120 protein-coding genes, 4 tRNA genes and 2 pseudogenes (2 of these 126 only partly in view) are annotated in these 114,752 nt (G+C 32.4%); 81 read left to right on the plus strand and 45 right to left on the minus strand.

Annotated features, from left to right (window positions below; genetic code table 11):
* The 4 genes in view from OF897_RS01325 to OF897_RS01340 are tightly spaced (at most 9 nt apart) and all read left to right on the plus strand, a layout consistent with a single transcriptional unit that may run on beyond the window.
* A protein-coding gene (locus OF897_RS01325) for a BaiN/RdsA family NAD(P)/FAD-dependent oxidoreductase (protein ID WP_267263890.1) crosses the window boundary here: on the plus strand, nt 1-680 show its 3' portion. 523 nt of this gene lie to the left of the window's left edge; 680 of the gene's 1,203 nt are visible here — the last part of the coding sequence; its start codon lies beyond the left edge, outside the window; its stop codon occupies nt 678-680.
* A 9-nt stretch (nt 681-689) separates the two neighbouring features.
* Nucleotides 690-1,103 carry an energy transducer TonB gene (locus tag OF897_RS01330; RefSeq protein WP_267263891.1) on the plus strand — a complete coding sequence of 138 codons (414 nt, stop codon included), beginning with the start codon at nt 690-692 and terminating at the stop codon, nt 1,101-1,103.
* 2 nt (nt 1,104-1,105) lie between these two features.
* Entirely contained in the window at nt 1,106-1,744 is a 639-nt protein-coding gene (locus tag OF897_RS01335; protein WP_267263892.1) for a DUF2306 domain-containing protein, read from the plus strand.
* Between the two features lie 5 nt (nt 1,745-1,749).
* Nucleotides 1,750-2,670: a YARHG domain-containing protein gene (locus tag OF897_RS01340; RefSeq protein ID WP_267263893.1), complete on the plus strand. Its 921-nt coding sequence runs from the start codon at nt 1,750-1,752 to the stop codon at nt 2,668-2,670.
* Between the two features lie 71 nt (nt 2,671-2,741).
* Here the strand turns inward: OF897_RS01340 and OF897_RS01345 are convergent, their stop codons facing one another.
* Nucleotides 2,742-3,131 carry a ribosomal maturation YjgA family protein gene (locus OF897_RS01345; RefSeq protein WP_267264213.1) on the minus strand — a complete coding sequence of 130 codons (390 nt, stop codon included), beginning with the start codon at nt 3,129-3,131 and terminating at the stop codon, nt 2,742-2,744.
* A gap of 51 nt (nt 3,132-3,182) precedes the next feature.
* Between OF897_RS01345 and OF897_RS01350 the strand changes: the two genes are divergently transcribed.
* Complete coding sequence (locus OF897_RS01350; RefSeq protein WP_267263894.1) at nt 3,183-3,413, plus strand: hypothetical protein; 231 nt, start codon at nt 3,183-3,185, stop codon at nt 3,411-3,413.
* Nucleotides 3,414-3,465: 52 nt separating this feature from the next.
* Here OF897_RS01350 and OF897_RS01355 read toward each other — a convergent pair whose 3' ends face one another.
* Both OF897_RS01355 and OF897_RS01360 read right to left on the minus strand, forming a co-directional pair.
* Nucleotides 3,466-4,119, minus strand: coding sequence for a thioredoxin family protein (locus OF897_RS01355; RefSeq protein WP_267263895.1), 654 nt, complete (start codon nt 4,117-4,119; stop codon nt 3,466-3,468).
* Nucleotides 4,120-4,122: 3 nt separating this feature from the next.
* Nucleotides 4,123-4,620: a TlpA family protein disulfide reductase gene (locus OF897_RS01360; RefSeq protein ID WP_267263896.1), complete on the minus strand. Its 498-nt coding sequence runs from the start codon at nt 4,618-4,620 to the stop codon at nt 4,123-4,125.
* 246 nt (nt 4,621-4,866) lie between these two features.
* Here OF897_RS01360 and OF897_RS01365 point away from each other — a divergent pair, with 246 nt between their 5' ends.
* From OF897_RS01365 to OF897_RS01380, 4 genes are all read left to right on the plus strand, one after another.
* Nucleotides 4,867-5,745 carry an energy transducer TonB gene (locus OF897_RS01365; protein ID WP_267263897.1) on the plus strand — a complete coding sequence of 293 codons (879 nt, stop codon included), beginning with the start codon at nt 4,867-4,869 and terminating at the stop codon, nt 5,743-5,745.
* A gap of 34 nt (nt 5,746-5,779) precedes the next feature.
* The gene (locus OF897_RS01370; protein WP_267263898.1) at nt 5,780-6,205 is read left to right on the plus strand and encodes an energy transducer TonB; all 426 of its coding nucleotides are present in this window, start codon (nt 5,780-5,782) and stop codon (nt 6,203-6,205) included.
* A gap of 312 nt (nt 6,206-6,517) precedes the next feature.
* Nucleotides 6,518-6,709 (plus strand): energy transducer TonB, encoded by a 192-nt coding sequence (locus OF897_RS01375; protein WP_267263899.1) that lies wholly within the window; start codon nt 6,518-6,520, stop codon nt 6,707-6,709.
* Between the two features lie 7 nt (nt 6,710-6,716).
* Nucleotides 6,717-7,157, plus strand: coding sequence for an energy transducer TonB (locus OF897_RS01380; protein WP_267263900.1), 441 nt, complete (start codon nt 6,717-6,719; stop codon nt 7,155-7,157).
* A gap of 31 nt (nt 7,158-7,188) precedes the next feature.
* On the opposite strand, the gene mutS is transcribed toward OF897_RS01380, so the two are convergent.
* On the minus strand, nt 7,189-9,777 hold the full coding sequence (gene mutS / locus OF897_RS01385) for a DNA mismatch repair protein MutS (RefSeq protein ID WP_267263901.1): 2,589 nt from the start codon (nt 9,775-9,777) through the stop codon (nt 7,189-7,191).
* Nucleotides 9,778-10,123: 346 nt separating this feature from the next.
* On the opposite strand from mutS, the gene OF897_RS01390 reads away from it, so the two are divergent.
* From OF897_RS01390 to OF897_RS01435, 10 genes are all read left to right on the plus strand, one after another.
* Entirely contained in the window at nt 10,124-11,005 is an 882-nt protein-coding gene (locus tag OF897_RS01390) for a bestrophin family protein (RefSeq protein WP_267263902.1), read from the plus strand.
* 69 nt (nt 11,006-11,074) lie between these two features.
* Complete coding sequence (locus OF897_RS01395; RefSeq protein WP_267263903.1) at nt 11,075-11,611, plus strand: RNA methyltransferase; 537 nt, start codon at nt 11,075-11,077, stop codon at nt 11,609-11,611.
* Between the two features lie 313 nt (nt 11,612-11,924).
* Entirely contained in the window at nt 11,925-12,575 is a 651-nt protein-coding gene (locus OF897_RS01400; RefSeq protein ID WP_267263904.1) for a CBS domain-containing protein, read from the plus strand.
* A gap of 1 nt (nt 12,576) precedes the next feature.
* Entirely contained in the window at nt 12,577-13,443 is an 867-nt protein-coding gene (locus OF897_RS01405) for an NAD kinase (protein ID WP_267263905.1), read from the plus strand.
* A 71-nt stretch (nt 13,444-13,514) separates the two neighbouring features.
* Nucleotides 13,515-14,585 (plus strand): class II fructose-bisphosphate aldolase, encoded by a 1,071-nt coding sequence (gene fbaA, locus OF897_RS01410; RefSeq protein WP_267263906.1) that lies wholly within the window; start codon nt 13,515-13,517, stop codon nt 14,583-14,585.
* Between the two features lie 93 nt (nt 14,586-14,678).
* Nucleotides 14,679-15,533 carry an acetyl-CoA carboxylase, carboxyltransferase subunit beta gene (accD, locus tag OF897_RS01415; protein ID WP_267263907.1) on the plus strand — a complete coding sequence of 285 codons (855 nt, stop codon included), beginning with the start codon at nt 14,679-14,681 and terminating at the stop codon, nt 15,531-15,533.
* Nucleotides 15,534-15,587: 54 nt separating this feature from the next.
* Nucleotides 15,588-16,100 carry a DUF6973 domain-containing protein gene (locus tag OF897_RS01420; RefSeq protein WP_267263908.1) on the plus strand — a complete coding sequence of 171 codons (513 nt, stop codon included), beginning with the start codon at nt 15,588-15,590 and terminating at the stop codon, nt 16,098-16,100.
* A gap of 124 nt (nt 16,101-16,224) precedes the next feature.
* Entirely contained in the window at nt 16,225-17,628 is a 1,404-nt protein-coding gene (locus OF897_RS01425) for a nucleoside recognition domain-containing protein (protein WP_267263909.1), read from the plus strand.
* A gap of 41 nt (nt 17,629-17,669) precedes the next feature.
* Nucleotides 17,670-18,155, plus strand: a complete 486-nt coding sequence (locus tag OF897_RS01430; protein ID WP_267263910.1) for a hypothetical protein — start codon at nt 17,670-17,672, stop codon at nt 18,153-18,155.
* 14 nt (nt 18,156-18,169) lie between these two features.
* Complete coding sequence (locus OF897_RS01435) at nt 18,170-18,562, plus strand: hypothetical protein (protein WP_267263911.1); 393 nt, start codon at nt 18,170-18,172, stop codon at nt 18,560-18,562.
* A gap of 15 nt (nt 18,563-18,577) precedes the next feature.
* Here OF897_RS01435 and OF897_RS01440 read toward each other — a convergent pair whose 3' ends face one another.
* The 4 genes from OF897_RS01440 to OF897_RS01455 form a co-directional block, all read right to left on the minus strand.
* The gene (locus tag OF897_RS01440) at nt 18,578-19,456 is read right to left on the minus strand and encodes a ferric siderophore ABC transporter substrate-binding protein (RefSeq protein WP_267263912.1); all 879 of its coding nucleotides are present in this window, start codon (nt 19,454-19,456) and stop codon (nt 18,578-18,580) included.
* A gap of 5 nt (nt 19,457-19,461) precedes the next feature.
* The gene (locus OF897_RS01445; protein WP_267263913.1) at nt 19,462-19,857 is read right to left on the minus strand and encodes an ExbD/TolR family protein; all 396 of its coding nucleotides are present in this window, start codon (nt 19,855-19,857) and stop codon (nt 19,462-19,464) included.
* 4 nt (nt 19,858-19,861) lie between these two features.
* Nucleotides 19,862-20,566 carry a MotA/TolQ/ExbB proton channel family protein gene (locus OF897_RS01450; RefSeq protein WP_267263914.1) on the minus strand — a complete coding sequence of 235 codons (705 nt, stop codon included), beginning with the start codon at nt 20,564-20,566 and terminating at the stop codon, nt 19,862-19,864.
* Nucleotides 20,567-20,737: 171 nt separating this feature from the next.
* A complete protein-coding gene (locus OF897_RS01455; protein WP_267263915.1) occupies nt 20,738-21,199 on the minus strand; it encodes a hypothetical protein in 462 nt (153 codons plus the stop codon).
* Nucleotides 21,200-21,438: 239 nt separating this feature from the next.
* On the opposite strand from OF897_RS01455, the gene OF897_RS01460 reads away from it, so the two are divergent.
* The 3 genes from OF897_RS01460 to OF897_RS01470 all read left to right on the plus strand — a co-directional run bounded on the left by OF897_RS01460 (nt 21,439) and on the right by OF897_RS01470 (nt 24,320).
* Nucleotides 21,439-23,235, plus strand: coding sequence for a DUF885 domain-containing protein (locus OF897_RS01460; protein ID WP_267263916.1), 1,797 nt, complete (start codon nt 21,439-21,441; stop codon nt 23,233-23,235).
* A 73-nt stretch (nt 23,236-23,308) separates the two neighbouring features.
* Entirely contained in the window at nt 23,309-23,860 is a 552-nt protein-coding gene (locus OF897_RS01465; RefSeq protein WP_267263917.1) for a hypothetical protein, read from the plus strand.
* A 13-nt stretch (nt 23,861-23,873) separates the two neighbouring features.
* Entirely contained in the window at nt 23,874-24,320 is a 447-nt protein-coding gene (locus OF897_RS01470) for a DinB family protein (RefSeq protein ID WP_267263918.1), read from the plus strand.
* 95 nt (nt 24,321-24,415) lie between these two features.
* Here the strand turns inward: OF897_RS01470 and OF897_RS01475 are convergent, their stop codons facing one another.
* The gene (locus OF897_RS01475; protein ID WP_267263919.1) at nt 24,416-25,045 is read right to left on the minus strand and encodes an endonuclease III domain-containing protein; all 630 of its coding nucleotides are present in this window, start codon (nt 25,043-25,045) and stop codon (nt 24,416-24,418) included.
* 33 nt (nt 25,046-25,078) lie between these two features.
* On the opposite strand from OF897_RS01475, the gene bcp reads away from it, so the two are divergent.
* Nucleotides 25,079-25,528 (plus strand): thioredoxin-dependent thiol peroxidase, encoded by a 450-nt coding sequence (gene bcp / locus OF897_RS01480; RefSeq protein ID WP_267263920.1) that lies wholly within the window; start codon nt 25,079-25,081, stop codon nt 25,526-25,528.
* Nucleotides 25,529-25,638: 110 nt separating this feature from the next.
* On the opposite strand, the gene OF897_RS01485 is transcribed toward bcp, so the two are convergent.
* From OF897_RS01485 to OF897_RS01505, 5 genes are read right to left on the minus strand one after another with little or no spacing between them, the layout of a single operon-like run.
* Nucleotides 25,639-26,178 carry a GNAT family N-acetyltransferase gene (locus OF897_RS01485; protein ID WP_267263921.1) on the minus strand — a complete coding sequence of 180 codons (540 nt, stop codon included), beginning with the start codon at nt 26,176-26,178 and terminating at the stop codon, nt 25,639-25,641.
* Nucleotides 26,141-26,809, minus strand: coding sequence for a hypothetical protein (locus tag OF897_RS01490; RefSeq protein WP_267263922.1), 669 nt, complete (start codon nt 26,807-26,809; stop codon nt 26,141-26,143). The genes OF897_RS01485 and OF897_RS01490 overlap by 38 nt, the downstream gene beginning before the upstream one ends.
* Nucleotides 26,810-26,842: 33 nt before the next feature.
* Entirely contained in the window at nt 26,843-27,922 is a 1,080-nt protein-coding gene (locus OF897_RS01495; RefSeq protein ID WP_267263923.1) for a mannose-1-phosphate guanylyltransferase, read from the minus strand.
* A 2-nt stretch (nt 27,923-27,924) separates the two neighbouring features.
* A complete protein-coding gene (locus tag OF897_RS01500) occupies nt 27,925-28,515 on the minus strand; it encodes a SprT-like domain-containing protein (protein WP_267263924.1) in 591 nt (196 codons plus the stop codon).
* Nucleotide 28,516: 1 nt separating this feature from the next.
* A complete protein-coding gene (locus OF897_RS01505; RefSeq protein ID WP_267263925.1) occupies nt 28,517-29,857 on the minus strand; it encodes a TolC family protein in 1,341 nt (446 codons plus the stop codon).
* Nucleotides 29,858-30,029: 172 nt separating this feature from the next.
* Here OF897_RS01505 and OF897_RS01510 point away from each other — a divergent pair, with 172 nt between their 5' ends.
* From OF897_RS01510 to OF897_RS01530, 5 genes are all read left to right on the plus strand, one after another.
* Complete coding sequence (locus tag OF897_RS01510; RefSeq protein WP_267263926.1) at nt 30,030-31,274, plus strand: bifunctional folylpolyglutamate synthase/dihydrofolate synthase; 1,245 nt, start codon at nt 30,030-30,032, stop codon at nt 31,272-31,274.
* A gap of 42 nt (nt 31,275-31,316) precedes the next feature.
* Nucleotides 31,317-31,391 (plus strand) — tRNA-Val (locus OF897_RS01515).
* A gap of 30 nt (nt 31,392-31,421) precedes the next feature.
* Nucleotides 31,422-31,496 (plus strand) — tRNA-Val (locus tag OF897_RS01520).
* A 30-nt stretch (nt 31,497-31,526) separates the two neighbouring features.
* Nucleotides 31,527-31,601, plus strand: a tRNA-Val gene (locus tag OF897_RS01525).
* 30 nt (nt 31,602-31,631) lie between these two features.
* Nucleotides 31,632-31,706: transfer RNA gene (locus OF897_RS01530), tRNA-Val, on the plus strand.
* Nucleotides 31,707-31,757: 51 nt separating this feature from the next.
* Here OF897_RS01530 and OF897_RS01535 read toward each other — a convergent pair.
* The 5 genes from OF897_RS01535 to OF897_RS01555 all read right to left on the minus strand — a co-directional run bounded on the left by OF897_RS01535 (nt 31,758) and on the right by OF897_RS01555 (nt 35,481).
* On the minus strand, nt 31,758-32,642 hold the full coding sequence (locus OF897_RS01535) for a glycosyltransferase family 2 protein (protein WP_267263927.1): 885 nt from the start codon (nt 32,640-32,642) through the stop codon (nt 31,758-31,760).
* 3 nt (nt 32,643-32,645) lie between these two features.
* Nucleotides 32,646-33,611 (minus strand): glycosyltransferase family 9 protein, encoded by a 966-nt coding sequence (locus tag OF897_RS01540; protein WP_267263928.1) that lies wholly within the window; start codon nt 33,609-33,611, stop codon nt 32,646-32,648.
* Nucleotides 33,612-33,613: 2 nt separating this feature from the next.
* Entirely contained in the window at nt 33,614-34,033 is a 420-nt protein-coding gene (locus tag OF897_RS01545) for a SufE family protein (RefSeq protein WP_267263929.1), read from the minus strand.
* 117 nt (nt 34,034-34,150) lie between these two features.
* Nucleotides 34,151-35,257, minus strand: a complete 1,107-nt coding sequence (locus OF897_RS01550) for a glycosyltransferase (RefSeq protein ID WP_267263930.1) — start codon at nt 35,255-35,257, stop codon at nt 34,151-34,153.
* Nucleotides 35,257-35,481: a uroporphyrinogen decarboxylase gene (locus OF897_RS01555; protein WP_267263931.1), complete on the minus strand. Its 225-nt coding sequence runs from the start codon at nt 35,479-35,481 to the stop codon at nt 35,257-35,259. Before OF897_RS01555 ends, OF897_RS01550 begins: the two co-directional genes overlap by 1 nt.
* Before the next feature lie 150 nt (nt 35,482-35,631).
* Here OF897_RS01555 and OF897_RS01560 point away from each other — a divergent pair, with 150 nt between their 5' ends.
* The gene (locus OF897_RS01560; RefSeq protein WP_267263932.1) at nt 35,632-38,163 is read left to right on the plus strand and encodes an ATP-dependent Clp protease ATP-binding subunit; all 2,532 of its coding nucleotides are present in this window, start codon (nt 35,632-35,634) and stop codon (nt 38,161-38,163) included.
* A gap of 228 nt (nt 38,164-38,391) precedes the next feature.
* Here OF897_RS01560 and OF897_RS01565 read toward each other — a convergent pair whose 3' ends face one another.
* Complete coding sequence (locus tag OF897_RS01565) at nt 38,392-38,919, minus strand: hypothetical protein (protein WP_267263933.1); 528 nt, start codon at nt 38,917-38,919, stop codon at nt 38,392-38,394.
* A gap of 152 nt (nt 38,920-39,071) precedes the next feature.
* On the opposite strand from OF897_RS01565, the gene mnmA reads away from it, so the two are divergent.
* The 3 genes from mnmA to OF897_RS01580 all read left to right on the plus strand — a co-directional run bounded on the left by mnmA (nt 39,072) and on the right by OF897_RS01580 (nt 41,217).
* On the plus strand, nt 39,072-40,259 hold the full coding sequence (gene mnmA, locus OF897_RS01570) for a tRNA 2-thiouridine(34) synthase MnmA (protein WP_267263934.1): 1,188 nt from the start codon (nt 39,072-39,074) through the stop codon (nt 40,257-40,259).
* 378 nt (nt 40,260-40,637) lie between these two features.
* On the plus strand, nt 40,638-40,949 hold the full coding sequence (locus OF897_RS01575; RefSeq protein WP_267263935.1) for a hypothetical protein: 312 nt from the start codon (nt 40,638-40,640) through the stop codon (nt 40,947-40,949).
* A gap of 70 nt (nt 40,950-41,019) precedes the next feature.
* Entirely contained in the window at nt 41,020-41,217 is a 198-nt protein-coding gene (locus OF897_RS01580; protein ID WP_267263936.1) for a hypothetical protein, read from the plus strand.
* A gap of 57 nt (nt 41,218-41,274) precedes the next feature.
* On the opposite strand, the gene OF897_RS01585 is transcribed toward OF897_RS01580, so the two are convergent.
* The 4 genes from OF897_RS01585 to OF897_RS01600 are packed head-to-tail and all read right to left on the minus strand — an operon-like array spanning nt 41,275 to nt 42,955.
* On the minus strand, nt 41,275-42,018 hold the full coding sequence (locus tag OF897_RS01585) for a LytR/AlgR family response regulator transcription factor (protein ID WP_267263937.1): 744 nt from the start codon (nt 42,016-42,018) through the stop codon (nt 41,275-41,277).
* A gap of 53 nt (nt 42,019-42,071) precedes the next feature.
* Entirely contained in the window at nt 42,072-42,344 is a 273-nt protein-coding gene (locus tag OF897_RS01590; protein ID WP_267263938.1) for a 2TM domain-containing protein, read from the minus strand.
* A gap of 26 nt (nt 42,345-42,370) precedes the next feature.
* Nucleotides 42,371-42,655, minus strand: a complete 285-nt coding sequence (locus OF897_RS01595) for a 2TM domain-containing protein (RefSeq protein ID WP_267263939.1) — start codon at nt 42,653-42,655, stop codon at nt 42,371-42,373.
* Between the two features lie 6 nt (nt 42,656-42,661).
* Nucleotides 42,662-42,955 carry a 2TM domain-containing protein gene (locus OF897_RS01600; protein WP_267263940.1) on the minus strand — a complete coding sequence of 98 codons (294 nt, stop codon included), beginning with the start codon at nt 42,953-42,955 and terminating at the stop codon, nt 42,662-42,664.
* A gap of 211 nt (nt 42,956-43,166) precedes the next feature.
* Here OF897_RS01600 and OF897_RS01605 point away from each other — a divergent pair, with 211 nt between their 5' ends.
* Entirely contained in the window at nt 43,167-44,975 is a 1,809-nt protein-coding gene (locus tag OF897_RS01605; protein ID WP_267263941.1) for a T9SS type A sorting domain-containing protein, read from the plus strand.
* A 40-nt stretch (nt 44,976-45,015) separates the two neighbouring features.
* On the opposite strand, the gene OF897_RS01610 is transcribed toward OF897_RS01605, so the two are convergent.
* The 5 genes from OF897_RS01610 to OF897_RS01630 all read right to left on the minus strand — a co-directional run bounded on the left by OF897_RS01610 (nt 45,016) and on the right by OF897_RS01630 (nt 50,837).
* Nucleotides 45,016-45,315, minus strand: a complete 300-nt coding sequence (locus OF897_RS01610) for a 2TM domain-containing protein (RefSeq protein WP_267263942.1) — start codon at nt 45,313-45,315, stop codon at nt 45,016-45,018.
* A complete protein-coding gene (locus OF897_RS01615; protein ID WP_267263943.1) occupies nt 45,302-46,633 on the minus strand; it encodes a 2TM domain-containing protein in 1,332 nt (443 codons plus the stop codon). The genes OF897_RS01610 and OF897_RS01615 overlap by 14 nt, the downstream gene beginning before the upstream one ends.
* A gap of 64 nt (nt 46,634-46,697) precedes the next feature.
* Entirely contained in the window at nt 46,698-47,348 is a 651-nt protein-coding gene (locus OF897_RS01620) for a hypothetical protein (protein ID WP_267263944.1), read from the minus strand.
* Nucleotides 47,349-47,531: 183 nt separating this feature from the next.
* The gene (locus tag OF897_RS01625; protein ID WP_267263945.1) at nt 47,532-49,751 is read right to left on the minus strand and encodes a TonB-dependent receptor; all 2,220 of its coding nucleotides are present in this window, start codon (nt 49,749-49,751) and stop codon (nt 47,532-47,534) included.
* A 204-nt stretch (nt 49,752-49,955) separates the two neighbouring features.
* Nucleotides 49,956-50,837 (minus strand): AraC family transcriptional regulator, encoded by an 882-nt coding sequence (locus OF897_RS01630; protein WP_267263946.1) that lies wholly within the window; start codon nt 50,835-50,837, stop codon nt 49,956-49,958.
* Nucleotides 50,838-50,996: 159 nt separating this feature from the next.
* On the opposite strand from OF897_RS01630, the gene OF897_RS01635 reads away from it, so the two are divergent.
* The gene (locus OF897_RS01635; RefSeq protein ID WP_267263947.1) at nt 50,997-51,500 is read left to right on the plus strand and encodes a superoxide dismutase family protein; all 504 of its coding nucleotides are present in this window, start codon (nt 50,997-50,999) and stop codon (nt 51,498-51,500) included.
* 172 nt (nt 51,501-51,672) lie between these two features.
* On the opposite strand, the gene OF897_RS01640 is transcribed toward OF897_RS01635, so the two are convergent.
* Nucleotides 51,673-53,802, minus strand: a complete 2,130-nt coding sequence (locus OF897_RS01640) for a carboxy terminal-processing peptidase (protein WP_267263948.1) — start codon at nt 53,800-53,802, stop codon at nt 51,673-51,675.
* 255 nt (nt 53,803-54,057) lie between these two features.
* Between OF897_RS01640 and surE the strand changes: the two genes are divergently transcribed.
* Nucleotides 54,058-54,828, plus strand: coding sequence for a 5'/3'-nucleotidase SurE (gene surE / locus OF897_RS01645; protein ID WP_267263949.1), 771 nt, complete (start codon nt 54,058-54,060; stop codon nt 54,826-54,828).
* A 115-nt stretch (nt 54,829-54,943) separates the two neighbouring features.
* On the opposite strand, the gene OF897_RS01650 is transcribed toward surE, so the two are convergent.
* Genes OF897_RS01650 through OF897_RS01660 form a run of 3 tightly spaced genes read right to left on the minus strand, consistent with a single transcriptional unit; the run spans nt 54,944 to nt 57,469 of the window.
* Nucleotides 54,944-56,347 carry a radical SAM protein gene (locus tag OF897_RS01650; RefSeq protein WP_267263950.1) on the minus strand — a complete coding sequence of 468 codons (1,404 nt, stop codon included), beginning with the start codon at nt 56,345-56,347 and terminating at the stop codon, nt 54,944-54,946.
* Between the two features lie 8 nt (nt 56,348-56,355).
* Nucleotides 56,356-56,589, minus strand: a complete 234-nt coding sequence (locus OF897_RS01655; protein WP_267263951.1) for a hypothetical protein — start codon at nt 56,587-56,589, stop codon at nt 56,356-56,358.
* A complete protein-coding gene (locus tag OF897_RS01660) occupies nt 56,567-57,469 on the minus strand; it encodes a prolipoprotein diacylglyceryl transferase (protein ID WP_267263952.1) in 903 nt (300 codons plus the stop codon). Before OF897_RS01660 ends, OF897_RS01655 begins: the two co-directional genes overlap by 23 nt.
* A 155-nt stretch (nt 57,470-57,624) precedes the next feature.
* Between OF897_RS01660 and OF897_RS01665 the strand changes: the two genes are divergently transcribed.
* From OF897_RS01665 to OF897_RS01680, 4 genes are all read left to right on the plus strand, one after another.
* Nucleotides 57,625-58,665, plus strand: a complete 1,041-nt coding sequence (locus tag OF897_RS01665) for a GMP reductase (RefSeq protein ID WP_267263953.1) — start codon at nt 57,625-57,627, stop codon at nt 58,663-58,665.
* Nucleotides 58,666-59,100: 435 nt separating this feature from the next.
* The gene (locus tag OF897_RS01670; protein ID WP_267263954.1) at nt 59,101-59,631 is read left to right on the plus strand and encodes a hypothetical protein; all 531 of its coding nucleotides are present in this window, start codon (nt 59,101-59,103) and stop codon (nt 59,629-59,631) included.
* A gap of 181 nt (nt 59,632-59,812) precedes the next feature.
* Nucleotides 59,813-60,457, plus strand: a complete 645-nt coding sequence (locus tag OF897_RS01675) for a hypothetical protein (protein ID WP_267263955.1) — start codon at nt 59,813-59,815, stop codon at nt 60,455-60,457.
* Nucleotides 60,387-61,316: a hypothetical protein gene (locus OF897_RS01680; RefSeq protein ID WP_267263956.1), complete on the plus strand. Its 930-nt coding sequence runs from the start codon at nt 60,387-60,389 to the stop codon at nt 61,314-61,316. Before OF897_RS01675 ends, OF897_RS01680 begins: the two co-directional genes overlap by 71 nt.
* 54 nt (nt 61,317-61,370) lie before the next feature.
* Here OF897_RS01680 and fabG read toward each other — a convergent pair whose 3' ends face one another.
* The 3 genes from fabG to OF897_RS01695 all read right to left on the minus strand — a co-directional run bounded on the left by fabG (nt 61,371) and on the right by OF897_RS01695 (nt 64,336).
* Complete coding sequence (gene fabG, locus OF897_RS01685) at nt 61,371-62,114, minus strand: 3-oxoacyl-[acyl-carrier-protein] reductase (RefSeq protein ID WP_056027660.1); 744 nt, start codon at nt 62,112-62,114, stop codon at nt 61,371-61,373.
* A 105-nt stretch (nt 62,115-62,219) separates the two neighbouring features.
* Entirely contained in the window at nt 62,220-62,897 is a 678-nt protein-coding gene (rsmI, locus tag OF897_RS01690) for a 16S rRNA (cytidine(1402)-2'-O)-methyltransferase (protein ID WP_267263957.1), read from the minus strand.
* A 2-nt stretch (nt 62,898-62,899) separates the two neighbouring features.
* Nucleotides 62,900-64,336 carry a ring-infected erythrocyte surface antigen domain-containing protein gene (locus OF897_RS01695; RefSeq protein WP_267263958.1) on the minus strand — a complete coding sequence of 479 codons (1,437 nt, stop codon included), beginning with the start codon at nt 64,334-64,336 and terminating at the stop codon, nt 62,900-62,902.
* 60 nt (nt 64,337-64,396) lie between these two features.
* On the opposite strand from OF897_RS01695, the gene OF897_RS01700 reads away from it, so the two are divergent.
* The 6 genes from OF897_RS01700 (at nt 64,397) to OF897_RS01725 (ending at nt 73,218) form a co-directional block, all read left to right on the plus strand.
* Nucleotides 64,397-64,981, plus strand: a complete 585-nt coding sequence (locus tag OF897_RS01700) for a thymidine kinase (RefSeq protein ID WP_267263959.1) — start codon at nt 64,397-64,399, stop codon at nt 64,979-64,981.
* A gap of 159 nt (nt 64,982-65,140) precedes the next feature.
* Nucleotides 65,141-67,588 (plus strand): bifunctional UDP-N-acetylmuramoyl-tripeptide:D-alanyl-D-alanine ligase/alanine racemase, encoded by a 2,448-nt coding sequence (locus OF897_RS01705; protein WP_267263960.1) that lies wholly within the window; start codon nt 65,141-65,143, stop codon nt 67,586-67,588.
* Nucleotides 67,589-67,590: 2 nt separating this feature from the next.
* Entirely contained in the window at nt 67,591-69,747 is a 2,157-nt protein-coding gene (locus tag OF897_RS01710; RefSeq protein ID WP_267263961.1) for a patatin-like phospholipase family protein, read from the plus strand.
* A 4-nt stretch (nt 69,748-69,751) separates the two neighbouring features.
* Nucleotides 69,752-70,159 carry an rRNA maturation RNase YbeY gene (gene ybeY, locus OF897_RS01715; protein WP_267263962.1) on the plus strand — a complete coding sequence of 136 codons (408 nt, stop codon included), beginning with the start codon at nt 69,752-69,754 and terminating at the stop codon, nt 70,157-70,159.
* A 261-nt stretch (nt 70,160-70,420) separates the two neighbouring features.
* Nucleotides 70,421-72,283: a tRNA uridine-5-carboxymethylaminomethyl(34) synthesis enzyme MnmG gene (gene mnmG / locus OF897_RS01720; protein ID WP_267263963.1), complete on the plus strand. Its 1,863-nt coding sequence runs from the start codon at nt 70,421-70,423 to the stop codon at nt 72,281-72,283.
* Between the two features lie 113 nt (nt 72,284-72,396).
* Nucleotides 72,397-73,218 carry a class I SAM-dependent methyltransferase gene (locus OF897_RS01725; protein ID WP_267263964.1) on the plus strand — a complete coding sequence of 274 codons (822 nt, stop codon included), beginning with the start codon at nt 72,397-72,399 and terminating at the stop codon, nt 73,216-73,218.
* Between the two features lie 598 nt (nt 73,219-73,816).
* On the opposite strand, the gene OF897_RS01730 is transcribed toward OF897_RS01725, so the two are convergent.
* Complete coding sequence (locus OF897_RS01730; protein WP_267263965.1) at nt 73,817-75,007, minus strand: phosphoglycerate kinase; 1,191 nt, start codon at nt 75,005-75,007, stop codon at nt 73,817-73,819.
* A 618-nt stretch (nt 75,008-75,625) separates the two neighbouring features.
* Here OF897_RS01730 and OF897_RS01735 point away from each other — a divergent pair.
* From OF897_RS01735 to tsaB, 17 genes and pseudogenes are all read left to right on the plus strand, one after another.
* Nucleotides 75,626-77,209, plus strand: coding sequence for a DUF4139 domain-containing protein (locus tag OF897_RS01735; protein WP_267263966.1), 1,584 nt, complete (start codon nt 75,626-75,628; stop codon nt 77,207-77,209).
* Nucleotides 77,210-77,228: 19 nt separating this feature from the next.
* On the plus strand, nt 77,229-77,663 hold the full coding sequence (rpiB, locus tag OF897_RS01740; RefSeq protein WP_267263967.1) for a ribose 5-phosphate isomerase B: 435 nt from the start codon (nt 77,229-77,231) through the stop codon (nt 77,661-77,663).
* 296 nt (nt 77,664-77,959) lie between these two features.
* Entirely contained in the window at nt 77,960-78,694 is a 735-nt protein-coding gene (locus OF897_RS01745; protein ID WP_267263968.1) for a hypothetical protein, read from the plus strand.
* Nucleotides 78,695-78,701: 7 nt separating this feature from the next.
* A complete protein-coding gene (locus tag OF897_RS01750; RefSeq protein WP_267263969.1) occupies nt 78,702-80,228 on the plus strand; it encodes a WG repeat-containing protein in 1,527 nt (508 codons plus the stop codon).
* 119 nt (nt 80,229-80,347) lie between these two features.
* Nucleotides 80,348-80,602, plus strand: a pseudogene (locus OF897_RS01755) (thrombospondin type 3 repeat-containing protein); the annotation flags it as partial.
* Nucleotides 80,603-81,431: 829 nt separating this feature from the next.
* Nucleotides 81,432-81,689: pseudogene (locus OF897_RS21730) on the plus strand (thrombospondin type 3 repeat-containing protein); the annotation flags it as partial.
* 585 nt (nt 81,690-82,274) lie between these two features.
* The gene (gene rnr / locus OF897_RS01765) at nt 82,275-84,425 is read left to right on the plus strand and encodes a ribonuclease R (protein WP_267263970.1); all 2,151 of its coding nucleotides are present in this window, start codon (nt 82,275-82,277) and stop codon (nt 84,423-84,425) included.
* Nucleotides 84,426-84,670: 245 nt separating this feature from the next.
* Nucleotides 84,671-84,949 carry a hypothetical protein gene (locus tag OF897_RS01770; RefSeq protein ID WP_267263971.1) on the plus strand — a complete coding sequence of 93 codons (279 nt, stop codon included), beginning with the start codon at nt 84,671-84,673 and terminating at the stop codon, nt 84,947-84,949.
* 252 nt (nt 84,950-85,201) lie between these two features.
* Nucleotides 85,202-85,888, plus strand: a complete 687-nt coding sequence (locus OF897_RS01775) for a LysE family translocator (RefSeq protein WP_267263972.1) — start codon at nt 85,202-85,204, stop codon at nt 85,886-85,888.
* Between the two features lie 70 nt (nt 85,889-85,958).
* On the plus strand, nt 85,959-86,885 hold the full coding sequence (locus OF897_RS01780) for a S66 peptidase family protein (RefSeq protein WP_267263973.1): 927 nt from the start codon (nt 85,959-85,961) through the stop codon (nt 86,883-86,885).
* Between the two features lies 1 nt (nt 86,886).
* Nucleotides 86,887-87,237, plus strand: coding sequence for a DoxX family protein (locus OF897_RS01785; RefSeq protein ID WP_267263974.1), 351 nt, complete (start codon nt 86,887-86,889; stop codon nt 87,235-87,237).
* A gap of 54 nt (nt 87,238-87,291) precedes the next feature.
* Nucleotides 87,292-87,663 (plus strand): YraN family protein, encoded by a 372-nt coding sequence (locus OF897_RS01790; RefSeq protein WP_267263975.1) that lies wholly within the window; start codon nt 87,292-87,294, stop codon nt 87,661-87,663.
* A gap of 82 nt (nt 87,664-87,745) precedes the next feature.
* The gene (locus OF897_RS01795; protein ID WP_267263976.1) at nt 87,746-88,498 is read left to right on the plus strand and encodes an SDR family NAD(P)-dependent oxidoreductase; all 753 of its coding nucleotides are present in this window, start codon (nt 87,746-87,748) and stop codon (nt 88,496-88,498) included.
* Between the two features lie 12 nt (nt 88,499-88,510).
* Complete coding sequence (locus OF897_RS01800) at nt 88,511-88,942, plus strand: nuclear transport factor 2 family protein (protein ID WP_267263977.1); 432 nt, start codon at nt 88,511-88,513, stop codon at nt 88,940-88,942.
* 22 nt (nt 88,943-88,964) lie between these two features.
* Nucleotides 88,965-89,477, plus strand: coding sequence for a virulence RhuM family protein (locus OF897_RS21735; RefSeq protein ID WP_323808999.1), 513 nt, complete (start codon nt 88,965-88,967; stop codon nt 89,475-89,477).
* A complete protein-coding gene (gene rhuM, locus OF897_RS21740; protein ID WP_323809005.1) occupies nt 89,429-89,926 on the plus strand; it encodes a RhuM family protein in 498 nt (165 codons plus the stop codon). The genes OF897_RS21735 and rhuM overlap by 49 nt, the downstream gene beginning before the upstream one ends.
* A 110-nt stretch (nt 89,927-90,036) precedes the next feature.
* Entirely contained in the window at nt 90,037-90,720 is a 684-nt protein-coding gene (tsaB, locus tag OF897_RS01810) for a tRNA (adenosine(37)-N6)-threonylcarbamoyltransferase complex dimerization subunit type 1 TsaB (protein ID WP_267263978.1), read from the plus strand.
* 13 nt (nt 90,721-90,733) lie between these two features.
* Here the strand turns inward: tsaB and porW are convergent, their stop codons facing one another.
* The 5 genes from porW to OF897_RS01835 all read right to left on the minus strand — a co-directional run bounded on the left by porW (nt 90,734) and on the right by OF897_RS01835 (nt 96,117).
* Complete coding sequence (gene porW / locus OF897_RS01815; protein WP_267263979.1) at nt 90,734-93,316, minus strand: type IX secretion system periplasmic lipoprotein PorW/SprE; 2,583 nt, start codon at nt 93,314-93,316, stop codon at nt 90,734-90,736.
* Between the two features lie 86 nt (nt 93,317-93,402).
* The gene (locus tag OF897_RS01820; protein WP_267264214.1) at nt 93,403-93,957 is read right to left on the minus strand and encodes a Maf family protein; all 555 of its coding nucleotides are present in this window, start codon (nt 93,955-93,957) and stop codon (nt 93,403-93,405) included.
* A 9-nt stretch (nt 93,958-93,966) separates the two neighbouring features.
* Complete coding sequence (locus OF897_RS01825) at nt 93,967-94,485, minus strand: KdsC family phosphatase (protein WP_267263980.1); 519 nt, start codon at nt 94,483-94,485, stop codon at nt 93,967-93,969.
* 95 nt (nt 94,486-94,580) lie between these two features.
* Nucleotides 94,581-95,336, minus strand: a complete 756-nt coding sequence (locus OF897_RS01830) for an SIMPL domain-containing protein (RefSeq protein ID WP_267263981.1) — start codon at nt 95,334-95,336, stop codon at nt 94,581-94,583.
* A gap of 28 nt (nt 95,337-95,364) precedes the next feature.
* Nucleotides 95,365-96,117, minus strand: coding sequence for a Rossmann-like and DUF2520 domain-containing protein (locus tag OF897_RS01835; protein ID WP_267263982.1), 753 nt, complete (start codon nt 96,115-96,117; stop codon nt 95,365-95,367).
* A gap of 151 nt (nt 96,118-96,268) precedes the next feature.
* On the opposite strand from OF897_RS01835, the gene OF897_RS01840 reads away from it, so the two are divergent.
* The 5 genes from OF897_RS01840 to lepA all read left to right on the plus strand — a co-directional run bounded on the left by OF897_RS01840 (nt 96,269) and on the right by lepA (nt 101,221).
* A complete protein-coding gene (locus OF897_RS01840; protein WP_267263983.1) occupies nt 96,269-96,820 on the plus strand; it encodes an RNA polymerase sigma factor in 552 nt (183 codons plus the stop codon).
* Between the two features lie 18 nt (nt 96,821-96,838).
* Nucleotides 96,839-97,558, plus strand: coding sequence for a hypothetical protein (locus tag OF897_RS01845; protein ID WP_267263984.1), 720 nt, complete (start codon nt 96,839-96,841; stop codon nt 97,556-97,558).
* A 7-nt stretch (nt 97,559-97,565) separates the two neighbouring features.
* The gene (locus OF897_RS01850; RefSeq protein WP_267263985.1) at nt 97,566-98,075 is read left to right on the plus strand and encodes a hypothetical protein; all 510 of its coding nucleotides are present in this window, start codon (nt 97,566-97,568) and stop codon (nt 98,073-98,075) included.
* A 193-nt stretch (nt 98,076-98,268) separates the two neighbouring features.
* The gene (locus OF897_RS01855) at nt 98,269-99,300 is read left to right on the plus strand and encodes a hypothetical protein (RefSeq protein WP_267263986.1); all 1,032 of its coding nucleotides are present in this window, start codon (nt 98,269-98,271) and stop codon (nt 99,298-99,300) included.
* A 124-nt stretch (nt 99,301-99,424) separates the two neighbouring features.
* A complete protein-coding gene (gene lepA, locus OF897_RS01860; protein WP_267263987.1) occupies nt 99,425-101,221 on the plus strand; it encodes a translation elongation factor 4 in 1,797 nt (598 codons plus the stop codon).
* A 52-nt stretch (nt 101,222-101,273) separates the two neighbouring features.
* Here lepA and OF897_RS01865 read toward each other — a convergent pair whose 3' ends face one another.
* Nucleotides 101,274-102,041 (minus strand): hypothetical protein, encoded by a 768-nt coding sequence (locus OF897_RS01865; protein WP_267263988.1) that lies wholly within the window; start codon nt 102,039-102,041, stop codon nt 101,274-101,276.
* Nucleotides 102,042-102,096: 55 nt separating this feature from the next.
* Entirely contained in the window at nt 102,097-102,735 is a 639-nt protein-coding gene (locus tag OF897_RS01870; RefSeq protein ID WP_267263989.1) for a DUF1579 domain-containing protein, read from the minus strand.
* A 123-nt stretch (nt 102,736-102,858) separates the two neighbouring features.
* Here OF897_RS01870 and OF897_RS01875 point away from each other — a divergent pair, with 123 nt between their 5' ends.
* From OF897_RS01875 to OF897_RS01940, 14 genes are all read left to right on the plus strand, one after another.
* On the plus strand, nt 102,859-103,554 hold the full coding sequence (locus tag OF897_RS01875) for an NUDIX hydrolase (RefSeq protein WP_267263990.1): 696 nt from the start codon (nt 102,859-102,861) through the stop codon (nt 103,552-103,554).
* A 215-nt stretch (nt 103,555-103,769) separates the two neighbouring features.
* On the plus strand, nt 103,770-104,312 hold the full coding sequence (locus OF897_RS01880; protein ID WP_267263991.1) for an NADAR family protein: 543 nt from the start codon (nt 103,770-103,772) through the stop codon (nt 104,310-104,312).
* A 12-nt stretch (nt 104,313-104,324) separates the two neighbouring features.
* The gene (locus tag OF897_RS01885) at nt 104,325-104,798 is read left to right on the plus strand and encodes a macro domain-containing protein (protein ID WP_267263992.1); all 474 of its coding nucleotides are present in this window, start codon (nt 104,325-104,327) and stop codon (nt 104,796-104,798) included.
* Nucleotides 104,799-104,809: 11 nt separating this feature from the next.
* The gene (locus tag OF897_RS01890; RefSeq protein WP_267263993.1) at nt 104,810-106,042 is read left to right on the plus strand and encodes a TIGR02452 family protein; all 1,233 of its coding nucleotides are present in this window, start codon (nt 104,810-104,812) and stop codon (nt 106,040-106,042) included.
* Nucleotides 106,039-106,671, plus strand: coding sequence for a hypothetical protein (locus OF897_RS01895; protein ID WP_267263994.1), 633 nt, complete (start codon nt 106,039-106,041; stop codon nt 106,669-106,671). The genes OF897_RS01890 and OF897_RS01895 overlap by 4 nt, the downstream gene beginning before the upstream one ends.
* A gap of 75 nt (nt 106,672-106,746) precedes the next feature.
* Nucleotides 106,747-107,295, plus strand: a complete 549-nt coding sequence (locus OF897_RS01900) for a DUF4291 domain-containing protein (protein WP_267263995.1) — start codon at nt 106,747-106,749, stop codon at nt 107,293-107,295.
* A gap of 96 nt (nt 107,296-107,391) precedes the next feature.
* The gene (locus tag OF897_RS01905) at nt 107,392-107,901 is read left to right on the plus strand and encodes an O-acetyl-ADP-ribose deacetylase (protein ID WP_267263996.1); all 510 of its coding nucleotides are present in this window, start codon (nt 107,392-107,394) and stop codon (nt 107,899-107,901) included.
* Between the two features lie 5 nt (nt 107,902-107,906).
* Nucleotides 107,907-109,886, plus strand: coding sequence for a TonB-dependent receptor (locus OF897_RS01910; protein WP_267263997.1), 1,980 nt, complete (start codon nt 107,907-107,909; stop codon nt 109,884-109,886).
* A 1-nt stretch (nt 109,887) separates the two neighbouring features.
* Nucleotides 109,888-110,901: an AAA family ATPase gene (locus tag OF897_RS01915; RefSeq protein ID WP_267263998.1), complete on the plus strand. Its 1,014-nt coding sequence runs from the start codon at nt 109,888-109,890 to the stop codon at nt 110,899-110,901.
* 136 nt (nt 110,902-111,037) lie between these two features.
* Complete coding sequence (locus tag OF897_RS01920; protein WP_267263999.1) at nt 111,038-111,724, plus strand: Sir2 family NAD-dependent protein deacetylase; 687 nt, start codon at nt 111,038-111,040, stop codon at nt 111,722-111,724.
* Entirely contained in the window at nt 111,724-112,665 is a 942-nt protein-coding gene (locus OF897_RS01925) for an ADP-ribosylglycohydrolase family protein (protein ID WP_267264000.1), read from the plus strand. The genes OF897_RS01920 and OF897_RS01925 overlap by 1 nt, the downstream gene beginning before the upstream one ends.
* 10 nt (nt 112,666-112,675) lie before the next feature.
* Nucleotides 112,676-113,218, plus strand: a complete 543-nt coding sequence (locus OF897_RS01930; protein WP_267264001.1) for an RNA 2'-phosphotransferase — start codon at nt 112,676-112,678, stop codon at nt 113,216-113,218.
* Nucleotides 113,215-113,418 carry a hypothetical protein gene (locus OF897_RS01935; RefSeq protein ID WP_267264002.1) on the plus strand — a complete coding sequence of 68 codons (204 nt, stop codon included), beginning with the start codon at nt 113,215-113,217 and terminating at the stop codon, nt 113,416-113,418. The genes OF897_RS01930 and OF897_RS01935 overlap by 4 nt, the downstream gene beginning before the upstream one ends.
* Nucleotides 113,415-114,170 (plus strand): metallophosphoesterase family protein, encoded by a 756-nt coding sequence (locus OF897_RS01940; RefSeq protein WP_267264003.1) that lies wholly within the window; start codon nt 113,415-113,417, stop codon nt 114,168-114,170. The genes OF897_RS01935 and OF897_RS01940 overlap by 4 nt, the downstream gene beginning before the upstream one ends.
* 107 nt (nt 114,171-114,277) lie before the next feature.
* On the opposite strand, the gene OF897_RS01945 is transcribed toward OF897_RS01940, so the two are convergent.
* Nucleotides 114,278-114,752, minus strand: the 3' portion of a protein-coding gene (locus OF897_RS01945) for a cupin-like domain-containing protein (protein WP_267264004.1). It continues 410 nt past the right edge of the window; 475 of the gene's 885 nt are visible here — the last part of the coding sequence; its start codon lies off the right edge, out of view; its stop codon occupies nt 114,278-114,280.

The raw sequence follows: 114,752 nt of genomic DNA on the forward strand, positions 1-114,752 counted from the left end.
GCCATAAAATTATTGATTTAGTTCCTTCTTTATTTACTTTTAATATTAAAGATGATTTGCTGAAAGATCTTTTGGGAACAAGTTTTGAAATGGCAGAAACATCGATTCCGAAATTAAAAACGGAAGAAAGCGGCCCCCTTTTAATTACGCATTGGGGACTTTCCGGGCCTGCAATTTTGAAAATTTCGGCTTGGGAAGCGATTAATTTAGCGAAAGTGAAATATAATTTTGAAATTCAGGTAAATTTTATTTCAAAAGATATTGATGAGGCGGAAGAATTGTTTCAGGATTTCAAACAGTCAAATCCGAAGAAATCTATTGGACAATCGAAAATTTTTGAGGTGACGAATCGTTTTTGGCAGAGAATTTTGGAAGTTTCAAAGGTTGATTTAAATAAACAAATTGCGAATATTTCAGGAAAAGAAATGCACACGATTTTGGAGAATTTATGTAAAAAGAAATTTCAGGTAACGGGAAAATCGACTTTTAAAGATGAATTTGTGACAGCAGGTGGAGTTGATTTAAAAGAAATTAATTTTAAAAATATGTCTTCGAAAATTTTGCCTAATTTTTACATTGCCGGAGAAGTATTAAACATTGATGCAGTAACTGGTGGATTTAATTTTCAAGCTTGCTGGAGTGAAGCTTGGCTGATTGCGCAGGATTTGAATAATTTATAAAAATTTCAAATGAAAAAATTACTTGTTTTTATTTTACTTATGAGTTGTGGGAAAATTTTCTCGCAAGAAGCCGGCGTCTTCAAACAAGAAAATATAAACAAAGACAATACAATTTATACCGAAGCAGATAAAAATCCTGAATATCCTGGAGGTATTACCGCTTTCCAAAAAAGTTTTTCTCAAGCTTTTGATAAGAATAAAGTTTTAGAAACAGGCCATCTAAGCACAGAAGCACAATTTGTAGTTTCTAAAGAAGGGAATATTACTGAAGTTATAACTCTAGGACATAATCTAACGCTGAATCAGGAAATAAAAAGAGCAATATATTCCATAAAAGAAAAGTGGGTTCCTGCAGAAATTAAAGGAAAACCCGTCAATTTTAAATTTCGATTGCCCATCAAAATGAATATTTCTGAGTCGTAAAAATGCTTTCAGCTAAAAAAAATATTCAGAATATCTCAAAAATCCTTTTAATAATAGGGTTTGCATATTTCTTTTGGCTGATGCTGAAAATAACTTTAGAATACATTCCCTTAGATACTAATGTCAGTTTTTTAATGATTAAACAAACTGAGGTCGTCGAAAGACCTGAATATCTTTGGTTTTTCTACAGTCATGTTTACACGAGTATTTTTGTTTTATTCGCAGGATTTCTAGCTATTTTAAGAAAAGATTTCGCCATTAAAAACTTTCACAAAAACGCAGGGAAAATTTATATTTTTTTGATCTTAATTTTTGCAGCACCTTCCGGAATTTACATGGGGATTTTTGCCAATGGTGGTTTTTTATCTAAAATTTCTTTTGTGATTTTGGGCTGTCTGTGGTGGTTTACAACTTTTAAGGCTTATCAATTAGCCCGACAGAAAAAATTTAAAGAACACAAACAATGGATGTGGCGAAGCTTTGCACTCACAATTTCTGCCATCACTTTGAGAATGTGGAAAGTAATTATTGTATATTTATTCCACCCAAATCCGATGGATGTTTACCAAATCATTGCATGGCTCGGCTGGGTTCCAAATCTAATTTTAATTGAATATTTAATCAGAAAAAAGCACATTTAATTTATATGAAAATTTTAAAATTTACTTTAATTGCTCTCTTTGCAATCACTTTAACGAGTTGTAAAAAAGACGCAACAACCGAAGAAAAATCTAAAGACAGTTTAACTGCTAAAAAAGATTCTATCGTCATTCCTGAAGTCCATAAAGAATATTACGGAATTTACACCGGAGAATTTGCCGGAAAAGAGATGATGCATGATAATGAAGCTGATGAAGACTATGAAGGAATAAATATCAAAAGACTTTCTTTAAAAATCAACCGAATTACTCAAGATTCTGTGTACGGACAAAGTATTGTAAATGGAACACAAAGACCTTTCAGAGGAGTTTTCAATGAAGATTCTCAATCTTTTATTTTGGATGAGCCGGGAAATGATAAAACGGACGGAAGATTTGAAGTTAAGCTTAAAAACGACAGCATCACCGGAAAATGGACTGCCTTTAATAAATCTGCCGTAAAAGCTCCATTAAAAAATTTAAAACTGATCAAAAAAGAGTTCGTTTACAATCCAAATTTTATGTTGGATCAAAATTCTGAATTAATTGATTGGGAAAATCCGAGAGATTTTAAAGAAAAATACACCGACGAAGAAACAGGAAAAACAGAAACCTACACCCAATCTAAAAACAGAATTGCTTCTGATGCCGTTTTTAAAATCAATGCTTCCAAACAAAAACTGAGCGAAAAAGACATCAAAAACCTTCGAAAACTCGACATGGAAATCATTAAAAATTCGGTTTTTGCAAGACATGGTTATTCTTTCAAAAAACAGACGTACAGAAACTTTTTTGAGCAAACTGATTGGTATATTCCGGTTTCAAACAATGTTGATAGCGAACTTTCTCCGATGGAAAAAGACAATGTAGCTTTACTAAACCGTTTTATAAAATATGCGGAAGATAAATATGATTCTTTTGGAAGATAGTAGGTTGTTGTTGGGTTTTAGTTGTTAGTTGATAGATAATTAGGTGATTGAAAGAATTTATTTACCGAAGATTAAAGATACTTTTGTTGACTTGATTTAATTTTAACAAAAATATAAAGGATTAAACATCCTGCTCCGTAACACAGAATATCAATCCACGAGAAAGAATTTCCGATAACAATATACATTAGGCTTCCCGGTTGGAAGCCTAATTTTTCTGCAATATTGAAAAACTGGGCAAACTCTATCAAACAGGAAAACACAAAAATTCCGAGGATTAATTTTGTGTCGTTTACTATTAAAAAGCTTTTCACGAAAGTATAAAGTAACATCACGACAATGACGTCTCCCAAATAAGCTCTGATAAAGAATTGATCTTTTAAAACGGTGGCAATTAAAACCTCAACAAGGAAAATGAGGATTGTGATTAAAAAATATTTTAAACTAAATTTTATATGCATCATTTGAATTTATTTTTTAGATTTAATTTTACAAAAAATTACTGATAATCTATGGCACAATTAGAAACCTTTATTTTATACCTATTCATTCCTGTTGCTTTGCTTGTACTGTATTATGTGGGTTTCATCACCATGGCAAAATTAAAAATAAAACAATCTGATGATGATGTAAAAACACATTTTTTAAGAATATTCTATGGTTTTTTAACGATGGCTTCGTTTACGTTGATTCTTTTCATTTTAAAATGGCTCTTCACTTCCCTTTCTCAAGCATTTAAATAAAAAAACGAAACCTTTTTTTAGATTTCGTTTAACATGGAATATAATTTTAAAATTATTTTTTCACTTTAATTGTACAGCCGATTGCAACTGTTTTCGTCATTTTCACTGGTTCATTTTTCAGTAAAGCATCCATTGCATCTTCTACATAACGCTCTGAAACATCGTTAGGATCTTCGTAATTATTGTCGATTGCACCAATATATTTTACAACATTTTTCGCACCTTCTTTTTGAAGAATAAAAACGTGAGGGGTTTTTGTAGCACCATATTGAGGATACACTTTCTGCCCTTCATCCACCAAATACGGGAACGCAAACCCTTTTTCTTTTGCTCTTGCAACCATTTCTTTGAAACCATCTTCAGGTTGTACATTCGGATCATTCGGGTTAATGGCAATTACAGGATAACCAGCTTCTTTATATTTTTTATCGAGTTCTATGATTCTGCCTTCATACTTTTTCGCATACGGACAATGATTACAGGTAAAAACTATGATGAAGCCTTTTGCTTTCTTAAAATCGCTCAGAGAAACCATTTTTCCGTCTACATTTTTAAGCTTAAAATCTGTTGCAACATCTCCTACTTCGTAACCTTTTGTAGAAGTCGTTTTAGATTTTGGCTCTTCGTCTTTATGATTTGTTTTTGTAAAGCTCAGCAAACTTAGACCAACTATTGCTGCGGTCATTAAAATTTTGATATTTTTCATGATTTATAAATTTTTTGTGATAACATTTTCGAGTTCAGTTTTCGACATTTCACCATCGTTGAAGTGAACTTTTTCTCCATTTTTATAGACAATCGTTACAGGAATATTTCCGTCCCAGTTTTTTTCAAATTTAGGAATCCAAGTGTTCATTCTTTTGATATCATCCAATAAAACAACTTCTGCAGTCAGGTTTTTCTTTTTGATGAATTCAATTACACGCTCTTTATCTTTTGCCCGGTCTAAAGAAACCAAAAGCATTTTAAATTTTGGATTATTTTTAAATTTATTATTAACCTCTATAAAATCAGGAAGTTCTTTCACACAAGGTGCACAAGTCGTAGACCAAAAATTTAAAACCAATAAAACATTTTTTTCTTCTTTAATTTTCTGCTCAAGTAATTCGTATTTAATCATCGGTATATCATTTACGATAACCTGCTCTTGTGAATAACAGAGTGAAACACTGAAAACCAATACAATTAAACTAAAAAATTTCTTCATACTCAAAATTACAGAAAGCATTTTTAAACCAATGAGAAGCAGCTTGTTAAATTTTGTTAATTAATTAAAATACACCCGCTTAAAATTTAAAATCAGAATCTCATTTTTTCCAACCTAATTTCTGATTAAGATAACACCCGAAAACCAATGTTCATTTAGTGAATTATTGGTATTAAGTTTGATTACTCTTCATTAACTATACATCTGATAATTATCTCAGAATCAGTATTACTAAAATTAAATTTAATGAAAAAGGCGATTCTTTTCTTCGGTCTGTTTTTCGGAATAATTGCGTCTGCTCAAAACCATGATGGAGACAGCATAAATCAGGGTACGGCCAGTGAAATAAACCAAATTCCCGATTATGAAATCATAAAAAACAAAATAGATTTAAAGGATGTTGTTACGAAAGCAGATCAACTTCCGGAGTTTCCTGGTGGAATAGAAAAATTTAAAAAACGTTTTTTTGAAAGTTTAAAATCGTCAGATTCCAAAAAGAAAAAAGCAAACGACACCCGCTTATATTTTATTATTGAAAAAACAGGATATATAAAGAGTTTCACCGCTGTTGGATCAAACAAAAATGACCTTAAAGAAGCAGAAACAGCCATAAAAGGTGTTTTTGAAAGATGGAAACCCGCTTTAGTTAATGGTCAAGCGGTGCGTTACCTTATTTATTTTCCTCTAGAAGAATCTAATTCTAATATAGAAAACAAAAATATTTCTGAAAAAACTAATAACGTAGGTGCGGACAAAGGTTTGACTACTTCAGGAATCCCTGATTTAGAGTATGTAAGATCAAAAATAGATATCAAAGATGCTGTAACAAATGCTGATGAAAAACCTGAGTTTCCCGGCGGAATGGAGGCTTTTAAGAGAAAATATTTTGAAAGTATAGAAACATTAGATTTAAAAAACAACGAAAAAATAGATACCCGTCTTTATTTTGTTGTTGAAAAAACAGGATATGTAAGAAATGTTGTTGCTGTCGGAAGCAATAAGAAGCACGTTGAAGCTGCAGAATCAGGCGTAAGAGGAATATTTGCACGATGGAAACCCGCAAAATTAAGCGGAAAACCTGTTCGTTATTTATTCTATTTTCCTTTAACGAGTAAAAAATATTAGTTCTAAAGTTTATCTTAGCGAAAACTTTTACCCTGTGACAAAATTTTTAACGCTATTTTCTTTGCTCTTTTTCCGTTTCATTTTCGGGCAAGAAGCCATCAATGGAATAACAGAACTTAATGAATTAGCATTAATTCAAAAGAATGGTAAGATAAAAATAGATGCCGAAAAACCAGCTGTTTTTTCTCTCGGCAATACCGAATTTCAGAATCTCATCAGTAAGAATTTTAAAGTTCGAAAAGTTGTTACGAACTTAGAAAAAGAAACCTGCGAAATAATTTTTATTGTAGATAAAGATGGCTTTATGGTAGAAATTAAATCCTTTGGTACCAACGAAAGCTTTAACAACGAAGCTATAAGAGCCATTTCAAAAATTAAACAGAAATGGATTCCTGCAGAACTCAATGGAGAGAAAATTCGTTATAAATTCAAAGTACCTTTAACAATAAGTTTTAAATAAACTATTTATTACAATTTATCAAAATCATAAACCTTGCAAATATTTTCTATTTTTGGAAAAATTTAATCGTGAAAAAATTTATTCTATTCATTTTTTTAATTTTTAGCGAAATAGCTTTTGGGCAATATACCAATTCTCCTTCTCGCCTACAACTAATAAATATCCTTATCCGACTGAATCTGTAGATGTTGTTACTATTTATGAAAATCCCGATCAGGAAGCAGAATTTTCTGAAGGAAATAAAGTATTCAGGAATAAACTTCTAAAAGAGGTTGTCTTAAAACTTCAGAAAATGAAGATAAACTGAAAGGAATGTTCAGTTTTGTGATTGAAAGAGACGGAAGTATGACGGATGTGAAAGTTACCGGATTAAATGAAAGTTTCAATGCAGAAGTTAAAAGAGCAGTCAGAAGCATTAAAAACAAATGGAATCCAGCCATATATAAAGGTAAAATTGTAAGAAGCAGATTAAATATTCCTGTTTTCATGGCTAATAAACTTTAAATTAATTTTGAAAAGACATTTAACCTTATTTTCAGCTATTATTTTAAATGGTTTTGTTTTCGGACAAATCAGTGCTCCTCGTACAAGTCCCTCAAAACCAAAAGAAATTGATAATATCTCTACAGCTACAATATGTCACGATTTTCCAGATCATAAAGCTTACTTTCCCAATGGTAAAGAAGGTTTCACCAAAAAGATTGAGAATGTTATTACATTGGAATCTGTTAAATTAAAAAAAGGAGAAAAGATTTTTAAAGCGATTCTCAATTTCATTGTGGAAAGAGATGGAACTATCTCAGGAATTCAGGTAAGTGGTACAAATGAAAAGTTTAATAATGCTATTAAACTTGCCACAAAACAAATCAAAGGAAAATGGGTTCCGGCAAAGGAAAACGGGAATGTATTAAGGAGTAAAATGCAGATTCCTATTGTAATAAATTCCCATTAAAACTCACAAACACTCAAACACTCCGATTCAATTACTTTCCAATCATCTTCTTAATCGAATTCAGTTTCATCAAAGCTTCAATCGGAGTCAACGTATTGATATCGATTTTTGTTAATTCTTCTCTGATATTTTCCAAAACCGGATCATCCAATTGAAAGAAAGAAAGCTGCATATTTTCTTCCGTTACTCTTTTTATCGTGTCTGAGCTTCCGCTTTGTGAACGGCTGGCTTCCAAAGTTTTCAAAATATCATTGGCTCTGTTCACAACTTTCGATGGCATTCCGGCCAATTTCGCAACATGAATACCAAAACTATGTTCACTTCCGCCAGGAATTAATTTTCTTAAGAAAATGATATTTCCTTTGTTTTCCTGAATAGAAACATGGAAATTTTTCACACGTTCAAAATTCACAGTCATCTCATTCAACTCGTGGTAATGCGTTGCAAATAAAGTCTTTGCCTGAGTCGGATGCTGATGCAGATATTCTGCAATCGCCCACGCAATGGAAACCCCGTCATACGTTGATGTTCCACGCCCGATTTCGTCTAACAAAATCAAACTTCGATCTGAAATATTATTTAAAATATAAGCTGCTTCATTCATTTCGACCATAAAAGTAGATTCCCCCGCAGAAATATTATCGCTCGCTCCAACTCTTGTAAAGATTTTATCTAAAACTCCGATTTCAGCGTGTTTCGCAGGAACAAAACTTCCGATTTGCGCCATCAGACAAACAATTGCGGTCTGACGAAGGATTGCAGATTTACCCGCCATGTTGGGGCCGGTAACCATGATGATCTGCTGAGAATCTTTATCTAAAAAGATGTCGTTCGGGATATATTTTTCACCTAAAGGAAGTGCATTTTCAATGATCGGATGTCTTGCTTCTTTTAAATCGATTGAGAAACTATCATTCAAAACAGGTTTTGTATAACTTTCAGAAACCGCCAGTTCAGAAAGACCCACTGCGACATCAAGCTGTGCAATGATATTTGAATTTTCCTGAATTCTATCCATATAAATAATGGTATCCGAACACACTTTTCGATACAATTGATTCTCCAGAACACTGATCTTTTCTTCAGCACCCAGAATCTGACTTTCGTATTCTTTCAGTTCTTCGGTAATATATCTTTCCGCATTGACCAACGTTTGCTTTCTTATCCAATCAGAAGGAACTTTATCTTTATGCGTATTTCTTACTTCAATAAAATATCCGAAAACATTATTAAAATCAATTTTAAGACTTGTGATTCCGGTTCGTTCCACTTCACGTTGACACATTTCGTCAAGAAAACCTCTTCCTTTGTTCTGCAAGCCCCTCAAATGATCAAGTTCCTCGGAAATATTCTGTTTGATCACATTTCCTTTTGCAAGATTTACCGGAAGTTCTTCATTTAAATGATTCTCAAGTAATTCAATCAATTCATCTAATGAATTTAATGGTTCAAACCAAGCTAAAACATCTGCATGAGGATGAAGTAATCCCTTAATTTTCTGAATATTAATCAAACTTTGACGGAGGTAGCCCAATTCTTTTGGCGAAATTTTTTCCGCCGCCAGTTTTCCCATCAATCGATCCAAATCTGAAATAGCTCTCAATAATTGCGAAATTTCATATTTCAGATGATCGTTTTCGTTTAAAAAATCAATTAGCGAAAGTCGGCGACCAATTTCTTCCACCGATTTTAAAGGTAAAATAATTCTTCTTCTTAATAATCTTCCGCCCATTGGTGTGGAAGTTTTATCGATAATATCTAATAAAGATTTTCCTTTCGGATGGCTTGGATAAACGATTTCCAGATTTCTCAGCGTAAAATGATCCATCATCAAATAATCTTCCTGCGGAATAATCTGAATTTTGGTAATGTGCGCCAATAATTTATGATGTGTATCTTCAACCAAATAAGCGAAGATTGCTCCTGCAGCCGTAATTGCCAAAGGTAAACCTTCAACACCAAAACCTTTTAATGAATTGGTTCTGAATTGATTCGTGAGTTTTTCGTATGCAAAATTATATTGATACGCCCAATCTTCAAGTTTAAAAACATTTCTGTTTTTTAATTGTTCCGGAATTTGAACGCTTCGCTGATAAATAATTTCACTCGGGTCAAACGTGTTGATGATGTGTAAAATCTTATCTAAATTTCCTTCACTAACCAAAAATTCTCCCGTAGAAACATCAACCAGAGCAATTCCGTATTTTTCTTTTTCTTTATGAAGCGAAAGCAGGAAATTGTTTTTTTTGGAAGTCAAAACCTGATCATTGAACGTAACTCCCGGTGTTACCAATTCTGTCACACCACGTTTTACAATTCCTTTGACGGTTTTTGGATCTTCCAATTGGTCGCAAATTGCCACACGAATTCCGGCTCTGACCAATTTAGGCAAATAAGAATCCACAGAATGATGCGGAAAACCAGCCAATTCGATATGACCATCTCCATTGGCTCTTTTTGTAAGAACAATCCCCAATATTTGAGATGTTCTCACAGCATCTTGCCCGAAAGTTTCGTAGAAATCTCCCACTCTGAAAAGCAAAAGCGCATCAGGATATTTCGCCTTGATGGTGTTGTACTGCGTCATTAACGGGGTTTCTTTCTTCGTCGCCTTTGCCATTGAAATCGTTCTTAAAATTGGGTTGGTAAAAATAGGGAATTTAATTTTGGAGGCAAATGATTGATTTTAAAATCTCCCACAGATTTTCACGGATGATTGAGAATAAAAAATTTTGTAAAACAAATTGCCACAAATTAATTATTATCGTTGCTAAATTCAATTTCACTTTAAAAAATTCGTGCATTCGTAGCATAAAATCTTTTAAAATAAGTGGATAGCTAGAATTTTCATAAATTTAAAAATCTGCGACTTCAGTTTAATCTGCGAGATACATTTAAGCCAAAATTAAAATTTCTACGAAAAACAATAATCCGAATATTTTATCTTTGCACAAGACACGCAAACCATGAGAGTTTATAATACAAAACATTTCCTAAAAATACTGGTCAGCTTACACAAAAGCGACACCATGAAAATCCTTTTTCCAACAATGGTTTTGATGGGAATTTATTCTTTCGGGATACAATATCTCGAAATCGAATATCTTCATTTAACATCGAAATCTAAAGTCAGCAATGTTGGAATGATTCATTCTCTGCTTGGTTTTGTTTTGTCTTTATTATTGGTTTTCAGAACAAATACTGCGTATGACAGATGGTGGGAAGGAAGAAAACTTTGGGGAAAACTAGTGAACGACACAAGAAATTTCGCCATAAAAATCAATATTATCCTTGCCGATGACAGACAGTCTGCTGATCAAATTGCAAGATATTTAAAATATTTTCCACATTTTTTAGCAAAACATCTTTCACAAGAATCGACAAGACTCGCTTTGGATGAAGATTATTCTGAAATTGAAAAATCTTTGAGAAGTCACGGACCGACCGATATGATTATTCATCTGACTTATAAATTGCATCAGCTTAAAAAAGAAGGAAAGATTTCAGATGTTGAAATGTTGTATTTAGACACCCAGATTTCAGGTTTTCTGGATGTTTGTGGCGGTTGTGAAAGAATTAAAAATACACCAATCCCTTATTCTTACTCTTCATTCATTAAAAAGTTTATCATTTTATATGTTTTAGCTTTGCCTATTGCGTATGTCATCAATCTCGGATTATTTATGATTCCGCTGACTGTTTTTGTGTATTACGTTTTAATGAGTTTGGAATTGATTGCTGAAGAAATTGAAGATCCTTTTAATAATGATGAAAACGATATTCCAATGGAAACAATTGCTCAGAATATCGAGAAAAATGTTCACCAGATTATGGGAACAAAAAAGTAAAATTTGTAAATCTGAAAAGACATTAGATTTCGTAAATAATAAATATAAATTAATCTCAACAAATATATAGTGGTACACAAATTAAAACTGGAAGAACTTAACAGAATCGATGTAGAAACATTTAAAAAAGTTGAGAAAATACCGTTGATTGTTGTTTTGGATAATATCAGAAGTATGCATAATGTGGGAGCAACATTCAGAACGGCAGATGCATTTTTGGTTCAGAAAATTATTCTTTGCGGAATTACACCTCAACCGCCGCACCGTGAAATTCACAAAGCCGCTTTGGGAGCAACGGAAAGTGTAGATTGGTCGTATGAAGCAGATATTAATGTAACGATTGATGATTTGAAAAGTCAGGGTTTTGAAATTTTAGGAATTGAGCAGACTTCAAACAGTAAAATGATTTCAAATTTTACGATTGACAATACAAAGAAATATGCTGTAATTTTAGGAAACGAGGTAGAAGGAATTAGTGATGAAGCATTGCCGAATATCGATACATTTTTGGAAATTCCTCAATTAGGAACAAAACATTCTTTAAACGTAAGCGTTTGCGGAGGAATCGTAATGTGGGAGTTCGCAAAAGTTTTAGGTTTAAAATAAAAAACTTTGAGGTCTTTTCTGAGTAGAACGCCTTTGTGAACAAAGAATACGCAAAACAATATTAAAAAAATCTTAGCGAGCTTTGCGTTAAAAATAGTTTTAAAAAAATTCGCAAAAGCCCTAAAATAAAAAAACTGCGTCTGTCAAAAGACAGTGCAGTTTGAAATAAATCTAATAAAAAGTAAAAATGAAAGGCGACAAAGATACATTTATTTTTCACACAAACAAATTATTTTGACTGAATTTTTATTTCCATCAAAAAAAACAACAATTTTAAGAAAAGGATTCGTTTAATTTTTTATAAATTAGCACAATGTTTATCAAAGACTACGTCTCAAAAGATTTTCCTTGCTTTCACCTTACTGACTCTATAGAATCGGCTAGAGAAATGCTCGACGCTTTTGGATATACGCATATTTTCATCAAAAAATCACACCACTTTTACGGAGCCATCGCCAAAGATTTTCTTTACGAAGAAGAAGGCACGTTAAAAAACCTCGAACATCAGATTGAGCGTTTTGCAATTTTGGAGGATAATAATATTATGGACAGTATTCGTCTGTTTTATACCTTCAATACAAACGTAATTCCTGTGATTAATAAAAATGAAAAATATTTGGGATATATCGGTTGTGACGATGTTTTCCAAAATCTTTCGTTATATCCTCTGTTTTCTGAATCGGGAGCGACTTTAACGGTTGAAGTTCCGGCAAGAAGATACTCAATGACTGAAATTGCCAATATTATTGAGAGCAACAACTCAAAATTTTATGGTGGATTTATCAGTTTGATGTCTGAAGAAGCAATTCAGGTTACAATAAAAATCAGCAATGAAAATCTAGCGTCCATTGATGCAACATTCGACAGATATGACTACAGAATTGTTGAAAAATACTATTCTGACGAAAAGACAGATATGTTTAAAGACCGATTTGGTTTTTTACAAAAATTTATAGAAATATAACATGAAGGCAGCCATATATTCTCAGAAAAAAGATCTTGATACTTTTTTATATTTAAGCAAATTTATTTCTGAACTGGAAAGCAGAGGCGTAAAATCTGTTTTGTTTGATGAAATGGCAGAAGCTCTTCAATTCTCAAAAATATTCGAAACTTTTGGCAACAAACAGGATCTTATCGAGAAAAAAGTAGATTTATTTTTCACTTTTGGTGGCGATGGAACGATTGTAAATTCATTAACGTTTATTGAAGATTTAGAAATACCCGTTGTTGGTGTAAATACCGGAAGATTAGGATTTTTAGCAAGCTTCACCAAAGAAGAAGCCTTTAAAGAATTAGATTCTATTTTAAAAGGTGATGTGAAAACCAGCCGTCGTTCGGTGATTCAGGTCGTTTCGCCAGAACTGGATGATTTTTTTCCTTATGCCTTAAATGATGTTACCGTTTCAAGAAAAGAAACAACTTCGATGGTAACGGTAGATTCATATATTAATAATGAATTTTTAAATGTTTTTTGGGGCGATGGTGTTATTGTTTCCACTCCGACCGGATCAACCGCTTATTCTTTAAGTTGTGGCGGACCAATAATTTCACCCATCAATCAAAACTTTGTCATCACTCCTATTGCACCACACAATCTTAATGTAAGACCTTTGGTGGTGAATGATACAGTTGAAATTAAATTCAAAGTAGAAAGCAGAGTTCCGCAATATTCGCTTTCATTAGACTCAAGATTAATTCATATTGAAACTGATAAAGAAATTGTGATTAAAAAGGCAAGTTTTCAATTGTTATTGGTACAACCTAACAATTTAAGTTTCTACGAAACCATTCGCCAAAAGCTACTTTGGGGAAGAGATAAAAGAAATTAATCATTTCTCAAAATTGACTATCTTTACAAGAATTTTTAAAATATACCCTAATATTATATAAAAGCTAAAATATGAGCAGAATTTTCCCGGCAGGAGTTGCCACAGGTCAGTTAGTTACAGATATTTTCCAATATGCAAAAGAAAATAAATTTGCATTACCTGCAGTAAATGTTGTTGGATCAAGCAACGTAAATGCTGTGATGGAAACGGCTGCAAAGCTAAACTCACCGGTAATCATTCAGTTTTCAAACGGTGGAGCATCTTTCAACGCAGGAAAAGGATTGAGTAATGACGCTCAAAAAGCAGCTATTGTTGGTGGTATTGCAGGAGCGAGACATATTCACACTTTGGCTGAAGCTTACGGAGCAACGGTAATTCTTCACACAGATCACGCTGCAAAAAAATTATTGCCTTGGATTGACGGTTTGATGGATGCTAACGAAGAATTCTTCAAGCAAACAGGTAAATCTCTTTACTCTTCTCACATGCTTGATCTTTCTGAAGAATCTTTGGAAGAAAACCTTGAAATATCTGCTAAATATTTCGAAAGAATGAATAAAATGCAGATGACTTTAGAAGTGGAAATCGGTGTTACAGGTGGAGAAGAAGATGGTGTAGACAATTCTGGTGTAGACAACTCTTTATTATATACACAGCCTGAAGACGTAGCTTATACGTATGAAAAATTAAAAGCCGTTTCTGATAACTTCACGATTGCTGCTGCTTTCGGAAACGTTCACGGAGTTTACAAACCGGGTAACGTAGTATTGACTCCAAAAATCTTAGATAACTCTCAGAAATTTGTTCAGGAGAAATTCGGAACAGCTGAAAAACCAATTAATTTTGTATTCCACGGTGGTTCAGGTTCTACTTTAGAAGAAATCAGAGAAGCGATTGATTATGGGGTAATTAAGATGAATATTGACACCGATCTTCAGTTTGCTTATACAGAAGGAATCAGAGATTATATGGTAGACAATGTAGAATATTTGAGAACTCAAATCGGAAATCCTGATGGAGAAGAAAAACCAAACAAAAAATTCTACGACCCAAGAGTTTGGATCAGAAAAGGTGAAGAAACTTTCTCTAAGAGATTGGTTAAGGCATTTGAAGATTTAAATAACGTAAATACGCTTAAATAAAAATTATTAATGATAAATGATGAACGACAATTGATTTCAATTAAACAGTTTTTTCATCATTTATCATTTATCTTTCATCAATTATATTAAGATATGGCATTCGACTGGTTTAAAAGAAAAGCACAAAATATTACCACTTCTACAGACGATAAAAAAGATGTTCCGAAAGGACTTTGGCATCAAACTCCGTCTGGAAAAGTTGTTGAACATGATGAACTAAAGAAAAACAATTATGTTTCTCCTGAAGATGGATTTCACGTAAGAATTGGAAGTGCAGAATTTTTTGACATTCTTTTCGACGAAGGAAAATTCACCGAGCTTGATGCAAATGTTGAGAGTATTGATATGCTTAACTTTAAGGATACAAAATCTTACACAGACCGTTTAAAAGAAGTTAAAGCGAAGACAAAATTAACTGACTCTATCAGAAATGCTGTTGGAACTGTGAACGGAACTGAAATGGTAGTTTCTTGTATGGATTTTGCGTTCATTGGTGGATCTTTAGGTTCTGTAATGGGTGAAAAAATCAGAAGAGCGATTGATTACTGTATCGAAAAAAGACTTCCTTACATGATTATCTGTCAATCTGGTGGAGCGAGAATGCAGGAAGCAACGTATTCTTTGATGCAGTTGGCAAAAGTTCAGTCTAAATTAGCTCAACTTTCAGAAGCAGGTCTTTTGTACATCGCTTACCTTTGCGACCCGACTTTTGGTGGAATTACCGCTTCTTTCGCAATGACTGCAGACATTATTATGGCAGAACCGAAAGCATTGATCGGATTTGCAGGACCAAGAGTTATCCGTGAAACCATTGGTAGAGATTTACCGGAAGGTTTCCAGACCTCAGAATTTTTGCAGGAAAAAGGTTTCGTTGATTTCATCGTTAAAAGAACAGAAATTAAAGATGTCGTTTCTAAAACAATAAATCTTTTAGCCGTAAAAGCTTAAAATTTAAACTAAAAAACATATAATCTCTCTCAATTTGGGAGAGATTTTTATTTTATGAGGACTTTCAAAGTAATTTTCAACACAATCAGAAGCATGAGTTTAAAGAAAATTCTTAAACTCTTATCAGCTGTTTTGCCGCATCCTCTATTTTCTATTTTGAGTTTTTATGCAACGGTGAAAGCTTTTTCTATTGCACAAAATTTATACCCAAAAACCGCATCAAAAAACGGAGAAGGAAATGCTTTCCGTCACGCATTTTGGTGTTGTCTGATTATGATGTACTGCAGTAAGATTTCTTCGGCTCAAAAAGCTTACGATTTCTGCAAAAAAATTACAGATTTGCACGAAGAATTATTTCCAAATCAGCCTTTGGAAACCAAAATGGATCTCCATAATAACAAAATCGGAATGGATTATTTTATGGCACTTTTACCAGGAATTCACCGTCAGTTTTTTGAAAAAAGTTTTTTCATTGATGAATTAAAGAAGAAAACTGCCAATGCAAAGATTTTGAAAAATTTGGATGATGATTTTGAAGGTTTTTTGGTTTATTTGGATGAAAAATAACTTTTAAACATCTTTTCCTTCTTTACTTAATACTTTTAACTTCTTATTGAATCTTAATGGTTTAAATAAACTTCCAATTTTTAACATTAAAATTATTATCTTTTCTAAAAATTAATTTAATCAAATGGTTCTCAGCAGAATTTGGTCGGCTTTCATTATCATTGCCATCGCAATTGCAAGCATAAAATACATTTCGTCAAGCCATTACAAAACCATTTTTAATGATATGGTAGTTGGGAAAAGTGGTGACACCGTGAGAGTTGCAAAACAAAACATAGGTACACTTTCTCCTATTATCAGAGACAGCCTGATGAAAAAAAATGATTTCAGCGAAGGGCATATTCATTATAAAACCGATTCTTTAAAACAAAAAGTAACCACTTACCGCATACAATCGGCAGACGGTGTGATTGGAACTTCCGAAACAGCAGTGAAAATCTGTTTAGGTTTAATAGGAATTATGGCTTTGTTTATGGGCTTTATGAGTATTGCCGAAAAAGCTGGAGGAATCAATTTATTAAGCCGCTTAATTCAACCATTTTTCTCAAAATTATTTCCTGAAATTCCCAAAAACCATCCTGCCTTCGGTCACATGCTGATGAATTTCAGTGCCAATCTTTTAGGTTTAGATAATGCTGCAACGCCGTTTGGTTTAAAAGCGATGGAAAGTTTGCAGACTTTAAATCCAGATAAAGAAACGGCAAGCAATTCCCAAATCATGTTTCTCTGTCTTCACGCAGGTGGAATGACACTGATTCCTGTTTCTATCATTGCTTTGAGAGCCTCAGTAGGGGCGCAAAACCCTACAGATATATTTCTTTATTGTATGATTGCCACATTTGCGGCGACTTTTGCAGCTATGATTATTGTTTCAATTTATCAAAAAATAAATCTTTTACAGCCTGTTCTTTTAGCTTATGTTGGTGGAATTTCCTTATTGATTGGACTGCTTGTTTGGTATTTGACCGGACTTAGCAAAGAAAATTTAGATATTTTCAGTCAGGTTTTGAGTAACGGATTGATTCTTTTCATTTTCTTGGCTATCGTGCTTGGAGCTTTATATAAAAAAATAAATGTTTTTGATGCATTCGTTGACGGAGCGAAAGAAGGCTTTACAACCAGTGTGAAAATTATTCCTTATTTGGTGGGAATGTTAATTGCGATTTCGCTTTTAAGAACTTCAGGAGTTTTTGAGGTAATTATTGACGGAATGAAATGGGTTGCCAATATTTCCGGCTTTGATGCAAGATTTGTAGACGGACTTCCAACGGCTTTAATCAAACCACTTTCGGGCTCCGGAGCTCGTGGAATGATGATGGATACGATGGCAACATTCGGAGCAGATAGTTTTCAGGGGAAATTGGCTGCGGTTTTACAAGGAAGCTCAGATACGACGTTTTACGTAATTGCAGTTTACTTTGGAGCTGTAGCTGTGAAAAACACAAGATATACCGTAATTGCCATGTTATTGGCAGATTTGGTGGGAATTATTACTTCTATTGTGTTGGCGTATTTGTTTTTTGCATAAAAACATATAGTTCTGAAAAGCTTTTATATAATCTTCGACAAATGAAAATCAAATTAATATTATTGGCAGTTTTATCTTTTAATTCCTTGATATTTGCGCAGGGTGGTTGGAATATTGGCTATTTGAAAATTAAAAATGTCACAAAAGATGATGTTGGAAAAACATTTAGAATAGATTTCAAGTCTGAAGAATTAAAAGAAAAAGAACCTTTCATAAGATCTTATTTTCACTCAAAAGATTCCAATTTTCTTTATATTGACAGCAACAAAATAGAATTTATTGAGGTGAGAAAAATCTATACTGATGCAGGATATTATGAAGATCAATTTTTGGTTTGCAAAAAATGCAATACACCTCTACAAATTTTAGATATGATTTTGTTAGAAATTAAAGAAAATACATTAGTTTTCATGGCTGATTTCGAGATTGAAATAAATAATAAACCTGATAAAATAAACTTTAAAAAAGAAGTTGAAGTTCTCAAAAATGAATTGGAAGGATTAATCTTTTTAAATTCAAAATTTTAATTAAAACAAGATTTATGATCACAGATAAAGAATTCACATTGCGATTAATACGCCAGTTATCTCAAGCTTTAGAAAAACTGATTTTAGACAAACCTGAAGAAAGTTTAATGCAGAAAGACCTGGATTTCGACTCTCTAATGAAAGATATTTTTAAGTTTGATTTTAAAGAACTTTCAGCAAAATCAAAAGAAGAAGTCATTGAAATTGTAAAAGAAAGACAGGAAAGAGATCAAAAAGATTATTACGAAATGCTTGGAAATCTTTTTTACTACAACGGAAAAGTATTAGCTAACAATGATTTTTTAGACAAAGCAAAAACCTTCTACGAACTGTATTTACAGACGAGCGGAATTTTTGCGCTTCCCGTTATTAACAGAATTAATGAAATAAAAAAAGCACTTGAATAAAGTGCTTTTGTATTTTTAGAAGGTAATGTTATAACTTCCGGTGGATGAAACACTGGCTTTTTCGGCTTTTACATATTTCTTAACCCATGCAACAGAAGTGGAAACCACACAAGGATCTGAAACTCCGCCCGATCTTCTAGCGGAAGAAACATTTCCGGCTTTATCTACGGTATAAGCAATAGTAATCGATCCACTTGCTGTACAACTGTGACTCGGTTGAGCTCCTCCTCTTCCCATCGTTCCTGGAATATAACCAACTAATCGACGGTCAATTCCTACTTTGCTGTCGCCATTTCCATCTCCGCCTAAAGGATCACCATTATTTCCGATTCCGTCACCTGTTCCCTGACTTCCAGGTTTTGTTCCGCGACCTTTAATTAAATTTCCAATTGCTGCATTTCCTTTTCCGTCGCCGCTTCCAGTTTTAGAATTGGCTGTCGTTGCAGAACTTTTTGTGCTTTTCGTTGTAGAACTTGCCGTTGATTTTTTATTCGTTTTTGAATCTTCTTTTTTAGGTGCGGTAACTTTAGTATTGTTTCCAGTAATGATTTTATCTTTAACCTCCGTTTTTTTTGATTCAGGTTTTGGATCTGGAGTAATTACGGTTTTGGGTTCAGAAACCACATTTTCAACCGGTTCAGGAGCTGTTTCTACCGCTTTTGCAGCCAAACTTCCTTCTTGATTTGCCGGTTCATCAATTCCTGCTCCATTTCGGTTGTCTCCGAAATTAACCAGCATAGTTGTGATAACCTCAGGCTCTTTTTCACGAACCGTAGGTTTCATTTTATAAATGAAAACGAATATCAAAATAGCAGACCAAATAATGATAGAAAGCACTGCGCTTTTTAACTTATCTTTATTTTCTTCGTCTCTATTTATCGTGTAACCTCTCATTCTGACTATTCTTTAACCGTTGCAATCGCAATATTAAATTTATGCTTTTCTGCAATTTCCATTAAAAAAACAACATCTTTATGCATTGTGCTTTCGTCTGCTCTGATGGTAAATGATTTTGCAGATTTGCTCTGAAGATCAGCTACAATTGTTTGTTCTACCAATTCTTGACTTACAGGTTTATCATCTACATAATAAGAACCGTCCGGTTTTACACTTACCGTCATCGGATTCGGAATGTTATCTTCCACACTTCCCGTTTGAGGAAGTTTTACATCAATTGCACTTTGATTAGCCGCCGAAGAAGTAATCATAAAGAAAATCAACATCAGCAAGATAACATCTGTCATCGCTGCTAAACTGAATTCCGGGTGCGCTTTATTTCTTCTCTGAATTTTCATAGATTTATAAAGGTTTATTAATGATATCTAAAAATTCTCCAGAGATATTCTGAGTTCTCAAAACAAATTTATCAATTCTTGTTAGAAGTAAATTGTAGAAGAAGTTCGCCGGAATTGCCACAGCCAAACCAACCGCAGTTTGTCCAAGAGCAGTATAAATACCTTCAGAAAGCGTTTTTGGTGAAAAAGCACCTTCTGCATGAGATAAATCAAAGAAGGCAATAATCATCCCAATAACAGTCCCTAAAAGTCCCAACATCGGAGCAATACTTGGAACAGCCGCCAAAAGATTTAAATGTTTTTCCATATTGGCAACTTCAATCTGAGCCTGAGATTCCATTGCACTTACAATATCAGAAACAGGTCTTCCCAATCTTGAAATTCCTTTTTCTAAAATTCTTGATTCCGGTGAATTTTGCGTTTTACAATAATCTGCTGCAGCTTCTATTTTTCCGTTTCTTATGAAATCTTCAATGTTGTTCATAAAATTAGAATCTGTTTTGGAAGCCATTCTCTGAATAAAGAAAAATCTTTCAAAAAACAGATACACTGAGAAAACTCCCAATGATAAAACAGTTACCATCACTATCTTAGCGAAGATTCCACCATGGAAAAGGATATCCCAAAAAGAAAATTCAATTTTCTCGAGAGGTACAGCAGGTACAGCAACCTGTGCAAATAAAATCTGAGTAAGTTCCGTTAACAGCATCAATTAGTTTATTTATAATGGATTTAAACGACAAAAATAAAGGAATATTATCAATACTTATCTTAAAATAAGCTTAAAATATGAGTTTAAAATAAACATTCCGCCTGAAAACAGCAAATTTCTTTCCAAAAGTATATTTGAAAAGAAATTTACAGTAATATTTGGTAACGATTAGTCTTCGTCTACAATAATTTCGTCTGGGGTAAATTCACACTTTAGTCTGAAAGGAAGCGGTGTATCTGAAGCGGTATAAAAATCATCAATTGTCCCTTTCCAGATTACCTGAAGTTCGTCTTCTTCATTTTTTTCAAAGCAAAGTTCGTTGTCGTAAATGAATGCGTCTTCGTCATCAAATAAATTCACTTCGGTATAAACTTCATCATCAGAATCGTTGATTTCAAATGTTTTTCCTTCAATTTCTGAAGAATCTATAGGAAACTCAATTACTTCTAGCGATAGCTGAGGAAAATTATATTGTAAAGAATCGTCGTCAACATGGTCTAAACTGTCATCTGTAATGACCTCAACTTCCAAAAAATGTTTTTGATTACTGTAAAACGCTTTGCAATAAGTACTTTTAATATTGTATTTAAGCGTTTCGTCCGGATGGTAAATTTTTAAAATCCCTTTCATTATTTCTTAAAAAAGAACTGTAATACTATGATTGTTAAATGCTTTAGGCAAAGATAAAAAAATGTGTGAATTTGAAAACTGTTTTGAAAATTATTTTTGCTAAAATCTCGTCCTAAAACAGATTTGATTTACAATATTGGTTATTTTTGTTAATTAACTCTTTAAAATTAAATGCCATTAACAAATTTTTGTAACAACAATTGCATTTCGTCTTACAAATAGAAAAATAAAGATTATCAATGAAAAATATTGTATTTAAAACCTTAATTGGGCTTGGTTTAGCGGTAACTCTTGCTTCGTGCAAAAAATCAGATTCACCCTTAACGAAAGTAACGCCGACAAATATTGATTCTATCGCCTCAAATTATTATGAACAATATTTAAAACTTTATCCTTTGGAAGCCACTTCACAAGGAGATTTAAGGTACAATGACCAACTTCCCATTAATATTGATAAAGATTTTATTTCTGGCGAAATTGCTTTTTACAATTCAGTTCAGAAACAATTAGAAAATGTTGATTATAAAGGTCTTTCCGATGAAGACAAGGTAGTTTATGATGTTTTGGATTATACTTTAAAAGACAAAATTGAAGCGTATTCTTTTCATCCTGAATATATTCCGTTTACTCAGTTTGGCGGACTTCCATTGAATTTCCCTTTGTACGGAAGCGGACAAGGAAGCCAACCTTTTAATACTGAAAAAGATTACGAAGACTGGTTAAAAAGAATGGAAAAATTCCCTGATTGGATGAATGCTGCAACAGAAAATTTCCGTGAAGGAATTAATAATAAAGTTGTTTTACCAAGAAAATTGGTAGTAAAAATGATTCCTCAAATGAAAGCTGAAGAAATCACTACTTCCGATTTTGAAAAGAATATTTTCTACGGACCAATAAAAAATTTCCCAAAAGATTTCAGCAAAGAACAGAAAGAGAAATTAACAAATTTGTATAAGGAAGCAATTACAAAAAATATTATTCCGGCTTATACAAAAATGGGTGATTTTTTAGAGAAAGAATATTTGCCTAAATCCAGAGAAACAGATGGTTACAACAGCTTACCGAAAGGAGACAACATTTATAAATATTATGCTAAAAGCTGGACAACTACCAATAAAACTCCCGAAGAAATAAATAAAATCGGGCTACAACAAGTTGCGATGCTTCGTAGCGAGATGGAAAAAGTAAAACAGCAAGTCGGTTTCAACGGAACGCTTGAAGAGTTTATCAATTCTGTAAAAACAGATCCAAAAGCGATGCCTTATAAAACCTCAAAAGAAGTTTTGGATGGTTTTAACGGAATTTTAGCTAAAATTACTCCGAAGTTGAAAACCATGTTCAGCGTAACACCGAAAACGAAGTTTGAAATCAGACAAACCGAAAAATTCAGAGAAGCAAGCGCAAGTGCAGAATATATTCAGGGAACTCCGGATGGAAAAAGACCCGGAATTTTCTACATGCCACTTCCGGATCCATCGAAATTCAACGTTACCTCAGGAATGGAATCTCTGTTTTTACACGAAGCAATTCCAGGACACCACTATCAGGTTTCTCTGCAACAGGAAAATACAAAACTTCCCAAATTCATGCGATTCGGCTGGTTTGGAGCTTACGGTGAAGGCTGGGCTCATTATTGTGAAACTTTAGGTCCGGAATTCGGTTTATATACAGATCCTTATCAAAAAATGGGATATCTGAGCGATCAAATGCTTCGTGCGGTTCGTTTGGTTGTTGACACAGGAATTCATACCGGAAAAATGACAAGAGAAGAAGCAATTACTTACTTTTTAAATAATATTGCTTACGATGAAGCCGGAGCAACGGCAGAAATTGAACGTTACATGGCAATGCCCGGACAAGCTTTAGGCTATAAAATTGGCTCATTGAGAATCCGAGAATTGAGAGAAAAATACCAGAAAGAATTAGGGAATAAATTCAGTTTGGCTAAATTTCATGATGAAGTTTTGAATCAGGGCTGTCTTCCTTTAGATGTTTTAAACAGAAAAATGGAGCTTTGGGCGACAAAACAGAAGTAAATTTCTCATAAAACATTGAAGTCACGAATTAATTTTTCGTGACTTTTTGTTTTAAATTTGTTTAAACCAAATCATGAAGCAAACTTTATATTTTTCATCTATTATTATTTTCTTTTCATGCATTGTGAGTTGCAAAAAAGAGAAAAAAGCCCGGCAGAATTTTGAGAAATTTAACATTGACAAAAACCTTCCACAAAATGATACAATCAAGTTGCTATCAAAATATCCTGAACTAAAACTTTATAAAAAGGAAAAAGTAGAAAGCAAAACAAGAACGGCTTATATTATTCAGATTGCAGGACTTTTACCTATGGATAACTACAAGTGTTCTTCTGCTTTAAAGAATGATACACTAGAAATTTTGCTCAATAACAACAATGGCTTTTTCGGAAATGGGATTTTGGTAAAAGTATTTGGAGGTCATTTTTTAATTAAAGATATTGATCCCAAAACCTTACACGGCGAATTAAAATTTATTAAAACAAAACCTGTTTATCAGAAATTAGTTTTAGATAAAAATAATTTTCAAGAAAATGATACCGTTTATGGTTTTATAAATTACAATACAAAAGTTGAAGGCTTTACAAAAGATTTCAGAGGATATTTTAAAGCAACTATTAAATAAAAACATAGAAATTATGACAGAAAGTGTAAAATCCCTGTTCACAAGAGATTTAAATCAATTAAAAAAAGAAATAGAATCCTACCAAAACGAAGACTCAATCTGGAAAATCGATAAAAATATTCTGAATTCTTCAGGAAACTTAACTTTACATTTGGTTGGAAATATTAATCATTTTATCGGAGCGATTCTAGGAAATTCAGGTTATGTAAGAAACAGAGAACTTGAATTTTCATTAAAAAATATTCCGAGAACCGAATTGATTGAGAAAATTGAAAAAACAATTGAGGTTGTACATTCTTCCCTTGAAAAAGTTTTAGAAGAAGATTTGAAGAAAGAATTTCCTATTCAAGCTTTGGGTTATCCAATGACGACAGAGTATTTTCTGATTCATTTGTTTGGACATTTAGGCTATCATTTGGGACAGATTAATTATCATAGGAGGTTGTTGGATGTGGAATAATTTTTAAAACCTTGCATTCTTAAACCACCCCGTCTAAATTTTCTTTGAAAATTTATCCCCCCTCCAAAGGAGGGGAATTTTTTGCATCTATTATATTACTTGTCTTTTTCTTCGAACAACATTTTAGTTATAAAATCCTTCTCTCCTTTTCCTCTTGCGGGAGAATATTCTCTTCCATAAAAGATAATTTGCAAGTGAAGTTTATTCCAAACCTCTTCTTTCCAAATACTTTTGGCATCTTTCTCTGTTTCTATAACGTTTTTTCCGGAAGTCAACTTCCATTGTGTCATTAATCTATGAATATGCGTATCAACCGGAAAAGCAGGAAATCCGAAAGCTTGGCTCATCACGACAGAAGCTGTTTTGTGACCAACTCCGGGAAGTGCTTCGAGCTCTTCATAAGTTTGCGGTACTACTCCATTATGCCTTTCCAATAAAAGTTCAGCCATTCTTTTAAGATTTTTCGCTTTCGTATTGGAAAGTCCGATTTCTTTAATCAGTTCTTTGATTTGATATTCTTCCAATTTTGCCATTCTTTGCGGCGTTCCCGCAACAGCAAAAAGTTCGGGCGTAACCTGATTGACCTTTTTATCGGTTGTTTGAGCAGAAAGTGCAACTGCGACCATCAAAGTGTAAGGATCGGTGTGGTCTAGAGGAATAGGAACTTGCGGATATAATTTCTCTAATTCTGACTGAACGAGCGCCGCTCTCTGCTTTTTTGTCATTTAATCATTAAATTTGAGCAAAAATAAATCATTATGCTGAAAGTTGGAGATAAATTACCACAATTTGAAGGAACAAATCAAGATGGAGAAACCATCAATTCTGAAAACTTTGCAGGAAAAAAGCTTGTTATTTTCTTTTATCCACAAGCAAATACGCCAACTTGTACGGTTGAAGCCTGTAATTTAAGTGACAATTATTCACAATTGGAAAAAGCTGGATTTCAACTGTTGGGAATCAGTGGAGATTCTGTGAAAAAGCAAAAAAATTTCCACAGTAAATTTGCATTTCCCTATGATTTAATTGCTGATGAAAATCGTGATATTATTGAGAAATTCGGGGTTTGGCAGGAGAAAAAAACATTCGGAAAAACCTATATGGGAATTGTAAGAACTACTTTTATCTTCGACGAAAAAGGAATTTGCACAAGAGTGATTGAAAAAGTAACTTCTAAAACAGCGAGTGCACAGATTTTGGAAGATTAATTTTTAATTAAACAGTACGTTTGTCATTCTGAAAGAATCTAAACTGATAATAAGTGTTGTAGAGGTGCTTTCAGCATGACAAACTAAGCATTAACAAAAGAATATGTTTGTTATTCCGTTTCATAATACATTAACTCTTCATCTTCATTCGGAAGTGTCACATATTTCTGGAATTTTAAACCTAATCTTTCAATTAATTTTTGAGAAGAGAAATTGTCTTTTGAAGTGATCGCTGAGATTTTCTTTAACTCAAATTCATCCATCCCGATAGATTTTACTTTTTGAGCAGCTTCAAACATCAAGCCTTTTCCTTCAAATTTTTCAAGCACAGAAAAACCTATATCAACTACGTCTAAACCTTCTCTTTCAAAGATTCCTACAGCACCGATTTTTTGGTTTCCTTCTTTTAAAAGAATCAGATAATTTCCAAAACCCAATCTTTCAATTTGAGGTAAAAATCTATTTCTGATATAGTTTTCAGCATCATAAAGTGTTTTTAGGTTTTTGTCACCAATAAATTTGATGAAATTTGGCATATTGTAAAGCTCAAGAATCACATCTGCATCTTCCAAAGAAATTGGACGAATCAAAAGTCTTTCTGTTTCGTAGAAATTATTTTCGTTTTTTGACAGGTTGTTTTTTGGGGTCATCTTTTGGCTCTTCTTTCTTTTCGATTTTTAAAAGTCGTGGATTATTTTTACAGTTTTTAGTGTAAACTTCAATGTAAGTTCCGTTCTCTTTTACATTTGACACAACACCTGTAGCCTTATTCACCGTCAATGTAAAATGCGACTTCTGGTAAGGACATTCTTTTGAAGTAACTTTCCCCAAATCAAGATAATAATTGGTTTTATCTTCGTAATAATTAGCCGCAACATCTACAAAATGTTCATCTATCAAATAACCGTCTAAAACTGCAGAAATAGCCGCTTCTTCCACGTTATCGATCTTGCCGATAAACTCTTTTAATTCTCTTATGTCTGTTATATAACTGATTTTCCCACCTATGGAAGAAACGATATAATAAAAACTTTCTTCTCCAGGTCTCAGATTAAATCCTGCAAACTGAGGAAGATAATCTTGTTTTGTTCCAGAAACTTTTATCTCTTTATTTTTACCATAGTTATTGTACACTAAAACCCAAAAATCAACTTTACTGTTAGGATTTATTTTGGCTAAAACTCCGTCAATATTTGAGAATTTTTTCTTGTCTTGAGAGAAAACTGAGATTCCCAAAAACAGAAAAATAAAAAGAAAAATGTGATTTGTATTTTTTTTCATAATTTGAAATTCAGACAGAAACTATGCGAATGTTTACATGAATTTCTCTCCTTTTTTAAGACTTTTTAAATCTAAAACATAGTCTTTAATCTGCTGATCGTGTTCTCTGGGGCAGATTAAAAGAACTTTGTCTGTATCTACAACAATAAAATCTTTTAGCCCGTCTATAACGACCGCCTTATTGTTTTTAATATGAACGATATTTCCGCTTGAATCGTATGTAAGTACCGATTTTATATTGACAGCATTATCATTTTCGTCTTTGTCACTGTTTTCGAAAACAGAAGTCCATGTTCCTAGATCGCTCCAGCCTAAATCTGCAGGAATTACATACACATTTTTTGCTTTTTCTAAAATTCCGTTATCTATTGATATTTTTTGAATTTTAGGATAAATCAATTCAATACAGCTTACCTCAGCTTCGGCATTGTATTCACAAGCCGTAAACTGCTGCGTCATATCCGGAAGAAAAGTTTCAAAAGCTTTGTGAATAGATTTTACATTCCAGATAAAAATTCCTGCATTCCAAAGGAAATCTCCACTTTCAAGGAAGCTTTTGGCAATTTCAAGAATCGGTTTTTCGGTAAAAGTTTTAACTTTATAATAATCTGAATCTTTTTTATCAACAAACTGAATGTATCCATAACCTGTATCTGGTCTTGTAGGCGTAATTCCCAAAGTCACCAAATAATCATTATTTGCAGCAATATCAAATGCCAATTCAGCTTTTTGCAAAAAAACATCTTCTTTCAAAATCAAATGATCTGCAGGAAGTACAATCATCGTCGCATTCGGATTGATTTCTTCAATCTTATTCGCCATGTAAAGATTGCATGCAGCGGTATTTTTCATCAAAGGTTCTCCTACAACATTATCCTGTGGAATTTCCGGCAATTGCTGATGAGAAAGAGCTATATATTCTTTATTTGTAATTACAAATATATTTTCATTGGGAATAATTTTACTAATCCTATCATAGGTTTGCTGAATCATAGTACGACCCGTTCCTAAGATATCCTGAAATTGTTTAGGGAATTTCTGTGTGCTTAAAGGCCAGAATCTGCTTCCGATTCCTCCCGCCATAATCACACAGTATTTATCTGAATTTGACATATTTAACTGCATTTTTTCACTCTTGCCAAAGGTTTGAAAGAATACTTCCGTCCTGTAGCCAGATTTACACAAAGATAGTTTTTTTTGATAAGACCTTCCAACAAATACTTCTCGTTTCTGTAAAGGAAATGCTCACCTTTTGTTAATTCTTCGATATATTGAAGTTCATCATCATGATTTTCAATGTGGAAGTATTTCACCAAATCCGGACTAGCCATAAAATTAGCTTTTGGAGAATAAGAAAATTTAGAAATAATCGGTTTTAAATCTTCTTCATAAACATCAAGACTTTCCAAAAGCATTTCTCTGAAAGTAAGCTTCCATTCATTTCCATGTGGAGAAATTCTTCTTCCGTATTTTTCGAAAGCGATAAGATGCGCTAATTCGTGAGTTAAAACGAAAAAGAAAAGCTGTGGAGCCAAAGTAGAATTGATGGTAATTTCATGCGATTGGTCACGAAGTTTTCTATAATCTCCAAGCTTTGAATTTCGGTTTTTTGTTACTTTAATATGAATATAATGACCTGAAAACCATTTTCTTAAGTATGAAAGTGTATTTTGAGGTAAATATTTTTCTAAAGACTGAATAGACATTTTACAAACTTAACGGAATTCCTGAATAGAAATTCAATAATTTAAGACTGAAAAGATAGTTAAATTTCGCCTGTTGCACAGAACCTTGAGCATTGGCGTAGTTATTTCGGGCAATATTCAAGTCAAAAATTGTTGTACGGCCTGCAGCATAGCTCTTATCTGCAAAATCCATTGCAAGTTTTGTGCTTTTTTCGGCTTCTGTTGCAGCAAGATAAATCTCGTAATTTGCATCAGCGTCAAACTGAGCCTGTTGTACATTTTGTCTTACCGTTAGTTTTTGCTGTTCTAAAGTTGTTTTAGCAATATTTTCATTGATTTTTGACTGCTCCACCTGAAGTTTCGTAATTCCTTTATTGAAAATTGGAATATTTAAACTTACTCCGCCTTGTTGCCCAAAGTTATCTTTATACTGATTGAAAAAACCACCTTCTTTTACGTAGAAAAATTCATTTCCTACATTATTTGTATTCAGCAGATTATTATAAAAAGTTCCTACACCTATACTCGCAGTAAGGGTTGGCCAAAAAGATGTCTTGGTAACTTCAGTCTGTGCTTCTGCCGATTTTATTCTGCTTAATGCAGCTTTTATTTGGGGTTGGTTTTCGTAAGCTTTTTCTAAAACATCTTCTACTGCAAGCAATTGTGGCGTTAAGCTTTCAGAAACCTCAACATCCATCACATCAAAATCTTTATAATCTTTTAACTGAAGCAACTGCGCCAACGCAAATAAACTTCTTCCAACATTTACTTCTGCCGTTTTAAGATTTTGTTTTTCTCTTGCCCAAGCTGCCTCTGCTTCCGCCTTCACAGTTTGAGCTGTTGTACCAACTTCTGTCGTGATTTTTGCTCTGTCTAACTGTTTTTTGGCATTTTCAGTTGCACTTTGGGAAATTTTCACAATTTCTTTATTTAGCAAAGTTGTTAAATATTGTTGTGCAATCTGAAGAGAAATATCGTTTTGAATGGTCTCAATATCATACTGACTTGCTTCTACATCGAATTGAGTTTTTCTAATTGTTTTTTCAAGTCTTCCGTTGTTGTAAAGTAAAATATCTGCAGAAAGATTAGCATTATTACTAAATCTGTCGTTTCTAATACTTCCCGTTCCCAAAGAAGCCTGCCCGAAACTCACATTATTTCCCACACTTGCATTGACAGACGGAAGATAATTCCTTTGAGCAATCTTAAGATTAGAATCCTGAATCTGTTTCGAGTATTCATTTTGAATCACCTGAAGATTGTGCTTCACTGCATAGTCTACACATTCACGCAAAGACCATTTTTGCTGAGCATTAATTCCTGCGAAGGCTAATCCCAAAACTACAATCAAAACTCTTTTCATAAGGAAATATTTATGTTTTTAATCAACATCATCACTACTTTAAAGCATAAAAAAAATTTACTGCGACGATTTTGAATTCTCTTTTTCCACATTAGACGCTAAGATTTTGAAAAAGTTACAGATTTAGAAAATTATTGTTTCATTTTAATGAAAGTTTTGAGAATTTTGTGGCATGACAAACGAACAATATCTTGAAGCTGTAGAATGGCTTTTCGTTCAGGCTCCAAATTATCAGATTGATGGTGAAAAAGCATACAAACCGGGACTGGAAAACATCACAAAACTTTGTGCTTTTTTTGATAATCCGCAAGATAAAATAAAATGTATTCACATCGGAGGGACAAACGGAAAAGGTTCTACAAGCAATATGCTGGCTTCTGTCCTTCAGGAATCTGATTACAAAGTTGGTTTATACAATTCTCCACATCTCATTGATTTTACCGAAAGAATTAAAGTAAATGGTAAAAATTGTGATAAAGAGTTTGTCTATCAATTTATTCAAAAACTAAAAAAACTTCCGGGAGATATTTTACCTTCTTTTTTCGAGTTTACAACTATTATGGCATTTGAGTATTTTGCTCAACAAAATGTAGATGTAGCAATTATTGAAGTTGGTTTGGGTGGAAGATTAGATTCAACCAATATTATTAAGCCTTTACTTACTGCAATTACAAACGTACAGTTAGATCATCAAAACATCCTAGGAAATACGATTGAAGAGATTGCAGGCGAAAAGGCAGGAATTATCAAAGCTAATATTCCGATTATCTTTGGAGACGATAATAAAACGGTAAAAAATATCATTAAAACTAAAGCTGATAATGAAAATGCACCATTTATTAACGCTACTCTACTTAAAACCGGGCTAAAATCAGATTTAAAAGGAAATTATCAGGAAAAAAATATTAAAGTTGTTTTAGGCATAATTGAAGAATTAAGAAAATTAAACTTCACGATTTCCAATAAAAACATAGAAATTGGTCTTCTAAATGTTCACAAAAATACCGGCTTTATCGGTCGTTGGTTCGAATTTTCCCAAAATCCTTTGACAATTTGTGACACTGGACATAATCAAGCCGGTTTGGAATATGTTTTTTCGCAGCTAAATTCTATTGAAAAGCGCAAACATATTATTTTAGGTTTCGTCAATGATAAAAAAATCGATGAAGTAATGACTTTACTTCCTAAAAATTCTGAGTTTTATTTTGCAAAACCATCAATAAACAGAGGAAGACACCCTCAAGATTATGAAGATTTATTAATTGACGCAAAAATAATTTACAAAATTTTTGAAACCGTACAGGATGCGTATCTTTCTGCAAAACAAGAATGTACCAACGAAGAAATGATTTTCATTGGCGGAAGTAACTTTGTCGTAGGAGAATTTTTAGAAAAAAATTTGGAGATTTCCGAATAAATCGTATATTTGCACCACTCTAAACAACGGTAACGTTGCAGAGGGCGATTAGCTCAGTTGGTTCAGAGCATCTGGTTTACACCCAGAGGGTCGGGGGTTCGAATCCCTCATCGCCCACAAAAGTTCCTAAAACTTTTAAAAAATTTAGGGCTCTTAGCTCAGTTGGTTCAGAGCATCTGGTTTACACCCAGAGGGTCGGGGGTTCGAATCCCTCATCGCCCACAAAAGTTCCTAAAACTTTTAAAAAATTTAGGGCTCTTAGCTCAGTTGGTTCAGAGCATCTGGTTTACACCCAGAGGGTCGGGGGTTCGAATCCCTCATCGCCCACAAAAGTTCCTAAAACTTTTAAAAAATTTAGGGCTCTTAGCTCAGTTGGTTCAGAGCATCTGGTTTACACCCAGAGGGTCGGGGGTTCGAATCCCTCAGGGCCCACAAAATCTCTCAATTTATTGGGAGATTTTTTTGTTTTAAATATTCTAAAATTTATTTTATTTTCTTCAACAATAATCCCAGTTTAAACAAATCCAGATAGCTAAGATTCGGATTTTCGGAAAGTAAATTCTTTTTAATTTTAGTCTCAAGTAAACTATAGAAATTTAGAAATACATTCTTCAACCCGAATTTTATGATTTTTTTTGCGACTTTGAAAACCTTAATGTCTTTAATGAATAATTCATTTTCAGAATTTTGGTAAAGCTGATAAAGAGAACTAATAGCTGTTTCAGTTTTGTTTAAAAAAACCTCATTGGAAGTATCATCAACATGAATGACAGGATTTTGAATTGCTGAAAACTTCACATTGCCAAACTCCAAAGTTTTAGCAAATACAAAATCTTCGTAACCGTAATTTACCAAATGTTCATTAAATGGAAATTTCTTAAAAATATCTCTCTTAATTATAAAGTTTACGGTTTTTAGAAGTGAAAAGTCGGATGATCTATCAACAGAAAAAATTTCTTTTTCAACAGAATATCGGTTTCGTAAAGTTTTTGAATACGTTAAATCAATTTTGAAATTACCATATACAACCTCAACTCCCCTATTTCGCTCAATTTCCTTTAAATAGTTCGTCAGAAAATTTTCATTATCTATTTTGACATCACAATCCAAAAATAGCAGATAATCACCATCTGCGTGCTTCAAAAATAAGTTTCGAATTTTAGATCTGCCTACATTTTTCTCAAGTAAAACAAATTGCCCTACTCGATCATTAAGTTCTTTGTTTATTTGTTTGAAATTCTCCTCAGAAGCATCATCAATAAGAATAATTTCTGCATCGATTGATTGGTTTTTTATTTCCTTTTTAAGGTCGTAAACCAATTCTCTTACATCAAAATTATAAATGGGAATACAAACAGAAATTTTCATCTGCTAAATTTTATCAATGATTTGTTGCACATTGATTTCCTCTAAACATGCCCAATCTCCACGGAAACACTCTTTGTCACCGAACACCGAACAAGGTCTACAGGTAAGATCTTTAATTTGTACCACGTCGCCCTCGCTTTGTCCGAATCCTAAAAACCCGGCATAAGGATGAGTTGCACCCCAAATGGAAACACATCTAGTTCCTACAATACTGGCTAAATGCATATTAGCTGAATCCATCGAAATCATCACTTCAAGTTGAGCAATTCGATTCAGTTCCTCAGAAAGATTCAGTTTTCCGGCTAAACTTTTGGTGTTTGGAATTTGCTGTTCCCAACTTTCAAGGGTTTCAGCTTCTTTTTTCCCGCCTCCGAAAAAGTAAATCGTGTTTTTTTGTGCTAAAATTTTCACCAACTCGAAAGACTTTTCCAAAGGAAGCATTTTTCCTTTATGCTGAGCAAATGGCGCAAAACCAATTCCCGATTTTTGTATAGTTTGAGGTCTTAACTGATGTGAAAGTTCAAGTTTAAAACCCATATCACGAAAAACATCTGCATAACGTTCTACCGTTTTTCTAAGCTGAACTTTATCTAAATTCCAGACATTCGTAAGATTTTCTTTTTCTTCTTTGCCTTTATTTATTTTAAAAACTTTTAAACCCTTTCTTACATACAATTTATCTAATATCTTAGAACGGATTACATCATGCAAATCAGCAACATAATCTGGTTTATATAGTTTTAATAATTCTTTTCCTAATCTTCTGATTCCTAAAAAGCCTTTGTATTCATCCAGATCAATTCCATGGAATATAACATTCGGAATATCAGCAAATAAGCTCTCGAAATTATTACGTGAAACCATTACAATTTCCACATCGGGATTTTGCTCTAAAAACTCGCGAAAAACAGGCATTGTCATTGCAACATCACCAAAAGCGGAAAAACGGTATGCTAAAATTCTGGTCAAAACTATGATTTCAGTTGATAAGCAACAGCGTAAAATTTAATTTGTTTGGTCATTGCCATTAAACCATTGGCTCTGGAAGGCGATAAAAATTCCTGTAAACCGATTTCTGAGATGAATTCAAAATCAGAATCAAGAATTTCCTGCATAGAATGGCCACTGTAAATACTTACCAAAAGAGAAACAATTCCTTTTGGTAAAATTCCATCTGAATCTGCATTAAAGAACAGTTTTCCATCTTTATATTCAGCATCAATCCAAACTTTACTTTGACAGCCTTTAATTAGATTTTCATCGGTTTTTTTGTCATCAGACAAACCTTTTAATTCTTTACCAAGATCAATAACATATTCATATTTCTGCTCCCAGTCTTCCAAAAAGGCAAATTCATCGATTATTTCCTGCTGTTTTTCTTTAATGGTCATTGTAAACAATTAATTTCAGCAAAGATACTAAATTTAGAAACTTAAATTTTTCACTGAGATATTATTGAAATAATAAGGCTATTAAAGGCATAAATTTTATGGGGAAAAATTAATGCCTTATTTTTGAGAAGCTTTTTCGAAAACATTGAGCAATTTAATTTCTTCATTTTCCCAACAAAGAATTTCAGAAGCTTTTTCCAACTCAGGTTGATAATTTACTCTTCCTTTATCTAAAACTTTACGAATTGCTGCAGCAATATTTTCAGGTTGATGATTTTCAATAATTTCTCCGACATCAAACTGATTTTTAATGTTTAACATTTCCGGCAAATTTGCCATAATTAATGGAACTCGAGCTTGAATGCAATCTAAAACTTTGTTGGGGAGCGAATATAGATAACTTTCGCCACCATTTTCTTCAATACTCATTCCCAAATCAACAATAACAGTAATTTTTCTTAAATCTTCAGGCAATAATTTCCCTAAAAACTCAACTTTATTTTGAAGGTTTTCTTTGATAACTAAGTCTTCATATTCCTTCTTTCTCGGACCGTCGCCAGCAATTTTAAAAATAACATTTTCGAGATGATGCATTGCCAAAATGGCTTTATCAATTCCACGAAAGGGATTAATTGCGCCTTGATACAATAATATTTTAGGTTGATTATCCGGAATTTCAATCGTGAAATCTATTTTTCTCGGAGCATTTTGAACAATTATTGGTTGAATTCCATATTTATTCTGAAACCATTTTCCATAACTTCCGCTTGCGGTAATCATGAATTCGATATTCGGAACGATCTTATTTTGTAAATATCTCCACAATTTCTGTGACATTTTGCCCTGAACTGCAGGCATTTCAGAAAAAATTTCGTGACTGTCAAAAACTAAGGGAATTTTATATTTTTTTGAAATCAAATAATTGGGTAAAAGCGCATCCAAATCATTGGCATGAAGAATAACATTTTGATTTTCTTTTACTTTTCCATACAGTTCCCAATATAATTTCCAGTTAAATTCAAAATAAGCAGTTTTCAAAGTTTTAGAAACAAGAGAAATTCTAGAGAATTGATACGGGCGTTCTATTTTTTCTTCTCCGCCCCAATTATTTCCTATTAATTCAATTTCATAACCATTTTCATGTAAAGTTTGGCAGACTTTCTCGATTCTTTGGTCTGTATAAAGATTACTGAATGCGGAAGTAATGATTTTTTTTCGATTCATTACTTTTTCTTTGCAGTCAGTAAATGATACACCTGTACGAAACAAATTATTGCATTCGGAATAATTACCGGCCAAAGCATTCCGCTAAAAATACCATAAACGACAAAACAGATGCAACCAATCAAATTGACAATCCTGATTTTGGTTAAATCTTTAAGGATGAAACTTAAAACAATAAAAACTGAAGCGGCATAACCGATGTAATTTGTAATTTCGGAACTCATTAGAAAAATTTGAGGAAGACAAACTTAGTCATTTTCAATAAGATAAAAAACATTTATCTGCCATAAAGTCATTCTTTGTTTTTTGGTAAAATATTTGTAATTTAGATATTGATTAAAAGTAATACTGCTTTTTTTCTAACGAGATACATTATGGATTATAAGTTTTCACAAGGTTTGAGCCAAGTGTTCAAACAAAGCAAAAATGAAGCTAAGCGGCTGAAAAGTGAATTTCTTAATACAGAACATCTACTTTTAGGTATTATAAAAACAGAAAACTCTGCAAAAGAAATCCTTCAAGGGCTGAATGCCGATTTAACACAAATCAGAAGAAAAATTGAAACTTTAAATACAGCAAGTCTAAATCCTATTTCTGAGGAGGTCACCAATATTTCATTCACTAAAATGGCAGATCATTCCATTAAACGTGCAGAATTAGAGTGCAGACAATATAAAAGCAACGAAATTAATACCGTTCACTTGCTTTTGGGCATTCTATACAAATATGAAGATCCTACCTCAAATATTTTGGGAGCTTACGATATCGACTATGAAGGAGTTTCGAGAGAATATCAAACGATGCTAAAAAATTCCGGAGAAGCCCCACAAAATTCGGCTTACGATGACGATGACGACAGAGAAGAATTTGAGCAGATGAGAAAACCTACAGGTAATCTTGGTTCTGCGAAAAGTAAAACCCCTACATTGGATAACTTTGGTAGAGATTTAACTTCTTTGGCAAGAGACGGAAAATTAGATCCTGTAATCGGACGTGAAAAAGAAATCGAAAGAGTTTCTCAGATCTTATCAAGAAGAAAGAAAAACAATCCGTTGTTGATTGGTGAGCCTGGAGTTGGTAAATCTGCCATCGCTGAAGGTTTAGCCTTAAGAATTCAACAGAAAAAAGTTTCAAGAGTTCTTTTTGGCAAAAGAGTAATTACCTTGGATTTGGCGAGCTTGGTTGCCGGAACAAAATACCGTGGTCAGTTTGAAGAAAGAATGAAAGCAATTATGACGGAACTTGAAAAGAACCGTGACGTAATTTTATTCATCGATGAGCTACATACAATTGTTGGAGCGGGAAGTTCTACAGGAAGTTTAGATGCTTCAAATATGTTTAAACCAGCTTTGGCGAGAGGTGAAATTCAATGTATTGGTGCTACAACTCTTGATGAGTATCGTCAATACATCGAAAAAGACGGTGCTTTAGAAAGAAGATTTCAGAAAGTAATGGTTGAGCCTACTTCTATCGATGAAACGATTCAGATTTTGAATCAAATTAAAGATAAATACGAAGAGCATCACAATGTAGTTTATACTGAGGAAGCAATTTTAGCTTGTGTCAATTTGACATCAAGATACATTACAGACCGATTTTTACCGGACAAAGCAATTGATGCGATGGATGAAGCGGGATCTCGTGTTTACATTAAAAACATGAAAGTTCCTACTGCTATCATTGATTTCGAAAAGAAAATTGACGAAATTAAAGAATTGAAGCAGAAAGCTGTAAAAGCTCAGGACTATCTGGAAGCAAGAAAACTAAAAGATGAAGAAGAGCGTTTGCAAATGGAGCTGAATTCTGCACAAGATCAGTGGGATAAAGATGTAAAAGAGAAAAAAGAGGTTGTATCTGAAGAAAGTGTTGCTGAAGTAGTTTCTATGATGAGCGGCGTTCCTGTTACGAAAGTCGGTAAAAATGAGTTGGATAAACTAGCTCAGATGGACGATAATATGAACGGGAAAGTGATTGGTCAGGAAGATGCAGTAAGAAAGGTTGTAAAATCTATCCAAAGAAACAGAACCGGCCTGAAAGATCCAAACCGACCAATCGGAACATTTATTTTCCTTGGTACAACTGGTGTTGGTAAAACTGAGCTAGCAAAAGTAATGGCAAGAGAACTTTTTGATTCTGATGAAGCACTGGTTCGAATTGACATGAGTGAATACATGGAGAAATTTGCGGTTTCGAGATTGGTTGGAGCGCCTCCAGGATACGTTGGATACGAAGAAGGTGGACAATTAACAGAAGCTGTAAGAAGAAAACCTTATGCAGTTGTTCTTTTAGATGAGATTGAAAAAGCGCATCCTGATGTTTTCAACATTCTTTTGCAGATTTTGGATGAAGGTCACGTTACCGACAGTTTAGGAAGAAAAATTGACTTTAGAAATACAATTATCATCCTAACTTCAAATATCGGAACAAGAGATATTAAAGATTTCGGAGATGGTGTAGGTTTCGGAACCAATGCTAAGAAAACAAATACAGATTCGCGAGCAAGAAGTACTATTGAAAGCGCTCTTAAAAAAGCATTTGCACCGGAATTCTTAAACAGAATTGATGACATTGTGATCTTTAACTCGCTTGAACAAAATGATATTAAAAAAATCATTGATCTTGAATTAAACAAACTTTATACAAGACTTGATAAACTAGGCTACAAAGTTGAATTAACTGAAGAAGCCAAAGATTTCATCTCTGAAAAAGGTTGGGATAAAGATTTTGGAGCAAGACCATTGAAGAGAGCTATTCAGAAATATATTGAGGATTTGTTGGCAGAGATGTTGGTTAACAAGCAATTATCTGAAGGTGAAACCGTAATTTTAGGTCTAAATGAAGCTAAAGACGGATTGGAAGGAAAAACCCAGAAGACAAAAAAGTCTGCTGAGAAATCTTCTCAATAATCAATTTTTTAAAATAAAATAATGAAAGCATCGGATAATTCCGATGCTTTTTTTATTAAAATAACTCCCACGGATGACACAGATTTTCATGGATTATATTTTTAAAAACCTGCATAATCAGCACAATCTGCGAGAGGAAAATGTTTTTTAAGAATAAGTGGACTTTTTAATAAAATCCTCAACAATTTCATTCTCAATCTTCTGTGAAATCTGTGGGATTAAAAAAAATTAAAGTCCCACCACAAAACCCACACTCGGAATCAATCCACCGGAAAAAACACTGCTGTTTTCTTTATACAAAACATTGTACATCAAACCGATTTGCATAAAAGAATTATTTCCGATTTGTTGCATATAACCTCCTCCTAAAAATAAAGCAGTTTCTTGCTGATTATTTTTGAAATCGTAATACTTATCTTCATAATTGATGAAAAAATGCTGCAGATTTCCACTCACAAAGAAAGATCTTGCGAAATAATAATTTACGAAAGGACCAAAACCAAACATTGTCGATTTATAAAAATCTGAAGTCTGCCAGGAAACACTTCCAATTAACCCCGCTTCCAAATCGTTTGTCAGTCGATATCCAACTCTTGGTGCAACCTGAAGATTAAAATAAGAATTGCTTCCAAAACCAACGCCTAAACCTCCTCCAAAAGTCCATTTCTTGGTTTCAGTGGTTGGTGTTCCTACTGCAACTTGAGAAAATGATAATCCGGAAATCAGGATAAGTGAAGAAATAAACAGTTTTTTCATATTAATATTTTTTTGTGAACATTTAAACAACGATTTTATGCTGCTATCGTTTTTATCAATCCATAAAATTATCATTTTTTTTGTGAAAAGGATTATCGTAATTTTGCGGCTCAACTAAGAACTCCCGTTAAGAGTTTCGTAAAATTGAAATAATGAAAGTAGTAGTAGGCCTCTCAGGAGGCGTAGATTCGAGTGTTACAGCGTATTTGCTGCAACAACAAGGGCACGAAGTCGTAGCTCTTTTTATGAGAAATTGGAATGATGCTTCTGTTACATTGGAAGATGAATGTCCGTGGATTGAAGACAGCAATGATGCTTTAATGGTAGCTCAAAAGCTTGGAATTCCGTTTCAGGTAATTGATATGAGCGAACTTTACAAGGAAAGAATCGTTGATTACATGTTTGATGAATATCAGAAAGGAAGAACTCCTAATCCTGATGTTTTGTGCAACAGAGAAGTAAAGTTTGATGTTTTTATGAAAACTGCAATGTCTTTAGGTGCAGATAAAGTAGCAACAGGACATTATGCGAGAGTAGATTCTACTTTTGATGAAAACGGAAAGGAAATTTTCCATCTTTTGGCAGGAAAGGATAACAATAAAGATCAGTCATACTTTTTATGTCAATTAAGTCAGGATCAATTATCTAAAGCTTTATTTCCGATTGGTGAACTAACTAAGCCTGAAGTACGAGAAATAGCAAGAGAAATGGAATTGGTTACGGCAGATAAAAAAGATTCTCAAGGATTGTGTTTTATCGGAAAAGTAAGTTTACCACAGTTTTTACAACAACAATTGGTTCCGAAAGAAGGAGAAATTGTTGAAATTTTCAAAGATTCTCCACTTTTTGCTCAGGAAACTCCGGCTTTTGCATCTAAAGAGGAAGAGTTAGAATACTTAAGCAGAAAAATTAATTATAAAAAAGCTGACGGAAAAGTAATCGGAAAGCATCAAGGTGCCCAATTTTTCACGATCGGACAAAGTAAAGGATTAGGAATTGGCGGACATAAAGAAAGCTGTTTTATCGTATCAAGAGATATGGAAAACAACATCATCTTTGTTGGTGAAAGCCACAGTTTCCCAGGATTGCATAAAAAGGCTTTGAAAATCGATAATTCTGAATTGCATTGGGTTCGTGAAGATCTAAGGTTACAAAACGGAGAATCAATGGAAGTAATGGCAAGATTCCGTTACAGACAGGCTTTGGATAAAGCAACGATTTATCAGTTTGAAAATGCATTCTACATGGAATTCGAAAATCCACAATCAGCCATTGCAGAAGGTCAGTTTGCAGCTTGGTATCTTGATGATGAATTGATTGGAAGTGGTGTAATTGCTTAATATCATTTTTACATTGTCATTTGTTTGACAAACTTTAATAAACTCAAACGTCATAGATTTCTAAAACCTATGACGTTTATTTTTTATGGCAGTCGCAATTTATTAGCCCCGATTGAACCGCATGTTTGAGCTCTTTTCGTGTTTTTCTGCGCGGCGGCAAAGCCGCCGCGCAGAAAAACACGAAAAAGCGAGTAGTGAAAGCGGGAATTAGCTCCTTAAAAAAAGAAAGTTTTCATTAGTCGACAAAATTTTATTATTCGTCGATACAAAAAGCTTATACTTCTATAAGCCTTCATTTATGGCGTTTTCGGGCATATCTATTGATGGTTTTAAAGTAAGAAATACAAACAATATATCAAACTTTAAAATTTAGAAATTATGAAAAAGTTAGTTTTAGTAGCAAGTTTATTTATCGCATTCGCTACAGATGCACAACAAAGAAAACAAGACGTAAGAAACGACAGAAACGATAGAACTGAAATTTATCAAACTCAAGGAAACTTTTCAGGATTGAGATTGACACAGGCTCAACAAAGAAGAATTGATGCTCTTTCAAAAGAAAGATTAAGCCAAAAAGCTTACGACGCAAGAATTAAAAAAATTCTTACCAGAGAACAGTATGCAAAGTATATCTCAAACGACTTTAAACATGACAAAAAGGTCTCAATGAGAAATCCTGCGAGAAGATAGTTTGAAGATTTTTGTAACATATTTGAAGTTGTGATACTTACTTAGTAAATAACAATAAAAAATATCTATTATGAAAACTATTCTTACGCATCAGTACACTTCTCTTTACCAGTTTTTAATTGCAATTACATGTGCGGTTTTAGGTTACAATCTTTATCAGGAAATTGTACATCCTGAAAATTCAAGATTGACTTTGAGTATTATTCTGGTTGTTATAACTTATTTTACAGCCGAAAAGTATGGTCAGAAGGAGAAAAATAAAATTTAAAATTACAATAAGAGAGGTTTGAAGAGATTTAAGCCTTTTTTTTTGATTTTAAATAAATTAGTTCACCAACCAGTCTTTGAAATCTTTTACACGTTCCCGACTAACAGTAATTTCTTCGTTTGGCTGAAAATTGAGCTCCACTTTATAATTAGGTGAAGTATGAATATTTTTGATATAATCTGAATTGATAATAAACTGCCTGTTGACGCGGAAAAACTTATTATCATCAAGAACTTCGGTAAGCTCATCTAAAGTAAAATCTGAAGGATAAACCCTATCTTGAGTTTGCAGATAAACAATCTTGTTTTCACTATAAAAGCAGCTGATTTCGTGTGTCTGAACAATTTTTAAATTGTACCCAATCTTTACCAGAATTCTTGAAAGTGTAGATTTTTCTTTCTTAATAAGTTGTTTAATATCATCAGAATTCACAGACTGATCTGAAGGAATAAATGATTTAAATTTCTCAATCGCTCCCGCAAGATCTTCCTCCATAATGGGTTTCAGAAGGTAATCGATGCTATTAAGCTTAAAAGCTTTCAAAGTATATTGATCAAAAGCGGTTGTGTAAATGATAAATGCTTTTGTTGAAATTTTCTCAAAAATGTCAAATGAAAGTCCATCTCCGAGAACAATATCAGAAAAGATAAGTTGTGGATGCTCATTCTCTGAAAACCAGTTTACTGCATCTTCTACCGATTCGAGGTTCGCAACCAATTGCAAATCAGGAAAAAGACTCAACATTCTTTCTAATTTTCTTGCTGCAGGTTTTTCGTCTTCGATAATGACAGTTCTGATCATTGAGTTAGGTTTTTAGCATTAATTCAGATAAAATTAATTAAATCTTCTCAGTTTTAAAAATTAATCGGCTTTTTAGTTTTTTGAAGTTCTTTTTCAATGATTTTATTTTCCCATTCAGCATCAAAAATAAAAAGTTTTACCGCTTTTACTGCTAAAATAATTCCCCAAACTGTTAAGATAATTGAACCGTGGAAAACATGATCCGTTTCTATATACTTTACGAAATTTCTTAGCAAGATAATTCCGGCAACGATTCCGAACCACATACAGTTTTTGTAGAATGATTTTAAATCTTTTACTCTGTTTTTTGCGTTTTTATAGTCCATTGTATTAAGTTTTTATTGATTATTAATTAAAGTGATTTTGAATTTATTTTTTCTTTTTCCAGTAAGTCTTTTATCTTCTTTTCTTCCCAATTTTTACCTATAAAAAGATAAAATGCATATCCAAAAACACTTACCGCAAAACCAAATATTGGAAACCAAAACCATTGAAATTCTGGATTAACTTTCATGTTGATAAAAATTAAGTAAGGTGTCAATAAAATACAACCAGTAAGCATAATGTAAAATGCTTTTATTTCTTTCATTCTACTCTTAGCATGTTTATACTTTAGGTTTTCAAGGTTGATTTTCATGGCTAATTATTTACTCGTATTTCTCCTCTCTTCATCCATCAACTGCTGAATTTTCTTTTCTTCCCAGTCTTTTCCGATTCCAAAAACATTTACTGCATGAGCAGCAATCCCGATTCCCCACCCTAACATTGGCCAGTAAAACCATAATTCATTTGGAGATGTCAAAAGATTAATGACCAATAAAAAAGGAATGACAAGGCAATATGAAGTAAGATTTCCATAGAATCCTTTCAAATCTTTTACTCTTTTTGCCGCTTTGCGATATGCTAAATTTTCCTGATTAACTGATAAATTTTCCATGATGTATTGTTTTAAAATTAGTATTTGTTTGTTTTTGTTGAGACAAATGTAGAACAGATTACTTTCTCAAATCAATTTAATATGACCGAACTGTAGAATTTAATTACCGAACTGTAAAAATGAAATATGAGCAGATTTATAAAAACAGGAACTATTAAATCACATTTAGAAGAATTTCATATATTTACATCAACATCAAACCAAAATACTTATGAAACAGACTTTACTTAAAATAACCAGTGTTTTATTATTTACAATATTATTAAATTCAGTTTCAGCACAGGAATATGAAAGAAGTTGGGGAACGTATTTTGGTCCTGCAGGTACCGATGTTACAGGACATTATGTTCCTCAGGGAATTATTCTCGATTCTCAAAAAAATATGCACGTAAAAGCGAATGTTTTCTCTAATAGTCTATATACAGCTTCTTACTATGATCAATTTGTAGTTGCCGGAGGTGGAAATTATACTATAAACAATGGTTATTCTACTCGTATTACGCCTACAGGAACGGTTGATTATTTTGGTTATCATCCTTTTAATGTTAACACAAATAATCAAGACTTCGAATTATTAATGGCAATTGATGATCAAGACAACAAAATTTCCAGATATTTAGGAACTTCCACATCAACTATGAACCCGACAACAGGAACATGGTTACAGACAAATCCACAAACATCGTTGAAACATATGCTTGTGAAAAAATCGCCAACCGGATCAATAATCTGGGCTACATATTTACCTGATGAAAGTTTATATGCTAATGTGATAGCAGACTCTGCCGGAAATATTTACATTACGGGATCAACCATTCAGCAAAACATAAGTACGCCGGGTGTTTTTCAGGAAGATTTTGATGTAGTTTATTCTCAGGGAAATATTCAGCCTAATAATTATTTAACTAAATTAAACTCAAATGGAGAGCTCATCTGGTCAACCTATTTACCGACCGCAATCTTTGCTATGAAATATTATGATGGTGCACTGTACATGATAACAACAACCAATACCAATCCGTCACTCAATACGATAGCTACTGCAGGAGCATTTCAAACAAACACCTCGGATTATTCTATCACAAAAATGAACGCTCAGAACGGGCAAAGAATATGGGGAACTTATTATGGGCCTTCAATAGGGACATCTCTTTGTTTTTTGTATGATTTGTCTGTAAATGAAACAGGAATATATATTGCAGGTAACGATTATAATTGGAACAACTCAAATTTTTTTGCAACACCTAATGCTTACAAAACACAAGTAACAGGTGGTTCAGATATATTTATTTCTAAATTTTCGCATAATGGAAATAAAGTTTGGAGTACTTATTTTGGAGGAAATGGTGATGATATGAATACTTTCGATAAAGTAATTGATGTAAACGGAAATGATATATTCATTTCAGGAATTACAATGGGATCAACAGATAATATTGCTACTCCGGGATCTTATCAAAGTTCACCTCAAAGTTTATCCAGCAATATGACCAATAATTTCTTTGCTAAATTTAACTCTTCAGGAAATCTGGAATGGAGTTCTTATTATGGTGGAAGCTCAACAAATACTCCTTATCTGAAATCGATCAATGTTAAATATGACAATAATTCTTTGTTTCTTTTCGGAAATACCAATTCCAACATTGGCTACACAACAGAAGGAGCTTTTATGCCACATAGAATCCCAAGTACAACAACAGAAAATACAGGTTATATTGCAAGATTAAATAAAAAAAACGAGCTATCTCTTGAAGAATTGAATGCTAAAAAAGATTTGATTTTGTATAATAATCCAAATAACGGAAAATTTAGTATTTCCGGAAGTATTTTACAAAATGAATCATGTTCCATCAATATTTATGATATGTCCGGAAAGCTTATCGTTAAAAAGAATTTTGAACGTAAAAAAGAACAACAATTTGATTTGAAGAGTCTTTTAACCTCAGGAAATTATTTAGTACAAGTAAATAATCAAAAAGGAGAAAAACTCAAAGTATTTAAAATGACCGTAAAAAAGTAATTTAATTACTAAAAAGTCAGCATTTTTCAATGCTGACTTTCTATTTATTCTTATCCATTATTTCTTTAATCTTCTTCTCTTCCCACTTCTTTGCAAAGTCGAAATTAGGCAGGAAAACAAATAAAGCATGAGCTAAAAGCCCTATTCCCCAAAATGTAGCAGTAAAAAAGTTTTTGAACTGAAAATAACTTTCATTCGGAGCCAAATTGCTGTAATTAAAATAAGCAATCATTAAATTCACACCTACGTAAGAAAACAAATGTCCATAAAAACCTCTCAGCTTATCTACTTGCTTTTTTGCCTGTTGGTAATAAATATCATTTTCGTCAAATTTTTCCATGATGTTTGTTTTTTTGTTTGTTCATAATCTCCTGAATTTTTTTTTCCTGCCACGATTGACCGATTCCAAAAACCTGAAATGCATGGGAAGCAACCCCGATTCCCCATCCTAAAAGCGGCCACCAAAACCAGTGGTATTTATTTTGAGTATAAAGATTTACAAATATTAAAAAAGGAATAATAATGCAGTATGAAGCAAGATTTCCATAAAACCCTTTCATCTCTTTTACCCTCTTTCGGGCTCTTAAGTATGCTTTATCTTCGTCATCACCATTTACACTGATAACATTAGGTTTATCAATAAGAATCGGAAGTTTTACTTTAAAATAATCATCAGATTTTTCTATATAAACATTTCTATTGGTCAATAAAGAATAACGCTGAACAATATTTGCCAAACCGATTCCCGCACTTTCTTTTATCTGTTCACGAATCTGCAGATTATTTTCAATACATAAAATATCTCCTTCCGTGAAAATTCTTATCAATAATGGTTTCGAAGAAGTTGCCAAGTTATGTTTAATACAATTCTCCAAAAGCAATTGCAGAGAAAGCGGAACTACAAATTTTCGCAGATTTTCTTTATCAACATCAAACTGAAAATTCACGCTGTCTTCAAATCTTGTTTTCAGTAAATCACAGTAGATTTTTGCAAATTCAATTTCGTCTTCAACAGTAACCAATTCTTTATCTTTCTGCTCAAGAACATATCGGTAAATCTTTGACATTGAAGCTGTAAACTTCTGCGCCTGAACAGGATTTTCATCGATTAACGAACTCAAAACATTTAAAGAATTAAATAAAAAATGAGGATCGAGTTGGTTTTTTAAACTTTCAAACTGTGCATTGGCAGATTTAGCGATTAATTTCTGCTCTACAACTTCTTTCCTAGATGTTTTTTTCAGTTCATCCATAAAACCTTTCGCATGAAGAAAAGCCGAAATCAGAAGTGCAATATTGATGGTAAACCAGTTGATAAAATTATATTTTCCCTTAAAATATTCTGCCGTAGTTGCTCCTTTTTGAAGAACTACAAAATTCATATAATTACAGAAATAAACCATGATAATATTAGCAATCAATATCACAACAATACTGATAATTCCTCTTTTGGTTGTCGCTTCAGACCACGGAAACTTTTTGTTGAGAAAGTCGTTTATTAAGCCGTTTCCACCACCCAAAACAAATGAATACATGAATGAAATAATAATCGTGTATAGAAAATTCTCTAAATTTTTCTCGTCGGTAAAGACAAAAAAGAAGAACATTGATGTACCAAGTGATACCCATGCTAATGTTATAAAATTTTTACGTTTCATAAATTGGTTTTCAAGCTTAAAAAAAAGCATTATTTGAAAGGTTATTGCTGACAAAATTAAATATTTATTTCTCTGCAGCCTGACTGATAAAATATTCAGCCTCTCCTCTACCCCAATTTGGGTCTAAAGCTGTTTTGGGTTTAAATGAATTGAATTTATCCAAGGAAGCTTTAAATAATTCCATTCCTTTCTTTTTACTACCACCATATTGTTCAGGAGTAAAATAAACATCTTCTGCTTTAATCAAAGTTACTCTTGGATTTTGAGGGTTTAATTGTTCTGCTTTTTTAAGCGTTTCATCAGCTTTTGCACCGAAAGTCATGTATCTTTCCATAGGATTAACCATCATTTTGAGAGAATAAATCATTTTCTGCAAAAGATAAATTTCAGAATTGTTTTTGTCTGTTTCTTCTGCTAAATCTACAAATTTCTGAGCTTGGTCTGCAACGGCATCAAGTTCGGTCATCTTATTTTCACGCATCAAAACTCTTCCTTTCTGAATCTGTGAAAATGCAGCGTAATAATTGGGTTGCCATTTTCCTTTTTCTTTATCGGCAATTCTCTGAAAATCGTTTGATAAAGCATTAAAATCTTCTGTCGTTTTGCAGGTTTCAATTTTAGCGATTTTTTCTGTCATTATTTTTTCATACTGACCTTGAGCAAAAGAAGTTAAACTCAACATACTTAAAGCAAAACTTAAAATTAATTTTTTCATGATTTCTAAATTTTAATTGTTTGATATTTTATTATTAATTCTTTTTACCGCAAAAGAGACAAAAGATTTTCATTTCTGTTTGTAGTTATCCAAAAGCTATCAAAAAAAGATTTTACATTTTGTAAACTTTTGAATTTTATTTCAGTTATTTCTTTTGATTCTTTTGCGGTAAAAAAGATGATTTTAAAGATTATTATTAATTGCATCCTGCGTTTTATCCACTCCAAAACTGATAAAAGCTCCCACAAAAACAAATGTATTAACGGGCGGAACAACTGCCGATCTGAAATTTCCGTCATTTGAGAAGTTATAACCGTACATATTTTTTCTGCCTAAAACATTAGAAACGCTCAAAACAAAAACCGTAAATGCTTTAGCATCTTTTTTACCGATACTTGGGAGATAATTGAAACTAAGATTCAGCGAACTATAATCTTTCAGACTGCCTTCATTTCGGATCATATTGGCTCCATTTTCGGTAACAATATCGTAATAAGGTCTTCCTTTCGCATAATTAAATGAAAGATTGGTCTGGAATTTCAGTTTTGGAAAAAATCTTTTCGCTACAACAGAAACCGTATGTTCAGAAGCAAATCCAGGTTTTAAAGTTGTTGGGTAATTCAAAAAATTTCTTTCAGAATCGAGATAAGAATAACTTATCCAGTAATCAATATTTTTAATCGTTTTTTTGTCTCTCCAAAACAGTTCAACTCCTTTTGCAAAACCGTTTCCAAGATTATTAACTGCAGTTTGTACCGGTTGATATTGCCCGGGAATATTAGCAATATTCTGAACTTTAATCAAATCATTATATTTTTTGTAAAATGCTTCCAATCTCAAATTTCTTCCTTCCACAGTTCTCTGAACCTGAAAAATATAATGCTGCGACTGCTGAAAATCGAGTTTTGCACCTGAATTGATGTATCTGCTTTCAGGATTTTGGTAAAAAATTCCATAGGCAAATGATGTTGTCCAGTCTTTATCTAAACGATAAGCGAGTGCAAAACGGGGCGCAAAATTGCTTTCTTTTAGATAAGATGAATATTCTGCTCTCGCTCCGGCTTTTGCTGAAAATCTGTTGCTAAAAGCAATGTCTGTTTCCAGAAAAGCAGAAGAGATTAAATCTTTATAATCTTTACGGACTTCTTCAATAGAAAGTTCTTCATGAGCCTGGTTTAACTCAAAACCTCCTCTTGCAGTAACTCTTCTGTTAATTTTTCTTTCTAGAACCGTTTTAAAATTCAAATAATTTCCATCAGTTAATAATCTTGTTGGCGAAGACTTAATATTATTCGTTTCACTTGAAAAATTTAAATCTGACCGGTTAAAAGAATAAGATGCTCCAACATTCAAAAGATATTTGCCAAATTTTTGCTTAAAAGAAAGATTGTGAAATGTGTTTTTACCTTTTAAATCAACTAAAAAATATTGAGAATCGGGTTCCAGACTTGCTGTTTTCACGCCCATCACATCATTATTAAACATTCCATAATATTTAAACATTCCCCCTGATTTTGTTTTAAATCTAAAATTCAAATCTCCATTGAAACCACTTGGAGCTTCGTTGAAATCTGTATTAAAATTCAAAACTTCCTGCATCAATTTTAAATTGGAATATCCCGCACTCACTCCATAAGAAAATGTTTTTTCATCATTGACTTTCTGTAAACTTGCATTTAAAAATATAGGCGAAATTCCGAAATCATAAGAACTCTGATCAGGAAAATCTACACTTTCAAGCATTAAAGCTCCGGAAAGCGCCTGTCCGTAAAGCGCAGAATATCCACCGCTGGAAAATACATTTCCTTTAAAAAGAGACGTATTGAAACGGTCACGACCAGCAATTCCGGGAACAGAATTCGAAAAATAATTATTAATTAAACTTCCATCCATAAAAATTTTGGCTTCAGAACCCGTTCCTCCACGGATAAAAAGTCCTTCCGTCTCTCCTACTTTCTGAACTCCCGGAAGATACGTTACGTACGAAGAAATCTGCGCATCTGCACCGGCTGTTGTATAAACATCTAAAGGACTAATAATTGCCGACCTGTTTTTGTCACTCGCTTCAATTGAACCTACCGTAATGATAACAGCATCAATTTCATTAACTTGTTCTTTTAATTCAGTATTAATATTTAAATCCTCATTTGAAATGTTTACGTCTTTTTCAACACCAATATATTTTGAATGTGAATAGGTAAGAATATGATTTCCTTTTTCTGAGGTTTCAAAAGAGAAGTTACCATCTTTATCAGTCGTTGCTCCGTCGTAAGTATCTTTTAAAGTGACATTCACTTCAGATATTCCTTTGTTTTTATAGCTTACTTTTCCTGTAATTTTTATCTGAGAAAAGCTCAGAATAAATGCAAAAAAAGAGAGAAGAAATAATAGTTTTGTTTTCATAGCTGTATTAATTCGAATCAAAAATATGATGAATTTTTAGGGGTTTAAATTTTTTGTTACTGAGCTGTAGAATTTGGAATCTGAATCGTTAATATGATTTTCAACCTGAAAGGATTTCAAAGATTTTATAAAAAAGATGTCAAAATTCTTAGAATCCTGACATCTTCTGCCCAAAGAAAAGGCGTTGTATAATGGTCAACTTTATTAATTAATCGGGATACAGAAATCTACCAACACCTTCCCTTCAGGATGTTCTTTGAAATTTGAATGATAAATCTCAAAAGGAAATGCTTTTCGAGTTGAATAACCGTTTTCTTTCATCCATAAGAACAACGACACCCAAGATTGCTCGAAATCAGCAAGAGTAACTTCTCCGCTTCCAATGATAAATTTTCCGGCTTCAACGGTTTCAGGAAACACTTCCCCTTCCTGTTTCTCAAGTTTTTCATCTAAAAGCATACATGCATGGATTCTCACTTTATCTGCTGCTGTTACTTTAAAACTGTCATGATAAACAGAAATCATTTTAAGATTTTCTCGAGGGAATAATTGTTTTTTCTTTGCCCAATCGATAAGAACATTGAAAGAAGATTCTACATTCGCAATACCAAGACTCATTACAGCCGCAAGATTCATTTCCTGAAGCTGCATTACTTTAATTTTTAAATTCATTGTAGTCCAATTTAATAGGTTTTCTATATTGCAAATGTATTGGTCGAAAACCGTATCTACTTGTCCGTTCTTGCGATGTATCTGAGAAATTGTATGAAATTTTTCAGGACTGAGTTTTCTAAATTCTGAAGGAGATTTTCCGTAATATTTTTTAAAAACTTTATTAAAATCTGAATGACTAGAGAATCCTAAATTCAGATAAATATCTTTTACTGATAAGTTTTTTCTTAGTGAAAGGTAAAACGCGCTTTTCTCAATTCTCTTTCTAAAAATGTAATTCTGTAAAGTTTCACCAACAATTAACTTAAAAATTCTGTGGAAATGAAATGGCGAGTAAGCTGCGATTTCCGAAACTCTTTCTAAACTTAGTTCGGTATCAAGATTGTTATCTATGTATTGAATGATTTTTACCATTCGATTTTTATACTCTTTCAAAACAATTTTTTGCAAAGGTATCAAGATAAATTAAGGCCGATTTGTCTTTTATTGCTAATTACCGTAAACAATTTCAAATCATAAACGGTTCTGAAATTGTTTATTAAATTTATAATCACAACATTTAAATATTAATTTATGAAACTACAAACATTAACATTATTAGCCAGTTGCGCTTTATTTGCAGCTTCTTGCAGCTCGAGTAAAACCTATAACGTTATCGCAAAAAGCGGAACAGAAACAGGCGGAACTGCAAAATTTACTCAAGATGGAAATGAAGTTATTCTAGATCTTGAAGTCACAAAATTAACTCCGGGAATTCATGCGGTACACATTCATGAAAAGGGCGACTGTTCTGCTCCAGATGGTTCTTCTGCAGGAGGACACTGGAATCCCGGAAGTCACAATCACGGAAAATGGGGCGAAAATCAATTCCACATGGGCGATATCGGCAATCTTGTAGCCGATAAAGACGGTAAGGCAAAACTTACTTTTAAAACTGATAAATGGTGCCTTGATTGCGTAGAAGAAAGTAAAAATATTATTGGAAAGGGGTTAATTATTCATGCTGATAAAGATGATTTCCAAACACAGCCGACAGGAAATGCAGGTGGAAGAGTTGGTTGTATTGAGATTAAATAAATTTCTTTTTATCACAAAATAATCAATCTACAAAATCGTCTTGATGAGTTAATCAATTCATCAAGACGAATTAAGAAATTCTCTTTGATGACTTTGCAAACTTATCAAGGTAAGTTTAGAAAATAAAAAAACCACTAATTTCCATTAGTGGTTTTTTCGTTATTTATGCGCTTTATTGCTTTGCTTTCATGTCTGCAATGATGTTCATCGCTTCCTGTAAGTAAGAATCTTTTCTTAGGTTTTTCACCCACATTTCAGATTTCTTTTTGAAAACTTCATCCTTTTTCTCTCTTTCGATTTCTGCAGGATACATTTCAAATTTCAATCCGTTATCAAATTTCGTCAGTTTCTTGAACTTTTCGATTTGAGCTTTTCTTTGTTTCATCAAATCATTAAACTTATTAACGTTTAATGTAATAGTTTCTTCCTTATCCAATTGCTCTCTCCATTGTGCAGATTCAAGCAATAACTGATAATTTGCATTTTTCGCCATTCTGTCGTTGCTCGCTTTTTCTAACGCTTTCACATCAAAATAGCTTAGCTTCTGGAAAGATGCACTCGGAATTTTATCCCAAGCTAAAGCAAAATCATCATATCTTTCACCGATTTCTGCATAAGTAAAGAAGTCTTTCATCTGAATATCAGAAACAATTCCTTTTCTTTGGTTTGACTCTCCTGTAATTCTGTAGAACTTCTGAATCGTCAGTTTTAAAGAACCAAAATCATCTTCAGTATTTAAGAATCTATTTAAATCAACAAAAGTTTGTACCGTTCCTTTACCATAAGATTGAGGCGAACCAACGATAATTGCTCTGCCATAATCCTGCATTGCTCCCGCCAAAATCTCTGAAGCCGAAGCTGAAATTTCGTTTTGCATAATCACCAAAGGACCCGTCCAAATTGGAGTTTCCTGCTTGTTTTTTAAAGTCTGGATTTTTCCGTTTCCGTCTTTTACCTGAACATAAGGACCTGCATTCATAAATAATCCCATGATATCACCAACTTCCGTTAATGAACCACCACCGTTATTTCTAAGGTCTAAAACAATTCCTTCAATATTCTGAGCTTTTAATTTGATGATTTCATTTTTGATGTCGTCAGAAGCATTTCTTCCTTTCTCATCTTCAAAATCTGCATTAAAGCTTGGTAAATTGATGAATCCGTATTTTTTTCCGTTTGGAGAATTTACAATAATACTTTTCGCAAAAGTGTCTTCAATAGCCACTTCTTCACGAATCATCGTTACTTCTACAATTGTTTTATCTTTTTTCTGAACCGTTAACGTAACAGGAGTTCCTTTTTCACCTCTGATTAAACGTACTGCCTCATCAGAAAGCATTCCCACAACATTTACATGGTCTTCTTTCGGTTTAGATTTTACTTTCAAGATTTTATCGCCTTCAGAAAGTTTCTTCGATTTCCAAGCCGGAGCTCCGATCGTTAATGCACCTAAATAAAGATTTCCTTTTTTCTCCTGGATAATTGCCCCGATTCCGATCACTTTTCCTTTAAACTGAGTATCAAAATCCTCTTTATCTTTAGGGGAATAATAGTTGGTGTGTGGATCAAAAACTTCTGTATAAGCATTCATATACACAGAAAACCAATCCATTTTCTTTCTTTTTTTGAATCTTGTGAAAGTTTCCTTTACCAAATCTTTTACTTCATCAGTAGCTTTTGTAAGCTTCTGTTGAGGCGAAAGAATTTCAAGTTTGATGGTATCTTTCAGCTTAAATTTCTGTACAGAATCTTTCTTTTCTTTCTGAGCTTCTTCTTTGCTGTTCATCGATTCAATTTCCTGAAGAATATTGTATTTGATGAATTTTTTCCACTCATTATACTGTTCTTTTTGATCTGCAGGAACTTTTTTTAGCTTAGATTCCAACGTCAAAGTTTCGTCTTCTTCTAAATTAATTGGCTTACTGAAAATTTCCTGAGTAATTTTATCGATTTCGTCAACTCTTTGGTATAATCTGTCGATTGTTAATTTATAAAACTGCAAATCACCTTGGTTGATATAATCGTCAAGTTTGGTTTCGTGCTTACCAAATTCGTTCATATCAGACTGCAGAAAATATCTTTTTCCGGGATCAATCATTTCAAAATAATGTTTGTAAACATCTTTTGAATAGGCATCGTTGATAGGTTTTGGGCTGTAATGTAAGTATGAAAGAGTGTTTTTAACGCTCACCATTATCGTCTGCATTTTTTCATCATCATTTTTAGGCGAATTGAAACAAAACATAAGACTTGTTAATGGAATAAAGAGTAAAAATTTATTTAGCTTAAAATTTTTCCACATAAATCTGTAATGTATTTTTATTAATTTCTTTAAAAAGTATTTTAATTAGTAGTAACAATTAAATTTCTGTTACAAACTATCAAATTTAATACCTTATTTAGAAATAATCATTAGTTTTCAGTTTTTTTTAATATTAAAACAACTCGAAAGTTAATACTTTGATTTTCATTATAATTTTATTCATTATTAATTAAATTGAACTTGTTTTATAGAGCACTTCTTAATTCTTATCTTTGTTAAAATTAAATATACAATATGGAAAAACCACTTATTCTGGTAACAAATGACGACGGAATCACGGCTCCGGGTATCAGAAACTTAGTAGAATTTATGAATGAAATCGGAGATGTAATTGTGGTTGCTCCCAACTCGCCTCAAAGCGGAAAAGGTCACGCAATTACCATCAACTCTACATTAAGCTATGAAGAAGTACAGCTTGAAGGTCCACAAAGAGATTTTTCTTGTAGCGGAACTCCGGTAGACTGTGTGAAAATGGCTTTAGATAAAATCCTTCCAAGAAGACCGGATATTGTAGTTTCCGGAATCAATCACGGTGCAAACTCATCCATCAACGTAATTTATTCGGGAACGATGTCTGCTGCTGTTGAAGGCGGTGTAGAAGGTTTACCTGCAATTGGTTTCTCACTTTTAGACTTCAGTTGGGAAGCAGATTTTACGCAGGCTAAAGAATATATTCAGGGAATTGTAAGAAAAACTTTAGAAAACCCAATGCCTAAAGGTGTTGTATTAAATGTAAATATTCCGAAACTTGCGAAAGAAGAAATTAAAGGTGTGAAAATTTGCAAGCAAGCCAATGCGAAATGGGAAGAAAGTTTTGACGAAAGAATCAACCCTCATGGTAAAAAATATTATTGGTTGACAGGATATTTCAATAATATGGATGAATCTGAAGATGCAGATGAAACGGCTTTGGCGAATGGATATATCTCAATTGTTCCTGTAAAATTTGATCTTACCGCTTATGAGTATATGAATACTTTGAATGAGGTGATGAAGTTTGATTAAAATTTTTTTGCCACGAATTCACGAATCAACAATTTAATATAATTTTAAATATAAAAATTCGTGCATTCGTGGTAATTTTATTCCCAATTATCAATACAAATCTGTGGGAATTTATTTAAAACAAAACCCTATCCTCCTTTCTCAATTCTTCCAAATATTTACTTTTATCATCCCGATAAAATAAATTCATCGTCTCAAAGGGAATCATTTTTAAATCTTTATTCACGATATGAACGCAGGATTTTTTCACGGCACGAACATCAAAATCATGCGCATCCATAAAATTCATAATAATGATTCTGAAAAGATTATCGTAATCTAAATTCGGAGCGGAAACTTCAGGAAGACAACACAATAACTGATTTACTTTAGGTTGAACTTTATCTACAGAAATTCCCGTACTAAAAATATCCAGAAGCTGCATTTGCAACCCTGTATCCTGTTCGTAAACAATTGTGTTTCGTGTTTCATTGTTCAACAAATCAGCGGGATTAATGTACCTTGTTAAAGGAATAATTTCACCTTGAAGTTTTAAAATATATCCCATCGCCAAAGCATCCGGATTACACGGAACAGGAATAATGTCATCTGAATTTAATAGAGGAAATTGATTTAAAATTTCCTGCCTTACTTCAGTCAAAGTAATTTTTTCGTGAGCAGAATCGTCACGGTTTCTTCCGGCAATTTCTACAGGCTGAAAAGTAATTCCTCGGACGCATTTTTGTTTTAGAGCAAAATCAATGATCTTCCCAATTTCATCAATATTTTTATCTTTTTGAAGAACAATTACGAGTGTCGTGGAAAGGTTTAAAGCATTCAATTTTTCCAAAGTTTTCATTCGAACATTCGTAAGATCTTTTCCTCTGAAATCCTGTAAAACTTCGGGCTTAAAAGAATCAAACTGAAGATAAATTTCAAATTCTGGAGCATAAGTTGCCAATTTTTCTGCAAAACCTGGATCATTGGCAATTCGTACTCCATTGGTATTTAGCATTAAATGCTTAATCGGTTTCGACTTCGCAATATCCATGATTTTAAAAAATTCCGGATGAATCGTTGGCTCTCCTCCACTGATTTGAACGACATCGGGTTCACCTTCATTTTTGACAATAATATCAAACATCGCTTCAATTTCTTCCAAACTTCTGTGACTTCCGTAATGCGGAGAAGACATGGCATAACAAGTCGGACAAGTAAGATTACAACGATCGGTCACTTCCACAATCGAAAGACAGCTATGTTGCTCATGATCAACACATAAACCGCAATCATAAGGACAGCCATATTCTACATCTGTCCCAAAATGAACCGGCATTTCTGAAGCTTTATTGTAATTTCTAATGTTTTTGTAATAATGAACATCAGAAGCAATTTTCGTCTTGAAAAATCCGTGGTCGGGACATCTTTTCGTCATAAAAACCGCTTCATCTTCAATAATGATTTTTGCTCCAACCCTTTTCAGACATTCCGGACAAAGACTGATCGTATAATCGTAATAAGTATAATTTCTTACTGGCATAATTTCTCTTATAAGTTAAATCCACAAATGCACCCTCCTGCAATAAAAACTAAAATTCCCGTGAGAATTCCTATCAAAGATGGTTTGAAATTGTATTTCTTTTCTGGATTAGCAGCCGACATAATTCCTAAAACTACAGCAATAATAATTGAGATAATAAATACCACAAGACCTATAAACAAGAAAATCAAGCCTAATCCGGCAAGTTCTCCCCCAAAGCTACCAACTTCTAATAATTTCATATTTGTTGTTTTTTAAAAGATAAATATAATAAATGATAATCAGACAACATACTATCTGAATTGTACTTAATCCAAAAACAATATCATATTTTAGCTTTAGAAAATCAATAATAAATCTGAAAGTAAAATAAAACAGCATAAATAACTGAAATAAGACACCAGATTTATAAATATAGTTTGTCTGAAACTTTTTTAGAAAAATAAATAAAACTGCCAAAAAAAACATTTCATAAAGGGCAACCGGATGTCTGAGATATTGATCTCCCAAATACATTCCGAAAATGGTATTAGTAGGTAATCCATAGGTTTCTTCATATACGCCCGTAAAAAAGCATCCGATTCTGCCAATAAACATTGCTAAAATCAAAGGATAAACCATACGATCACCCGTACTCTCTTTTTTTCCAATAATTTTTTTCATGATTTCAACGCCAATCAAACCACCTGCTAAACCTCCTACAATTGTATTATTTAGCCAAATATACATCCACAAATTCTGCGTTTTTATCAAATCATCTGGTCTTTCTAATGAACCAATTGTATGAGATCCTATTAATGCACCAAAAGTTGCTGCAATAATAACCAATAAGGAATTAGTACTGCTAAATTTCTCTTTATCCTTTCTTTTTAAAAATGTGTAATAACGCATTCCTACGAAAATCCCTAAAGATTCTGTAATAGGATGAAGCAAAACTTCTTTACCGAAAATTTGAAAAGTAACAGGAAAATCCATAAAATCAAAAATAGGATATTTCATTTGATGTTGAGACAATGATTTTGATGGATTGTATTTTTCAGCAGATTGTTTTGCCACTAATACACGAATTTTTATAACTAAAATGGGTGTTAATCTTTTTTGAGATAAAATTAATTTGTGCATTCGTGGCATTTTTTATTCTCTATTATCCGTGAAAATCTGCGGAATCTGTAGGACTTTTATTTTTAATATTTATCATAAATAAACTTTAAAATCATTTCTTTTACTCTTTTCTATTATTCTTTTCCCTAATTTTAATTAAAATAATTTTCCAAATTATGCGAATAGAATATGATATAAAATTGGGATTCAAAGATGTGATGTTCAGACCAAAACGTTCTACTTTGAAATCCCGCTCAGAAGTAAATCTTGAAAGAGAATTTACTTTCAGACACACCAAAAAAAAATGGAATGGAACTCCGATTATTGCAGCCAATATGGATACAGTCGGAACTTTCGAAATGGCGGTTGAACTAGCAAAAGACAAGATTATTACGGCTGTTCACAAACATTATACTCCAGAAGAATGGAGCAATTTTTTAAATAATCAGCCCGAAGAAATTCATCAATACATCGCTTTAAGCACAGGAACAGGAAAATCGGATGAAGAAAAAATTAAAATTATCTTAGAAAAGCATCCAAAAATTGAGTTTCTCTGCATTGATGTTGCCAATGGTTATTCTGAACATTTCGTGCAATTTGTGAAGAACGCAAGAGCCAATTTTCCTGATAAAATTATTATTGCTGGAAATGTAGTTACGGGAGAAATGGTTGAAGAGCTGCTTTTAGTTGGTGCTGATATTATCAAAGTTGGAATTGGCCCTGGTTCAGTTTGTACAACGAGAGTGAAAACCGGAGTTGGTTATCCGCAACTTTCCGCAATTATTGAATGTTCTGATGCTGCTCATGGTTTAAAAGGTCATATTATTGCAGACGGTGGTTGCAAAGTTCCGGGAGATGTCGCCAAAGCTTTTGGTGGCGGCGCCGATTTTGTGATGTTGGGTGGAATGTTTGCCGGTCATGATGAAAGTGGTGGCGAAATGGTGGAAGAAAACGGCAAAAAATTCAAGCTTTTTTATGGGATGAGTTCTAAAACTGCAATGGATAAACATTCGGGAGGTGTTGCAGAATATCGAGCTTCGGAAGGAAAAACAGTTAAAGTTTCTTACAAAGGTTCGGTATCAGAAACGGTGAAAGATATTCTGGGTGGAGTTCGTTCTACTTGTACTTATGTTGGTGCTTCAACGTTGAAAGAATTGTCAAAAAGAACAACTTTTATAAGAGTTCAGGAGCAGGAAAATCAGGTTTTTAATGATTAACTATTATCTGATTTATTTTAAATTAATAATTTCTAAATATTGATAAAGCCTTTTAAATAAAGGATTTAAGTAAATAGAGGGCAAAATGAGGGGCACTTATTTTGTCCATTTTTTATTTTTTTCATCTATTTGTGCTGTTCGAATGAAAATACGAATGATGGAAAAAAAGATTAATCTTCGGAGATTTTAAGCTATTGGTTTGAAATCTCCGGAGATTTTTTATTTCTGCTGAATTTTTTTTTACAATTTTTAAAAGTCATCACAAGATGATTTTTTCTAATCATTTAAAAATCTTAATTTTGCATTCGTAAGATTTAGAATTCTTCATCAATTTCTAAAATAACAATCTGTTGAATTTTTTCCTAGAAATCAAAACAGGTAGGGAATGAGACGAAATAATTTAATGATCTTAGCTTAAAAACTGAAACTGAAGAGATGAAAAAAACATTTTATTTCATTCCTATTCTGCTTATTTCAAATTTTACATTTGGACAAGTAGGGATAGGAAAGCAATCTGTTAACGGAAACAGCACAATTTTAGACTTTGAAGATTCAAGCTCAAATACAAACGGAATTATTTTACCAAGTGTAAATAATACAACTAATGCTTTAGCTTCTACTCCTTCAAATAACAACGGAACTTTTTTATTTGATAAATCTGACAGCAAAGTAAAATTCTACGAAAATTCTGTATGGAAAGACCTTAGTAATGCCGGAAGTTCTACTCAAATTACAGCAAATGTTTCTTCAGAATCAAGCAATTCTCAAGGTGTAATTATCGGAAGTTCTACAAGTAATGCCAAAGGAGCGCTAGTTTTAGAAAGTACAAATAAAGCGGTAATTTTACCAAAAGTTTCCAATCCGCATACTAATGTGAAAAATCCTTACCCAGGAATGATGTGCTATGATACAAACAGTAAATCTTTGGCTGTTTATGATGGTTCTGCATGGAGTTATTGGAAATAATTTAAACTAAATCTTAAATAATTTATTTTAAACTCATTAAAATGAGCAGGTTTGCATTGGTACAAAAATTGTTCGAAATTTAAAGTGAAAAAAGCGTATAAAATGCGCTAAATATTACTTTTCTTATATTTAATATTTATTTGATTTAACTTTGCGACTTACAAAACACCAAATTATTTAAATGGGTTACCTCCATTCTTATAGATATTTTTTTGTTCTCATTCTTTTGAGCAACTTTTTATATGGTCAAAACAAAAATCAAAATCAATCTGAAGTTGATTTTTTGGTAAAACAAATCAATGCTATTCAGTTATCTGGAAAATCTGATCAGGTTTTAGAAGCGTCTCAAAAACTTTTAACGTTATCAAATAATTTGAAAAATGAGAAAGGGCTTTCTTATGCAAATTATTATTTAGCACAATATTATTACGATCACGCAAAGTTTAAGCAAAGTATTGATTACGCTAAAAAAGCACAGAAATACACTCCATATTTAGAAAAAGATAAAACACATTCAGCGAACATTTCATCATTATTAGGTGGAAATTATTTACTTCTTGAGCTTTACAGTTTATCTTTTGAAAATTACAGAAAAGCCCTCAAAATTCTCGAAACAAAAAATAATAAGACATCAACCGATTCACTTACACAAAGTTCTGTTTATTCCCATTTAAGCTACATTTATGAGAATATAAACAAGCCGGATTCGATGTATTATTTTCTGCAAAAAAAAAAATATCCTAAAAACAATCGATTTGCAAGATGCTTATATTCAAAAAGGCTGTTCGTGTTTAGGTTTTGGAAACTATCATTTAAATCAAAATAAAATTGATTCAGCGCAACATTACTACAATAACTCGTTAAATCATTTTAAAGATAAAGAACATCCTTGCAAAATTGAAGCATTAATTGGTCTGGGAAATCTAAATGCTTCACAGAAAAATTATTCTGAAGCTCAAAAATTCTATGATTTCGCTTTAAAGAGTTTCGATCAAAATCATTTTCCGGATATTTTGAGCGAATTGTATAAAAAAATTGCTGAGCTAAAAATCTCTCAGGGAATTGCAACAGAAGCTAAACATTACTCTGATTTGTATCTTAAAACCAATAAGGAACTTAATGATCAGATGAAAAAAGAAAGAGATTTTGTGCTGAATGAAGCAATGAAAGAGGAAAAAATAAAATACAATCTTGAAGCTAAAAAAACAAAACAAACCACTTTAATTATTATTTCTTTGCTCGTAATTATCACGGCAATTATTATTTATCTTCTTAAAAAATCTAAATCAAAGAATCAGGAAACAATTAAAATCACAGAAAATTTAATTAAAGAAAAAGAAATCCGAGAACAGGAAACCCACAAACTGAAACAACAGATCAACGAAGCTTTTGATGAAGTAATACAATTGGCAAAAGATAATAATCCGTCATTTTACACACGATTTCATGAAGTATATCCTAAATTTCAGTCTAAAATGTTACAATTAAATGAAAATTTAAAACCAAGCGAACTGACTTTTGCAGCGTATGTTTATTTAGGATTTTCAACAAAAGAAATTGCAGATTACACTTTTAAAGCCTCAAAAACAATTGAAAATAACCGTTATAATTTCAGAAAAAAAATCAATCTTTCTCCTGAAAAAGATCTTCAGATTTGGTTGAGAAACTACATTGATTCAGAATAAAAAATCCCTTTCATAAAGTTTATGAAAGGGATTGTATTTAAATTTTAAATTTTCTTAAGTCAACATTCCTCCGTCAACGTTTAAAACCTGACCGGAAATATAAGAAGACATTTCGCTACCAAAGAAAACACAAGCATTTGCCACATCTTCAGGCTGTCCTCCTCTTTTCAAAGGAATACCATCTCTCCATCCCTGAACTGTTTTTTCGTCTAAAGCAGCTGTCATTTCAGTTTCAATAAATCCTGGAGCAATTGCATTACAACGGATATTTCTAGAACCTAATTCCAGAGCAATAGACTTGGTAAATCCGATAACTCCAGCTTTAGAAGCAGCATAATTTGCTTGTCCGGCATTTCCTTTTACACCAACTACAGAAGTCATATTGATGATAGAACCCGATTTCGCTTTCATCATCGGCTTAATTACCGCTTTCGTAAGGTTGAATACTGAATCTAAATTAACCTTGATAATTGTATCCCAATCGTCTTTTGACATTCTCATCAAAAGATTATCTTTTGTAATTCCAGCATTGTTTACCAAAATATCAATTTTACCAAACTCAGCCATTACATCATCTACCAATTTTTGAGCTGCATCGTAATCTGAAGCATCAGACTGATAACCTTTAATTTGAGTTACAGAACTTAAAGCAGTTTCTAATTCTTTCGCTTTTTCCACAGATCCGGCATAAGTAAATGCCACTTTCGCTCCCTGTTGAGCAAAAATTTCGGCAATACCCTTCCCGATTCCTCTTGTAGCTCCGGTTATTAGCGCTACTTTTCCTTCTAATAGTTTCATATAATGATTATTTATTTTAAACTTAAATAATTTAGTGGTGTAAATTATCAGTTTGCAAAGATATTATAATTTGCTGTCTGTGATAAATCAACAGCTTATTTTCTTTTATTTTAGTGAATTATTTACGATCAGCACAATCTCTCCTTTCAAAGTTTTACTTTTAGAAAACTCAATCAGTTCATCAATTGTTCCTCTTTTTGTTTCTTCGAATTTTTTTGAAATTTCTCTGCTTAAACTCGCTTTCGTTTCATCCCCAAAAAATTCTTTTATTTGCTCTAAAGTAGTGTTGATTTTATGCGGACTTTCGTAAAAAACAATAGTCTTTTTCTCTTCTGCAAGCTGCTTCAATTTTGTTTGTCTGCCTTTTTTGGGAGGTAAAAATCCTGCAAACAAGAATTCATTATTTGGCAAACCTGAAACTACCAAAGCAGGAATCAAAGCTGTTGCTCCCGGAAGACAAATCATTTCTATATTATTGTCTGAACCAGCTTTTGCCAATAAATAACCCGGATCTGAAATTCCCGGAGTTCCTGCATCTGTAATAATTGCAATATTTTGTCCGGCTTGAAGATCAGAAATCACTTTCTCCGTTGCAGTGTGCTCGTTATGTAAATGATAAGATTTTAAAGGTTTTGAAATTTCGTAATGTTTCAAAAGTACTCCCGAAGTTCGTGTGTCTTCACACAAAATATAATCGACTTCTTTCAGCACTTTTATGGCTCTGAAAGTCATGTCTTCTAAGTTCCCGACCGGTGTGGGAACGAAATATAGAATTCCACTCAAAATTAAATATATTTATTTTCTACCAATAACCAAAGTCTTTGCGCATATTCATCCACTTTATCCCATTTTTTATCGTAATAAAGCTCGCTCAGATATTCTTTGGCTTCGTTAATATTTCTGCATCTGTTTAGCTCAGAAACGGCATCATTTAAGTCTGTCTGACTTCCGCCGAAAAGTACTTTTGTGAAAGCAATTCTATCGTTCAGATCAAGTCTGAATTCTGGTCTTTGCTTTTCAGCTTCCATAAAGTTTATCGGAATATTGGTTTTAATCAAACTTCCGGTGTCTTCTTTTACAACTGGAATTTCGACTTTTTCATGCGGAGTTTCTCTTTCCAAAGGATCATCATCAAACAAGGTCTGAATATTTTTTAAACCTCTGATATTGGCCAGTTTTATTTTCTTTTCCTGACGATAAGCCTCAATATTTTCGAAACTTTCGTCAGATTTTAGATTTTCCTGATTTACTTCTGATGGTTTATCAATATCAACAATTTTCCTTCTGTCTGAATCTTCAGATTTTACTTCGATTTCTTCAGCTTTAATTTCTTCAACTTCAGAATCTTTTTTAATTTCAGTTAAAATCGCTTCAACATTAGAATTTTCAGTGATAATTTCTTCCTGATTATGATTAAAATCATTTGATTGATATTCACTTTCTGTTTCTTCAATCAAAATTTCATCTTCATTTTGTTCCGTTGCAAAAATATCAGCAATAACATGAGTTTCTGTTTCTGCGGAATCCGATTTCTGAATTTCCTCTTCAGTAATTTCATTTAATTGATCATTAAAAACTACCTCTTCTTCTGTAACTTCATTGTTGAAACTTTCTTCAATAAAATCATCATCACTTTCAGGCTCAGAATCTTCAAGAATTCGGTCTTCATCTACAAAACTTAAAACTTGATCGGTATTTTCCGGTTCTTCATCAATTTCATTCAATTGGTTATTAAAAACAGCTTCTTCTTCCAATTCCAAATGATCTGAAATTTCATCTGAGACAAAATTTTCGTTCGCTTCAGGTTGATTTTCTTCTGCTAACTGAACAACATTTTCATGGAAATCGCTTTCGATAATTTCATTCAGTTGATTATTAAAAATAGCTTCCTCCTCTTCTACCAAAATATTATTTTCAGTTTCTTCAAAAGATTCGGAACCAATTTCTTTGAGTTCATTGTTGAAAATTGCCTCTTCTTCTGTTACCAAATGATCTGAAATTAAAACTTCAGTTCTCTGATAATTAGAAAAATTTGAATTTTCTTGGCTGTAATGTTCCAGATTTTTATTCAACAATTTCAAAAAAGCAATTTTTTCGGCAAGATCATTCAGCAGATCGTGCTTAGAAATCAGTTCGTCAACGTTGTTTGTTTTGCCTAAAATATCAATGATATTCTTAGATTCAAAAAAAATCTTATCCTGTAAATCTTGAATGTTCTGCATCGTAGATTCTTATTAAAATTGCTTACTTTTGATGTTAAAATATTACGGCTAATTTAACAAATGTTTTTAGAAAATACAATTAATCATTCCAAACAGAGCGGTTGGATGGAAGTTATTTGTGGCTCAATGTTTTCCGGAAAAACCGAAGAGTTGATCCGACGATTACGAAGAGCAGAAATGGCGGGGCAGAATGTGGAAATTTTTAAACCTAAAACAGATACAAGATATTCTGAAGAAGATGTTGTTTCACATAATAAAAATAAAATCCGCAGCACTGCTGTAGAAAATCCTAATGAAATTATTTTATTGGGATCAAATTGTGATGTAGTAGGAATTGATGAAGCTCAGTTTTTTGACGAAAGCATTGTAGAAATAGCCAATCAATTGGCAAACAGCGGAATTCGAGTAGTAATTGCAGGTTTGGATATGGATTTTCTTGGACGACCTTTCGGACCAATGCCGAATTTGATGGCAACAGCAGAATATGTGACGAAAGTTCACGCCATTTGCAGAAGAACAGGAAATTTAGCCAATTATTCCATGAGAACGTCTTCCGGAAAAGACCTTGTAGAATTGGGAGAAACAGAAGCTTATGATGCTGTGAGCAGAAGGATTTTTGTGGAAGAAGTTTTAAATAAGAAATAAGGTTAAGGCAAATTAATTCTTTGAAATCAAATTTATTTTTTAATTTTTTTATCACACTTAGCCTGCCGAAGTGCTTTTAAATAAATAACTTACTTAAATTAAAAATTGCGCCTTTGCGATTAACCAATAACACCAAAAAAATAAGCAGAAAGGGCACCAATGAATTATACCATCAAACAAATTGCAGAGATTGCCAACGCAAAAGTCATTGGTGATAAAAATTTAGTTATAAAAAACATAGCTTTTGACAGTAGAATTATTTATTCTACGAAAAATACTGCTTTCATAGCCATCAACACGAATAAAAATTCCGGAGAAAAGTTTATTGAATCTGCGATTGACAGAGGAATCAACGTGATTATTTCAGAACACCACTTTCCTCAGTTTGAAAATGTCAATTGGATTATTGTTGAAAATTCTGTGGAATTTCTTCAAAAATTAGCCAAATTTCATTTCGAAAATTCACTTTTAAAATCTATTGGAATTACCGGAAGCAACGGTAAAACGATTTTGAAAGAATGGCTTTACCAATGCCTTTGGAATGAATTTCCGACCGTAAAAAGTCCGAAAAGCTTCAATTCTCAGATTGGTCTTCCACTTTCTCTCCTTCAGATTAATGATTCTCACAAACTTGGAATTTTTGAAGTAGGAATTTCGAAACCTGATGAGATGCAGAAACTTGAAAGGATTTTTAGCCCTCAAATTGGTTTACTAACGCATATTGGAACTGCTCATCTTGCTAATTTCAAATCGGAAGAAGAATTGATTGATGAAAAAATCAAACTTTTTAAAGGTTCTGAAGTGATTATTTTTAATGGAGACAATCAATTGGTTTTAAATAAAATAAATAATCTATATTCAAGTAAAAAATTAATCACTTACGGTTTTAAAGAAAATAATCAGGTTTACTTTAAAAATTTAAATTCAAAAGAAGAAAATCTTATTGTAAAATATTTTGACGAAGAAATTTCTTTCCCTGTTCATCAAAGAGACGAAGCCACGTTAACCAATGCTTTGGCTCTTGTAACAGTTCTAAAGGAGCTAGGAATCGAAAATCAAAAGATTGTTGAAAAAATCAATACTTTAAAGGCCGTTGAAATGCGACTTGAAGCTATTGAAGGAATAAAAAACAATATCATCATTAATGATTCCTTTAATCTTGATTTAGATTCATTGAAAACCGCACTTCAGTTTTTAAATGAATACAATAAATCTAAAAAATCTTTGGTTTTAACTGATATTTTTGATGTCAATTTTAATTCTAAAGAATTATACGAAGAAGTTTCAGATTTGGTAAACGAACAAAAATTTGATTCTGTTTTCTTAATCGGCAACGAAATATCAAATTTCAGTGATTTATTTAAATCTAAAACATATACTTTCATTAATACTCATGAATTAATTGACAGTAAACATCTTACAGAACTAGAAAATCAAATCATTTTACTGAAAGGTGCAAGAAAATTTGAGATTGAAAAAGTAAAAGATTTACTTGAGCTTAGAAAACATGATACAGTTTTAGAAATTAATTTAAATGCACTTCTGCATAATATTAATTATCATAAATCCTTACTTAAACCAGCCACAAAAATGATGGCAATGGTAAAAGCAAACGCTTATGGATTAGGAAGTTATGAAATTTCAGAATTTTTGCAGCACCATCACATTGATTATCTTGGAGTTGCTTTCGCAGATGAAGGTGTTGAGCTTAGAAAGAAAGGAATTACGGTACCTATCGTTGTAATGAATCCTGAGCAACACAGCTATGACACAGTGATTGAATACAATTTAGAACCTGAAATCTACAGCTTCCGTGTTCTAGAATTGTTTTACGCAGCGGTTCAAAAATCGGGTTTTGATAAAAAATATCCTATCCACATAAAGCTTGAGACAGGAATGCATCGTCTTGGTTTTAAAGGTTTCGAGTTAAATGAGCTGAGCGAAACTTTAGACAAAATGAATGTAAAAGTTCAAAGTATTTTCAGTCATCTTTCGTCTTCAGATATACCAGAGGAGAAAGAGTTTACATTAAATCAGCTGGAAACATTTGAAAAAAATTCAAGCTATTTGATTAAAAAATTGAAATACACTCCTATCCGACATATCTTAAATTCATCAGGAATTACAAGCTACACCAATCATCAATATGATATGGTGAGAATTGGCATCGGAATGTTGGGAGAGTCACCAAATAGTGAAATACAAAAACAATTACAATCTGTTGTAAGTTTTAAAACCGTAATATCACAAATTTCTTTAGTAGAAAACGGAGAATCTGTTGGTTACAGCAGAAGATTTAAAGCTGATCATAATACAAAAATAGCCACAATTCCCGTTGGATATGCAGACGGAATTCCGAGATTAATTGGAAATCAAATCGGAAATGTTGGCGTTAATAAACACTTAGCTCCCATTGTAGGAAGCATTTGCATGGATATGATGATGATCAATGTTGACCATATTCCGAATGTAAAAGAAGGTGATACCGTTACCGTTTTTAATGCAAAACCAAGTTTAAAAGAATTTGCAGAATACTGTAAAACCATCACTTATGAAGTATTAACCTCCATTTCACCTCGTGTAAAACGGATTTATGTAAAAGATTAACTATGAGAAAACTCCTGATTCTTTTATTTGCATTTCAATTACTTTTGATTCAATCTCAAGTAAAGAAAAACTTGGTCATTCCAAAAAATCCAAGAATAGGACTTTCACTTGCAGGTGGCGGAGCAAAAGGATTTTCTCATGTAGGAGTTCTAAAAGTTTTAGATTCTTTAGGTGTAAAAGTCGATTACATTTCAGGAACAAGTATGGGTGCAATCGTCGGTGGATTGTATGCATCAGGATATTCTGGAAAAGAAATTGAAAAGATTGTGATGGATACAGATTTTTATTCATTAATCCGAGATCCTAAATCAAGAAAAGAAAGTTCATTTTTTAATAAATCAGTAGATAAATATTTATTCTCCATTCCATTAAAAAACGGAAAAATTACACTCCCCTCTTCCATTAGTTCAGGACAGAAAAATGTCTATCTGTTGAAAGAATTATTTAAAAACGTTTCCAACGTGAATGATTTTTCTAAACTCCCTATTCCATTTCTATGTGTTGCCACGAATCTTGAAAGTGGAAATATGGAAATTTTTGAAAAGGGAGATTTAGTACAATCAATTATGGCAAGCTCAGCATTTCCTTCATTAATGGATCCAGTGAAAATTGGTGACAGTATTTATATTGACGGAGCAATGACGGTAAATTATCCTTCAAAACCATTGAAAGAAAAAGGAATTGATATCGTAATTGGTGTAGATTTAAATCAAGATCTTTCAAAAAGAGAAGATTTAAATAATATTATTTCGATTTTAAACCAAGTGATTGATTTCGGAATTCAAAAAGATACGAGAAGACAATATAAGTATACTGATATCAATATCAAGCCAAATCTAATAGGAATGACCGCAACAAGCTATGACGACAAGAAAAAAATTCTTGACAGCGGTTATGTTGAAGGTTTAAAATATTCAGCAGTTTTAGATCAACTTCCAAAACGTGAATTTGACCGTCTTAGACAGCCCGTAAATCCAATTTATTCCAATGTTTATAAGATTGATAGTATTTCGATAGATGGAGGGAAAATCTACGGTAAAAACTACGTTCTTGGTAAAATGGGGCTTCGTCTTCCATCTATGCAAACTTATGGAAGTATTAATAAAGGTTTAGACAAATTGGTTGCAACTAATAATTATCGTTTTATCAATTATGATATTGTAACAGAAAACAATTTCAATTATCTCAAATTATATGTAACCGAAGATGAAGCCAGACATTTCCTTAAAATTGGTTTACATTATGATGAGATTTTTAAAACCGGACTTTTATTAAATTATTCTGCGAAGCGTCTATTATTTAAAAATTCAAATCTTTCCTTAGATGTAGTTATAGGAGATAAACCTAGATATTATTTAAATTATTTTGTTGATAACGGATATATTCCAGGGTTTGGAATTTATTCCTCAGGGATGAGTTTTGATTTAAAAGGAGACAACAACATCAATGTAGATAAATGGGAATGGCTTCGAAATGAAGTTTACATACAATCTGTTTGGAGAGATAAATTTGCAATCGGAACAGGGCTTAGTCATGATTATTTCGAAGCTGATATGAATGGTACAAACAAAAGATATAATCGCTTTTTAAATCCTTATGTTTTTGTAAAAACAGATACTCAGGATGACAGAGATTTTCCAACAAAAGGAATTTATCTTAATGCCGAAGGAAAAGTAATTGATTTACTTAAATCTGATGTCGAAAAACGTTTAATTCAAGTTAAAGCAGATGTAAGAGTAAATGTTCCAATCACAAAACAATTGAGTTATCATCTGAATCTTTATGGTGGGCTTACAATTGGCGACGACCTTCCTCAATATTATCAATACAGATTAGGAGGAATTTTCGAACAAAATATCATCAATTTCAAAAACTTTTCAGGTTTTTATTTTGCACAGCTCAATACGAATAACGTTGTGATGATTTCAAACGATTTGCAGTATAAATTTTATAAGAACTTATTTCTTAGCGGTAACTTCACTTTTGCTAATCTTTCAGATGATATAAGTTTTGAAGACGCTGTAAAAGTTAATTACAGTTCTGTAGGAGCAACTTTAGGATACAAATCTCCTTTCGGGCAAATAAAACTGAATTTCAGTCACTCTCTCAAAAACAATCAAAAAGGTATATTCAGTGTTATATTAGGACACTGGTTTTAAAATCATGATACAATTCTTTTACGAAAACATATCCGAATCTGTCAATACAGATTACACAAAATGGCTGGAAGAAATCATTCTTTCAGAAGGAAAAAAATTAGGTGAAATCAATTATATCTTCTGTGATGACGAATATTTACTGAAAGTAAATCAAGATTATCTTCAGCACGATTACTACACAGACATCATCACTTTCGACTATGTAAAAGGCAAAACCATAAACGGTGAGATTTTCGTATCTTTGCAGCGCATCTCAGACAACGCTTCTACTCTATCGAAAGATTACGAAGAAGAACTGAGAAGAGTTTTAGCTCATGGCGTTCTTCACCTTTCCGGATATAAAGATAAAACCGAAGAGGAAGAGCAATTAATGCGAAGCAAAGAAGATTTTTATTTAGCGAAATACAATTAAGAAATTGAAAAATTAAGTGATTAAGAAATTATATAATATCTAAATTTCACAATCTTTTAATTTTCTTAATTTATTTAAGAGCTTAATCCCGCTTCCGCACTCGCTATTATCTTTTATCAAAGAAAATGATCTCAAACAAATGCTACAATCGGGGCTAAAAACCCCACACACAAGCCTATTTAGCTTGTAATTTAAAAGAATGTTTCACGTGAAACATTTATATAAAAATTAAAATTTAAGGCTTAAAATAAGCAATAAAATATGATTTCAGAAATATATGATGTAATCGTAGTTGGTGCCGGTCACGCAGGATGTGAAGCAGCAGCTGCAGCAGCGAATTTAGGTTCAAAGACGTTGCTTGTTACAATGAACATGCAGACCATCGGACAGATGAGCTGCAATCCTGCGATGGGAGGAATCGCAAAAGGACAAATCGTAAGAGAAATTGATGCGATGGGAGGATATTCAGGGATTATTGCAGATAAATCTGCGATACAATTCAAGATGCTAAACCTTTCAAAAGGTCCTGCAATGTGGTCACCAAGAACACAAAATGACAGAATGCTCTTCGCAGAAGAATGGCGTTATGCATTAGAAAACACCCCAAATCTAGACTTTTTCCAAGATATGGTTAAGAGCTTAATTATTGAGAATAATAAAGCTGTTGGTGTAATAACTTCTTTAGGAATTGAAATCAGATCTAAATCTGTTGTTCTTACAAATGGTACTTTCTTAAACGGTTTAATCCATGTCGGAGATAAACAATTAGGTGGTGGAAGAATGGGCGAACCAAGAGCTTTTGGAATCACTGAACAATTGGTTTCTTTTGGGTTTGAATCTGGAAGAATGAAGACGGGTACTCCACCTAGAGTGGATGGAAGAAGCCTTGATTATTCTAAAATGGAAGAACAAAAAGGAGATGAAAACCCTCAAAAATTCAGCTATTTAGATAGTCCTAAATTAACTAAGCAATTAAGTTGTCACATTGTCTATACAAACGAAACTGTACACGATATTTTACGTGAAGGATTTGATAGAAGTCCAATGTTCAATGGTACAATTCAAAGTTTAGGACCAAGATACTGTCCATCTATTGAAGATAAAATCAACCGATTTGCAGAGAGAAACAGACATCAGTTATTCGTAGAGCCTGAAGGTTGGAAAACTGTTGAAATATATGTAAACGGATTCAGTTCTTCTTTACCTGAGGATGTTCAGATCAAAGCTATGAAACATATCCCTGGATTTGAAAACGTAAAAGTATTCAGACCTGGCTATGCTATTGAATACGACTACTTCCCTCCTACCCAATTAAAGCATACTTTAGAAACAAAATTAGTTGATAATTTATACTTTGCTGGACAAATAAATGGTACGACAGGTTATGAAGAAGCGGCAGGACAAGGCTTAATTGCTGGTATAAATGCTCACAATAAAGTACATGAAAAGGATGAATTTATCTTAAACAGAGATGAAGCGTACATCGGTGTTTTAGTAGACGATTTAATAACAAAAGGTACAGAAGAACCTTATAGAATGTTTACTTCAAGAGCTGAATATAGATTGCTTTTAAGACAGGATAATGCTGATATCAGATTAACTGAGAAAGCTTTTGAATTAGGCTTAGCAAAAGAAGAAAGATTGAGAAGAGTTGAAGAAAAAATAGCTAAAAGTCAGGAACTTGAGGCATTTTTACGAGAAACTTCTTTAAAGCCGGGAATAATTAATCCTATCTTAGAAAGTATGGAAAGTAATCCTGTAGATCAAGCTTACAGAGCTTCACAATTCCTTACAAGACCAAATATTACATTAGAAAAGCTTGACGAAATTGATACAATCAGAGAATTCACTTCTCAATTCACTGATGAAGTTCGTGAACAGGCTGAAGTAAATATCAAATATAAAGGTTACATTGAAAAGGAAAAAGAGAATGTCGCAAAGCTCAACCGTCTGGAAAATGTGAAAATTCCTGAGGATTTTGATTATTTAAAAATATCAAGTTTATCTTCAGAAGCTAAGCAAAAAATGAACAATGTCAGACCAAAAACAGTTGCTCAAGCTGGAAGAATTAGTGGTGTTTCTCCTGCTGATATAAATGTTTTACTGGTCTATTTAGGACGTTAAGTACAAAATGTTTCACGTGAAACATAGATAAAATAAAAGCAAATTTTAAGGTATTTCTGAGCTTATTAAAGCCTCTAAATATCTTAATTTTATTATTTAAAAGAATAATTCAAATGAAAATTAAAGATCATTTTCTCTCACAGGAAATATTTGAAATAAAAGAAACAGATACAAAAGGTGTTTTTAAAACCTCCCCTATTCCATCTAATATTTCAAAATATTATGAAAGTGAAGATTATATTTCTCATCATCAAGATTCAGGAAGTTTAAAAGAAAAACTATATAAATTTCTTCAGTCTTTTAATTTACAGTACAAAAAAACAATACTTTTAGATCGAATTAATAAGGGTTCAAAAGTTTTAGACTATGGTTGCGGTGCAGGAGAATTTGTAAAATATATAGAAAATGATTTTGAAGTTTTCGGATTTGAGCCCAATTCTGATGCAAGAAATGCTGCTCAAAATAAGATTTTAAAAGCAACAATTTTAGATAATATCAATATAATTGAAGATCACAGTTTGGATGCAATTACACTTTGGCATGTATTTGAGCACGTGGAAAATAAAGATGAAATGCTTGAAATTTTCAATAAGAAGTTAAAAGAAAAAGGCTTATTAATTATCGCTGTTCCCAACCCTACTTCTTACGATGCAAAACATTATAAAGAGTATTGGGCAGCTTACGATGTACCAAGACACATTTATCATTTTTCTAAAAAAGGAATGGAAAATCTTATTTCAAAGAAGCCAAATTGGAAAATGAGAAAAATTAAACCTTTGGTTTTAGATTCGTATTATATCTCGATGTTGAGCGAAAAATACAAGAAATCTCCTCTTTTTTGGCTAAAAGCAACAGTCTACGGAACGATTTCTAACATAAAAGCCCTTTTTTCTAACGAATTTTCAAGTTTGATATACATTATCGAAAAAAAGTAGAAAATCGATTTTTGATCTATTTCTAAAGGTTAATTTTTATCATTTACATCATAAAATTTTAAAAACTCAGGAATCTTTATTGAGTTTTTGTTTTTAGAACTATCAATTTAAATTATTTTATTGTTAAGAATCTGAAAGTTTTACTTCTCTCCTACCCTATTACTATTTCATATAAAATATTTCATTGATTATTAAATAAGGAGATCTTAAAAATTTATAGTGTCTTCTGAAAATTTACATTATTAATTTAAAGGCTAAATTTTTATCATTCTTTAAATTGAAAATAAATAAACTAAATTTGAAAGTTTTAAAAGAAAAAATTCACTGTTTAGTTTTAGAACAAGATAAAAATAGAAAAAAATTGTAAATTTTGAGTTTTAAAAAGTAAATTCTAACAAAAACCATCTATTTTAAGCTTTATTTTAAATTTATATATAAATACTTTAGAAAAATCTATTTATGGATTTTAAGCATATTTCTGAAAGTCAATTTTCCAACATTTTTCATGAAAAATAAAAATTTAATTGATTTTAAAGAAAAATAAAAAAGTCTGTCGGAAATTCCAACAGACTTAAAATTTATAAAAAATAAAAATTTCTTAATTATTGATTGCAGCAACTCCAGGAAGTTCTAAACCTTCCAGACTTTCAAGCATTGCTCCACCACCGGTAGAAACATAACTTACTTTTTCACCATAACCGAATTGCTTAACAAAAGCTACACTATCTCCTCCTCCAACTAATGAGAAAGCTCCCAATTTTGTTGCTTCAGCAATACTGTCACCTAAAGCAATAGTTCCAGCCGAAAAATTTGACATTTCAAAAACTCCGATTGGACCATTCCAAAGAATAGTTCTTGAATTAAGTAAAACATCATTAAACTGGTCTCTGGATTTTACACCAGCATCCAATCCCATCCAACCTTCAGGAATTTCATAGATACTTACTTCTTTTCTTTCAGCATCATTATTGAAACTTTCAGCAATAATAGTATCTGAAGGAAGATAAACTTTTACATTATGTTCTTTTGCTTTTCCTAAAATCTCAAGAGCAAGAGGTAATTTATCTTCTTCAACCAGTGAAGTTCCAATTTTTCCACCTAAAGCTTTAATAAAAGTAAATGCCATTCCACCACCAATGATTAAGTTGTCGATTGCTGGCAAAATATTTTCTATAATGGTAATTTTAGTTGAAACTTTAGAACCTCCAAGTATCGCTGTAACAGGCTTTTCACCGTTTTTTAAAACTTTATCGATTGCCTGAAGTTCTTTAGCCATCAGTAAACCGAAAGATTTAGTTGATTCGAAAAATTTAGCAATTACAGCCGTAGAAGCATGTGCTCTGTGAGCTGTACCAAAAGCATCATTCACATAAGCATCAGCTAATTTAGAAAGTTGTTCAGCAAAAGCTTTATCACCTTTCTCTTCTTCGCTATGAAAACGTAAATTTTCCAATAAAAGAATTTCTCCGGCTTTTAATTCAGAAGCAGCTTGCTCAGCTTTTTCACCAACACACTCATTTACAAATTTTACTTCTTTTCCTAGTACGTTAGAAACCTCTTCCACAATATGTTTTAAAGAAAATTCATCCTTAACCTCTCCTTTTGGTCTTCCTAAGTGAGCCATTAAAATTACAGAACCTCCATCTTTAAGAATTTTATCAACTGTAGGTTTTACAGCAACAATTCTTGTGTTGTCTGTAACTTTCAGCTGGTCGTCTTGCGGAACATTAAAATCTACTCTTACAAGAGCTTTTTTATCCTTAAAATTGAAATCATTGATTGTTTTCATATGCACTTATATTAATTTCTACAGTCATAGAAAATCAACTTGCATGTACAGTTCACAGAAACTGGAGAGGCAGGTCGATTTCTTAAATTCTTTTTGATTTTGTTTCACAAATGTAAGATTTTAAAGTCTCGCAAAAAATCGAATCTTTCAAAAGTTTTCAAAATTTTCTAAACAAAGCAACACTCATCAATCAACACTATCTTCTTTTTTTTAAAAGGAAAGAATGAATACTGTTGTTAAGTGTTGTGAGTTTCGGGGATAACTTTAAAGTTAAAACTTCATAACACTCAATTTATTTATAATTCATATTTAATTAACAAAATAAAATGCTGGAAATCTGATTTTTCGGACACTTACCAACAAATATGGATAACTTTTCCACGATTACAATTCTTAATAACCTATTTATGGAAAAACTAAAGAATTGTGTGATGAAAGTTTTTGAAAATTTCTGTCTGAAAATTTGGAAGCAACTTTCATTAATCAATTTTCGGATTAAAAAAAACATTATTTTTAACAAAGTTTTCCACACTTATTCACAATGCTTTTAACAATTTGTTAGAATTTAATTAACAATTATTAAAATTTGCGGAAAATCAAAATTTTAAAATTTTAAATATGGTGAAAATCAATGTATTGGCTTTTGTATTGGTTATTTCTAACTGCTTCGGACAGGAAAACTATACTACAACGAATTCCAAAATTAGAGAAGCAAAAATCTATTCAAATGGTGGAATGCTGAAACAATCATTCTCTGCAGAGGTCGTTCCTGGGAAAAATTTTATTATTGTCAATGAATTTGGAAGAAACCGAGGAATTGAAATTTCTTCTTTTAAACCAGACAAAAAGATTACTCTTATTAAATATGAATCTTACAGCAATAATCCCACTCTGTATGCTGATAAATTAGGAAAGAATAAAAAAACAGAACTGTTGAATGACAGTATTGAAGTTTATAGAAAAATCAACAAAGATTTCGATCAAGAGTTGCTATTGACAAGAAATTCTATTGGAATAATTCAGAAAAATCAGGCATTGGGGAATCCTTCGTCTACTGAAATTATAAAAATGATTGAGTTCAATAAAGCAACTTTAAAGAATTTATACCTTGAAGAGCAGACTTTACAGGCAAAAATTGCTGTGAATCAGGCAAAAATTTCAGCATTAGAAGGGAAAAGATATTCTTCCACAAGAAATGATGAAACAAAAAATAATAATATTATCGTTCTTCAGGTTAATAGTGATAAAAAACAAACCGTGAATTTTGAAGTTAATCAATATATTCAGGAAGCAAATTGGCGACCTTTTTATATTATTAAATCAAATGGAATTAAATCTCCTTTAAAAATTTCCTATAAAGCTAAAATTCAACAAAATACAGGTTTAGAATTTAAAAATATTCCGATTAAACTGATTAACGGAAGTTTCAGTGCTGAAGAAAGACCTTATGATTTACAACGATGGTTTTTGAGAACGGAGCGTGATCAATATGTTTCTAATTTGGTATATCAAAAGCCAAAAGTAAAGTCAAATCCAAGAGAAAAAAACATTGAAGAAGTCGTTTTATTGGGAGAATCAAATAAAATAGCTCAAAGAACGATGAAAACAGAAATTTCTTTGGATAAAAACGTTATTCTTCCTTCAGATGTAGAAGTTACTGAAGATCTGAATGATTTTGAAGTAACCACGACTTATAAATATATTTCTACTCCAAAATTGGATAATAAAACCTTCCTTTTAGCTTCAATAAAAGATTATTCTAAGTATAATTTTTTACCTGGAGATGCCGATATTTTTATGGAAGATTTACAAATTGGAACTGTAAATATTGATACTAATCAGTTAACAAGTGAAATGTTGATCAGCCTTGGAAGTGACCCAAATGTTCTAACCAAAAGAGAACTGGTAAATAAGGAAACTAAAGATTTAGGTGAAAACGGAAAATTTGAAAGTTATTCCTATGAAATTACAGTTAAGAATAATAAAAGTGCAGCGATTGTTTTGGAAATGAAAGATCAAATTCCGGTTTCTACTGCCGAAAATATTAAAATTGAAGCTATAAATCCTGATAATGCTAATTACGATAAGAGTTCAGGGTTTTTGACTTGGAATTTCGAGATAAAACCTAATGAAACTAAGAAGATTAAATTCGGATTTAACGTAACTTTGCCGAAAGATTTAATCACATTAGATATCAAGTAAAATAAATTTAAAAGTAAAAATGAAAAGAAAAATTGCTATTGCAGGAGACCACGCCGGTTTTGAGTATAAGGAAATTTTAAAGAAACATTTGGAAGAAAACTTTGAAGTTCAGGATTTTGGAACTTTTTCTACAGATTCCGTAGATTATCCGGATTTTGTACATCCAGCTGCAACTTCAGTAGAAAATGGAGAAAATGAATTGGGAATTTTAATTTGCGGAAGCGGAAACGGCGTACAAATAACAGCAAACAAACATCAGAAAATAAGATGTGCATTGTGTTGGATGCCGGAAATTGCAGAATTGGCGAGACAGCATAATGATGCAAATATGATTTCTATTCCGGCAAGATTTATTGCAAAAGAAGTAACGATAGAAATTGCAAATAAGTTTCTTTCTACAGATTTTGAAGGTGGAAGACACCAAACCAGAGTTGATAAAATTGCATTTTGCTAAATTGATAAAGGCTTGTAAATCAAATTACAAGCCTTATTTATTTTTTATTTTATATATTTGCATTGTCAAATGGTAATTACCAAGCTGTTGATTCCATAAAACTTTCAAAGTTCCAACTGAAAGTTTATCTCTCCTTCTCCACTTTTTTGTTTTAAATTTAACTGAAACTTCCATTGTGAAAACTTTAGATGGAATTGATGTTTTTTGATTAAAGAATTAAGCTTTAAATGAAATTTGTATTTTCTTTTTTATCGTTATTAAGTTTTTTGTGCATTCAAGCACAGGAAAATGATTCTATGAGGATTGATAAAATTGAGGATGTCATAGTAGTCTTAGGACGAAAAAAAATAGTTTGTCAGAAAATTTATGATCAAGAAAAAACTATTTATGAAAAGCAATCCAAAGAACTTAAGAAATTAAATTTTGAAAAACTTTTTGATGAAATTTTAAAGTTAAAAGAATTGCAGAAATTAAAGTCTGATGAGCGGAAAATATTAGTTTTTAATCCTGATTATAAAACGGTTATTTCTATTTGTGGAAACGATTCTTATTATGAATGTAAACATTACGAAAAGCATATTCAAAATGAAGTTTTTGAGAAAGTCTGGAAGAAAAATAATTATCTGAAAATTCAAAAATTCTTTGATAATAAAGTAATCATTCCTTTGATTGGATCGCCATTTTCTTCTTTTGAGCAAAATATGAATGATGAAAATAACTATCTTAAAAAACACAATATTAAACCTTTACTAAAAGGGATTTATTGGGATTTAAATAATAAGAAAAAAGAATTTTATTATTCATTCTATCAAAAATCTACTGAAAATTTAGAAGTTCATCTTCAAAAAGATAAAATGATGTCTGAAAATTATCATCAATTGGATATGAATATATTTCCTGTTTCAGAAGAAAATTCTATTATTTATAGAGTTAAGATTATTGTTGCAAACGAAGAAAAAGAGCTTAATCGACTGGATATTTTATATCAATACAAAGATGGAAAGTGGATATTTTTAAAAGAAAGAAATTAATTTTATTATGATGAAAAAATATCTTTCTTCAATTTTTATTTTAATGTTTTTGCTGAGTTTTGGACAGGTTGACCATTATTTGAGAGACAGCATAAATGAAGCGATAAAAACTAAATTTTTTATTGAAAGAAATGAAAAATATGGTCTGAAAGATAGTTTAGGTAATCTTAAAACCAGAATTGAGTTTGATGATATCTCTATTTTTGATACTAAATATTTTCTCGTAAGAAAAGATACATTGTACGGCGTTTATGGAAGAAACGGGAAAAATATTATACCTGTTAATTACAGGGAAATTAATAATATTTTACCAAATTCAAGAAATTACCAAATAGCAGATTACAGATCGGATAACTTTTGGTATGCCTATAAATACAATCCAAATATCGATCATGAAACGTTTGGGATTTACTCTAAAAACGGAGAAAAAAAATACCCTGAAAAAATATCTTACAATCGCGGAATTTATGAATTAAATAATATACGTTTCGCAATTGTAAGCATTGTTGATGACCAGTATTTCACATACTATAATGACAAAAAAATTAATACGTACAAAGATGTTGTATTAAAGTTTAATAAAAACGATATTAGTGAATATGAATTGCCTTTTGAATATAAACATTTACAATTTTTAGAAATTCAGGGAAACAAAATAGTAGTTTATACTTCTCCAAATGGTTTAACAGGATTTATTGATCTAAAAAGCAATAGAAAAATTGAACCGAGATTTAAATCATATATTTTCAACGATAATAAAATTTTTGCTAAGGAAAGAGAATTTTATACGACAGAAATAGATAAAAATCTGAATTTTAGAGAAAGAAATGAAAATATTATTGCGGCTTTAAAAGAATTTGAAATTATTAAATACAATGAAAATATGAGTGTTTTAAAAGGAAATACTCAGGCAAATTTTTCATTTCCAATTATTTCTTTTCAGGAGATAAAAGATAAAGAAATACCTGTACTTTTTAAGTATTTTTTAGATAAAGATCAAACAGAAAAGAAATATACTCAACCCGGCATTATCAGTTTTGATGGAAAAATACATATAAAACCCAGTAAAAAAGGTTCTACATCTTTTAATCTTATTAACGAAGGTTATCACATTCTTGATCAAATTGAAAATAAAAACAAAAAAAATGAAGTTTTTCTAGTAAAGGAATGGAGAAGTATATCGCCTAAATCAGATAGTATAGAGATTACTTTTTACAACAGAGAAGGAAGTGAAGTCATGCATTTTGACAAAGATTTGTATGATAAATATTTAAAAAATTGCATGCAAAAAACAATGAGCATTAAAGATAATTTCTTATTTGCAAACTGTTACAAACATCCTGATCAATACTTTTTTGTGTATAATCTTACATCGAAAAAATTTATATTTAAAGATAAAAAAGGATATTTTCAGCCAGAAAATGATGGGAAATATAAAATAACCAACTATGACAAAGAATCTAAACAAAGTACGGACGAGTTTTACAGTAAAGATTTGAATTTTTTATATAAAATCATAAACAAGAGTCAATGAAAATCTATTTAACCTTCTTTTCGTTATTTGTTATTTTCTGTGCGAGTTCACAGGAAATTATCGACAAAGAAGGTTTCAAAAAATGCAAAAAAGAGTTCAGCAAAAAGATTTGTCTTTCGGATGAAGATGGAGATAGTGTTTTATTTTATTTAGACCAATGTCCAAAAGAATCAGGAGTTGTAGAAAATCATGGTTGTCCTTTGCCAGATTCAGATGGTGATGAAGTTTTAGATAAAGATGATGCATGTCCTTCAATTGCAGGACCTTCGGAAAATAACGGCTGTCCTTGGCCGGATACTGATGGAGATGGTATTTGGGATATGGAAGACGCATGTCCAACAGTTTCAGGAGCGGTAGAAAATCATGGTTGTCCGATTCAAAAACTGGATTGTACCCAATTTTATGAAGAAGAGAAACTAAAGTTTGAAAAGTTTAGAGAAGATAATTTAAAAATTGAAAATCTTTATAATAAACTAAGTAGCAATTTATTAAAATATTTTACAGAGAAAAATAAAAATATAAAAGTAGATCAGGTCTATATAAAATTTTTAGACTATGGCCCTTCATGTCTATATTATTCTAGAAATTACGTTCCGACTTGTACAAGTAGCAGAAATACAGATGAGTATAATTTTTTAGTTACTAAATTTTGGAATAATAAAGCATTAGAAATGTTTTCCCAAAAAAATAATGTTGTTATATCCGTCAAATATTTATTTAAAGAGTATGACAATAGTTATAGTGCAATTTTATCAGAAGAATTACACAATTACTTGAAAATGAATTATTCTGGAAATACATCGTATATTTTTCCTAAAGGACGAAAAAAGGTTAAACCTAATTCAGTCACAATTGGAATAGATATAAGGTTTTTGAGCCCTTACATTTTAGAGATTACTTATACTCCTCATTCTGGAGGTTTATACGGCCTAACTAAAAAATTGGAATACAGTAAGGGGAAATGGAATGAACTAAAAGATTAAAAAACTATCAAGAAATTGTAAGGTTTAATCTCACACATACAATAAAATGAAATGAAAAAAGAATTAGTTCTTAGTACATAAGTAAAAATTAATATTGATGAAAACCTATTTCACTTTCTTCTTTTTCCTGATAATTTTCTTTGCGAATGGGCAAGAAATTATTGACAAAGAAGCTTTCAAAAAATGCAAAAAAGAGTTTAGCAAAAAAATATGTCTTTCGGATGAAGATGGAGACGGTGTTTTATTTTATTTAGATCATTGTCCGAAAGAAGTAGGATCCGCAGAAAATGATGGTTGTCCTTGGCCGGATTTTGATGCAGATGGAGTGATAGATAAAGATGATGCCTGTCCTACAGTTGCAGGACCTCCGGAAAATAATGGCTGCCCTTGGCCGGATACAGATGGAGATGGAATTTTAGATAAAGATGATGCGTGTCCTACAATTCCGGGAATACCCGCTGAAGAGGGTTGTCCTAAGAAAAACTTTTATCCATCTCACAGTTATTCGAAAGAAGAATTGGATGAAATAAGAAAGAAATTTTTAGAAAAAACAAAAAATTTCGATTACGATAAGCTTGCAGATTTTATTTTTAATAAAATTGATTTAAAAGGATTTAAATCAAAAATGATTACCTTAGAAATCGCAAGTTTTTCACAAATGGCGGGTTGTGGACAGGATAGAACAGATTACTCTCCAACAAATCTAAGAGTAAATTTGGCTTCAGAATTGTTTTGGAATGAGAGAAATTTTACAAAATTTGTGAATAAATTTCCTTCAAAGATCGTTTTTCCATACAGCGAAAATGAAGATGTAAATAAAAAAATACAATCATTTAAAAAGATTTATTCTAAAAAAAGTGAAGGAATAACTTTTTATAATGCAAAAAATAATTTTAAAGAATTAGATAATAAACAAATTGACCCTTACAAAAGCTTTCAGATATATATTTTCTTTCAAGGAAATGATGAAATTTTTGTCAAGGTAAATGAAAATTCAGATTTAGAAAGAAAATATTTTCTATTACAAGCTAAAGGAAATACCTTTATACAATTAAATTAAAAAATGGCAAAAAAGAAAAAATATATAAGTCAGAAAAACGATCATAAATTAATGGAAATCGGAAGATTGATCATGAAATTTATGAATCAAAATCAAACCAAATTATACAATTACAAACAGATCTCTGACGGAATTGATCACAAAAATCCTCGTCAAAGAGAAATGGTAATTCAGGCTTTGCACAAATTGTTGGCAAACCAAAGAATTAAAGAAACCGAAAAAGGCAAATTCAGTATTAATCTTAATATTGAAGGTACTTTAACGGGAACTATTGATTTCAACCAAAGCGGAAATGCTTACGTTACTGTAGAGAATTTAAAAGAAGATATTTTTGTTCACTCAAAAAACGTGAAAGACGCTTTACAGGGCGATAAAGTTCTGATTGTTACTTACAATTTTAAAGGTAAGAAATTGGAAGGTTCCGTTTTGGAAGTTCTGGAAAGAAAAAGATCAGAATTTGTGGGAACTTTCCAATTGGTTCCTCATAAAGAATTTGGTTTTGTAGTTTGTGATAAAAAAACAATCAACACAGATATTTTTATTCCAAAAGGAAAAATAAACGGAGCTGAAAACGGTAATAAAGTCGTTGTAAAAATGACAGAATGGAAAGCCGGAGACAAAAATCCTGAAGGAGAAATTCTACAGGTTTTAGGTAATCCGGGAGATCATGAAACTGAGATCCATTCTATTCTTGCAGAATACGGCTTACCATACGAATTCCCTGAAGAAGTGGAAAGAGATGCTGATAAAATCGACCGTAGAATTACAGATGAAGAAGCGGCAAAACGTTGGGATATGCGTGATGTTTTAACATTTACAATTGACCCGAAAGATGCCAAAGATTTCGATGATGCTTTATCGATGAGAAAACTTGAAAACGGAAATTGGGAAGTTGGAGTTCACATTGCAGACGTTTCTCATTATGTAGTTCCGGGAACTATTTTGGATGATGAAGCGTATGAAAGAGCAACTTCAGTTTACCTTGTAGACAGAGTTGTACCGATGCTTCCTGAAGTTTTGAGTAATGATGTTTGCTCACTTCGTCCGAATGAAGATAAATATACTTTCTCAGCAGTTTTTGAATTGAATGACAAAGCTGAAATTCAGAAAGAATGGTTTGGTAGAACGGTCATTCATTCCGACAGAAGATTCACGTATGAAGAAGCTCAGGAAAGAATTGAGACCAAAGAAGGCGATTTGCAGGAAGAAATTAATGTTTTGGACGGATTAGCCAAAATCATGCGTGGTGAACGTATCAGAAACGGTGCAATTACATTTGACAGAAGTGAAGTTCGGTTCAATTTAGATGAAAATAATCAGCCGATTGGAGTTTACTTTAAAATCAGCAAAGATTCGAATCATTTGATTGAAGAATTTATGTTGTTGGCAAATAAAAAAGTATCAGAATTTGTTTCGCTGAAAAATGGAAGACCAAACGGAAATACCTTTATTTACAGAATTCATGACGATCCGGATCCTGCAAAATTGGAAGCTTTAAGAGATTTTGTTTCCACTTTCGGATACAAAATAGATTTGGCAAACACCAAAAAAGTAGCAGAATCGTTAAATACTTTGTTGAAAGACGTTAAAGGAAAAGGAGAAGAAAATATGATAGAGACTTTGGCGATGCGTAGCATGAGCAAAGCGGTTTATTCTACCGAACCGATTGGTCACTACGGTTTAGGATTCGATTATTATTCGCATTTTACCTCTCCTATTCGTCGTTATCCCGATTTGCTTGCTCACAGATTGTTGCAGCATTATTTGGATGGAGGAAAATCTCCCGACAGAAATGAGTTAGAAGAAAAATCTAAACATTGCAGCGCCAGAGAACGTTTGGCAGCCGATGCTGAGAGAGATTCAATTAAATTCATGCAGGTAAAATTCATGGAAAAACATTTGGGAGAAACGTTCACAGGCGTAATTTCCGGAGTCGCAGAATTTGGTTTTTGGGTTCAGATTCCTGAAAATGGAGCTGAAGGTTTAATTAAATTGAGAGATTTGATGGATGATTCTTATACCTACGACAAAACGACTCATGCCGTTTATGGTTCCCGAACAGGAAACAGATACCAATTGGGTGACGAGCTTCAAATAAAAGTTATAAAAGCAAATTTGATTGCAAAACAACTTGATTTTAAGATTGTTGAATAATGACGAAAGTTGACAAATCAATCATTTTTAGTATTTTAAACATAGTTTTACTGGTCACAATAGTCTTTAAAACAGTTCTCAACTTTTATTGGTTTGTTGCAATTATCGGTTTACTTTGTGTGATTATTAACAGATTTATTAATAAAAAAATTATTAAGATTAAAAATGAAGATAAGAAGTACTTTTTTGGAGTCATTTTTCCATTTTTAGTTAATGTTTTTTTTATGATAAATTATTTTACGGGAATGAATCCCCAAAAAGAAACATATTGTTTTAAGAACATGATTGCTGAAGTTGGTGGAAGAAATAGTCATCAAAAAGGCAAAACCACCTATATTTATTTAAGTGGAGATGCCTATAAATATTCTTATATGACAAGAAGTTTTTTTATTGATTACAAAAAAATGTGGGGTAATAATGAAATCATTTACACTTTTGAAAGAGGTATTTTTGGATTAAAAGTGAGAAAAGATTTTAAATTTGTTTATAATAAAAATTGCCCTGATAATTATTTGAATTTTTAAAACTTAATACAATAATTTAAAGACTGCAGTTTTGCGGTCTTTTTTTGTTTTTGAAATCCTAATTTTTTTAATAGTGGTTAATTTCACGCAGATAAAGCTAAGTACGCAGATTTTTTAATGATAGAAATCTGTTTAATCTGCAAAATCAACGAGAAGTTTAGAAATAAATTCAATGTATAAACCCAATAAATTCTTTATTTAAAACTCCAATAAAAATATAATCTTTAAATTTGGGTTTGAAACAAATTTTTAATGTTTGAACTCATATTTTCTGCCATAGGTTTAGGCTTTATGCTGAGTCTCGTTTTTATCGGGCCTATTTTTTTTCTGTTAATCGAAACCAGCTTTACAAGAGGTCCAAAACATGCTTTGGCATTAGACTTTGGTGTTATTACGGCAGATTTGTTGTGCATTATTGCGGCTTATTATGCAAGTGCAGATATTGTTGATTTAATCGACAAACATCCAGGATTTTACAGAATTACCTCAATTCTTATTCTCACCTACGGAATTATCATGATGGTTACGAAAACCAAAATGCACATGCCCGGAGAAGAGAAAATAATCAGTCAGAATTACTTTAAAACATTTCTCAATGGTTTTTTATTAAATCTTTTGAATGTAGGAGTAATTCTTTTTTGGTTAGTGACAGTAATTGGGGTGAGAAATCAATATCCGGATACAGAAACACTTATTTTATATCTAGCAATCGTTATTACAACCTATCTTTTGATAGATTTTGCTAAAATTTTCCTTGCAAAACAGTTTCATGACAGACTCACACAAAAATTGGCAAACAATATTAGAAAAGGAGTTGGAGTTGTTTTGATTATTTTCAGTTTCTTTATATTCCTTCAAAGTTTCAAAATGTTTAATCAATTTGATAAACGTCTGGAAGAAGCCGAAAAAAAAGAATTGAAATACAAAAAGGAAAAATAAATATCAGTTAGAAATATCCAATATTAAAAAAATCCCTGCAAACTTTACAAATAAAAACAACAATTGATTAATGAAAATATTTCCGAAACCACTTAAAAAAGGCGACAAAATAGCTATTATTTCTCCTGCAGGTTCTGTAGAGCCGACTCAGTTAGAAAAAGGTATTGAAATGATTAAATCTAAAGGATATGAACCTGTTTTAGGCGATAATCTTTATACCAAATTTTCCAACGGCTACAATTATGCAGGAACCGAAGAACAAAGATTGAAAGATATGAATTGGGCTTTAAATGATCCCGAAATTTCTGCAATCTGGGCTTCAAGAGGTGGTTATGGATGTCAACATTTAATTGAAAGTTTAAATTTAAAAGAATTTACAAAAAACCCGAAATGGTATATTGGATATTCTGACAATACAGTTATTCAAAGTTATTTGTTGAAAAAAGGTTTTGCTTCCATTCACGGGCAGACCATCAAAACTTCAAGTTTTGGGGTAACTGAAGAAAGTTATGATTTACTTTTTGATATTTTAAAAGGTAAAAAGCCAAAATACGGCTTAAAATCGAATCAATTTAACAAGCAAGGAAATATTGAAGGAGAATTGGTCGGAGGGAATTTAGCCTTGATTTATGCTCTTCTGGGAACGAGATATTCCTGTGATTTTAAAGATAAAATTTTATTCATCGAAGATATAGGTGAAAACTTCTATGCTCTGGATCGAATGATTATGAGTTTGGAACTTGCCGGAGTTTTCAAGAAGATTTCTGGATTAATTATCGGTGGAATGACCAATATGGGCGATGAAAAAGAGAATAAACAATACGAAGAAAGCTTCGATGAATTTGCTTATAAACTGATTTCAGATAGAATTTCAAAATATAAATTTCCCACAGTTTTTGGTTTTCCGAATGGTCACATTAAAGATAATCAACCGTTAATTATTGGTGGTGAAGTCTCATTAAAAATAGACAAAACAGTTTCAGTAAATTTTAAATAATATGTTTTATTCAAAATTTTTACTTTCGTTTTTACTGATTTTAGCTGGAATTTTACATTTTGTGAAACCTCAGTTTTTCATGAAAATAATGCCCGATTACATTCCTCTGCATTTGCAGATGGTTTACATAAGCGGAATTGTAGAAATTTTGTGTGGCACTCTTCTTCTATTTCCGGAAACTCAAAAATTAGGAGCTTATCTTTGCATAGTTTTATTCATTGCTGTTTTTCCGGCAAATATTGAGATGGCAAAAAAGTTTTATCAGATTCACCACAAATATTTTTGGTTGACAGTTTTAAGACTTCCGTTGCAGATTGTTTTAATTTGGTGGGCGTATCAGTTCAGAAAGTAAAATGAAGAAACAAAACTCTCATACATTCCAACCCTAGAACACTCCCACTCAATAATGGCAGATCACAACGAATTAGGAAAAGAAGCAGAAAATCTTGCGGCAGAATATTTACTTAAAAATGAGTATAAAATTCTTGTGAGAAATTTTCGTTTCAAGAAAAATGAAGTTGATATTATTGCTGAAAAAGATAATTTGATTATTGTGGTGGAAGTTAAAGCTCGCTCAACTGATTTTTTCATTCTTCCTCAAGAAGCAGTCACAAAAGGTAAGATAAAAGCAATTGTTTTGGCCGCCAATCATTTTATGGAAGAGTTTAATAAAAATCAGGAAGTAAGGTTTGATATTATATCCGTTCTTCCCGACAAAAAAGGAAACTTAGAAATTGAACATATTCCAAATGCTTTTGAAGCATTCGATGCAAATTAACTTCTTGCTTTTGGCAATTAGCGATTTGCTTTTAATTAAATAGAAAGCCTGAAGCTAAACGCTAATGGCAAAAGTTAAAATTATGAAAACAATACTCATCACGGGAGCCACTTCCGGAATAGGAAAATCAACAGCAGAACTTTTGGCAAAACAGGGAAACAGAATCATCATCTGTGGAAGAAGAACTGAAGTTTTGGAAGCTGTAAAAATAGAATTATCTGCACTAACCGATGTTTTTAGTTTAAAATTTGATGTAAGAAATTTAGAAGAAGTTGAGAAAGCTATTTCATCTCTTCCTGAAGAATGGAAAAACGTAGATGTTCTCATTAACAATGCCGGAAATGCACACGGTTTAGAGCCACTTTCAGCAGGAAGTACAAATGATTGGGATTCTATGATCGATGGAAATGTAAAAGGTCTTTTATATGTTTCTAAGACTTTAATTCCAATGATGAAAGAAAGAAATTCAGGTCAAATTATTAATATCAGTTCGGTTGCTGCAAGACAAACTTACGCAAATGGAGTTGTGTATTGTGCTACAAAAAAGGCAGTTGATGTAATCTCCGAAGGAATGAGAATTGAATTGACAGAATTTGGAATTCGAGTGACGAATATTCAACCAGGAGCGGTGGAAACAGATTTTTCTTTAATCAGATTTAAAGGAGATCAGGAAAGAGCAGCGACAGTTTATGCAGGTTATGAAGCTTTGAAGGCTGAAGATATTGCCGATGCGATTGCTTATTGCATTAACGCTCCACAACATGTGACAGTTTCAGATATGACGATTTATCCAAGTGCTCAAAGTGAACCGAGAACGATTTACAGAAAAGGATAATTTGATTTGAAAATGAGATTCTTTCCTATTTTGTTCCTTTTTTGTTGTGTTTTTGGTTATTCTCAGAATTATTCAAAACAGGAAAAGCAATTGCTTTCTCAAACCAGAAAATTAGATTCTTTAATGCAGAATAATGATTCTAAAATTTTAGAATTGTTTGAAAAGGATGTTTCTTTTGGTCATTCAAATGGCTGGGTTCAGAATTTGGAAGATTTTAAAAAGGATTTCTCTTCTAAAAAAGTTGTTTACAAAGAAATCATGCAGGCTGAAATTTCAGAAATTAAAAACTTTAAAAATACTTTCAGTATCAGAAGAAAAATAAAAGTTTCAGGTTTGTATAAAAATCAAGGTTTTGAAATGAATTTAGCATTACTTGAAATTTGGATTAAAAACAAATCTGTATGGAAATTGTGGAGCCGACAAAGTGTGGAAATAAACCAATAAATTAGCATAGAATATCGACACAATGAACGAAGAGATTCAGAAATTTTTAATTTATAACACACCTAATGAAAAAGTTAGGGTTGATGTTTTTTTACAAAACGAAACACTTTGGCTTACCCAAAAGGCAATGGCGACTTTGTTCGATGTTGCTAAATCGACCGTAAGTGAACACCTTACCAATATTTTTAACACAGAAGAATTAAAGAGAGATGCAACTGTTCGGGAATTCCGAACAGTTCAAATTGAAGGAGAAAGAAATGTTACCAGAAACCTTGAATACTACAATCTCGACGCAATAATTTCAGTTGGTTATCGTGTAAATTCATCAAAAGCAACGCAATTCAGAATTTGGGCGACCCAAACTTTGAAGGAATTTATCATCAAAGGTTTCGTGATGGATGATGAAAGATTAAAGCAAGGTCAGAATGCATTGCAAGTGAAAGGAGAGTTTACCAACAAATCACCGATATTTTTGCTGAATGTAGTATTGATTATGATAGGAATTCAGACATCACAAAGAATTTTTATGCAATAGTTCAAAATAAATTTCACTTTGCCATAACGGGTAAAACTGCTGCAGAAATTATCTATCAGAAAGCTGACAGTAAAGAAGAAAATATGGGTTTAACGACTTGGAAGCATTCACCAGACGGAAGAATTTTAAAATCTGATGTGATTGTTGCCAAAAACTATTTATCTGAGAAAGAAATCCAACAATTAGAAAGAACTGTTACAGGTTATTTTGATTATATTGAAGGTTTAATTGAGAGAGAAAATACCTTTACAATGGAATCGTTAGCAAAAAGTGTTAACAGATTTTTAGATTTTAATGAGTATAAAATCTTAGATGGAAAAGGAAAAATTGCAAAAATTGTAGCTGATAAAAAAGCAGTTTCTGAATATGAAACTTTTAACAAAACTCAAAAAATAATTTCTGATTTTGATAAAGAAATTAAAAAACTTGGAAAAAATCTTGAATCTTAAACTTTAGAATCATTTTGTAAACTTTTACAATACTTTTATTCAATCATTTCTTTTGGTACTTTTGCGGTAGAAAAAAGGCTAACTCTATTTTCCGGTTTAAATTTAATTAAATGAAAATATTATATCTTGAAACTTCCTCAAAAAACTGTTCTGTAGCCATTTCAGATGATGAAAAACTGCTTTGTGTAGCGGAAGAAGTTTCAGAAAACTATAAACAATCTGAAAGTCTTCACACATTTGTTGAGTGGGCTTTGGAAGGTGCAGAACTTTCAATAAAAGATATTGATGCCGTTTGCTTGGGCAAAGGTCCCGGTTCTTATACGGGATTGAGAATTGGAGCTGCTTCAGCAAAAGGTTTTTGTTATGGCTTAAAAATTCCTTTGATTGCCGTAAATTCTATGGAAAGCATGATTGAGCCATTTTTAGGTCAAAACTATGATCTTATCATTACATTGGTCGATGCAAGAAGAATGGAGGTTTATACTGCTGTTTACGACGGAATTTCGGGGGAAGAAGTTAATCCTACTGAAGCAAAAGTTTTAGATGAAAACTCTTTTCAGGAATTTAAAGACAAAAAAGTGCTTTTTGTTGGTGACGGCGCTTCCAAGACAAAAGAAATTGTACAGCTTCCTAATGCAGAATTTAATAATGATATCTACCCTTCTGCACAATATTTAGTAAAGAAAACTTTGGAAAAAATAAAGAATGAAGACTTTGAAGATATTGCTTACTTCGAGCCTTTTTATCTGAAAGATTTTCATGGAGTAAAAAAGAAACAAAAAAGCGAAGAATAATCTTCGCTTTTATTTATTTACCACTCGCCTTCACTTCTTCTGGAGACTGCAGCTTTTGCATTTGATTTAACTGCTTTTTTTGGATATTATTGTTTTGCGGAGTATTATTCATCATCTGACTATTATTGTTCACTTTATTACTACCCGGAGCAATATTGTTTTGATCAGTTTGAGGCATACTCGGTTGTCCTGGTCCGTTGAAAGGATTATTAGGCATCGTATTTCCTTTATTATCTGTTGGCTGGAATGCTAAGTCGCTTTTCAAATAATTCAGCATTTCTTTAGCCTTAATTCCTTCAGGAGTTTTAGCATAATTCAGAACGATTTGTTCAAGCTGCAAAATCATTACTTCTTTTCCGCTTGTTTTTCCGGCATTAATTGCATTCAATAAATTGAGTTTCGGAATTAATGCATCTTTAGGATACTTCAAAATAATCTGTTCAATTCTTCCCTGACTTTCTGTAAATTTTTCAGACTCATAAAGAGCATAAGCCATTTTATATTCGTTTTCGACTTCTTCTGAAGACTTTACAAATGTGTTATTTTTAGGATTTCTTACAAATTCTGCATAAGATGTATAAGGGTAATCGGTCAATAAAATCTGTTTTGCTCTGTCTGCAATCTGCGGATTTTTCTCATAATTCATTGCAAAAATTTCGTACAAAGCCTGTAACATCACTTTTTCTTCAGGTTTTACATCTACCAAATTATAGAGCGTTTTTGTTGCTAAAGATGTATTGGTAAAATAATTCTGATACATAATTCCAAGTCCTAAAGAAGCGGTATCTCTGTCTTTTTTCAACTGAGATAATTTTCCTAAATCTGCAGGAATTTGTTCAATGTAATATGAAGGTTCAAAACGTCTCGGATTCGGTGCTGAAGTTATTCCTAAAGCTTCGTTCTTCATGTCTTCTATCGTCGCCATTTTTTTAGAATAACGCCAGTTATCAACCAAAGCACGATCTCCCCAAAGCTGTTTAAATGATGAAGTTCCCTTACTCACCGTACCTGTATTACCGAAATAGAAACCTTTTGTTGCAACTCCGAAATCTTCAAAAGAATTTCCACTATTAGCAAATAAAGAATTCGCATTGTAATCTCCGGTATCAAAACCTTTGTTTCTTTCTGCACGTCTTCTTTCAAGTTCTTCTTTCTCTTCTTTTATTTTTAATTTCTCAATATACTTTGCAAAATAATCAGTTTTTTGAGCATCAGACATTTTTGCCAAAGAAAGAATACTGTCGTTTTTCTTGATTAAATAATAATTTTTAGAGATTTTTTTGATGTAGTTAGATTGATCCTGCAACAATATTCTTGAAGGCTCATACGTCATCGCAACCAATGCTGAATCGTAATATGCTCCTGCTCCGATGTAATCGTTTCTGTCTAAATAATCTTTACCAATCTCATAATAAGCCAAACCTCTTACCTGTGCATCTGAAACCTTTTCAAGCAAAGATTTTTTGAAAAATTCCTGAGCTTCTTTTTTCTTTCCAGCTTTGTTTGCCATCAAGCCTAAAGCATAGTAAAACTCATTTTTTCTAGATCCGTAAGTTCCTTTTTTACTTATTTTTTCAAGATAATCTTTAGCTCCTTCATAATTTCCTTTTCCGTTGAACGTTTTGGCAATTTCGATTTGAGATTTTACTTCAAATTCGAAATCGTTTGCATATTTGTAGGCAGCTGCAAAGCTTTCTCTTGCCAAATCAGATTTCCCTGTTTCCTGTAAAACCTGACCTCTCAAAAAGGCAATTCTACTTTTTAGTTTTCGGTTACCATTTAATTCAAAAGCGCGGTCTAATTCCTTTATAGCAGATTCTTTTTTACCAGCATCCAAAAGAGATTCAGCATAATAAATACTCAGAAGTTTCTCGTGATCTTTACTGATTTTTTCACTTTTAAGTTTATCAAAAATTTCATCAGATTTATGGTAGTTTTTAAGTTGAGAATAAGCTAAACCTTCATAAACACGAGCTAAAGGAAGCCTTTTGTCTTCTTTCATGTGAGTGAAAACATAGTTTAAGGCATCCAAAGCTTTCACAGATTTTCCCTGATAAATTCTTGATTGCGCTAAAATAATATACGCATCAAAAATCGTTTTGTTCTTCTCCTCTCCTTTTCTGATAACAGAATATTTGTTAATTGCTTTTAAAGCTTTTGCTTCGGCAATTTCTAAAGTAGTCGCTCCTTTATTTCCTTCAGGATTATTGGGATCTTGAGGCATATTATTACCGGGAATTCCAGGCATTCCGGGGCCATTTGATGGCATTCCAGGACCGTTCTTTCCATTTTGAGGTCTGTTTACTTCTGCCATTTTCATAGAATTTTCTGCAAAAGCTGAAGACTGACCTAAGTCGCTTCCTAAAGGTTGCTCTTCATAAGTCAAAATAGGAATATAAGGCGCATAAAAATTATCTTTATGAGCTTTGTCTCTTTCGGTAAACTCACTGTTCAATGCATCTTTAGCGTTAAAAAGTGTGTTGTAATATGTTGAAAATCCTTTTAAAAACTTTGATCTTGCTTCCGGTTTTTTCACTCTCGTGCTACAGGAAACAACAACAATCGCTGCTAAAAGGAAAACTATTTTCTTTTTCATTATTTCAATATAACTCGCTAATTTACTTTTTATTATCAGCAGTTTGATGATTTTGTAAAAATAATAAAATTTTATTTTGAAAATTATTATAATTCCTTCAAAATTTTATAAACCAAATGTGTTGGAAGTCCCATAATCGTATAGAAGCTTCCATTTATTTTTTTAATTTTCGACATTCCGAGCCATTCCTGGATTCCGTAGCTCCCTGCTTTGTCGAAAGGTTTGTAATTTTTAATATAAAAATCGATTTCTTCTTCAGAAATTTCATCAAATTCTACATCGGCAACATCGGTTTCTGTAATGGTTTTATCTAAAGTTTTAATGGTAATTCCTGTATAAACCTGATGCGTTTTTCCGGATAATGACTGAAGCATTTCTTTGGCTTCAATTTCATCTTTTGGTTTTCCAAGAAACTGATTTTCGTTGGCAACAACGGTATCTGCGGTTAATAAAATTTCTCCTTCTTGTAGATTTTGGAATGCATTCGCTTTTAATTCAGACAAATAAGCTGCAGCTTCCCCTATTTTTATATTTGCGGGTAAAATTTCTTCGCAGTCGATTTTCACTACTTCAAATTCAAAACCTAAACTCGAAAGCAATTCTTTTCTTCTCGGAGATTGCGATGCTAAAAGTATTTTCATCATTAAATTTTAAACAGATTGCGTATTATCATCATGCCATTTCCCCTGAACTTTCATTACCTGCTCAATCACATCACGTACTGCCCCACTCCCCCCTTTGATTTGAGAAATATAATCCGCAATTACTTTTATTTCGGGAACGGCATTTTCCGGACAAGTTGCAATTGCTGAATTCTGCATCATGTGAAAATCAGGAATATCATCTCCCATTGTCAGAATTTCTTCATTTTTAAGATTATATTTTGCTTTAAAATCTTCATAATCCACCATTTTATCATGAGATTTTGCGTAATAATCCTGAATTCCGAGATAACTGATACGATGTCTTACCATTTCATCATTTCCACCAGTAATTACTCCGATTAAATAATCATTTTTTAAAGCTTTTACAACGGCGTAACCATCCAAAACATTCATCACTCGGCTCATATTTCCACCGGGCATTAAATAAACGCTTCCATCAGTGAAAACTCCGTCTACATCAAATACAAATGCTTTTATATCTTTTAATTTCTCTTTATAACTCATTTTAATTAATGATTGATAAATGATAATTGATGAATGATAAGATTCAAATCAATCGCATTCATTAATCGCTTGTTTTGTTTTATTAATAAATTATTTTAATCAAGATTATACGTAAGTCTTACCGTGATTCTCGCAGATTTTTCCTTGCTTGAAGTATCAAAATTTCCTCCATAACTGTCTTCATCGGTAGAACCTTTTGCGGTAATCTGGAAAACTCCCATCGAAGCATCTTTTAATTTTCCTAAATCTCCGTCTGCACTTTTTACAATTTTTTCAGCTCTTTGTTTGGCATCTTTTGATCCCGCTTCTATCAAACTATGCTTCAAAGATGAAAGGTCAGAATACGTATATTGTGCCGAAGATGGCTCAAACTGTACTCCACTGTTGATAAGCTCAGCAGTTTTATCAATCACACTTTCAATTTTCTTCATCAAAGCCGGATTTTTCTTCGCTTTGAAAAATACACTTTGACTAGCTTTATAACCATCAAAGATTTCTTCAGACTTTTCTGATCCATCTGCTTCTTTTGTTGTAACGGTACGATAAGATCTAGAAAAATTAACTCCATCAAAAGCAAATTCACCCGCTTTGAAACCTTTGCTGTAGAAAAATGCCTTTACTTTTTCTTTATCTTGCGAAATCAAATTATAAGCTTCTTTTGCATCCATTGCACTGGCGTCGAAACTTCCACCCCAACTTATTTCGTCTGAAATAAAATCTTTTGAACCAAGACCTGTAACGGATATTGTGTCCTGTTTTAAGTTTCTGTTTTTAAAACTTGAACCTAATACGAAAGCTGTGGTAACGATGGCTGCTCCGATGATGAGGGAACGAATGATGTTTGTATTCATTTTTTTGGTTTTCCTCAAAGTTAAAACTTTATGGCAATTGATACATTTTTTTGATAGAATGGTTCATGGTTTTATAAATTTCAAGACTTTCATCCTGTAATAATTCTTCGTGTAATTCTAAAACTCTTTTGTCGTTTCTTACAGCTGGTCCGGTTTGGGCTGATTTTGGTTCAATCTCATGAATTTTCTGAACGGTTTCATCAATCAGAGGTAAAAAATAATCAAATGGAATTTCCTGTGCATCTGAAATTTCTTTAGCTCTTGAAAAAAGGTGATTCACAAAGTTGCAGGCAAAAACTGCGGTCAAATGAATATATTTTCTCTTTTCATAACTGCCTTCCATCACATTTTCTGAAATCTTAGAAGCTAAGTCAGTTAAAATTTTCTGATCTTCAGAATTTTCAGTTTCAATAAAGAAAGGAATTTTTTTATAATCTAATTCTTTTGATTTTGAAAAAGTTTGTAACGGATAAAAGCTTGATTTTCTGTACTCTCCTATCAATATTTCTTTTGGAAGAGAACCTGAAGTATGAGCAACCAAACAATCTTTTTTAGATATAATTTTAGAAACATTTTCCACAGAATTATCACTTACACAAATGATATATAAATCTGCATCTTCCAATTTTTCTGTTGAGTAAGGAATATTTAATTCAGAAGAAATTTTCTGAAGTTCAGTTTCGTTTCTGCCAAATATTTGATTTAAAGGAATCCCATTTTGAACGAAAGCTTTTGCCAAATGATAAGCTACATTTCCGGAACCGATAATGATTGTTTGCATCTAACAAAGATAAATATTTTGATTGGGTGATGGAAGCTGGATAAAGGATGTTTTTGATTTTTAATGATAAGAATCTAAATTATAGCACAAAAATTGAATAAGTAATTTAACTTTTAGATATTTTTGTAATCCAAAACAATGAAAGCATCTTATGAAGATTAAAGACGCAGAAATTATTGCGCTGATGCAAGATCCTCGAACCCTTGAAAAAGGACTTCGAGTGTTAATGGATGCTTATCAGAGTAGATTATATTGGCACATTAGACGTATTATTGTAGATGCAGACCTTGCGCAGGATACTTTGCAGGAAACATTTATAAAAGCGTATCAGAATTTTCATCAATTCAAAAATGATAGTCAGCTGTATACCTGGCTTTACAGAATTGCGACCAATGAAGCGTTGCAGCAGATCAATAAGCTAAAAAGAATGCAGAAGACCGATGAAGATCCTGAGTATTATATGCAGAATCTGGTTGCCGATAATACAGAAGGAGATGCAGAAGAAATACAGGTTTTACTGCAAAAAGCTATACAAAGTCTGCCCGAAAAGCAGAAACTAGTATTTATGATGCGGTATTATGACGATTTGCCTTACGAAGAAATATCTCGAATTGTAGATATGTCTGTAGGGACTTTAAAAACAAATTATCATTATGCCAAACAGAAAATAGAAGAATATATCAAAGAAAATTACGAGAGATAATTTTTGAGAAAACAAAGTATGAAAAATTTTGATCTAGATAATTTAGAACGCAAAAACATTTTTAAAGTTCCTGAGAATATTTTCGAAAATATTCAGGAAAGAGTGTTGAGTGGAGTGAAAGATTTCGATCTGGAGAACTTAGAACGCAAAAATATATACAAAATCCCTGAAAACTTATTTCAAACAGTTCAGGATAGGGTATTGAGCGAAGTGAGAGAATTTAATCTAGAAGAATTAGAACGTAAAAACATTTATAAAATTCCTGAGAATTTGTTTGAAAAAATTCAGGGGAAAGTTTTGAGCGAGATAAAAGTTGAGAAAAAAGCATCGATTTTCAAATTGAATTGGGGATATTCTGCAGCGGCATCTTTAGCTCTTATTTTTGGGTCAGCTTTTATTTATAATTTAAATTCAGATTCTGCAATAAATTCAGATTCAGCAAATAATATTGCTGATAACAGAACTGCGCCCAAAAAAGAAAGTCAGGTAGCTTATGAAACTTTAGCATCAGATTTAACTTCTGTTGAAAATAATGATCAAAGAATTGAAAGTCAAGCTAATATAAAGCCTATGGTTTCTCAGGCAGTTAATAATAATTCTGTAAGTCAGACTAAAAAAACGGTAAAGCCAGCGAACGAAATTCATATGAATGAATACATAGAGTCTCTTACCAGTTCTGAAATTGCAGAGTTAGCCAATAACTCAAGTCAGGATGTTTATTTAGACTTGTATAATTAAAAGAAAGATGAAAAAAATATTATTTACACTTTTTATAATTTCTGGGTTTGGGCTTAATGCTCAGATTAAAGATTATGACTGGAAGAATATGAGTCGTGAGAAAAGAAAGGAGGTAATAAACAATCTTTCTCCGGATGAAAGAAAAGCACTTCTTACCCAGTTTAGAAATAATATGGTGGTTGATATGTTGGATGTTGCACCGCAGGATAAAGCAGAATTTACGGCGATGTACAACGAATATCTTGATAACCAGAAAAAAATAAAAAGTCAGTTCGATTCTAATTTTGATCCTGAAAAATTGACCGAAGAAGAAGCAAAAGTAAAGCTTCAACAGAGTTTTGATATGGGACAAAAATTATTCGACAATAGAAAAAAATATGCAGAAAAGATGCAGACTGTAATACCTTGTCAGAAAGTCTTGAAGCTTTTCAATTCTGAGGCGATGATGCGTGATAAAATGAACGAAAAGAAATCTCATGATGGAAAGAACAATTCGAGACCTAAGCAATCTCCATAATAGTTTATTTTTTTAATGTTGGACGACTCTTGCAATTTATTGTAAGGGTCGTTTGATTTAAAAAAGCATTAAATATTTATAAAAATGATTTATTTCAAATAAAATAGTAAGCTAATTCTTATTTTTGTGAAGTAAATTTAATTTGGCTAATGTTTTGTTTAAAGTGAAATTGAATTTTGTAAAAATGATCAGTATGAATAAAATAATTTTCTTTCTATTAGTTTCAAGCTTATTTTTCGGGCAGAAAACCGAAGTGATTGATTTATCGAAATCTATAAAAGACAGTAAAAACACAATTAAAACTTTCACAGTAATCGATCAGCGACCAAACAAAGATATCGGGAGTATACTATTTCACAAAGAACAAGTGAATATTGTTTTTGAAAACGATGCAAGTAAAGATATTTCAAACTGGTTTTACAAATACAATACAGTAAAAGGAAGTGAAGAGTTGGTTCTTTTATTAGAAAATTTAAATATTTCTGAAGACATTAAAGAAAAATATTCTATCGGAAAGCTTGAATTAAAAGCGAGTACGTTCATCAAAAAAAATGACGGCTATTATTTTGTAAACAAAATAGATACTGTTGCAACAGTATCGTCAAGGAACACGCCATATTTAGCTCAAAGCTTATCGAAAAAGATCACATTGTCATTGGCAGATTTGTTGAAAGATTCGTACAATAAAAGAACTTGGGAATTTGGTATTTCAGAAAGTGAACTTGCAAATTATAATTCCATTTTAATTGATAAGCTTGATGTTTTAAAATCAGATTCTTTGAAAGAAGGAGTTTATAAAGATTCTTACAGTTTTTTCACGCACAACCCCGAACCTGGTTTTACAATTGAAACCAATAAAAAAGGTGTTGTGACAAGAGCAGTAAAGGGTGAAGATAAAAAGTATATTAGTAACTTCTATGCATTTGTTCATAATGGTGTTCCGTTTAAAGTAATTCCGGTTGGTTATGTTGAAATTTTCAGAGATGATCAAGGACTTTTCATTGAAGTTAAAAAAGAAGAACTGTTTCCAGAATCTAATTCTCCGTTTATAATGGTAGGCGGTGGAATTGGAGGTTTGGTAGGAAGTTTAGTTGCAAATGTTGCAATTGCAGCTATTGATTCGAAAGCAGCTCAAAAACGAAGAGGAATGCCAGGAACTTATGTCTCGCTTGATCCTTTGACAGGAAATTATATTTTGCCTGAAGATTTTGGCAAATCTAAATAAAGATAGAGAGGCGATTTGTCTCTCTTTTTTATTGAAGTACAGAATTTCTCCAGAATTCGTTAAGAAAAATTAAAAACGAAATTCTCCTGCATTTTTTTATCTTTGCAAATTACATAGTTCTTAAATGAAAAACATACGAAATTTTTGCATAATCGCCCATATTGACCACGGTAAATCTACTTTGGCAGACCGTCTTTTGGAGTACACAAACACAGTGACTCAGAGAGAATTACAATCTCAGACGCTTGATGATATGGATTTGGAAAAAGAACGTGGGATCACGATAAAATCTCACGCAATCCAGATGGATTATGAACTTGATGGAGAAAAATATATTTTAAACCTGATCGATACACCGGGACACGTAGATTTTTCTTACGAAGTTTCCCGTTCTATTGCCGCTTGTGAAGGGGCACTTTTAATTGTTGATGCAGCACAAAGTATTCAGGCACAAACGATTTCGAATCTGTATCTGGCTTTGGAAAATGATCTGGAAATTATTCCGATTCTAAATAAAATTGACCTTCCGTCTGCAAATCCCGAAGAAGTTACCGACGAAATTATGGGGCTTTTGGGTTGTAAATATGAAGATGTTCTTCGTGTTTCTGGTAAAACAGGAGAAGGAGTTCACGAATTATTGGAGGAAATTGTAAAAAGAGTTCCGCCACCAGTTGGAGATCCAAAAGCACCGCTTCAGGCTTTGATTTTTGATTCAGTTTATAATCCTTTCCGAGGAATTGAAGCGTATTTTAAAATCGTAAACGGAAGTATTTCCAAAAACGAAAAAATCAAATTTTTCGCTACAGGAAAAGAATATGGTGCTGATGAGGTTGGAACTTTGAAATTGAAACAGGTTCCAAAGAAAACGATTGAATGTGGTGACGTAGGTTACCTTATTTCTGGAATTAAAGATGCCCGTGAAGTAAAAGTAGGAGATACGATTACTTCTTTTGTAAATCCTGCAGCAGCTGCAATTGACGGATTTGAGGAAGTAAAACCAATGGTTTTTGCCGGAATTTATCCTATCGAATCTGAAGATTTCGAAGAATTAAGATTCTCACTGGAAAAATTAAGATTAAATGATGCTTCTTTGGTTTTCGAACCGGAAAGTTCTGCAGCTCTTGGTTTTGGTTTCCGTTGCGGATTCTTAGGAATGCTTCACATGGAAATCGTGCAGGAACGTTTGGAGAGAGAATTTAATATGAACGTTATCACAACGGTTCCCAACGTTTCGTACCATGGATATTCTAAAAAAGATCCTGAAACGGCGATTCTTATCAACAACCCTTCTGAAATGATTGACCCCAATCTTTTAGATAGAGTAGAAGAGCCTTATATTAAAGCTTCAATTATTACTAAATCTGATTTCGTAGGTGCTGTAATGACGCTTTGTATTGAGAAAAGAGGTGAAATTGTTAATCAAAGTTATTTGACAGCAGATAGAGTAGAATTAACGTTCAATATGCCATTGGCTGAAGTTGTTTTTGATTTTTATGATCGTTTGAAATCTATTTCTAAAGGATATGCTTCATTCGATTATTCGCCAATCGGAATGCGTGCTTCTAAATTGGTGAAAATGGATATCTTGATTAATGGAGATATGGTAGATGCATTATCTTCATTGATTCATGATTCTAATGCATTTTACATTGGTAAAAGAATGTGCGAAAAACTTCGTGAACTGATTCCAAGACAGCAGTTTGATATTGCAGTTCAGGCGGCTTTGGGAGCGAAAGTTATTGCAAGAGAAACCATTAAAGCTTTAAGAAAAGATGTTACTGCGAAATGTTACGGTGGTGATATTTCAAGAAAGAGAAAGCTTCTTGAGAAACAGAAAGAAGGTAAAAAGAAAATGAAGCAGATTGGTAGAGTAGAAGTGCCACAATCAGCATTTATGGCTGTTTTGAAACTGAATGATTAGCATCATTGATGCATTCTAATAAAAATCCGCAGAAATTTTCTGCGGATTTTTTTTATTTTACAAAATAAGTATCTCTTTGATAATCAATAATTTTTTTATCGTAATTCATCTCAAATTCCTCAGACGAAGTATTTCCTATCAGTACTTTAAATTTTCCTTTTTCTTTTCCATCTAAAAAATTAACAGAAAAAACCATAATTTCATTAGGGTTGAATTCCCAATATCGATGTTTCCAGTTGCCATTATCAAAAATCAAAAAATTATCATTTCTAATAATTTGCCATCTATTTTGCTTATTTAAGAACGCTATCGGAAAGTTTTTAAATTCAGGTAAAATTAATTTTTTGCCAGAAATATTTTTTATAAATGTTGGAAATGCTTTATATTTTTTCAGTTCTTTAGTCTGATTATTATAAGCATAATGGGGAATTGTATCTTTAATTTTAATTGAAATTTCTATGTTATTTTCAGAAAGTGAATCAAACAGGATAGGCTTATTTGAGTATTTCATTCGATCGAATGCACCATTAAAACAGAAAGAAATTAACTTTTGTTTCTGAATATAAGAACTGTCTAATTTGTAGTTTGAAGCTAAAGGCAAAGGCGGAATTCGAAAATATTTCACATTAATTATTGATGTATCTTTTCCAACATACATGATTGATTTTTCGTACTCTTCAGTTGCTTCATTAAATTCTTGAAAGGTCAGTTTCTCATCCTGTGGAAAGCTCAAAACAATATCATCCGCAAAAGTTTTTTCCTCTTTGCAACCAATTAATAAAACTGTTAAAATCAAAAAATATCTTTTCACCCAAATCATTTCTAAGAATTTTGAATGTACAAAAAAACCGTTTCAACTGAAACGGTTTCCGTATTTATTTTTTAGTATATTTAATTTCCATGGTCTTAAATTCTTTGCCTGTTTTAGGATCAGGACCAAACATTTCCAAAGTCTGATGGGTGTCATCCACAAAAGTACAGACTTCCCTCACGTCGCAGTCTTTTCCGGGTCTTGATGGGTCGGTCATTTTTCCTTTAAATTCGATTGATTTTTTGGAAGCATTCCATTCACCTTCCATATTCATTGTTCCCGTTCCCATATTGTCAATCCATGTGCTGACGAACTTCTTTTTAGAATTGTCATACCCTGTAATGCTCATTCCTTCAAAAGGCATTCCCATAAAATCTCCTTTGTGTTCGCTGGTTTGGTAGCGTCCGTCAAAAATCATTTTATTGGTTGTTGTTGACTTGCTTGTCATGGGTTTTCCGCCGTCTTCCATCCACATCGTATTTTCTCCGATCCATACTCCGTCAGATTTTGCCAGCATTTTTTGCATATCTCCTGGTGTTGCATATTCCATCCAGGCTTTGGTAGCTGTTGCAGAATCTACTGGTTTCCATTCTTCATTTTCTTTAGATTCGGTTGCGTCTGAACCTGTTTTTACATCCATTTTCACTTTGTCGCAAGCAACAAAAAATAGTGCAGTACAAGCTGCGAAAAATAAATTTTTCATAATAGATTAGTTTTAAGTTGATTATAAATTTAACAAAAAATAAGATTCGAAAAAAAATTATTTTAATCTTGAAATTAAGGTTTGTAATTGCTAATTTTGTGTACTCATAACGCAAATTAAATTATGGATTCTCCAAAAAAGCTACAAGATATCAAAGTCGCTGTCGACGCCGTTATTTTCGGATATTTTGATAAAAAAGATCTGCAGATTCTTTTGATAAAAAGAAATATTGAACCTTTCAAAGGAGGGTGGGCGCTTCCGGGAGGTTTGGTTTTAGATGATGAAAATCTTGATGATGCTGTAAAAAGAGAATTGCATGAAGAAGCGGGCATAAAACCAGATTTTTTGGAGCAACTCTACACTTTTGGGAATGTAGGTCGTGATCCGAGGAATCGTGTGGTTTCCGTGGCTTATTTAGGCTTGGTCAATCCTTCTTATCATGAATTGTTTGCCGATTCTGATGCGGATGATGCACAATGGTTCAGTGTGAATGAACTTCCGAAATTGGCTTTTGATCACCAAACCATTATTGATATTGCGTTAAAAAGACTTCGTACAAAAATTCAATATCAGCCGATTGGTTTTAATCTTTTGAATGATGAATTTGTATTTTCTGAATTGGAGAATCTCTATAAAACCATTATCGGAAAGGAAATCGACAGGCGTAATTTCAGGAAAAAAATCATGAGCTACGAACTTCTTAACGAAACTTCTCAGTATAAAAAAGAAGGAAGCGGAAGACCGGGGAAATTGTTTACATTCAATCAGGAAAAATATAAGCAATTGGAAGAGGAAGGTTTTTATTTCGAAATCAAATAAAGTTTTCTGCCACGAATGCACGAATTTTTAGCTTTAAAATCATTTTAAATCAAAATTATTCGTTCATTCGTGGCAATCTTTCAGCACAAAAAATAATCTTCAAAATATTTTTATTATTGATTATCAATCAATTAAATTATTTAGCGTAAAATTAACGCAAAATAATTTTGTTAAAATGTTTTGTTGTTTTAAATTTGTGTAATAATAACGCAATCATGAAATACACATTACAAAATACAATTATAAAATTTCAGCAAAACAAAAATTTAGATTTTCTTTTCTTTTGGGGACATACTGCTAAAGATCACGTTACCAAATCATGTTTTAGTCAATGGTTTCCGGGTGAATTTGAAGAAGACGGAACAATTTATCAAACGGCAGAACATTACATGATGGTTGGAAAAGCCAGACTGTTTAACGATGACGAAACCTTAATAGAGATTTTAAACTCAAATACTCCCAATCAGGCAAAAAATTTAGGACGAAAAGTCAAAAATTTTGATCCTCAAATCTGGGAAGAAAATAAATATGAAATTGTAAGAAAAGGAAACTTTTTAAAATTTTCACAAAACGAAAAATTTAAAGAGTTTTTGCTTTCAACAAATAATAAAATATTAGTAGAAGCCAGTCCTTACGATACAATCTGGGGTATTGGAATGATGGAAACTGATCCTAATATTCAAAATCCGTCACTGTGGAAAGGCGAAAATCTTTTGGGGTTTGCTTTGATGGAAGTGAGGGATGAATTAAGAAAATAAAGAACAATAATTATGAAAGCAATAAATTATTTAAAAGGAGATGCAACAAATCCACAAGCAGAAGGAAATAAAATCATTGTTCATATTTGTAATGATATTGGAGGTTGGGGAAAAGGGTTTGTAATGGCAATTTCCAAAAGATGGAAGAAACCGGAAAGTGAATATAGAGAATGGTTTCAAAGTGGAGAAAATTTTAATCTTGGAGAAATTCAAATAGTTAAGGTTGAAGATGATACTTGGGTTTGTAATATGATTGGACAACATAAAATAATTTCAAATTCAAAAGGAATTCCGCCGATAAGATATGAAGCTGTAGAAAAATGTTTGGAAAAAGTTTCGATTGAAGCTTTAAAAATCAATGCAAGCATTCACATGCCGAGAATTGGCTGCGGTTTGGCAGGCGGGAAATGGGAAGAAATAGAATCAATCATTACAAAGACATTATTAAAGGATGATGTAGAAGTATATGTTTATGATTTTAATTAAAATTTTAAACAATGAAAACAAAAATACTTTACAGACCTGTCGGAGAAAAAGAAATGCTTTTAATTATAGAGAGTAATTATAAAAGGTTTCCTCCAAGACTGGAATGGCAGCCGATTTTCTATCCTGTTTTAAATGAAGATTACGCCTCCGAAATTGCAGAAAAATGGAACACAAGAGATGAAGCAGGAAATTTTTTAGGTTTTGTAACCAAATTTGAAGTGTTGGAAGAAATTGCAAATCAATATCCTTCGGAAAATGTAGGAGCTAGAAACCATAACGAATTATGGATTCCTTCGGAAGAACTGAATGCTTTTAACAAAGCAATTATCGGGAATATTGAAGTAACGAAAGTTTTCATAGGAAAAGATTTTAAAAAACCGGCAAATGATGAGGTAGAAAATCTATTATTAAACATTAAAAAACTAACGATGACAAATAAAGGAATGGCAAAAGATACATTGGAAATCCTCGCCAAAAAATATTATATAAACGAACACAACGAAAAAATAAATATAGAAAACGAACTGGAAATCTGTAAAAAAGAAACCGTTTTATTTTCATCTGAACAGCTTTCGGAAATGACAACAAGTGAACTTCTAGAAACGGATTTTGAAACAAAAATTGAAATTTGGAATTGCAGTTCTTTAAAAGCAATTTTACAATTATCAGAAGAAGAAAACCAAGAGAAAATCATGTGCCTGAATTTTGCATCGGCAAAAAATCCGGGCGGTGGTTTTATCAACGGAGCAGAAGCTCAGGAAGAGAGTCTTGCGAGAACTTCGGCTTTGTATGAAACTCAGCTTCAGGCTTGGGATTATTATACCGTTCATCGCGCTATGGAGTCTTGTTTTTACACAGATATGATGATTTACAGCCCGAAAGTTCCGGTTTTCAGAAAAGATAAAGGAGAATTATTATCAAAACCTGTTTTGTGCAATTTTATAACATCTCCTGCGGTAAATGCAGGTGTTGTAAAACGTCAGGAACCGGAAAGAATAGATGAAATTTTAGGAGCAATGGATGTGAGAATGGACAAAATCTTCGCTTTAGCTTTACATAAAGGAAATGAAACATTGATTTTAGGAGCTTGGGGATGCGGCGTTTTTAAAAATGACCCTAAAGAAATAGCGGAGCTATTCAGAAAACATCTTCAAGGAAAGTATAAAAATAAATTTAAAAGAGTAGTTTTTGCAATTCTTACGAAGAAAGAGGAAATGATTAGACCCTTTGAAGAGATTATATGAAATTAACAAGAGAAGAAATAACTGTAGAAATTTTAGAATTACTATATGACTTTCAATATGTGTTGGAACATCAGAGTTCACATATTTATTTTGATGATCCGACTAAGCTTTTATTTTCACAGCAGATTAGATTTAAAAGAGTGTCTTCTGTATTTGCATCTCTTAATATTCAAATCAAAGACTTAAAACACTTTTATGATTTGGAATTTATTAAAGAATTTAAAAATTATCAGTTTGCTGGTGAAATTTTAGAGCCAGTAAAATCTTCTATCAATGGTTTTTATAAAATTGACGACATTAAGACAGAAAACCTTCAAGAGATTTTAAAAAGTATTATCTATTTTAGAAAAGCTTATCTGAATTTGGTCAGAGGTTTTTTGGGAGGAATACAACATTCAGGTGCGCCGCCAGTTGAGAGGAGAGTTTCCAGACATCTGGTGTATGACAGCATACAGGATATAGATACGCTTGTAGAAAGACTAAATAAAACCATTGCGTATTTATTATTTCCTCAAACAGAAAATTTCGATATGGATATCCTAATTGCAAAATATGATTTTCCGACAGAAGATTATAAAGCTTTAGACAAGCAGGAATGGGACGAATATTATGAGGGAAACGGATTTTAAACTAAAGAAAAACCGTTTTTGTTCGATGATGAAACTTGTAATAGTGACTAGTGATTTTACTGCAAAACCCAAACAATGAAACTTAAACTAAAAAAATATAAAGAACAACTACAAGATTGGCCTCAAAAAGGGCATTACATCATGGCTCAATATGATGATGAAAAAATAATTGTTTATCAGTCTTATCGAAAAGAAATTGGTGAGTTTGCTATTCAAAATCAATATTTCGGAGGAGCTTTCAGTTTGGAAAGAATGACATGGATTAAACCTAATTTTCTTTGGATGATGTACCGAAATGGATGGGGAACAAAAGAAGGTCAGGAATATGTTTTGGCAATTCATCTGAAAATGGATGCTTTCAAAAAATATCTCGAAAATGCTGTTTATTCATCTTATAATGAAAGGTTAGAATTATCGAAAGAAGAATGGCAAAATCAGGTAAAAGAATCATCTGCGAGATTGCAATGGGATCCGGATCATGATCCTTTCGGGAATAAATTGGAAAGAAGAGCAATACAAATCGGGTTGAGAAATGATCTCATCAAATCTTTTGCTCAGGAAGATATTATTTTAATCGAAAATTTCAGATTTTGTGAAAGAGCAACATCAGTTTGTTTTAAATGATGATTTGGATAATTTGATGATTCCTGAAGAAAAACCATTAGTATTTGATGATGGTGATTTAAATCGGAAGTTGAGATTAAATGAAAACTAATTACAATGAAAATCGAATTAATTAAGGGAGATATTACAAAAATAAACACAGATGCAATCGTCAATGCAGCCAATTCATCCTTATTGGGCGGTGGTGGAGTTGATGGAGCCATTCACAGAGCAGGAGGAAAGCAAATTTTAGATGAATGCATTGAAATTAGAAATAGACAGGGAAAATGTAAAACCGGTGAAGCTGTCGTGACAAAAGCCGGAAATCTTCCTGCAAAATATGTCATTCATACGGTTGGTCCGGTTTGGAATAATGATGAAGAAAAAAGCTCAGAATTATTGGCAAATTGCTATAAAAATTCTTTGAAATTGGCAGAAAGTCTTGATGTTAAAACAATTGCATTTCCAAATATCAGCACAGGAGTTTATAGATTTCCAAAAAAATTAGCTGGAGAAATTGCTGTTCGTGAAGTCCAAAATTTCAAATCTGAAACCATTGAAAAAGTTATTTTTGTTTGCTTTGATGATGAAAATGAAATGATTTATAAACGACTTTTAAATCTTTAAAAACCATGAAAAAAATACTACTTTTAGCAACATTAATCCCATTTTCCAGTGCTTTTTCTCAGGAAAAGGATTCGATCAAGAATATTCAGGAAGTTGTGATACAAAGTGAAGCAGGAAGATTGCAGGCGGTGAATTTCCACAACATCAATCCGGCTAAAAGTATTCAGAATGTAGGAAAAGAGCCTTCATTTTTATTGTCAGAATCTGTTCCGTCGGTCACGGCTTATTCAGATACGGGTGGAAATAATGGCTATTCTTATTACAGAATTCGTGGGATTGATCAGACGAGAATCAATGTTTCGATGGATGGAGCACCGATGAATGAGCCGGAAGATCAAGGTTCTTATTTTTCGAATTATCCGGATATTTTTAATTCTTTCGATAAAATTCAGATCCAGAAAGGAGTGGGTTTATCGAAGAACGGAACGGCGAGTTATGGCGGAAGTATTCAGTTATTTTCTCCTGATTTAAAGGAAAAAAATCTTGAATTTGGAGCCAATTATGGTTCATATAATTCAATGAGACTGTACGGAAAATACACTTCAGGAATTAAAAATAATATGGGAATTCATGTGAGATTATCGGAAATTTATTCTGATGGTTACAAGTATAATTCCTCTAATCATGGACAGTCTGCCTTTATCAGCGGCGGAATTTTCAAGGATAAAAGTACTTGGAAATTCAATGCTTTAATGGGAAATCAGAGAAATCAGCTGGCTTGGTTGGGCGTGACTCAGGAACAGATAGATAAAGATCCGCAAACAAATGGAAGTCGAGATGAAAAAGACCGATTTTTTCAGACGTTTTTGCAGGTTTTTAACCAGACAAAATTGAACAAATCTTCTTCTCTTCAAAGCAGTATTCATTATACGCATTTGAATGGAAATTATGATTTTAATTTAAACAATTTCATCGGATTGCCGGAAAATGGAGAAATTTACAATTATGCTTTTAATTCGAATTTCTTGGGATTTTATACTAATTTTCAGAATAAATTTAAAAACGGGAAAATTGTCGCCGGAATTAATGGAAATGTATACAGTAGAAACCACACAGGAAGTGAGCTTACTTTGGGAGAACTATACAGAAACACAGGTTTTAAAAATGATGTAAGTGCTTTTGCTCAGGCTGAGTTTAAGTTTGGAAAGTGGCTTTTTTCCGGAGATTTGCAATATCGTTTTGCTAATTTTAAATACAAAGGCGATGTCGGAATGAATGATTTAGAATGGAATTTTTTAAATCCTAAAGTTGGAATTAATTATCTGATTAACAATGAATCAAATATATATTTCAGTTTGGGAAGAGTAGGAAGAGAACCGACCAGAAATGATATTTTTATGGGAAATGATAATTTGATGTTGGATGAAAATAATCAGGTGGCGCTTGGAACTATTACACCCGAATATGTGACTGATTATGAGTTAGGTTACCGTTTTAGTAAAGAAAAAATAAAATTGGAATTTAATTTCTTTTACATGGGTTTTAAAGATGAAATTGTACTCAACGGAAACTTCGGTCCCAACGGATTAGCATTGACCAATAAAGTGGATAAAAGTTACAGATTAGGAGCAGAAATTTCCTTTAATTATCAGATGAATGAGCATTGGAATTTGAAAAATAACTCGTCTTTTGTGTATTCAAGAATTAAAGAAGAAAATGTTTCGTTTAGTCCAGTTTTAACTCCGAAATTTATTGTAAATCAGGAATTAAACTATAAATTAAAGAATCTTACGATCAACGTAACTTCCAGATTTCAGGACAGTTCGTACATGGATTTTTCAAACACGGCAAAACTTCCCTCTTATGTAATTTTCAATTCAGGAGTTTTGTATGATTGGAATCAATGGGAAATCGGATTTTTTGTGAATAATATTACAAACAAACGGTATTATAACTACGGTTACACGGAAGCAGATGGCACAGGAAAATATTTTATTCAGATGCCGAGGAATTTTATGGCTTCTTTAAAATTTAAAGTTTTTTAAAATGAAGGGTTTTGTATTTGGAAAGTTTTATCCGTTTCATATCGGTCATCAAAAGATGATCGAATTTGCCCTTGAAAAAGGAAGCGTAACGGTTTTGGTATGTGCAGAAGAAAAGGAAAAAATAGACGGAAACATCAGAAAAGAATGGATTTGGGAAACTTTTAAAGACAATAAAAATCTGAAGGTTAAAGTTTTTAAATACGATGAAAATAATTTCCCGAATACTTCTGTTTCGGATTGGGAGGTTTCCAAAATATGGAGTGAAGTTTTCAAAGAATATTTTAAAGAAGAGGATTTTCTTGTGACTTCCGAAGAATACGGCGAAATGCTTTCTATGATTATGGATATCGATCATTTTATGTTTGATGAAAATAGGAAAAATGTTCAGGTTTCAGCTTCAAAAATAAGAGAAAATATATTTGAAAACTGGAATTATCTTCCGCTGTCGGTTCAAAAGTATTTTGCTTTAAAAGTCGTTTTTCTTGGCACAGAATCTACCGGAAAAACAGTGATGACGAATAACTTATCTGAATATTTTAAATCAAATAAAGTTTCAGAAGCGGGACGGGATCTTATTTCGGATTCAAAGGAATTTGATTGTAATGATTTGAAAAAAGTGTACACAGAACACGCCAACCGAATTGAAAATGTGGATCATTGTGAAAGTTTTTTAACGTTGATTGATACCGATATTCACATTACAAAATCGTATTCTGAATTTATTTTCGGCAAAAAATTATCAGTTCCCGAAGAAATTATAGAGAAAAATAAAGCCGATCTCTATCTTTATTCCACAAAAGATGCAGAATATATTCAGGACGGAACAAGGCTCGAAATCGGTGACAGAAATAAATTAGACGAAAGTCACCGAAACATTTTAAAAGAAGACAAAATAGATTTTCTGAAGATTTCCGGAAGCTGGAATGACAGGGAAAAAATGGCGATTGATTTTATTGAGAAACTTATTTTGGAAAAGAAGAATATTTTTAAAACTAAAGCAGAGAAAAACCTTTGAATTCTTTGCTAAGTGAACGTCTTTGCCTTAATATAAATTTTTATAGGAATCGGCGAAACTTCGTTTTGCGAACTTAAAAATCAACAGTATTATTTGCAAAAAATCTTTGCGGACTTTGCGTTAAAAACAACAACAAATGAAAAAGCTAACGATATTAAGCGGTGCAGGAATCAGCGCCGAAAGCGGAATAAAAACATTCAGAGACGGAGATGGTCTTTGGGAAAATCATAGCATAACAGACGTAGCAAGTCCGGAAGGATGGAGAAAAGACCGAACTTTGGTATTGGAATTTTACAACCAGAGACGTCGCCAGATTCATGAAGTACATCCAAACGATGCCCACAAATTAATTGCAGATCTGGAAAAATATTTCGATGTTCAGATCATCACACAAAATATCGACGACCTGCACGAAAGAGCGGGATCTACAAACATTCTTCACATTCACGGAGAATTGTTGAAATCTTGTTCATGCAACAATAAAAATCTTGTTTACGATCAAAAAGAGGATATCAAGATAGGGGACAAAGCGGAAGATGGAGCTCAGTTAAGACCTTTTATCGTTTGGTTCGGAGAAGATGTTCCTTTGATGAAAGAAGCAACAAAAAAAGCAAAAGAAGCAGATATTTTCCTGGTTATCGGAACGTCTCTACAGGTTTATCCGGCTGCAGGATTGCTTCATGACATTAAAGATGATTGTCTTTTAATTGTAATCAATCCCAACGAAACAGGTTTCGGATACGGACAAAGAGCGGTCGTAATGAAAGAAACTGCAACAAAAGGAATGCAATTGTTATTTGATAAATTGGTAAATCTAGCTTAATGGAAAATGCAATAAAAGCCGGAATTTTTGGAGTTTGCATTGGCGATGCTTTGGGCGTTCCGGTGGAATTTAATAAAAGAGAAACCTTAAAAGTATTTCCTGTTGAAAACATGCGGGAATTTGGATCTTGGAATCAGCCGAAAGGAACTTGGAGCGACGACAGTTCATTAACGCTTTGTCTTGCCGAAGAATTGATAAAAGGCTATGATTTGGAAAAAATCGGACAAAGTTTTGTAAAGTGGCAAAAGTACGGACATTGGACGGCTCACGGAAGACTTTTCGATATTGGCGGAACAACAAGACAGGCCATTGCAAGATTGATTAAAGGTGAAAGTGCAAAATTTTCAGGAAATATTTTTGAAGAAGATAATGGGAATGGTTCTCTGATGAGAATTCTTCCCTTAGCTTTTTATCTTAAAAACGAAGAAGATATTGAGAAGTTATACAAAACGGTAAAAGAAGTCTCGTCCATTACTCATGGGCATTTTCGTTCTGTTTTTTCATGCTTTATTTATGTGATTTTTGCGATTGAACTAATGAAAGGGAAAGATAAAAAAGAAGCATACAGTCATGTTCAGAAAACAGCTTTGGAATTTGCGGAAATTCAAGGTTTTAATCCAAAAGAAGTCCAGCTTTTTGGGAGGATTTTGACGAATGATATTTCAAGATATAATGAGGAAGAAATAAGTTCTTCAGGCTATGTTCTTGCAAGTTTAGAAGCATCATTATGGTGCTTTCTAAACTCAGAAAGCTATTCTGAAGCAGTATTGAAGGCGGTTAATTTAGGAGAAGATACCGACACAACGGGAGCGATTACAGGAGGAATTGCCGGAATCTATTCTGGTTTTGAGAATATTCCTGAAGAATGGATTGAAGACTTGGTAAGGAAAGATGATATTGAAAACCTATGTATTAAATTAGAAAATAAATTAAAAAACTAAAACACAAACCATGAACGAACAACAAAAGAAAAAATTAAGCAAATTCCTGAGCTACGTTCTCAGACATCATCCCGAACTTATCGATTTGAATCTGGATGAATCTGGGTGGGCAAATGTTGACGAACTGATCACAAAATCCACCAACGATTCTCAAGGTTTTACCTTTGAAGAACTAAATGAAATTGTGGAAACCAATGACAAAAAACGCTTTATTTTTAATGAAGACAAAACTAGAATCAGATCAAATCAGGGTCATTCGATTGATATAGATTTAGCTTTACAGCCACAACAGCCTCCAGAGTTTCTCTATCACGGTACGGCTCAGAATAACGTAGATTCTATTGTAGAAAAAGGAATTGAAAAAAGAAGCCGACAACACGTTCATTTAAGTTTAGATAAAGAAACGGCAACCAAAGTCGGAATGCGCCACGGAAAACCAATTATTCTGACAATTAATTCAGGAAAAATGTTTGAAGACGGAGTTTTATTTTATCTTTCAGAAAACGAAGTTTGGCTGACGGATTTTGTGGAAGCAAAATATATTTCAAAATGACAACTAAAGAATTTGACGAAGAAATAAAAGACTTTTCTCCCGCCAAAGATGATTTAAAGAAAAAAGTTGATGAATTGTTTGAAAAGGGAGCAGGAACTGTCCATATTTTATATTTCATTATCGAGCATAAAAAGTGCAGATTAACAGAAGCAATGGAAATTGTTGAATCTTGTCCGAATTATCACAAAAGATTTAAATGAAAAGAACATTAGCAATAGGAGACATTCACGGAGGATTCAAAGCTTTGAAACAGGTTTTGGAAAGAGCCCATGTCACCGAAAATGATATATTAATTTTCCTCGGAGATTATGTCGACGGCTGGAGCGAATCTTTTCAAATTATTCAGCTTTTAATAGAGCTTTCCGAAAAGCAGGAATGTATTTTCATCAAAGGAAATCATGATGTCTGGACGGAAGATTGGCTTTCTTTCGGAAATGCTCCTGATGTTTGGCTTCACAATGGCGGACAAAGTACTGTTGAAAGTTATTCTGATTACTCTTTGGAAGATTTAGAAAAGCATCTGGAGTTTTTTGAAAGGATGAAGAATTATTACGTTGATGAGGAAAACCGCTTGTTTATTCATGCAGGTTATTCTTCAATGCACGGTCCTGAAAAAGAAGTGTACTCAAGCAATTACCGTTGGGACAGAACACTTTGGGAAACCGCCGTTGCAATGGATAGAAAATTAGAAAAAAATTCAGAATTGTATCCGAAAAGGCTGCTTTTGTATAAAGAAATTTTTATCGGTCACACGCCGACTTTACATTTGGGAATTAAAGAGCCAATTAATAAAGCAAACGTTTGGAATTTGGATACAGGAGCTGCTTTCACCGGATCTTTGACGATTATGGATGTCGATACTAAACAGTTTTGGCAAAGCGATCCACTTCCGGATTTATATTCTGGTGAAAAAGGAAGAAATAATTATAATGTAAGAGCAAAAAATCGCTAATCGTTCCTCTATTTGGATGGCTACTTTTAAATATTCAGGCTTAAAAATTTAAACATTATAATGTTTAGTCAAAAAAATACGCTCCAAAATATGAAGCGTATTTTATTTTATCTTTTAGGTAAACCTTTTTTCAAGGCGTAATTGGCTCTTATAACAGCCTTTTTCTCTTTCCAGTCCATGTAGCGTTTTTTGTAACGACCTTTCATGAAATTGTCAAAATTTCTCTGAACCGTAAGATTCCAAAGCGAATTGGCTTTTACTGCCCAAGATTTGTCCCAAGCTCGAAGAGAAATAGAGAAACTTCCATCCAAATATTTCATCCAGTGCCACCATCCCGTTGGCATAAATAATGTGTCACCGTGCTCAAGGAAACATTCAATTCCTTCAACTCCATCTAATGCCGGAAATTTTTCAAAATCGGGATTAGAAATATCATAATCTTCCAAAGCATACGTTGCATAAGGTAACTTGTACAATCTGTCTTTCCATTTGTATTCAAAAAGTAAAACGTGTTTTCTTCCGTTGAAATGGGTATGGAAAATATGAGCTAAATCAATATCAAAATGTAAAAATGTTACCGAA

Source organism: Chryseobacterium formosum, assembly GCF_026460885.1.
GTDB lineage: Bacteria > Bacteroidota > Bacteroidia > Flavobacteriales > Weeksellaceae > Chryseobacterium > Chryseobacterium formosus.

Excerpts from the sequence above, each read along its gene's own strand:
- mutS (WP_267263901.1), bottom strand. The coding sequence starts at position 9,777 with ATGGCAAAGGCGACGAAGAAAGAAACCCCGTTAATGACGCAGTACAAC.
- OF897_RS01440 (WP_267263912.1), bottom strand. The coding sequence starts at position 19,456 with ATGAGAGGTTACACGATAAATAGAGACGAAGAAAATAAAGATAAGTTA.
- OF897_RS01670 (WP_267263954.1), top strand. The coding sequence starts at position 59,101 with ATGAAAAAAACATTTTATTTCATTCCTATTCTGCTTATTTCAAATTTT.
- OF897_RS01870 (WP_267263989.1), bottom strand. The coding sequence starts at position 102,735 with ATGAAAAATTTATTTTTCGCAGCTTGTACTGCACTATTTTTTGTTGCT.
- OF897_RS01560 (WP_267263932.1), top strand. The coding sequence starts at position 35,632 with ATGGATTATAAGTTTTCACAAGGTTTGAGCCAAGTGTTCAAACAAAGC.
- OF897_RS01640 (WP_267263948.1), bottom strand. The coding sequence starts at position 53,802 with ATGTGGAAAAATTTTAAGCTAAATAAATTTTTACTCTTTATTCCATTA.
- OF897_RS01925 (WP_267264000.1), top strand. The coding sequence starts at position 111,724 with ATGGAAAATGCAATAAAAGCCGGAATTTTTGGAGTTTGCATTGGCGAT.
- OF897_RS01940 (WP_267264003.1), top strand. The coding sequence starts at position 113,415 with ATGAAAAGAACATTAGCAATAGGAGACATTCACGGAGGATTCAAAGCT.
- OF897_RS01405 (WP_267263905.1), top strand. The coding sequence starts at position 12,577 with ATGAAGGCAGCCATATATTCTCAGAAAAAAGATCTTGATACTTTTTTA.
- OF897_RS01855 (WP_267263986.1), top strand. The coding sequence starts at position 98,269 with ATGAATAAAATAATTTTCTTTCTATTAGTTTCAAGCTTATTTTTCGGG.
- rnr (WP_267263970.1), top strand. The coding sequence starts at position 82,275 with ATGGCAAAAAAGAAAAAATATATAAGTCAGAAAAACGATCATAAATTA.
- OF897_RS01840 (WP_267263983.1), top strand. The coding sequence starts at position 96,269 with ATGAAGATTAAAGACGCAGAAATTATTGCGCTGATGCAAGATCCTCGA.
- fabG (WP_056027660.1), bottom strand. The coding sequence starts at position 62,114 with ATGAAACTATTAGAAGGAAAAGTAGCGCTAATAACCGGAGCTACAAGA.
- OF897_RS01535 (WP_267263927.1), bottom strand. The coding sequence starts at position 32,642 with ATGAAAATTTCTGTTTGTATTCCCATTTATAATTTTGATGTAAGAGAA.
- OF897_RS01510 (WP_267263926.1), top strand. The coding sequence starts at position 30,030 with ATGACAAACGAACAATATCTTGAAGCTGTAGAATGGCTTTTCGTTCAG.
- OF897_RS01790 (WP_267263975.1), top strand. The coding sequence starts at position 87,292 with ATGGCAGATCACAACGAATTAGGAAAAGAAGCAGAAAATCTTGCGGCA.
- OF897_RS01565 (WP_267263933.1), bottom strand. The coding sequence starts at position 38,919 with ATGAAAAAACTGTTTATTTCTTCACTTATCCTGATTTCCGGATTATCA.
- rpiB (WP_267263967.1), top strand. The coding sequence starts at position 77,229 with ATGAAAAGAAAAATTGCTATTGCAGGAGACCACGCCGGTTTTGAGTAT.
- OF897_RS01580 (WP_267263936.1), top strand. The coding sequence starts at position 41,020 with ATGAAAACTATTCTTACGCATCAGTACACTTCTCTTTACCAGTTTTTA.
- OF897_RS01820 (WP_267264214.1), bottom strand. The coding sequence starts at position 93,957 with ATGAAAATACTTTTAGCATCGCAATCTCCGAGAAGAAAAGAATTGCTT.
- OF897_RS01780 (WP_267263973.1), top strand. The coding sequence starts at position 85,959 with ATGAAAATATTTCCGAAACCACTTAAAAAAGGCGACAAAATAGCTATT.
- OF897_RS01340 (WP_267263893.1), top strand. The coding sequence starts at position 1,750 with ATGAAAATTTTAAAATTTACTTTAATTGCTCTCTTTGCAATCACTTTA.
- tsaB (WP_267263978.1), top strand. The coding sequence starts at position 90,037 with ATGAAAATATTATATCTTGAAACTTCCTCAAAAAACTGTTCTGTAGCC.
- ybeY (WP_267263962.1), top strand. The coding sequence starts at position 69,752 with ATGATACAATTCTTTTACGAAAACATATCCGAATCTGTCAATACAGAT.
- OF897_RS01635 (WP_267263947.1), top strand. The coding sequence starts at position 50,997 with ATGAAACTACAAACATTAACATTATTAGCCAGTTGCGCTTTATTTGCA.
- OF897_RS01575 (WP_267263935.1), top strand. The coding sequence starts at position 40,638 with ATGAAAAAGTTAGTTTTAGTAGCAAGTTTATTTATCGCATTCGCTACA.
- OF897_RS01730 (WP_267263965.1), bottom strand. The coding sequence starts at position 75,007 with ATGAAAACAATCAATGATTTCAATTTTAAGGATAAAAAAGCTCTTGTA.
- OF897_RS01390 (WP_267263902.1), top strand. The coding sequence starts at position 10,124 with ATGAGAGTTTATAATACAAAACATTTCCTAAAAATACTGGTCAGCTTA.
- OF897_RS01455 (WP_267263915.1), bottom strand. The coding sequence starts at position 21,199 with ATGAAAGGGATTTTAAAAATTTACCATCCGGACGAAACGCTTAAATAC.
- OF897_RS01345 (WP_267264213.1), bottom strand. The coding sequence starts at position 3,131 with ATGCATATAAAATTTAGTTTAAAATATTTTTTAATCACAATCCTCATT.
- OF897_RS01935 (WP_267264002.1), top strand. The coding sequence starts at position 113,215 with ATGACAACTAAAGAATTTGACGAAGAAATAAAAGACTTTTCTCCCGCC.
- OF897_RS21735 (WP_323808999.1), top strand. The coding sequence starts at position 88,965 with ATGAACGAAGAGATTCAGAAATTTTTAATTTATAACACACCTAATGAA.
- OF897_RS01495 (WP_267263923.1), bottom strand. The coding sequence starts at position 27,922 with ATGTCAAATTCAGATAAATACTGTGTGATTATGGCGGGAGGAATCGGA.
- OF897_RS01920 (WP_267263999.1), top strand. The coding sequence starts at position 111,038 with ATGAAAAAGCTAACGATATTAAGCGGTGCAGGAATCAGCGCCGAAAGC.
- OF897_RS01650 (WP_267263950.1), bottom strand. The coding sequence starts at position 56,347 with ATGCCAGTAAGAAATTATACTTATTACGATTATACGATCAGTCTTTGT.
- OF897_RS01490 (WP_267263922.1), bottom strand. The coding sequence starts at position 26,809 with ATGAAAAAAAATACAAATCACATTTTTCTTTTTATTTTTCTGTTTTTG.
- OF897_RS01825 (WP_267263980.1), bottom strand. The coding sequence starts at position 94,485 with ATGAGTTATAAAGAGAAATTAAAAGATATAAAAGCATTTGTATTTGAT.
- OF897_RS01845 (WP_267263984.1), top strand. The coding sequence starts at position 96,839 with ATGAAAAATTTTGATCTAGATAATTTAGAACGCAAAAACATTTTTAAA.
- OF897_RS01915 (WP_267263998.1), top strand. The coding sequence starts at position 109,888 with ATGAAGGGTTTTGTATTTGGAAAGTTTTATCCGTTTCATATCGGTCAT.
- OF897_RS01625 (WP_267263945.1), bottom strand. The coding sequence starts at position 49,751 with ATGAAAACAAAACTATTATTTCTTCTCTCTTTTTTTGCATTTATTCTG.
- OF897_RS01365 (WP_267263897.1), top strand. The coding sequence starts at position 4,867 with ATGAAAAAGGCGATTCTTTTCTTCGGTCTGTTTTTCGGAATAATTGCG.
- accD (WP_267263907.1), top strand. The coding sequence starts at position 14,679 with ATGGCATTCGACTGGTTTAAAAGAAAAGCACAAAATATTACCACTTCT.
- OF897_RS01710 (WP_267263961.1), top strand. The coding sequence starts at position 67,591 with ATGAGAAAACTCCTGATTCTTTTATTTGCATTTCAATTACTTTTGATT.
- OF897_RS01910 (WP_267263997.1), top strand. The coding sequence starts at position 107,907 with ATGAAAAAAATACTACTTTTAGCAACATTAATCCCATTTTCCAGTGCT.
- OF897_RS01600 (WP_267263940.1), bottom strand. The coding sequence starts at position 42,955 with ATGGAAAATTTATCAGTTAATCAGGAAAATTTAGCATATCGCAAAGCG.
- OF897_RS01630 (WP_267263946.1), bottom strand. The coding sequence starts at position 50,837 with ATGGTAAAAATCATTCAATACATAGATAACAATCTTGATACCGAACTA.
- OF897_RS01865 (WP_267263988.1), bottom strand. The coding sequence starts at position 102,041 with ATGATTTGGGTGAAAAGATATTTTTTGATTTTAACAGTTTTATTAATT.
- OF897_RS01905 (WP_267263996.1), top strand. The coding sequence starts at position 107,392 with ATGAAAATCGAATTAATTAAGGGAGATATTACAAAAATAAACACAGAT.
- OF897_RS01895 (WP_267263994.1), top strand. The coding sequence starts at position 106,039 with ATGAAATTAACAAGAGAAGAAATAACTGTAGAAATTTTAGAATTACTA.
- surE (WP_267263949.1), top strand. The coding sequence starts at position 54,058 with ATGGAAAAACCACTTATTCTGGTAACAAATGACGACGGAATCACGGCT.
- OF897_RS01830 (WP_267263981.1), bottom strand. The coding sequence starts at position 95,336 with ATGAATACAAACATCATTCGTTCCCTCATCATCGGAGCAGCCATCGTT.
- OF897_RS01335 (WP_267263892.1), top strand. The coding sequence starts at position 1,106 with ATGCTTTCAGCTAAAAAAAATATTCAGAATATCTCAAAAATCCTTTTA.
- OF897_RS01900 (WP_267263995.1), top strand. The coding sequence starts at position 106,747 with ATGAAACTTAAACTAAAAAAATATAAAGAACAACTACAAGATTGGCCT.
- OF897_RS01615 (WP_267263943.1), bottom strand. The coding sequence starts at position 46,633 with ATGAAACGTAAAAATTTTATAACATTAGCATGGGTATCACTTGGTACA.
- OF897_RS01660 (WP_267263952.1), bottom strand. The coding sequence starts at position 57,469 with ATGCACAAATTAATTTTATCTCAAAAAAGATTAACACCCATTTTAGTT.
- OF897_RS01655 (WP_267263951.1), bottom strand. The coding sequence starts at position 56,589 with ATGAAATTATTAGAAGTTGGTAGCTTTGGGGGAGAACTTGCCGGATTA.
- OF897_RS01545 (WP_267263929.1), bottom strand. The coding sequence starts at position 34,033 with ATGACCATTAAAGAAAAACAGCAGGAAATAATCGATGAATTTGCCTTT.
- OF897_RS01850 (WP_267263985.1), top strand. The coding sequence starts at position 97,566 with ATGAAAAAAATATTATTTACACTTTTTATAATTTCTGGGTTTGGGCTT.
- OF897_RS01590 (WP_267263938.1), bottom strand. The coding sequence starts at position 42,344 with ATGGACTATAAAAACGCAAAAAACAGAGTAAAAGATTTAAAATCATTC.
- OF897_RS01475 (WP_267263919.1), bottom strand. The coding sequence starts at position 25,045 with ATGACAAAAAAGCAGAGAGCGGCGCTCGTTCAGTCAGAATTAGAGAAA.
- OF897_RS01550 (WP_267263930.1), bottom strand. The coding sequence starts at position 35,257 with ATGAATCGAAAAAAAATCATTACTTCCGCATTCAGTAATCTTTATACA.
- mnmG (WP_267263963.1), top strand. The coding sequence starts at position 70,421 with ATGATTTCAGAAATATATGATGTAATCGTAGTTGGTGCCGGTCACGCA.
- OF897_RS01890 (WP_267263993.1), top strand. The coding sequence starts at position 104,810 with ATGAAAACAAAAATACTTTACAGACCTGTCGGAGAAAAAGAAATGCTT.
- OF897_RS01425 (WP_267263909.1), top strand. The coding sequence starts at position 16,225 with ATGGTTCTCAGCAGAATTTGGTCGGCTTTCATTATCATTGCCATCGCA.
- OF897_RS01605 (WP_267263941.1), top strand. The coding sequence starts at position 43,167 with ATGAAACAGACTTTACTTAAAATAACCAGTGTTTTATTATTTACAATA.
- OF897_RS01585 (WP_267263937.1), bottom strand. The coding sequence starts at position 42,018 with ATGATCAGAACTGTCATTATCGAAGACGAAAAACCTGCAGCAAGAAAA.
- OF897_RS01435 (WP_267263911.1), top strand. The coding sequence starts at position 18,170 with ATGATCACAGATAAAGAATTCACATTGCGATTAATACGCCAGTTATCT.
- OF897_RS01735 (WP_267263966.1), top strand. The coding sequence starts at position 75,626 with ATGGTGAAAATCAATGTATTGGCTTTTGTATTGGTTATTTCTAACTGC.
- OF897_RS01460 (WP_267263916.1), top strand. The coding sequence starts at position 21,439 with ATGAAAAATATTGTATTTAAAACCTTAATTGGGCTTGGTTTAGCGGTA.
- OF897_RS01445 (WP_267263913.1), bottom strand. The coding sequence starts at position 19,857 with ATGAAAATTCAGAGAAGAAATAAAGCGCACCCGGAATTCAGTTTAGCA.
- OF897_RS01375 (WP_267263899.1), top strand. The coding sequence starts at position 6,518 with ATGTTCAGTTTTGTGATTGAAAGAGACGGAAGTATGACGGATGTGAAA.
- OF897_RS01430 (WP_267263910.1), top strand. The coding sequence starts at position 17,670 with ATGAAAATCAAATTAATATTATTGGCAGTTTTATCTTTTAATTCCTTG.
- OF897_RS01485 (WP_267263921.1), bottom strand. The coding sequence starts at position 26,178 with ATGACCCCAAAAAACAACCTGTCAAAAAACGAAAATAATTTCTACGAA.
- OF897_RS01835 (WP_267263982.1), bottom strand. The coding sequence starts at position 96,117 with ATGCAAACAATCATTATCGGTTCCGGAAATGTAGCTTATCATTTGGCA.
- OF897_RS01400 (WP_267263904.1), top strand. The coding sequence starts at position 11,925 with ATGTTTATCAAAGACTACGTCTCAAAAGATTTTCCTTGCTTTCACCTT.
- OF897_RS01500 (WP_267263924.1), bottom strand. The coding sequence starts at position 28,515 with ATGTCTATTCAGTCTTTAGAAAAATATTTACCTCAAAATACACTTTCA.
- OF897_RS01665 (WP_267263953.1), top strand. The coding sequence starts at position 57,625 with ATGCGAATAGAATATGATATAAAATTGGGATTCAAAGATGTGATGTTC.
- OF897_RS01355 (WP_267263895.1), bottom strand. The coding sequence starts at position 4,119 with ATGAAAAATATCAAAATTTTAATGACCGCAGCAATAGTTGGTCTAAGT.
- OF897_RS01360 (WP_267263896.1), bottom strand. The coding sequence starts at position 4,620 with ATGAAGAAATTTTTTAGTTTAATTGTATTGGTTTTCAGTGTTTCACTC.
- OF897_RS01745 (WP_267263968.1), top strand. The coding sequence starts at position 77,960 with ATGAGGATTGATAAAATTGAGGATGTCATAGTAGTCTTAGGACGAAAA.
- OF897_RS01800 (WP_267263977.1), top strand. The coding sequence starts at position 88,511 with ATGAGATTCTTTCCTATTTTGTTCCTTTTTTGTTGTGTTTTTGGTTAT.
- OF897_RS01885 (WP_267263992.1), top strand. The coding sequence starts at position 104,325 with ATGAAAGCAATAAATTATTTAAAAGGAGATGCAACAAATCCACAAGCA.
- OF897_RS01785 (WP_267263974.1), top strand. The coding sequence starts at position 86,887 with ATGTTTTATTCAAAATTTTTACTTTCGTTTTTACTGATTTTAGCTGGA.
- OF897_RS01930 (WP_267264001.1), top strand. The coding sequence starts at position 112,676 with ATGAACGAACAACAAAAGAAAAAATTAAGCAAATTCCTGAGCTACGTT.
- OF897_RS01695 (WP_267263958.1), bottom strand. The coding sequence starts at position 64,336 with ATGCAGAACATTCAAGATTTACAGGATAAGATTTTTTTTGAATCTAAG.
- lepA (WP_267263987.1), top strand. The coding sequence starts at position 99,425 with ATGAAAAACATACGAAATTTTTGCATAATCGCCCATATTGACCACGGT.
- OF897_RS01470 (WP_267263918.1), top strand. The coding sequence starts at position 23,874 with ATGACAGAAAGTGTAAAATCCCTGTTCACAAGAGATTTAAATCAATTA.
- OF897_RS01350 (WP_267263894.1), top strand. The coding sequence starts at position 3,183 with ATGGCACAATTAGAAACCTTTATTTTATACCTATTCATTCCTGTTGCT.
- OF897_RS01775 (WP_267263972.1), top strand. The coding sequence starts at position 85,202 with ATGTTTGAACTCATATTTTCTGCCATAGGTTTAGGCTTTATGCTGAGT.
- OF897_RS01770 (WP_267263971.1), top strand. The coding sequence starts at position 84,671 with ATGAATCCCCAAAAAGAAACATATTGTTTTAAGAACATGATTGCTGAA.
- OF897_RS01595 (WP_267263939.1), bottom strand. The coding sequence starts at position 42,655 with ATGAAAATCAACCTTGAAAACCTAAAGTATAAACATGCTAAGAGTAGA.
- OF897_RS01875 (WP_267263990.1), top strand. The coding sequence starts at position 102,859 with ATGGATTCTCCAAAAAAGCTACAAGATATCAAAGTCGCTGTCGACGCC.
- bcp (WP_267263920.1), top strand. The coding sequence starts at position 25,079 with ATGCTGAAAGTTGGAGATAAATTACCACAATTTGAAGGAACAAATCAA.
- porW (WP_267263979.1), bottom strand. The coding sequence starts at position 93,316 with ATGAAAAAGAAAATAGTTTTCCTTTTAGCAGCGATTGTTGTTGTTTCC.
- OF897_RS01450 (WP_267263914.1), bottom strand. The coding sequence starts at position 20,566 with ATGCTGTTAACGGAACTTACTCAGATTTTATTTGCACAGGTTGCTGTA.
- OF897_RS01330 (WP_267263891.1), top strand. The coding sequence starts at position 690 with ATGAAAAAATTACTTGTTTTTATTTTACTTATGAGTTGTGGGAAAATT.
- fbaA (WP_267263906.1), top strand. The coding sequence starts at position 13,515 with ATGAGCAGAATTTTCCCGGCAGGAGTTGCCACAGGTCAGTTAGTTACA.
- OF897_RS01465 (WP_267263917.1), top strand. The coding sequence starts at position 23,309 with ATGAAGCAAACTTTATATTTTTCATCTATTATTATTTTCTTTTCATGC.
- OF897_RS01620 (WP_267263944.1), bottom strand. The coding sequence starts at position 47,348 with ATGAAAAAATTAATTTTAAGTTTTGCTTTAAGTATGTTGAGTTTAACT.
- OF897_RS01725 (WP_267263964.1), top strand. The coding sequence starts at position 72,397 with ATGAAAATTAAAGATCATTTTCTCTCACAGGAAATATTTGAAATAAAA.
- OF897_RS01610 (WP_267263942.1), bottom strand. The coding sequence starts at position 45,315 with ATGGAAAAATTTGACGAAAATGATATTTATTACCAACAGGCAAAAAAG.
- OF897_RS01420 (WP_267263908.1), top strand. The coding sequence starts at position 15,588 with ATGAGGACTTTCAAAGTAATTTTCAACACAATCAGAAGCATGAGTTTA.
- mnmA (WP_267263934.1), top strand. The coding sequence starts at position 39,072 with ATGAAAGTAGTAGTAGGCCTCTCAGGAGGCGTAGATTCGAGTGTTACA.
- OF897_RS01705 (WP_267263960.1), top strand. The coding sequence starts at position 65,141 with ATGAATTATACCATCAAACAAATTGCAGAGATTGCCAACGCAAAAGTC.
- OF897_RS01555 (WP_267263931.1), bottom strand. The coding sequence starts at position 35,481 with ATGAGTTCCGAAATTACAAATTACATCGGTTATGCCGCTTCAGTTTTT.
- OF897_RS01700 (WP_267263959.1), top strand. The coding sequence starts at position 64,397 with ATGTTTTTAGAAAATACAATTAATCATTCCAAACAGAGCGGTTGGATG.
- OF897_RS01675 (WP_267263955.1), top strand. The coding sequence starts at position 59,813 with ATGGGTTACCTCCATTCTTATAGATATTTTTTTGTTCTCATTCTTTTG.
- OF897_RS01880 (WP_267263991.1), top strand. The coding sequence starts at position 103,770 with ATGAAATACACATTACAAAATACAATTATAAAATTTCAGCAAAACAAA.
- OF897_RS01795 (WP_267263976.1), top strand. The coding sequence starts at position 87,746 with ATGAAAACAATACTCATCACGGGAGCCACTTCCGGAATAGGAAAATCA.
- OF897_RS01505 (WP_267263925.1), bottom strand. The coding sequence starts at position 29,857 with ATGAAAAGAGTTTTGATTGTAGTTTTGGGATTAGCCTTCGCAGGAATT.
- OF897_RS01750 (WP_267263969.1), top strand. The coding sequence starts at position 78,702 with ATGATGAAAAAATATCTTTCTTCAATTTTTATTTTAATGTTTTTGCTG.